The sequence below is a fragment of the Rhizobiaceae bacterium genome, assembly GCA_023953845.1.
GTDB lineage: Bacteria > Pseudomonadota > Alphaproteobacteria > Rhizobiales > Rhizobiaceae > Arvimicrobium.
In genome coordinates, this window is sequence record JAMLJC010000001.1 from 1 (window position 1) to 111,241 (window position 111,241).

The 111,241-nt window shown below is 64.3% G+C and carries 117 protein-coding genes and 1 pseudogene (1 of these 118 cut by a window edge); 61 read left to right on the forward strand and 57 right to left on the reverse strand.

What is annotated here, in order from left to right; genetic code table 11:
- Together M9955_00005 and dnaG are read right to left on the reverse strand one after the other, a co-directional pair.
- On the reverse strand, positions 1–465 hold a 465-nt coding region (locus M9955_00005), incomplete at its 3' end, for an RNA polymerase sigma factor RpoD (GenBank protein MCO5080017.1).
- Positions 466–760: 295 nt separating this feature from the next.
- Entirely contained in the window at positions 761–2,677 is a 1,917-nt protein-coding gene (dnaG, locus tag M9955_00010; protein ID MCO5080018.1) for a DNA primase, read from the reverse strand.
- Positions 2,678–2,986: 309 nt separating this feature from the next.
- Between dnaG and M9955_00015 the strand changes: the two genes are divergently transcribed.
- On the forward strand, positions 2,987–4,186 hold the full coding sequence (locus M9955_00015; GenBank protein MCO5080019.1) for an MFS transporter: 1,200 nt from the start codon (positions 2,987–2,989) through the stop codon (positions 4,184–4,186).
- 65 nt (positions 4,187–4,251) lie between these two features.
- Here M9955_00015 and M9955_00020 read toward each other — a convergent pair whose 3' ends face one another.
- On the reverse strand, positions 4,252–4,626 hold the full coding sequence (locus M9955_00020) for an RcnB family protein (protein ID MCO5080020.1): 375 nt from the start codon (positions 4,624–4,626) through the stop codon (positions 4,252–4,254).
- Positions 4,627–4,974: 348 nt separating this feature from the next.
- Between M9955_00020 and M9955_00025 the strand changes: the two genes are divergently transcribed.
- The 3 genes from M9955_00025 to M9955_00035 are packed head-to-tail and all read left to right on the forward strand — an operon-like array spanning position 4,975 to position 7,546.
- Entirely contained in the window at positions 4,975–6,636 is a 1,662-nt protein-coding gene (locus M9955_00025) for a Na/Pi cotransporter family protein (GenBank protein MCO5080021.1), read from the forward strand.
- A 59-nt stretch (positions 6,637–6,695) separates the two neighbouring features.
- A complete protein-coding gene (locus M9955_00030) occupies positions 6,696–7,124 on the forward strand; it encodes a DUF1801 domain-containing protein (GenBank protein ID MCO5080022.1) in 429 nt (142 codons plus the stop codon).
- Positions 7,125–7,141: 17 nt separating this feature from the next.
- Entirely contained in the window at positions 7,142–7,546 is a 405-nt protein-coding gene (locus M9955_00035; protein MCO5080023.1) for a DUF1801 domain-containing protein, read from the forward strand.
- Between the two features lie 314 nt (positions 7,547–7,860).
- Here M9955_00035 and M9955_00040 read toward each other — a convergent pair whose 3' ends face one another.
- Positions 7,861–8,310: a GatB/YqeY domain-containing protein gene (locus tag M9955_00040; protein MCO5080024.1), complete on the reverse strand. Its 450-nt coding sequence runs from the start codon at positions 8,308–8,310 to the stop codon at positions 7,861–7,863.
- Positions 8,311–8,594: 284 nt separating this feature from the next.
- Here M9955_00040 and carA point away from each other — a divergent pair, with 284 nt between their 5' ends.
- Complete coding sequence (carA, locus tag M9955_00045) at positions 8,595–9,797, forward strand: glutamine-hydrolyzing carbamoyl-phosphate synthase small subunit (protein ID MCO5080025.1); 1,203 nt, start codon at positions 8,595–8,597, stop codon at positions 9,795–9,797.
- Between the two features lie 24 nt (positions 9,798–9,821).
- On the opposite strand, the gene M9955_00050 is transcribed toward carA, so the two are convergent.
- Both M9955_00050 and M9955_00055 read right to left on the reverse strand, forming a co-directional pair.
- A complete protein-coding gene (locus M9955_00050) occupies positions 9,822–10,799 on the reverse strand; it encodes a YihY/virulence factor BrkB family protein (GenBank protein ID MCO5080026.1) in 978 nt (325 codons plus the stop codon).
- 175 nt (positions 10,800–10,974) lie between these two features.
- The gene (locus tag M9955_00055) at positions 10,975–11,907 is read right to left on the reverse strand and encodes a zinc metallopeptidase (protein MCO5080027.1); all 933 of its coding nucleotides are present in this window, start codon (positions 11,905–11,907) and stop codon (positions 10,975–10,977) included.
- Between the two features lie 229 nt (positions 11,908–12,136).
- Between M9955_00055 and M9955_00060 the strand changes: the two genes are divergently transcribed.
- Positions 12,137–12,469 (forward strand): YciI family protein, encoded by a 333-nt coding sequence (locus M9955_00060; protein ID MCO5080028.1) that lies wholly within the window; start codon positions 12,137–12,139, stop codon positions 12,467–12,469.
- Between the two features lie 92 nt (positions 12,470–12,561).
- Here M9955_00060 and M9955_00065 read toward each other — a convergent pair whose 3' ends face one another.
- Positions 12,562–12,750: a hypothetical protein gene (locus M9955_00065; GenBank protein MCO5080029.1), complete on the reverse strand. Its 189-nt coding sequence runs from the start codon at positions 12,748–12,750 to the stop codon at positions 12,562–12,564.
- 331 nt (positions 12,751–13,081) lie between these two features.
- Between M9955_00065 and carB the strand changes: the two genes are divergently transcribed.
- The gene (gene carB / locus M9955_00070; protein MCO5080030.1) at positions 13,082–16,582 is read left to right on the forward strand and encodes a carbamoyl-phosphate synthase large subunit; all 3,501 of its coding nucleotides are present in this window, start codon (positions 13,082–13,084) and stop codon (positions 16,580–16,582) included.
- Positions 16,583–16,839: 257 nt separating this feature from the next.
- On the opposite strand, the gene gcvA is transcribed toward carB, so the two are convergent.
- A complete protein-coding gene (gene gcvA / locus M9955_00075; GenBank protein MCO5080031.1) occupies positions 16,840–17,751 on the reverse strand; it encodes a transcriptional regulator GcvA in 912 nt (303 codons plus the stop codon).
- Between the two features lie 207 nt (positions 17,752–17,958).
- Here gcvA and M9955_00080 point away from each other — a divergent pair, with 207 nt between their 5' ends.
- Entirely contained in the window at positions 17,959–18,834 is an 876-nt protein-coding gene (locus M9955_00080; GenBank protein MCO5080032.1) for an EamA family transporter, read from the forward strand.
- Between the two features lie 85 nt (positions 18,835–18,919).
- Here M9955_00080 and M9955_00085 read toward each other — a convergent pair.
- The 3 genes and pseudogenes from M9955_00085 to M9955_00095 form a co-directional block, all read right to left on the reverse strand.
- Positions 18,920–19,457: pseudogene (locus tag M9955_00085) on the reverse strand (GFA family protein).
- Positions 19,458–19,820: 363 nt separating this feature from the next.
- Positions 19,821–20,363 (reverse strand): hypothetical protein, encoded by a 543-nt coding sequence (locus M9955_00090; protein MCO5080033.1) that lies wholly within the window; start codon positions 20,361–20,363, stop codon positions 19,821–19,823.
- Between the two features lie 130 nt (positions 20,364–20,493).
- Entirely contained in the window at positions 20,494–21,387 is an 894-nt protein-coding gene (locus M9955_00095) for a lytic transglycosylase domain-containing protein (GenBank protein ID MCO5080034.1), read from the reverse strand.
- Positions 21,388–21,619: 232 nt separating this feature from the next.
- On the opposite strand from M9955_00095, the gene M9955_00100 reads away from it, so the two are divergent.
- Positions 21,620–22,165 carry a methylated-DNA--[protein]-cysteine S-methyltransferase gene (locus tag M9955_00100; GenBank protein MCO5080035.1) on the forward strand — a complete coding sequence of 182 codons (546 nt, stop codon included), beginning with the start codon at positions 21,620–21,622 and terminating at the stop codon, positions 22,163–22,165.
- 13 nt (positions 22,166–22,178) lie between these two features.
- On the opposite strand, the gene M9955_00105 is transcribed toward M9955_00100, so the two are convergent.
- Positions 22,179–22,502 (reverse strand): hypothetical protein, encoded by a 324-nt coding sequence (locus tag M9955_00105; GenBank protein MCO5080036.1) that lies wholly within the window; start codon positions 22,500–22,502, stop codon positions 22,179–22,181.
- Positions 22,503–22,694: 192 nt separating this feature from the next.
- Here M9955_00105 and M9955_00110 point away from each other — a divergent pair, with 192 nt between their 5' ends.
- A complete protein-coding gene (locus M9955_00110; GenBank protein ID MCO5080037.1) occupies positions 22,695–23,600 on the forward strand; it encodes an NAD(P)-dependent oxidoreductase in 906 nt (301 codons plus the stop codon).
- Positions 23,601–23,609: 9 nt separating this feature from the next.
- On the opposite strand, the gene M9955_00115 is transcribed toward M9955_00110, so the two are convergent.
- Both M9955_00115 and M9955_00120 read right to left on the reverse strand, forming a co-directional pair.
- Positions 23,610–24,449, reverse strand: a complete 840-nt coding sequence (locus tag M9955_00115) for an EAL domain-containing protein (protein MCO5080038.1) — start codon at positions 24,447–24,449, stop codon at positions 23,610–23,612.
- The gene (locus M9955_00120) at positions 24,446–25,348 is read right to left on the reverse strand and encodes an EAL domain-containing protein (GenBank protein MCO5080039.1); all 903 of its coding nucleotides are present in this window, start codon (positions 25,346–25,348) and stop codon (positions 24,446–24,448) included. Before M9955_00120 ends, M9955_00115 begins: the two co-directional genes overlap by 4 nt.
- 182 nt (positions 25,349–25,530) lie before the next feature.
- Between M9955_00120 and M9955_00125 the strand changes: the two genes are divergently transcribed.
- From M9955_00125 to msrP, 3 genes are all read left to right on the forward strand, one after another.
- Complete coding sequence (locus M9955_00125) at positions 25,531–26,733, forward strand: pyridoxal phosphate-dependent aminotransferase (GenBank protein MCO5080040.1); 1,203 nt, start codon at positions 25,531–25,533, stop codon at positions 26,731–26,733.
- A 213-nt stretch (positions 26,734–26,946) separates the two neighbouring features.
- Positions 26,947–28,989 carry an elongation factor G gene (locus M9955_00130; GenBank protein ID MCO5080041.1) on the forward strand — a complete coding sequence of 681 codons (2,043 nt, stop codon included), beginning with the start codon at positions 26,947–26,949 and terminating at the stop codon, positions 28,987–28,989.
- Between the two features lie 138 nt (positions 28,990–29,127).
- The gene (gene msrP / locus M9955_00135; GenBank protein MCO5080042.1) at positions 29,128–30,093 is read left to right on the forward strand and encodes a protein-methionine-sulfoxide reductase catalytic subunit MsrP; all 966 of its coding nucleotides are present in this window, start codon (positions 29,128–29,130) and stop codon (positions 30,091–30,093) included.
- Between the two features lie 293 nt (positions 30,094–30,386).
- Here the strand turns inward: msrP and M9955_00140 are convergent, their stop codons facing one another.
- Together M9955_00140 and trxB are read right to left on the reverse strand one after the other, a co-directional pair.
- Complete coding sequence (locus tag M9955_00140; GenBank protein ID MCO5080043.1) at positions 30,387–31,283, reverse strand: LysR family transcriptional regulator; 897 nt, start codon at positions 31,281–31,283, stop codon at positions 30,387–30,389.
- A gap of 56 nt (positions 31,284–31,339) precedes the next feature.
- A complete protein-coding gene (trxB, locus tag M9955_00145; protein MCO5080044.1) occupies positions 31,340–32,314 on the reverse strand; it encodes a thioredoxin-disulfide reductase in 975 nt (324 codons plus the stop codon).
- 209 nt (positions 32,315–32,523) lie between these two features.
- Between trxB and M9955_00150 the strand changes: the two genes are divergently transcribed.
- Complete coding sequence (locus M9955_00150; GenBank protein ID MCO5080045.1) at positions 32,524–32,994, forward strand: Lrp/AsnC family transcriptional regulator; 471 nt, start codon at positions 32,524–32,526, stop codon at positions 32,992–32,994.
- 198 nt (positions 32,995–33,192) lie between these two features.
- Positions 33,193–33,936, forward strand: a complete 744-nt coding sequence (locus M9955_00155) for a glycosyltransferase family 2 protein (protein ID MCO5080046.1) — start codon at positions 33,193–33,195, stop codon at positions 33,934–33,936.
- Positions 33,937–33,958: 22 nt separating this feature from the next.
- On the opposite strand, the gene M9955_00160 is transcribed toward M9955_00155, so the two are convergent.
- Complete coding sequence (locus tag M9955_00160) at positions 33,959–35,023, reverse strand: glycosyltransferase family 4 protein (protein MCO5080047.1); 1,065 nt, start codon at positions 35,021–35,023, stop codon at positions 33,959–33,961.
- Positions 35,024–35,076: 53 nt separating this feature from the next.
- Complete coding sequence (gene greA, locus M9955_00165; GenBank protein ID MCO5080048.1) at positions 35,077–35,550, reverse strand: transcription elongation factor GreA; 474 nt, start codon at positions 35,548–35,550, stop codon at positions 35,077–35,079.
- A 266-nt stretch (positions 35,551–35,816) separates the two neighbouring features.
- Here greA and M9955_00170 point away from each other — a divergent pair, with 266 nt between their 5' ends.
- A complete protein-coding gene (locus M9955_00170) occupies positions 35,817–36,950 on the forward strand; it encodes a PQQ-dependent sugar dehydrogenase (GenBank protein MCO5080049.1) in 1,134 nt (377 codons plus the stop codon).
- Positions 36,951–36,969: 19 nt separating this feature from the next.
- Here M9955_00170 and M9955_00175 read toward each other — a convergent pair whose 3' ends face one another.
- Positions 36,970–37,320, reverse strand: a complete 351-nt coding sequence (locus tag M9955_00175; GenBank protein MCO5080050.1) for a DMT family protein — start codon at positions 37,318–37,320, stop codon at positions 36,970–36,972.
- 154 nt (positions 37,321–37,474) lie between these two features.
- Here M9955_00175 and M9955_00180 point away from each other — a divergent pair, with 154 nt between their 5' ends.
- The 3 genes from M9955_00180 (at position 37,475) to M9955_00190 (ending at position 40,199) form a co-directional block, all read left to right on the forward strand.
- Entirely contained in the window at positions 37,475–37,900 is a 426-nt protein-coding gene (locus M9955_00180; protein ID MCO5080051.1) for a DUF3775 domain-containing protein, read from the forward strand.
- A 60-nt stretch (positions 37,901–37,960) separates the two neighbouring features.
- Positions 37,961–38,812, forward strand: coding sequence for an extensin family protein (locus tag M9955_00185; GenBank protein ID MCO5080052.1), 852 nt, complete (start codon positions 37,961–37,963; stop codon positions 38,810–38,812).
- A gap of 100 nt (positions 38,813–38,912) precedes the next feature.
- A complete protein-coding gene (locus M9955_00190) occupies positions 38,913–40,199 on the forward strand; it encodes a hemolysin family protein (protein ID MCO5080053.1) in 1,287 nt (428 codons plus the stop codon).
- 57 nt (positions 40,200–40,256) lie between these two features.
- Here M9955_00190 and M9955_00195 read toward each other — a convergent pair whose 3' ends face one another.
- Positions 40,257–40,856, reverse strand: a complete 600-nt coding sequence (locus M9955_00195; GenBank protein ID MCO5080054.1) for an NAD(P)H-dependent oxidoreductase — start codon at positions 40,854–40,856, stop codon at positions 40,257–40,259.
- 87 nt (positions 40,857–40,943) lie between these two features.
- Here M9955_00195 and M9955_00200 point away from each other — a divergent pair, with 87 nt between their 5' ends.
- A complete protein-coding gene (locus M9955_00200; GenBank protein ID MCO5080055.1) occupies positions 40,944–41,315 on the forward strand; it encodes a helix-turn-helix transcriptional regulator in 372 nt (123 codons plus the stop codon).
- 60 nt (positions 41,316–41,375) lie between these two features.
- Complete coding sequence (locus M9955_00205; protein ID MCO5080056.1) at positions 41,376–42,236, forward strand: hypothetical protein; 861 nt, start codon at positions 41,376–41,378, stop codon at positions 42,234–42,236.
- 3 nt (positions 42,237–42,239) lie between these two features.
- Here M9955_00205 and M9955_00210 read toward each other — a convergent pair whose 3' ends face one another.
- Positions 42,240–42,635, reverse strand: a complete 396-nt coding sequence (locus tag M9955_00210; protein ID MCO5080057.1) for an acyl-CoA thioesterase — start codon at positions 42,633–42,635, stop codon at positions 42,240–42,242.
- A gap of 94 nt (positions 42,636–42,729) precedes the next feature.
- A complete protein-coding gene (locus tag M9955_00215; protein ID MCO5080058.1) occupies positions 42,730–43,320 on the reverse strand; it encodes a hypothetical protein in 591 nt (196 codons plus the stop codon).
- 181 nt (positions 43,321–43,501) lie between these two features.
- On the opposite strand from M9955_00215, the gene M9955_00220 reads away from it, so the two are divergent.
- Both M9955_00220 and M9955_00225 read left to right on the forward strand, forming a co-directional pair.
- Complete coding sequence (locus M9955_00220) at positions 43,502–45,127, forward strand: GMC family oxidoreductase N-terminal domain-containing protein (GenBank protein ID MCO5080059.1); 1,626 nt, start codon at positions 43,502–43,504, stop codon at positions 45,125–45,127.
- A gap of 109 nt (positions 45,128–45,236) precedes the next feature.
- A complete protein-coding gene (locus tag M9955_00225; protein ID MCO5080060.1) occupies positions 45,237–46,448 on the forward strand; it encodes a mandelate racemase/muconate lactonizing enzyme family protein in 1,212 nt (403 codons plus the stop codon).
- A 40-nt stretch (positions 46,449–46,488) separates the two neighbouring features.
- Here the strand turns inward: M9955_00225 and M9955_00230 are convergent, their stop codons facing one another.
- Together M9955_00230 and M9955_00235 are read right to left on the reverse strand one after the other, a co-directional pair.
- Positions 46,489–47,631, reverse strand: coding sequence for an NAD(P)-dependent oxidoreductase (locus tag M9955_00230; GenBank protein MCO5080061.1), 1,143 nt, complete (start codon positions 47,629–47,631; stop codon positions 46,489–46,491).
- 2 nt (positions 47,632–47,633) lie between these two features.
- Entirely contained in the window at positions 47,634–48,446 is an 813-nt protein-coding gene (locus tag M9955_00235) for a glycosyl transferase (GenBank protein MCO5080062.1), read from the reverse strand.
- Between the two features lie 108 nt (positions 48,447–48,554).
- Between M9955_00235 and M9955_00240 the strand changes: the two genes are divergently transcribed.
- Complete coding sequence (locus M9955_00240; protein ID MCO5080063.1) at positions 48,555–48,791, forward strand: DUF1902 domain-containing protein; 237 nt, start codon at positions 48,555–48,557, stop codon at positions 48,789–48,791.
- A gap of 35 nt (positions 48,792–48,826) precedes the next feature.
- Positions 48,827–48,988 (forward strand): type II toxin-antitoxin system HicA family toxin, encoded by a 162-nt coding sequence (locus M9955_00245; protein ID MCO5080064.1) that lies wholly within the window; start codon positions 48,827–48,829, stop codon positions 48,986–48,988.
- 7 nt (positions 48,989–48,995) lie between these two features.
- On the opposite strand, the gene M9955_00250 is transcribed toward M9955_00245, so the two are convergent.
- The gene (locus tag M9955_00250; GenBank protein MCO5080065.1) at positions 48,996–50,216 is read right to left on the reverse strand and encodes an NAD-dependent epimerase/dehydratase family protein; all 1,221 of its coding nucleotides are present in this window, start codon (positions 50,214–50,216) and stop codon (positions 48,996–48,998) included.
- A 132-nt stretch (positions 50,217–50,348) separates the two neighbouring features.
- Positions 50,349–51,314, reverse strand: a complete 966-nt coding sequence (locus M9955_00255) for a DUF3137 domain-containing protein (protein ID MCO5080066.1) — start codon at positions 51,312–51,314, stop codon at positions 50,349–50,351.
- A gap of 185 nt (positions 51,315–51,499) precedes the next feature.
- On the opposite strand from M9955_00255, the gene clpS reads away from it, so the two are divergent.
- Positions 51,500–51,805: an ATP-dependent Clp protease adapter ClpS gene (gene clpS, locus M9955_00260; GenBank protein MCO5080067.1), complete on the forward strand. Its 306-nt coding sequence runs from the start codon at positions 51,500–51,502 to the stop codon at positions 51,803–51,805.
- A 43-nt stretch (positions 51,806–51,848) separates the two neighbouring features.
- Here clpS and M9955_00265 read toward each other — a convergent pair whose 3' ends face one another.
- The 4 genes from M9955_00265 to M9955_00280 form a co-directional block, all read right to left on the reverse strand.
- Entirely contained in the window at positions 51,849–52,451 is a 603-nt protein-coding gene (locus M9955_00265) for a DUF922 domain-containing protein (protein ID MCO5080068.1), read from the reverse strand.
- Positions 52,448–52,873: a glyoxalase/bleomycin resistance/extradiol dioxygenase family protein gene (locus M9955_00270; protein MCO5080069.1), complete on the reverse strand. Its 426-nt coding sequence runs from the start codon at positions 52,871–52,873 to the stop codon at positions 52,448–52,450. The genes M9955_00265 and M9955_00270 overlap by 4 nt, the downstream gene beginning before the upstream one ends.
- An 86-nt stretch (positions 52,874–52,959) precedes the next feature.
- Positions 52,960–55,380: an excinuclease ABC subunit UvrB gene (uvrB, locus tag M9955_00275; GenBank protein MCO5080070.1), complete on the reverse strand. Its 2,421-nt coding sequence runs from the start codon at positions 55,378–55,380 to the stop codon at positions 52,960–52,962.
- A 782-nt stretch (positions 55,381–56,162) separates the two neighbouring features.
- Positions 56,163–56,690 (reverse strand): hypothetical protein, encoded by a 528-nt coding sequence (locus M9955_00280; protein MCO5080071.1) that lies wholly within the window; start codon positions 56,688–56,690, stop codon positions 56,163–56,165.
- Positions 56,691–56,892: 202 nt separating this feature from the next.
- Between M9955_00280 and M9955_00285 the strand changes: the two genes are divergently transcribed.
- The 7 genes from M9955_00285 (at position 56,893) to M9955_00315 (ending at position 61,796) form a co-directional block, all read left to right on the forward strand.
- Positions 56,893–57,237 carry an accessory factor UbiK family protein gene (locus tag M9955_00285; GenBank protein MCO5080072.1) on the forward strand — a complete coding sequence of 115 codons (345 nt, stop codon included), beginning with the start codon at positions 56,893–56,895 and terminating at the stop codon, positions 57,235–57,237.
- A gap of 315 nt (positions 57,238–57,552) precedes the next feature.
- Complete coding sequence (locus M9955_00290; GenBank protein ID MCO5080073.1) at positions 57,553–58,053, forward strand: YbjN domain-containing protein; 501 nt, start codon at positions 57,553–57,555, stop codon at positions 58,051–58,053.
- 2 nt (positions 58,054–58,055) lie between these two features.
- Positions 58,056–58,412, forward strand: a complete 357-nt coding sequence (locus tag M9955_00295) for a tRNA-binding protein (GenBank protein MCO5080074.1) — start codon at positions 58,056–58,058, stop codon at positions 58,410–58,412.
- A 169-nt stretch (positions 58,413–58,581) separates the two neighbouring features.
- A complete protein-coding gene (locus tag M9955_00300) occupies positions 58,582–58,959 on the forward strand; it encodes a hypothetical protein (protein MCO5080075.1) in 378 nt (125 codons plus the stop codon).
- A 112-nt stretch (positions 58,960–59,071) separates the two neighbouring features.
- The gene (locus M9955_00305; protein MCO5080076.1) at positions 59,072–59,242 is read left to right on the forward strand and encodes a hypothetical protein; all 171 of its coding nucleotides are present in this window, start codon (positions 59,072–59,074) and stop codon (positions 59,240–59,242) included.
- Between the two features lie 145 nt (positions 59,243–59,387).
- Positions 59,388–61,274, forward strand: a complete 1,887-nt coding sequence (locus tag M9955_00310) for an MFS transporter (GenBank protein ID MCO5080077.1) — start codon at positions 59,388–59,390, stop codon at positions 61,272–61,274.
- 123 nt (positions 61,275–61,397) lie between these two features.
- Positions 61,398–61,796 carry a cupin domain-containing protein gene (locus M9955_00315; GenBank protein ID MCO5080078.1) on the forward strand — a complete coding sequence of 133 codons (399 nt, stop codon included), beginning with the start codon at positions 61,398–61,400 and terminating at the stop codon, positions 61,794–61,796.
- 33 nt (positions 61,797–61,829) lie between these two features.
- Here the strand turns inward: M9955_00315 and M9955_00320 are convergent, their stop codons facing one another.
- The 4 genes from M9955_00320 to M9955_00335 all read right to left on the reverse strand — a co-directional run bounded on the left by M9955_00320 (position 61,830) and on the right by M9955_00335 (position 65,665).
- Positions 61,830–62,876 carry a glycosyltransferase family 1 protein gene (locus tag M9955_00320; protein MCO5080079.1) on the reverse strand — a complete coding sequence of 349 codons (1,047 nt, stop codon included), beginning with the start codon at positions 62,874–62,876 and terminating at the stop codon, positions 61,830–61,832.
- A gap of 100 nt (positions 62,877–62,976) precedes the next feature.
- Positions 62,977–64,356 (reverse strand): ATP-binding protein, encoded by a 1,380-nt coding sequence (locus M9955_00325; protein MCO5080080.1) that lies wholly within the window; start codon positions 64,354–64,356, stop codon positions 62,977–62,979.
- 69 nt (positions 64,357–64,425) lie between these two features.
- The gene (locus tag M9955_00330; GenBank protein MCO5080081.1) at positions 64,426–65,145 is read right to left on the reverse strand and encodes a response regulator transcription factor; all 720 of its coding nucleotides are present in this window, start codon (positions 65,143–65,145) and stop codon (positions 64,426–64,428) included.
- On the reverse strand, positions 65,132–65,665 hold the full coding sequence (locus tag M9955_00335; GenBank protein ID MCO5080082.1) for a MarR family transcriptional regulator: 534 nt from the start codon (positions 65,663–65,665) through the stop codon (positions 65,132–65,134). The genes M9955_00330 and M9955_00335 overlap by 14 nt, the downstream gene beginning before the upstream one ends.
- Before the next feature lie 235 nt (positions 65,666–65,900).
- Here M9955_00335 and M9955_00340 point away from each other — a divergent pair, with 235 nt between their 5' ends.
- From M9955_00340 to M9955_00350, 3 genes are all read left to right on the forward strand, one after another.
- Positions 65,901–66,794, forward strand: a complete 894-nt coding sequence (locus M9955_00340) for a branched-chain amino acid aminotransferase (protein MCO5080083.1) — start codon at positions 65,901–65,903, stop codon at positions 66,792–66,794.
- A gap of 136 nt (positions 66,795–66,930) precedes the next feature.
- Positions 66,931–67,239, forward strand: coding sequence for a hypothetical protein (locus M9955_00345; protein ID MCO5080084.1), 309 nt, complete (start codon positions 66,931–66,933; stop codon positions 67,237–67,239).
- A gap of 214 nt (positions 67,240–67,453) precedes the next feature.
- Positions 67,454–68,092 carry an MBL fold metallo-hydrolase gene (locus M9955_00350; GenBank protein ID MCO5080085.1) on the forward strand — a complete coding sequence of 213 codons (639 nt, stop codon included), beginning with the start codon at positions 67,454–67,456 and terminating at the stop codon, positions 68,090–68,092.
- 55 nt (positions 68,093–68,147) lie between these two features.
- On the opposite strand, the gene M9955_00355 is transcribed toward M9955_00350, so the two are convergent.
- The 4 genes from M9955_00355 to M9955_00370 all read right to left on the reverse strand — a co-directional run bounded on the left by M9955_00355 (position 68,148) and on the right by M9955_00370 (position 70,858).
- On the reverse strand, positions 68,148–68,588 hold the full coding sequence (locus tag M9955_00355) for a BA14K family protein (GenBank protein MCO5080086.1): 441 nt from the start codon (positions 68,586–68,588) through the stop codon (positions 68,148–68,150).
- Between the two features lie 161 nt (positions 68,589–68,749).
- Positions 68,750–68,962: a cold-shock protein gene (locus tag M9955_00360; GenBank protein MCO5080087.1), complete on the reverse strand. Its 213-nt coding sequence runs from the start codon at positions 68,960–68,962 to the stop codon at positions 68,750–68,752.
- Positions 68,963–69,365: 403 nt separating this feature from the next.
- On the reverse strand, positions 69,366–69,578 hold the full coding sequence (locus M9955_00365) for a cold-shock protein (GenBank protein ID MCO5080088.1): 213 nt from the start codon (positions 69,576–69,578) through the stop codon (positions 69,366–69,368).
- A gap of 257 nt (positions 69,579–69,835) precedes the next feature.
- Complete coding sequence (locus M9955_00370; GenBank protein MCO5080089.1) at positions 69,836–70,858, reverse strand: CapA family protein; 1,023 nt, start codon at positions 70,856–70,858, stop codon at positions 69,836–69,838.
- A 133-nt stretch (positions 70,859–70,991) separates the two neighbouring features.
- Here M9955_00370 and lgt point away from each other — a divergent pair, with 133 nt between their 5' ends.
- From lgt to M9955_00400, 6 genes are all read left to right on the forward strand, one after another.
- A complete protein-coding gene (lgt, locus tag M9955_00375; protein ID MCO5080090.1) occupies positions 70,992–71,873 on the forward strand; it encodes a prolipoprotein diacylglyceryl transferase in 882 nt (293 codons plus the stop codon).
- Complete coding sequence (locus tag M9955_00380; GenBank protein ID MCO5080091.1) at positions 71,870–72,958, forward strand: class I SAM-dependent methyltransferase; 1,089 nt, start codon at positions 71,870–71,872, stop codon at positions 72,956–72,958. The genes lgt and M9955_00380 overlap by 4 nt, the downstream gene beginning before the upstream one ends.
- A 104-nt stretch (positions 72,959–73,062) precedes the next feature.
- The gene (gene pgeF / locus M9955_00385) at positions 73,063–73,857 is read left to right on the forward strand and encodes a peptidoglycan editing factor PgeF (GenBank protein ID MCO5080092.1); all 795 of its coding nucleotides are present in this window, start codon (positions 73,063–73,065) and stop codon (positions 73,855–73,857) included.
- Positions 73,857–75,008: a Xaa-Pro peptidase family protein gene (locus M9955_00390; protein MCO5080093.1), complete on the forward strand. Its 1,152-nt coding sequence runs from the start codon at positions 73,857–73,859 to the stop codon at positions 75,006–75,008. Before pgeF ends, M9955_00390 begins: the two co-directional genes overlap by 1 nt.
- A gap of 56 nt (positions 75,009–75,064) precedes the next feature.
- The gene (locus M9955_00395; protein ID MCO5080094.1) at positions 75,065–75,643 is read left to right on the forward strand and encodes a hypothetical protein; all 579 of its coding nucleotides are present in this window, start codon (positions 75,065–75,067) and stop codon (positions 75,641–75,643) included.
- Between the two features lie 102 nt (positions 75,644–75,745).
- On the forward strand, positions 75,746–76,678 hold the full coding sequence (locus tag M9955_00400) for a ribose-phosphate pyrophosphokinase (GenBank protein ID MCO5080095.1): 933 nt from the start codon (positions 75,746–75,748) through the stop codon (positions 76,676–76,678).
- A 21-nt stretch (positions 76,679–76,699) separates the two neighbouring features.
- On the opposite strand, the gene M9955_00405 is transcribed toward M9955_00400, so the two are convergent.
- Positions 76,700–77,464: a sulfite exporter TauE/SafE family protein gene (locus tag M9955_00405; GenBank protein MCO5080096.1), complete on the reverse strand. Its 765-nt coding sequence runs from the start codon at positions 77,462–77,464 to the stop codon at positions 76,700–76,702.
- Between the two features lie 254 nt (positions 77,465–77,718).
- Here M9955_00405 and M9955_00410 point away from each other — a divergent pair, with 254 nt between their 5' ends.
- The 8 genes from M9955_00410 (at position 77,719) to M9955_00445 (ending at position 82,857) form a co-directional block, all read left to right on the forward strand.
- Complete coding sequence (locus tag M9955_00410) at positions 77,719–78,333, forward strand: 50S ribosomal protein L25/general stress protein Ctc (GenBank protein MCO5080097.1); 615 nt, start codon at positions 77,719–77,721, stop codon at positions 78,331–78,333.
- Between the two features lie 24 nt (positions 78,334–78,357).
- Positions 78,358–79,077, forward strand: a complete 720-nt coding sequence (gene pth, locus M9955_00415; GenBank protein ID MCO5080098.1) for an aminoacyl-tRNA hydrolase — start codon at positions 78,358–78,360, stop codon at positions 79,075–79,077.
- 180 nt (positions 79,078–79,257) lie between these two features.
- Complete coding sequence (locus tag M9955_00420; GenBank protein MCO5080099.1) at positions 79,258–79,410, forward strand: hypothetical protein; 153 nt, start codon at positions 79,258–79,260, stop codon at positions 79,408–79,410.
- A gap of 107 nt (positions 79,411–79,517) precedes the next feature.
- Positions 79,518–79,838, forward strand: coding sequence for a hypothetical protein (locus M9955_00425; GenBank protein MCO5080100.1), 321 nt, complete (start codon positions 79,518–79,520; stop codon positions 79,836–79,838).
- Positions 79,839–79,849: 11 nt separating this feature from the next.
- Positions 79,850–80,953 (forward strand): redox-regulated ATPase YchF, encoded by a 1,104-nt coding sequence (gene ychF / locus M9955_00430; protein MCO5080101.1) that lies wholly within the window; start codon positions 79,850–79,852, stop codon positions 80,951–80,953.
- A 146-nt stretch (positions 80,954–81,099) separates the two neighbouring features.
- Entirely contained in the window at positions 81,100–81,558 is a 459-nt protein-coding gene (locus M9955_00435; GenBank protein ID MCO5080102.1) for a MaoC family dehydratase, read from the forward strand.
- Positions 81,555–82,022 (forward strand): MaoC family dehydratase, encoded by a 468-nt coding sequence (locus M9955_00440; protein ID MCO5080103.1) that lies wholly within the window; start codon positions 81,555–81,557, stop codon positions 82,020–82,022. The genes M9955_00435 and M9955_00440 overlap by 4 nt, the downstream gene beginning before the upstream one ends.
- A 77-nt stretch (positions 82,023–82,099) precedes the next feature.
- Positions 82,100–82,857, forward strand: a protein-coding gene (locus tag M9955_00445; protein MCO5080104.1) for an IS5 family transposase whose coding sequence is annotated in 2 segments (ribosomal slippage) — positions 82,100–82,412 and positions 82,412–82,857 — 759 coding nt in all. Because the reading frame shifts where the segments join, the coding sequence is not laid out codon by codon here.
- Positions 82,858–82,906: 49 nt separating this feature from the next.
- On the opposite strand, the gene M9955_00450 is transcribed toward M9955_00445, so the two are convergent.
- The 9 genes from M9955_00450 to M9955_00490 all read right to left on the reverse strand — a co-directional run bounded on the left by M9955_00450 (position 82,907) and on the right by M9955_00490 (position 91,767).
- A complete protein-coding gene (locus tag M9955_00450) occupies positions 82,907–83,452 on the reverse strand; it encodes an adenine phosphoribosyltransferase (protein MCO5080105.1) in 546 nt (181 codons plus the stop codon).
- A 130-nt stretch (positions 83,453–83,582) separates the two neighbouring features.
- On the reverse strand, positions 83,583–84,449 hold the full coding sequence (locus tag M9955_00455; protein MCO5080106.1) for a cytochrome c1: 867 nt from the start codon (positions 84,447–84,449) through the stop codon (positions 83,583–83,585).
- 24 nt (positions 84,450–84,473) lie between these two features.
- The gene (locus M9955_00460; protein ID MCO5080107.1) at positions 84,474–85,772 is read right to left on the reverse strand and encodes a cytochrome b N-terminal domain-containing protein; all 1,299 of its coding nucleotides are present in this window, start codon (positions 85,770–85,772) and stop codon (positions 84,474–84,476) included.
- Between the two features lie 13 nt (positions 85,773–85,785).
- Entirely contained in the window at positions 85,786–86,289 is a 504-nt protein-coding gene (gene petA / locus M9955_00465; GenBank protein ID MCO5080108.1) for a ubiquinol-cytochrome c reductase iron-sulfur subunit, read from the reverse strand.
- 409 nt (positions 86,290–86,698) lie between these two features.
- Positions 86,699–87,007, reverse strand: a complete 309-nt coding sequence (locus tag M9955_00470) for a hypothetical protein (GenBank protein MCO5080109.1) — start codon at positions 87,005–87,007, stop codon at positions 86,699–86,701.
- A complete protein-coding gene (locus M9955_00475) occupies positions 87,004–87,498 on the reverse strand; it encodes a GNAT family N-acetyltransferase (protein ID MCO5080110.1) in 495 nt (164 codons plus the stop codon). The genes M9955_00470 and M9955_00475 overlap by 4 nt, the downstream gene beginning before the upstream one ends.
- Before the next feature lie 7 nt (positions 87,499–87,505).
- Positions 87,506–89,359, reverse strand: a complete 1,854-nt coding sequence (locus M9955_00480; protein MCO5080111.1) for an ABC transporter ATP-binding protein/permease — start codon at positions 89,357–89,359, stop codon at positions 87,506–87,508.
- 80 nt (positions 89,360–89,439) lie between these two features.
- Complete coding sequence (locus M9955_00485; protein ID MCO5080112.1) at positions 89,440–91,320, reverse strand: ABC transporter ATP-binding protein/permease; 1,881 nt, start codon at positions 91,318–91,320, stop codon at positions 89,440–89,442.
- Positions 91,321–91,356: 36 nt separating this feature from the next.
- Positions 91,357–91,767 carry a hypothetical protein gene (locus M9955_00490; protein ID MCO5080113.1) on the reverse strand — a complete coding sequence of 137 codons (411 nt, stop codon included), beginning with the start codon at positions 91,765–91,767 and terminating at the stop codon, positions 91,357–91,359.
- Between the two features lie 289 nt (positions 91,768–92,056).
- Between M9955_00490 and M9955_00495 the strand changes: the two genes are divergently transcribed.
- Positions 92,057–92,515, forward strand: coding sequence for a tRNA (cytidine(34)-2'-O)-methyltransferase (locus M9955_00495; GenBank protein MCO5080114.1), 459 nt, complete (start codon positions 92,057–92,059; stop codon positions 92,513–92,515).
- Between the two features lie 153 nt (positions 92,516–92,668).
- Complete coding sequence (gene soxR / locus M9955_00500; protein ID MCO5080115.1) at positions 92,669–93,106, forward strand: redox-sensitive transcriptional activator SoxR; 438 nt, start codon at positions 92,669–92,671, stop codon at positions 93,104–93,106.
- 2 nt (positions 93,107–93,108) lie between these two features.
- Here the strand turns inward: soxR and M9955_00505 are convergent, their stop codons facing one another.
- Positions 93,109–93,366, reverse strand: a complete 258-nt coding sequence (locus M9955_00505; GenBank protein MCO5080116.1) for a hypothetical protein — start codon at positions 93,364–93,366, stop codon at positions 93,109–93,111.
- A 100-nt stretch (positions 93,367–93,466) separates the two neighbouring features.
- On the opposite strand from M9955_00505, the gene hemF reads away from it, so the two are divergent.
- The 3 genes from hemF (at position 93,467) to M9955_00520 (ending at position 95,229) form a co-directional block, all read left to right on the forward strand.
- On the forward strand, positions 93,467–94,381 hold the full coding sequence (hemF, locus tag M9955_00510; protein ID MCO5080117.1) for an oxygen-dependent coproporphyrinogen oxidase: 915 nt from the start codon (positions 93,467–93,469) through the stop codon (positions 94,379–94,381).
- 304 nt (positions 94,382–94,685) lie between these two features.
- On the forward strand, positions 94,686–94,943 hold the full coding sequence (locus M9955_00515; protein MCO5080118.1) for a DUF1344 domain-containing protein: 258 nt from the start codon (positions 94,686–94,688) through the stop codon (positions 94,941–94,943).
- Between the two features lie 100 nt (positions 94,944–95,043).
- Entirely contained in the window at positions 95,044–95,229 is a 186-nt protein-coding gene (locus tag M9955_00520) for a DUF1059 domain-containing protein (GenBank protein MCO5080119.1), read from the forward strand.
- Between the two features lie 7 nt (positions 95,230–95,236).
- Here M9955_00520 and M9955_00525 read toward each other — a convergent pair whose 3' ends face one another.
- Genes M9955_00525 through M9955_00535 form a run of 3 tightly spaced genes read right to left on the reverse strand, consistent with a single transcriptional unit; the run spans position 95,237 to position 97,759 of the window.
- Positions 95,237–96,499 carry a CCA tRNA nucleotidyltransferase gene (locus tag M9955_00525; protein MCO5080120.1) on the reverse strand — a complete coding sequence of 421 codons (1,263 nt, stop codon included), beginning with the start codon at positions 96,497–96,499 and terminating at the stop codon, positions 95,237–95,239.
- Positions 96,496–97,128: a CoA pyrophosphatase gene (locus tag M9955_00530; GenBank protein MCO5080121.1), complete on the reverse strand. Its 633-nt coding sequence runs from the start codon at positions 97,126–97,128 to the stop codon at positions 96,496–96,498. Before M9955_00530 ends, M9955_00525 begins: the two co-directional genes overlap by 4 nt.
- A 1-nt stretch (position 97,129) precedes the next feature.
- The gene (locus tag M9955_00535; protein ID MCO5080122.1) at positions 97,130–97,759 is read right to left on the reverse strand and encodes a DUF1285 domain-containing protein; all 630 of its coding nucleotides are present in this window, start codon (positions 97,757–97,759) and stop codon (positions 97,130–97,132) included.
- Positions 97,760–97,893: 134 nt separating this feature from the next.
- On the opposite strand from M9955_00535, the gene M9955_00540 reads away from it, so the two are divergent.
- The 4 genes from M9955_00540 to M9955_00555 are packed head-to-tail and all read left to right on the forward strand — an operon-like array spanning position 97,894 to position 104,721.
- Positions 97,894–98,901, forward strand: a complete 1,008-nt coding sequence (locus M9955_00540) for a MoxR family ATPase (GenBank protein ID MCO5080123.1) — start codon at positions 97,894–97,896, stop codon at positions 98,899–98,901.
- A 27-nt stretch (positions 98,902–98,928) separates the two neighbouring features.
- The gene (locus M9955_00545) at positions 98,929–99,834 is read left to right on the forward strand and encodes a DUF58 domain-containing protein (GenBank protein MCO5080124.1); all 906 of its coding nucleotides are present in this window, start codon (positions 98,929–98,931) and stop codon (positions 99,832–99,834) included.
- Positions 99,831–102,656 (forward strand): DUF4159 domain-containing protein, encoded by a 2,826-nt coding sequence (locus M9955_00550; GenBank protein ID MCO5080125.1) that lies wholly within the window; start codon positions 99,831–99,833, stop codon positions 102,654–102,656. Before M9955_00545 ends, M9955_00550 begins: the two co-directional genes overlap by 4 nt.
- Position 102,657: 1 nt before the next feature.
- The gene (locus M9955_00555) at positions 102,658–104,721 is read left to right on the forward strand and encodes a hypothetical protein (protein ID MCO5080126.1); all 2,064 of its coding nucleotides are present in this window, start codon (positions 102,658–102,660) and stop codon (positions 104,719–104,721) included.
- A 48-nt stretch (positions 104,722–104,769) separates the two neighbouring features.
- Here the strand turns inward: M9955_00555 and M9955_00560 are convergent, their stop codons facing one another.
- Positions 104,770–105,342, reverse strand: coding sequence for an N-acetyltransferase (locus M9955_00560; GenBank protein MCO5080127.1), 573 nt, complete (start codon positions 105,340–105,342; stop codon positions 104,770–104,772).
- Positions 105,343–105,613: 271 nt separating this feature from the next.
- Between M9955_00560 and M9955_00565 the strand changes: the two genes are divergently transcribed.
- Positions 105,614–106,603, forward strand: a complete 990-nt coding sequence (locus tag M9955_00565; protein ID MCO5080128.1) for a glutathione S-transferase family protein — start codon at positions 105,614–105,616, stop codon at positions 106,601–106,603.
- 2 nt (positions 106,604–106,605) lie between these two features.
- On the opposite strand, the gene M9955_00570 is transcribed toward M9955_00565, so the two are convergent.
- The gene (locus M9955_00570) at positions 106,606–107,124 is read right to left on the reverse strand and encodes an NUDIX domain-containing protein (GenBank protein ID MCO5080129.1); all 519 of its coding nucleotides are present in this window, start codon (positions 107,122–107,124) and stop codon (positions 106,606–106,608) included.
- 55 nt (positions 107,125–107,179) lie between these two features.
- Here M9955_00570 and M9955_00575 point away from each other — a divergent pair, with 55 nt between their 5' ends.
- Positions 107,180–108,106 (forward strand): metallophosphoesterase, encoded by a 927-nt coding sequence (locus tag M9955_00575; GenBank protein MCO5080130.1) that lies wholly within the window; start codon positions 107,180–107,182, stop codon positions 108,104–108,106.
- Between the two features lie 4 nt (positions 108,107–108,110).
- On the opposite strand, the gene M9955_00580 is transcribed toward M9955_00575, so the two are convergent.
- From M9955_00580 to leuA, 3 genes are all read right to left on the reverse strand, one after another.
- Positions 108,111–108,722 carry a hypothetical protein gene (locus M9955_00580; protein ID MCO5080131.1) on the reverse strand — a complete coding sequence of 204 codons (612 nt, stop codon included), beginning with the start codon at positions 108,720–108,722 and terminating at the stop codon, positions 108,111–108,113.
- Between the two features lie 97 nt (positions 108,723–108,819).
- Positions 108,820–109,581 carry an alpha/beta fold hydrolase gene (locus tag M9955_00585; GenBank protein MCO5080132.1) on the reverse strand — a complete coding sequence of 254 codons (762 nt, stop codon included), beginning with the start codon at positions 109,579–109,581 and terminating at the stop codon, positions 108,820–108,822.
- Between the two features lies 1 nt (position 109,582).
- Positions 109,583–111,241 carry the 3' portion of a 2-isopropylmalate synthase gene (gene leuA / locus M9955_00590; GenBank protein MCO5080133.1) on the reverse strand. The gene runs 18 nt beyond the window's last position, so only the last 1,659 of its 1,677 coding nucleotides appear in the window; its start codon lies beyond the right edge, outside the window; its stop codon occupies positions 109,583–109,585.

Below are 111,241 nucleotides of genomic sequence, written 5' to 3' on the forward strand. Positions count from 1 at the left end.
CGTCTCGCGGCCGGCCTCGATGCGCTTGGCGATGGCGATCTCGCCCTCGCGTGACAGAAGCTCCACTGAACCCATCTCGCGCAGATACATGCGCACGGGATCGTCGGTGCGGTCCGTTGGCTCCTTCTTGGTGGTCGTGGCGGCGACGGCCGTGCCGGTCTGTTCGGCGAGTTCGCCCGCCTCTTCCTCGGCATCCGCGGCATCCGCCTCGGCGTCCTCACCCGCTTCGTCGGCCTCGACGACGTTGATGCCCATGTCGGACAGCATCGCCATCGTGTCCTCGATCTTGTCGGGATCGGTCTGCTCGGAGGGAAGGACCTCGTTGAGCTCGTCCATGGTGACGTAGCCGCGCTTCTTGGCGGCCTTGATCATCTTCTTGACTGCGTCGTCGGAAAGGTCGAGCAGCGGGCCGTCCGTGGAGCCCTCGCGCTCGGGTTCTGCCTCTTCCTTTTCCGGTTTTGCCATGCTTTGCTTTCTCCGAGCCGCCGGGCCTCGACACATCGTGCCCTTGCAGTCTATTGTTCCGGCGACATGCGCCTGAGGGGCACGGCAATGCCTGCCCCCGCCAACTCCTCGCTAACGCCGATATCTGGGGCGGGGCTTGCGCCTCGTCCAGTGTCCAGCCTCGCATTCATGTTGCGGTGCGCGGTCAATAACCGCGCTCCCTCGTCCGAATCGTCCTGATTCCGACATTCCGGTGGAAGGTCAAGCGCCTGTCGCATGATTCGCATTAAAAAAGCGAATCAATTGCAAACTGACGCTATCCCGACACGGCACGTCCCGACGACACCCCGAAACCGTCGATCAGCGCTTCGGCGGCCTGCGCTTCGCGCATCTGCGCCTGCACTTCGACGAGGTGACGGTAGTTTTCATCGGATGGATCGGTCGTGAGAGCGGTTTCCGCCGCCTTCAGCTCTTTATGTAAGGTGCGCGACGACACGTGCAAGTGGAGCGCCTGAGCGAAAGCGTCGCGGGCATCCTCGATCGCGGCCTCCGCCAGCGCCGGCCATTGCCGCGCCCGCGTCACCAGCGCCACCGCCCGCTGCCATGTTTCGCCGAGCCCGGCGGCGTCGAGTGCCCGGATCACCTCGTCGCGCCGCGCGTCGGCCTGATGCGCCAGCGTATCGAGCAGCGAAGCATGCAGCTTGCGCAGGTCGCCGCTGCTGAAATCGAGGAACTCGACATATTCGAAGAATTCGTCGACCAGCGCCGGGTGGTTGACGATCGCCACGATCAGCGTCGCCTCACGCAGCGGCATCGCCTCGCCGCTCCGCTTCAGAAGCGCCGAGCGCCCGAGGCTGTCGGTGATCGGATTACCCGCGCCCTTTGTCGCCCATGCGCCACGCGACTGCCCCTGCCCCGCCGGGCCGCCAGGTCCGCGCGGCGGTGGCCGGCTGGGCCCGAAGAAATGCTTCACCCGGTCGCGCATCTCCTGTTGGTAGTGGTAGCGCAGGCTCTCGTCGCGAATGCGCGACGTCAGTTCGCGCAGCGTCTTTTCCAGATCGGCCCGGCGCTCCGGCGTCTCGAAGGTCCGGCCGCCGGTTTCGCGCGACCAGAGCAGATCGACCAGTGGCCGCGACTGCGAGAGCACCGCGCTGAATGCGTCACGACCCTCGGCGCGCACCAGATCGTCCGGGTCCTTGCCGTCCGGCAGCACGGCGAAGCGCACCGTATGCCCGGCGCGCACCAGCGGCAGCGCCAGATCGGCCGCCCGCCACGCCGCCTTCAGCCCGGCCTGGTCGCCGTCGAAGCAGAGCACCGGCTCGCCCGACATGCGCCAGAGCAGTTCGAGCTGGTTCTCCGTCAGCGCCGTGCCCAGCGGCGCCACGACGTTCTCGAAGCCGGCCTGCGCCAGCGCGATCACGTCCATATAGCCCTCGACGGCGATCACCGACCCGCCTTTCTGCAACGCCTTGCGGGCGCGGGCGAAATTGTAGAGCACGTTGCCCTTGTGGAAGAGCTCGGTCTCCGGCGAGTTGAGATATTTCGCCAGCGCGTCGCTCGCCATCGCCCGCCCGCCGAAGGCGATGATCCGCCCGCGCGAATCCGGGATCGGGAACATGATCCGGTCGCGGAACCGGTCATAGCTGACCGGCACATCCTCGAACACGGTCAGCCCGCAGGCCTCCATCTGCGCCTTCTCGACGCCCTTGCCGGCCAGAAATTCCTTGAGCGCGCTACGGCTGTCGGGCGCGTAGCCGAGGCGGAAGGATTGCTGCGTCGAGGGCGCCAGCCCGCGGTCGCGCAGATAGGCACGCGCCTTTGCGCCTTCGGCCGATTGCAGCTTCTCCTCGAAGAAGCGCGTCGCCAGTTCCATCACCTCATGCAGAGTGGCGCGCTGCTTTTCGCGGCGCTCCTCCTCGAAATCCCGCGCCGGCAGCGGCACGCCGGCAAGCTCTGCGACCCGCTCCACGGCTTCCGGGAAGCTCAGGCCGTCGAGTTCGGTCAGGAAGCGGAAATGATCGCCCGACACGCCGCAGCCGAAACAGTGGTAGCGGCCTTTCTTGTCCTCGCAGTGGAAGCTCGGCGACTTCTCGCCATGGAACGGGCAGCACGCCCACCAATCCCCCCGGGAGGCATTGGTCTTGCGCCGGTCCCAAGACACGCGCGAACCGATCACCGATGAAATCGGCACGCGGTCGCGTATCTCGTCGAGAAAGGTCGGGGTGAAGCGCATCGGGGTCCGGCTCTATATCCTTCTATATAGGCGCTCGCCTTCCCGTTCGTGAACTGCAAAGCGTCGCCTTGCCCGCTTTTCACACCCATCCGGACCGACGCGATGCCGGCGCTTCTCCAGCCCGGGTTCCTCGCCCCTCTGGGGAGAGGCGTCACGCGCAGCGTGACGGAGAGGGGTAAGTTCACCGTGCAGCCGAACAGCAAATGTCACGCCCCCTTCAAAATCCCTGAACCCGCAGACATCATTTCTGTCTTGCCCGCGCCGCCGCTCCATGGTCGAAACGCACCCTTGCTCATTCAGGCCGCTGCCATGCCCCTTCCGCTGATCGCCCTGTTCATTGCCGCCTTCGCCTTCGGCACGACCGAATTCGTCATTGCCGGCGTGCTGCCGCAGGTAGCAGGTGGCCTCGACGTGTCGATCCCCACCGCCGGCTATCTCGTTTCCGGCTATGCCCTCGGCATCGCGCTCGGCGGCCCGCTGCTGACGCTCGCCACAGCCCGGCTGTCCCGCAAGACCCTGCTGCTCGGTCTCGCAACGGCCTTCACCCTCGGCCAGATCGCCTGCGCTCTTGCGCCTGATTTCACCTCCATGCTGCTGCTTCGGGTGGCGATCGCGGTGGCGCACGGCGCCTATTTCGGCGTCGCCATGGTCGTCGCGGTCGGCCTCGTACGCGAGGAAAAGCGCTCGATGGCGATTGCGCTCATCCTTGCCGGACTGACCGTCTCAAACGTCGTCGGCGTGCCGGTCGGCACCGCCATCGGCACAGTCTTCGGCTGGCGCGCGACCTTCTGGGCGATGTTCGGCCTCGGCCTGATCGCGCTCGTCGCCATGATGCTGCTCCTGCCCCGCACCACCGGGGCCGCCTCGCCGCCGGCCGGCTTCATGCGCGAGGTGCGCGTGCTCGGCCGCCAGCAGGTGTGGACGTCGCTGATCCTCATGCTGATGCTGATGATCGGCCAGTTCGTGCCCTTCACCTACATCGCGCCGATGCTTCAGCAGGTCACCGGCCTCGACGCCGCCCTCGTTCCATGGGTGCTGTTCGTCAACGGCGTCGGCGCCACGGTCGGCGTCTTTCTCGGCGGCCGTCTGGCCGACTGGAAGCTGATGCCGTCGCTCGTCACGCTTCTGGCGATGCAGGGCGTGACGCTCGCCGCCATGTATCTGGCGAGCCCGTATCCCGTGCCGATGATCGCCGCCGTCACGCTTTGGGGCGCGCTCAACTTCGCCATCGGCACACCGATCCAGTCACGCATCCTCGGCTGGACTGCGGACGCGCCGAACCTCGCCTCCTCGCTCATCCCCTCCGGCTTCAACATCGGCATCGCCATCGCGGCCTTTGTCGGCGCCACGCTGCTCAATGCCGGCTACGGCTACCGCAGCCTGCCGCTGCTCGGCGTCGGGGCGATGGCTGTCGCGACCGCCGTGGCGCTGCTGTCCTACGCATCGGAGCGCCGCAGCGGGACGAAACCGCCGCGCCGCGCCGGCACCCTCGCCGCCGAGCCCTGCTGAACCCCTGAAAAAGCGAAGGGCGGCCTTGCGGGCCGCCCTCCACATCAGATCCCGATCGCCGTTCTTCAGCGGCCGGCAATGATGCCGGCGATGATGCCAGACGCGATGCCGACCAGAAGGTAGTCGTTGCCGACGCGGATCCATTCCTGCCCGCGGCCCGGCCGGTGCAGGCCATGGCGGTGCCAGTCGTTGACGGCCCGATGGCGCTTCCAGTCGCGGTACTTGTGGCCGCGCTTCCAGTGGCTCTCGCGCACCACCTTCTTCTTGACGATCTTCGTGCGCGTTTCGACGCGCTTGTGATTGTCGCGACGGTAGTCGACCTGCGCCACGTCGGACTGGACCATGCTGGTCTGCGGCAGGTAGACCGGCGCAGCCTGTGCCTGCAACGCAGGTGCCGCGAACATCGAAAGCGCCAGGGCGCCAAGGGCAAAACGTTTCATGGGCGGTACTCCTTCGTTGTTGATGTCCGAGAAGTAGCGCCCGCCATGTGAATGGGAACTGAACGACATCATTACCATTATGTAATGATGTCATAGCCTTACATACTAATTCTTAAAGTGCCCGGAAGGACTCCGTATCGGACGGGCGCCTCGCCGCCGCTGTCCTTCGCCGCCGCGAGCCGCACCTGTTCCCGACGCCGCCCGTCGTTGGCGGGCCAGCTTTGGACGTAGACGAAACATATTATCCGGCTAACATAAAAACGCTGAAATGAACGCGATTCGAAGCCTTTTCCCGCACCATCAGACGCAAGCCCGGTCCCGTGGCGCGGCGAGGGAACGGCCGTTGCGATGAGCGGATCGGTCGTCCTGCTCAACCTCGCCGGCGCGGTGGCGCTGATGCTCTTCGCCACGCGCATGGTGAAGACCGGCGTCGAGCGCGCCTATGGCGATGTGCTGCGCCAGAAACTGCGCGGCACGATGCGCAATCCACTGCTCGCCGTGCTCGTCGGCGCGGCCCTCGCCATCGCTTTCCAGAGCTCTACGGCGGTCACGCTGCTGGTCGGCTCCTTCGCCGGGGCCGGCATCGTATCGGGCCTCGCCGGGCAGCTTGCTGTGCGCGGCGCCGAGGTCGGCTCGGCGCTGGTGGTGAAGCTTCTGTCCTTCGACCTGTCGCTGCTGATACCGGTCTGCCTGACGGCCGGGACGGTCATGTTCATGGCTACCGAGCGGCGCTCTTGGCGGCAGTTCGGCCGCATTCTGGTCGGCATCGGCCTTCTGCTGCTCTCGCTCGGCATGGTCAGCCATGCCGCCGATCCGCTGCGCGAAAGCCGGCTGATGCCGATGATCGTCTCCTATTTTTCCTCCGATCCTGTCACGGCGTTCCTGCTGGCGGCTCTCGTCACCTGGCTGTTCCATTCTTCCATCGCCGCCGTGCTGCTTCTCATGGCGCTTGCCGGACGCGGGCTGATCCCGTCCGAGCTCGGCGTCGTGCTGGTGCTCGGCGTCAATCTCGGCAGCTCGGTCATTGCCCCCCTCCTCACGCGCGCAGCCGATCCTGACGTGCGCGTCGTTCCCATCGGCAATCTTCTGATGCGCGGCGCCGGCTCCATCGTCATGCTGGTGCTTTTCCTCGCCCTCGATCCGCCTCTCGCCTTCCTCGGAGGCAGCGAGCCGGATCGGATCGTCAACGCCCATATCCTGTTCAATCTCGTGATACTGGTCGCCGGCATTCCGCTGGCCGGCCTTGTGTACCGCACCTCCCGCGCGCTCGTCGCCATTGGCAGCAAGGCTCCCGTCGAATCGCTGGAGGACATCGAGATCAGCGCGCTGGACGAGACCGCCCTTTCCACGCCCGCGCTGGCGCTCGCCAACGCCACGCGCGAGGTGGTGCGCGTCTGCGAGACCGTCGAGGTCATGCTGAAGCGCATCATGGAGCTCTACGAGGATGCCAGCGAGGAAAAGATCAAGGCGCTGGCCGCTCTCGACGACCGCGTCGACCGCAAGCAGGCGGCGATAAAGCTCTACCTCGCCAGGGTGAAGCAGCATCCGCTGACCGAGGACGAGGCCCGGCGCTGCGAGGAACTGATCGGCGCCAGCGTCAAGCTGGAGCAGGTCGGCGACATCATCGTGCGCAACATGCTGCCGCACGTCCGCAAGAAGCTCGAGCGCGGCCTGACCTTCACGGAACAGGGCTGGCGCGAGCTTTCCGCCTTCCATTCCTCCGTACTTGCCAATGCGCGCATGGCCTTCAACGTGCTCGTGTCGCGCGACGCCACCACCGCCCGCCATCTCGTTCAAGAGAAGGACCGCCTGCGGGATCTGGAGAAGCGCTCCAGCGACAGCCATTTCTCGCGGCTCGGCGAAGGCACGGCGAAAAGCGTCGAGACCAGTTCCATCCATCTCGACACGATCCGCGACCTGAAGCAGATCAACTCGCTGCTTGCCGCGATCGCCTATCCGGTGCTGGAAGAGCACGGCCTGCTCCGGGGCTCGCGCCTGCAGGCGATCTGAAACGGCTTTTCCCTTCCGCGCCTTGCCCCATATAAGGGGCCTGACGAGGATTGAACGCGATGGCCGGCAAGCAGCAAGACAACGCGAAGCCGAAACTCCTGTCGGGCGGCAACCCGCAGATTCCGAAAGGCTATGGCGACGCGCCCATGCAGGCCTACATCGCCGCTATGCCGGGCTGGAAGAGTGATGTCGGTCGCCGCCTCGACGCCATCGTCTCCGGTACGGTCCCCGGCGTCGAGAAGGCGGTCAAATGGAACTCGCCACTCTATGGCCTCGACGGCAAGACGTGGTTCCTCAGCTTCCACTGCTTCGACAGATACATAAAGGTCGCCTTCTTCCGCGGCGCCGCCCTCGAACCGCCGCCGCCGGTAACGTCGAAGCAGAAGGACGTGCGCTATTTCCACATCCACGAAAACGACGATCTGGACGAGGCGCAGCTCGCCGACTGGGTGAAGCAGGCGAGCAGGCTCCCCGGCGAGAAGATGTAGGCGAAAGGCAATACAGGATGAAAAAGCCCGCTCCCGATGAATCCCGGCAAGACGCCTCCGCCCTGATCGACGCGCGCATCGCCGAACTCGGCGACTGGCGCGGCAAAACGCTCGCCCGCATCCGCGCCGTCATCAAGGCGGCCGATCCCGGAGTTGTGGAGACATGGAAATGGCGCGGCGTGCCGGTCTGGGAGCATGACGGCATCATCTGCACCGGCGAAACCTACAAGAATGTCGTGAAGATGACCTTCGCCAAGGGGGCGTCGCTGGAAGACCCTTCCGGCCTGTTCAACTCCAGCCTCGAGGGCAACACCCGCCGCGCCATCGATGTCCACGAAGGCCATGAGATCGACGAGGCGGCGCTCAAAGCACTGATCCGCGCCGCCATCGCACTGAACGTGGCGAAGCGCGCTAAGCGATAGGCACTCGCCGCCCGTGGCGCTTACCCTGAAGGTAGCCGCTCAAAGATACCCCCACCCCTGACCCCTCCCCACAAGGGGGAGGGGAATCAGGAGCCGTTTGTTCCAAATATCCGACGGCAGATTCCAAGCGTCGTCCAGCTTCAGCGTTCGACCCGCCGGATTTCACGTGCCGACGCGCGAGAGTTGGCGAGAACATCGCCGCCGCGTCCCCCTCCCCCTTGTGGGGAGGGGTTAGGGGTGGGGGTCCTTCGCGAGGATACCTTCAGGCAGAGCGAGCCCTCCAGGCATCGCCCTGACCTGCTATCCACCCCGGATCACTGCAGCATCGTCTTGACGATGCCGCTCGCCTTGCCGAAATCCATCTGGCCCGGATATTTTTCCTTGAGCGCGTTCATGCATTTGCCCATGTCGCGCAGGCCGTCGGCGCCTATGTCGCGGATCACCTGCTGGCAGACGCTGCGCACCTGATCCTCGCCCATCTGCTTCGGCAGGAAGTCGCGGATGATGGCGATTTCCTCGCGCTCCTGCTCGGCCAGTTCGAGGCGGTTGCCCTCCTCGAAAGCCTTGGCGGATTCCTCGCGCTGCTTCACCATCTTGGTCAGGATCTGCAAAATGTCCTCGTCGCTGACCTGGTCCTTGCCCTGCCCGCGATTGGCGATGTCGCGATCCTGGATGGCGGCGTTGATGAGACGCAGCGTCGAGGTCCGCTTCTTGTCCTGTGTCCGAATGGCCGTCTTCAGGGCCTCGGCAATTTGCGCGCGCATTTTCTTCTCCTGTCGCAGCGGCCGCCACAATAGCGCCGCGGGCCGGCCGAAGCAAACCCGGGACGAAGCAGCAACCTGCTGTTTTCGTTGGGAAAACTATATTTTTCCATGAGCGCCGCACGTGGTTGACCGGCTGTCGGCCTTACCCTATGTTCCGCGCCTTGCATGGACAGATAGTTTTCGATGCACGGGAGGGAGCCGAAAGGCGTCGGTCCGTGCGTTTCGCTGTGCCATATGGCCCGTGACGGGCCTGTTTTCAAGCGGCGCAGCCGATGGAGCCCGAGATGACCGCACACACGCCCGCCTGGGAAATCGAGAAGCCGACCGCCCTTCTGGTGCTCGCCGACGGCACCGTCATCGACGGCCGGGGCCTCGGCGCGACGGGTACGGCGGGCGCGGAGGTCTGCTTCAACACGGCGCTGACCGGCTACGAGGAGATCCTCACCGATCCCTCCTATGCCGGCCAGATCGTCACCTTCACCTTTCCGCATATCGGCAATGTCGGCACCAATGACGAGGACATAGAGGATTTGACCCCGGCGGCTCGCGCCGGCGCCGTCGGCGCGATCTTCAAGGCGAACGTCACCGATCCGTCGAATTATCGCGCAGCACTCCATCTCGACCAGTGGCTGAAGCGGCGCGGCGTCATCGCCATGTCCGGCCTCGACACCCGCGCGCTGACCGCGCTGATCCGCGAGAAGGGCGCGCCGAACGCCGTCATCGCCCACAGTCCGGACGGCAAGTTCGACGTCGAGGATCTGAAGCGGCAGGCGAAGGCCTGGTCCGGCCTCGTCGGCCTCGATCTCGCCAAGGAGGTCACGTCGGGCCAGTCTTCCGTCTGGACCGAAACGCCCTGGGTCTGGGACGAAGGCTATGCCGCGCAGGACGCGCCGACCATGCACGTCGTCGCCGTAGACTACGGCGTGAAGCGCAACATATTGCGCCTGCTCGCCGGCCTCGGCGCGAAGGTGACGGTCGTGCCGGCAAAGACCGGCGCGGACGAGATCCTCGCGCTCAAGCCGGACGGCGTGTTCCTCTCCAACGGCCCTGGCGATCCGGCCGCCACCGGCGAATATGCCGTGCCGGTCATCAGGGACCTGCTGGACGCCGATATTCCGATGTTCGGCATCTGCCTCGGCCACCAGATGCTGGCGCTGGCCGTCGGCGGCAAGACGGAGAAGATGCATCAGGGCCATCACGGCGCGAACCATCCGGTCAAGGACCACACCACCGGCAAGGTCGAGATCGTGTCGATGAATCACGGCTTTGCGGTCGATTCGAAGTCTTTGCCCGAAGGCGTTGACGAGACTCATGTTTCCCTGTTCGACGGTTCGAACTGCGGCATCTCGCTCGCCGGCAAGCCCGTCTTCTCGGTGCAGCACCACCCGGAAGCCTCGCCCGGCCCGCAGGATTCGCACTATCTCTTCAAGCGCTTCGTCAACCTGATCCGCGAAAGGCGCGGCGAACCGGCGCTGGCTGAGCGCTGAGCCGCTTGCGGCAGGTTCTGCCGCTTAGCTCGCCGCGACCGTATCCGCCATGCGCGCGCCGCGCTCTCCGAGCGGCTGCGGCGGTCCTGTCGTGGAATCGACCGCCGTCTGGTGTTCCATCTCGGCGTTGAGCTCGGCCCCGACGATCAGGATCGTGATCGACAGCCAGACCCAGATCATGAAGCCGATCACCGCGCCGAGCGAGCCGTAGGTCGCGTTGTAGTCCGCGAAATTCTGCAGATAGTAGGAAAAGCCGGCCGACACGGCGAGCCACACCACCGTCGCCAGCGTGGCGCCCCATGTCAGCCAGCGCCACTTCGCCCGCTCGCGGCTCGGCCCGAAGCGGTAAAGCAGCGTGATGCCGATCCATACGAAAGCCAGCGTGATGGGCCAGCGCGCCAGCGATACGATCACTTCCTGCCAGCGGTCGAGATAGAGCAGCGCCAGCATGGCGGGCACGACGCCTACCGACATCAGAAGCACGATGCCGACGAGAATCGCGCCCAGCGTGAACAGGCCCGACCACAGGTTGAGCATGATGATCGAGCGCTTCTCGGTCTCGCCATAGGCGATGTTGATCGCGTCGAACAATGCCTTCATGCCGCTGTTGGCGCTCCACAGCGCCACGGCGAGGCCGATCAGGAAGCCGACGCTCAGCGCGTCCCTGTCCTGCGAGGCCAGCGCGTCGAGCTGCGAGCGGATGATGTCGAGCCCGCCCGACGGCAGCATGCCGCCGAGATAGGCCACATGCTCGGCGATGGTGCGCGGATCGGCGACAAAACCATAAAGAGAGACGAAGGCGGCGAGCGCCGGAAACAGCGCGAGCAGCAGGTAAAAGGTCACGCCGGCGGCAACGAGCATCGCCCGGTCGTCATTGGTCTCGCTCCAGACGCGCTTGAGGATGCGCCACCAGGCCCGCTTTGGAAATTCCGAAGGATGCGCCGCGTCCCGGCCGCTTGCATCCCGACGATCCGCGTTTCCCCTGAGCCGGCCCGCATCCATGGTTTCCCCCTCCGACAGTCTATTCGACTGGAGGGCGAACGCGCGGAGACGCCAATTGGTTCAACGGCTTGCCGAAAATGCCGGAATCAAAAGGCGAGATGCGCAACCGGCATCACGGGTCTTCGCCGCAGGTTATGCAGCCTGCGGCGCGTCTATCCCATATCGCCGGATCGCGTCAGATCGGATTGTTGAAGGTGTCGCAGTCCGACAGCTTGCCGCTCTTGAAGCCCCGCGCGAACCAGGTCTGACGCTGGGCCGAGGTGCCGTGGTTGAAGCTTTCCGGCACGACATAGCCCTGCGAGCGCTTTTGCAGCGTGTCGTCGCCGATCTGCTGCGCGGCGTTCAGCGCTTCCTCCAGATCGCCCTTTTCGAGCAGGCCCTTCTGCGCCGTATAGTGCCCCCACACGCCGGCGAAGCAATCGGCCTGAAGCTCGACGCGCATCGACATCTGGTTCGCTTCCACTTCGGTCATCTGCTGCCGCATCTGGTTGAATTTAGGCAGGATGCCGGTGAGGTTCTGGACGTGGTGGCCGACCTCGTGCGCGATCACATAGGCCTGCGCGAAATCGCCGGACGCGCCGAACTGGCGGTCGAGCTGGTCGAAGAACGTCGTGTCGAGATAGACTTTCTGGTCGCCCGGGCAGTAGAAAGGCCCGGATGCGGCGGATGCGAAGCCGCAGGCCGACCGCACCTGATTCGCGAACAAGAGCAGCGTCGGCTCCGTATACTTCAGCCCTTCGGCCTGAAAAATGCCGTTCCAGACGTCCTCGGTCTCCGCCAGCACCGTCGATACGAACTGGGTCATCTCGTCGGAGGCCGGCGAGCCCGTGCCGCTGTCGGTCGTCTCGCTGATCTGGCCACCGCCGCCCGGCACGCCGCCGCCATTGAGCATTTCGAGCGGATCGATGCCGCAGGCGCGCAATGCGAAGAACAGCACCACGAGGATGATGATCGTCGAGATGCTCATCCCGCTGCCGGTGCCGCGGCCGATCGGAATGCGCACCCTGCCCGGGCCGCCGCCTCCGGGAAGCCCGCCCGGAAAACCGCCGCCGCTGCGGCCGCGCGTATCCTCGACGTTTGAGCTTTGACGACGGCCCTTCCAGAGCATGCTTCAGTCCTCGATCGATTGGCCGCCGACGGAACGCCGCCGGCACTGGTCACAAATATCCGAAGGTTCCGTTCAAGTCACAGGAAAAACGGGCGGAGTTTTGGTTCGCATTTCGGACCCGGGTGGAAAAGCACACTCCGGACCCAACGGGTTCAAGGTGGACAGTTCGCGAACCGGTCCCATGTCTTCAGCAATCCCCCATGTCTTGAGCAATCCGAGGAGAAGATCCATGCCAAAATTCGTGACCATCGGATATGGAGACCGGAAGGGCTACGACCGCACCGCTGTGGCCGTTCGGGATGCGGCCCATGCGCATGACGCGAAATTGCGGAAGAATGGAGCGTTGATCGGCGTAGCCGGCAATCCCGTGCAAGTGCGCAATCCCGACGCGGCTCATGTGAAAACGACGGATGGCCCGTTCATGACGTCCTCCTTGCCGGTCGCCGGCTTTGCGATCATCGAAGCCGCCGATCTGGCCGAGGCCATAGACATGGTTTCGCGCACGCCCTGCGCCGTCGCCCACGGTGTCGTCGAGGTTTGGCCGCTTCAGCAGCCGTCCTGAGCCGAAATCCGGCACGGACGTGCTACCGAAAAGCTGATGCTCTCGCACCCAGAGCCGCCCAAGTCCGCCGCTTTCCAGACGCCGGGTGGCTCTCAGAGCTTCTGCTTCTTTCCGGCGCTCTTGCCGTCGGAGCTTTTCGAGCGCTCCTCGAAGCGTTCCTCACCTTTCTTCAGGTCTTTTCCCATGCGCGCCTCGACCTTCTTTTCTTCCTTCGCGGTCTCCTTGCGAAGCTGCCTGGCGGCCTCCTTGCCTTCCTTGGTCGGTGCTACTGTCACGCCCATTGCCTTTCTCCTTGGCTGGTGAGGTAGCGCTAAACGCGCGAGCACGCCCGGCGTTCCGGGCGCGAACGGCGTTTGGAGAAAATCGCACTGCAATGCCGGCCGTTGAATGACGGGCGTTCTTGTCCGCGATCTCCTGTCGCTGCCGTCGGTTGCCGACATCGGCGCAAACAGGCATTTCCGGGGTTCCCTACCCCGCCGGGTTCCCCTATAGAGCCCGCTTAGCCTGACAGATTTCCCTTGCGCACCGGCTGGCCTTCGTGACGCGTCCGCGCGTTCCCGGAGGAGCCCGAGCCGGCGCTACGCGCAAGTCCAGAAAAGCACGGACCCACGCATGCCAAAAAGAACCGACATCAAGTCGATCCTGATCATCGGCGCCGGCCCCATCGTCATCGGACAGGCCTGCGAATTCGACTACTCGGGCACGCAGGCGTGCAAGGCGCTGAAGGAGGAAGGGTTCAGGGTCATCCTGGTCAATTCCAACCCGGCCACCATCATGACCGACCCGGAACTGGCCGACGCCACCTATATCGAGCCGATCACCCCGGAAGTGGTGGCGAAGATCATCGCCAAGGAGCGGCCGGACGCGCTGCTGCCGACCATGGGCGGCCAGACCGCGCTCAACACCGCGCTGTCGCTGCGCCGCATGGGCGTGCTCGACCGCTACAATGTTGAGATGATCGGCGCCAACGCCGAGGCCATCGACAAGGCCGAGGACCGTGCGCTGTTCCGCGAGGCGATGGCGAAGATCGGCCTTGAGACCCCCCGCTCCATGCTCGCCAACGCCACGGATGTGAAGACCGCCGACCGCAGGACGCACGAGGCCGCCCGCGCCGAGCTGAAGGCAAAGCTTTCGGGAGCCGATCTCGACCATGCGCTGGACGAGTTGGAGAACCAGTGGAACCTCGGCGAAGGCGACCGCAAGCAGCGCTACATTTCCCACGCCATGGGCGTCGCCGCGCAGGCGCTGGACGTGGTCGGCCTGCCCGCCATCATCCGCCCGTCCTTCACGCTGGGCGGCACCGGCGGCGGCATCGCGTACAACCGCGCCGAATTCTTCGACATCGTGCAGGGCGGTCTCGACGCCTCCCCCACCACCGAGGTGCTGATCGAGGAATCCGTGCTCGGCTGGAAGGAGTACGAGATGGAAGTCGTCCGCGACCGCGCTGACAACTGCATCATCATCTGCTCCATCGAGAACGTCGATCCGATGGGCGTCCACACCGGCGATTCCATCACCGTCGCCCCGGCGCTGACGCTGACCGACAAGGAATACCAGATCATGCGCAACGCCTCTATTCGCGTGCTGCGCGAGATTGGCGTCGAGACCGGCGGCTCCAACGTGCAGTTCGCGGTGAACCCCGAGAACGGCCGCCTCGTCGTCATCGAGATGAACCCGCGCGTCTCACGCTCCTCCGCGCTCGCCTCCAAGGCGACCGGCTTCCCCATCGCCAAGGTCGCGGCGAAGCTCGCCGTCGGCTACACGCTGGACGAGCTGGAGAACGACATCACCGGCGGCGCGACGCCGGCCTCCTTCGAGCCGTCCATCGACTACGTTGTGACAAAGATCCCCCGCTTCGCCTTCGAAAAATTCCCCGGCGCGGAGCCGGTGCTGACCACCGCCATGAAGTCGGTCGGCGAGGTCATGGCCATCGGCCGCACGTTTCAGGAATCCCTCCAGAAGGCCCTGCGCGGGCTTGAGACCGGCCTCACCGGCCTCGACGAAATCGAGATACCCGGAATGGGGCTCGGGGGCGCCGACGGCCCCGAGGCCAAGAACGCCATCCGCGCCGCGCTCGGCACGCCGACTCCCGACCGGCTGCGCATGGTGGCGCAGGCGATCCGCATGGGCACCTCGCTGGAAGACGTCCACGCCATGTGCCGCATCGACCCGTGGTTCCTCGAACAGATCGCCGGCATCCTCGCCATGGAGGCCCGCATCCGCGAGCACGGCCTGCCGCAGGACGCGCAGAATTTGCGCATGCTGAAGGCCATGGGCTTCTCCGACGCCCGCCTCGCCTCGCTGACGAAGACGGACGCCGACCGCGTCGCCACCAGGCGCGCATCGCTGGGCGTTCATCCGGTCTACAAGCGCATCGACACCTGCGCGGCCGAGTTCGCCTCCCCCACTGCCTACATGTATTCGACCTATGAGGTGCCCTTCGCCGGCGCGCTGGCCGACGAGGCGCAGGTCTCCGACCGCAAGAAGGTCGTCATTCTCGGCGGTGGCCCGAACCGCATCGGCCAGGGCATCGAGTTCGACTATTGCTGCGTCCACGCGGCTTACGCGCTGGCCGAGGCCGGCTACGAGTCGATCATGGTCAACTGCAATCCCGAGACCGTCTCGACCGACTACGACACCTCCGACCGCCTCTATTTCGAGCCGCTGACCGCGGAGGACGTGCTGGAGATCCTGCGCGCCGAGCAGGCCGCCGGCACGGTGCACGGCGTCATCGTCCAGTTCGGCGGCCAGACGCCGCTGAAGCTCGCCGACGCGCTGGAGCAGGCCGGCATCCCGATCCTCGGCACCTCGCCCGACGCCATCGACCTCGCCGAGGACCGCGACCGCTTCCAGAAGCTTCTGCACAAGCTCAACCTCGTCCAGCCGAAGAACGGCATCGCCTGGTCGGTGGAGCAGGCGCGCACCGTCGCCTCCGAGCTCGGCTTCCCGTTGGTCGTGCGCCCGTCCTACGTGCTCGGCGGCCGCGCCATGCAGATCATTCATGACGAGGCGATGCTGCAGACCTACCTGCTCGACACCGTGCCGGGCCTCGTCCCGGAGGACATCAAGCAGAAATATCCGAACGACAAGACCGGCCAGATCAACACGCTGCTCGGCAAGAACCCGCTGCTTTTCGACACCTACCTCGCCGCCGCGACCGAGGTGGATGTCGACTGCCTCTGCGACGGCGCCTCCACCTATGTCTCCGGCATCATGGAGCATATCGAGGAGGCCGGCATCCATTCGGGCGACTCGGCCTGCTCCCTGCCGGTCCACACGCTGGACGCGGCGATCGTGGACGAGCTGGAGCGCCAGACGGCGGCGCTGGCCCGCGCGCTGAAGGTCGGCGGCCTGATGAACGTGCAATACGCCATCAAGGACGGCACCATCTATGTGCTGGAGGTGAACCCCCGCGCCAGCCGCACCGTGCCTTTCGTGGCGAAGACCATCGGCCGCCCCATCGCCAAGATCGCGGCGCGCATCATGGCCGGCGAGAGCCTCGACGCCGCCTTCGCCCATTACGGTTCGAAGCCTGACCCGCGCAAGCCCGGCCACATCGCGGTCAAGGAAGCCGTCTTCCCCTTCGCCCGCTTCCCCGGCGTCGACATCCTGCTCGGGCCGGAGATGAAGTCCACCGGCGAGGTCATGGGCCTCGACCGCGACTTCGCCATGGCCTTCGCCAAGTCGCAGCTCGGTGCGAACATCGACCTGCCGCGTTCGGGCACGCTGTTCGTTTCCGTCCGCGACGAGGACAAGGAGGGCGTGCTGCCGGCGGTGAAGCGGCTTGCCGATCTCGGCTTCAAGGTGCTGGCGACCAGCGGCACGGCGCGCTTCCTCGCGGAAAACGGCGTCGAGGCCCAGAAGATCAACAAGGTTCTGGAAGGCCGCCCCCACATCGAGGACGCCATCCGCAACCGTCAGGTGCAGATCGTCTTCAACACCACGGACGGCCAGAAGGCGCTGTCGGACTCGAAATCGCTGCGCCGCGCCACCCTGATGCAGAAGGTCCCCTACTACACCACTATGGCCGGCGCCGCCGCCGTCGCGGAGGCGATTGCAGCGCTGAAGGCGGGCTCTCTCGAAGTCCGTCCTCTCCAAAGCTACTTCAGCTAGGCACCGCCTCTACCTCCCCCTTGTGGGGAGGTCGGTCGCAAAGCGACCGGATGGGGATACGGCGACAGCGCGCCGACGCATCGCTTTTTGGCCTGCATGACATTCCCTGTCGAAAGCGTTTTGTCACTTGCGACGAGACATGCCTCGGGTTTTCAGCAATCGTCAGTCTGTCTCGGGCTTTTGGTGCTGCTCCATACAAACGGAAGCCTCGACCTTAAAGCGGAGACTTTACTGGAGGCGCGCCGTGCCAATAGCCGTCATTTTAGGGCATTGGCGATCGTGAACTCCCATACTTCGTCAGCTATCCAGTTTCTGAAGGCACGAACCTTCGGATGGTCCTGATTGCCTGTCCGGTAAACGAGGTCATATCCCCATTCGACTTCCAGCCTGGCTAGCGGGAACAGCGCCACAAGACGGCCTGCCGCGAGGTCTTCGGCGACCAGCACGCTACGTCCAAGCGCCACGCCTTCACCCCGGATCGCGGCCTCGATGGACATGCTCCCGAGACTGTAGCCAGCACCCCGTGGCTTTGGATATGGCAGTTCCATCATAGAGAACCAGCGTTCCCATGTCGTATTCATGCCGATCTCATGGATCAGTTGGCATTTCGACAGGGCATTTGGAGAGTCCAGCCCACCCATTCGGTCGCGATAGTTTGGGGAACACACCGGAGAGACGGTTTCGTTCATGATGCGCTCGGCCGCCGCCGCGGAATACTGTCCGGCCCCGTAGCGCAGAGCGACATCGACGTGACCGGCAGCAAAATCCACGGGGGCGTCAGTCACTTCCAGATGGATGTCCAAATCCGGATATCGCGCCATTAGCCGGTGCAAGCGAGACGTCAGCCATTTGCTTGCGAAAGAAACGCCTGAACTTACCACGAGGCGCGTGTCGTCGTTCCTGCGGCGAACGACTTCCGCCTCGCGCGCGAGTTCGGAGAGCAGGCGAGTGACGGCGCCGAAGAACGAGACGCCGGCATCGGTCAGTTCGATCCTGCGAGTCATGCGGCGGAAAAGCTGCGTCCCCAGATTGTCTTCCAGCGCCTTGATCTGGCGGCTCACCGCACCGTGGGTCAGATGCAGTTCCTCTGCTGCCAGCGTCATGCTCAGCCTTCTCCCAGTCGCCTCGAAGGCGCGGAGCGTTTGCAAGGGAGGAAGTTGGTCAGGCATCGGGTCCTTATATGTGATCATAGCTCACGTATTCTGTGAGAACAAATGGTTTGTCGACAGGGCTTGGCTGCTCTTAGACATGACACAGACGCACATGCTCACCAATCGCATCAAACGAAGCCGTCATGACGCAGAACGCTACCGACGCAGTTGCCCCACCTGCCGTTCTCTTTTGCCCGCCTTCTTTCCACGAGGAGCGTCGGCGCAATGCTGTTGCTCGCGATCATGTGGGGCCTGTCGATCCCGATCACCAAGCTGGGGCTGGAAACGATCCCGCCCATAACGCTGACCGCCATACGTTTCGTTGTGGCGGTCCCCCTGTTCATGATTCTGGCGGCGGGACGGCTTCGCGTGCCATGGCAGGCGGTCCCCAGCATCATCGCGCTCGGCGTGATGGGCATTACACTCGGCAATGTCGCCCAATCCTTCGGCGTGCAAGGCACATCCGCGTCGGCCGGGACGATTATCTCGGCGACGATCCCCATCTTCATCGTGATCTTCGCCGCAGTCCGCCTCAAGCAGTCCGTTGCAGGACGGCAGTGGATCGGCCTGCTCGCAGCCTTTGGCGGCATTGCATTGGTGGCAGTGGGAAGCGGTTCGGGCGTTGACGAGATGACGAGGACCACGCCCGCCGGCGTGGTCTGGATGCTCGTCTCGGCCGTCGCCATTGCGTTCTACTATATCTGGAGCGCCGAACTCACCGAGAAATACGGCACTTTGCCCGTCGCCGCATGGAACGCCATGGCCGGCCTTGTCGCGATCCTGCCATTGGCCGGTTGGGAATTGATGCATGAGCCCGTGCAGTTCACGATGCAGGGGATATGGGCGATCGTTTATCTCGGCGTCATGGTGACGGTCGTGGGCCTGCTTCTGTGGCTATATCTGCTACGCACCGTTCCGGCGCGGGTCGCGGCGAGCGTGCAGTATCTTCAGCCCGTGTTTGGGATTGCCGCCGCGTCGGTTCTCTTTGGCGATCAACTCGGCCTGATGTTCGCGCTGGGCGTGCTCCTGATTCTGGGCGGTCTCGCTTTGGCGGTCGCCAATAAACGGCCCATGTCCGAGGAGACGGTGCCGCACGAATAAGCGGAACGGCTACTTATGTAGCTGTCGCGATGCCGCCGAAACCCGTGGCAACGATCGACTGGCGTATCGATGTAGAGGCCAGTGTCTACCCCACCCACGCCCCATACTCCTTCACCAGCCCCTCATACTCCTCCATCTTGGGAAACTCGGCAAAGCTCCGCACCGCCCCCGTTTCGGCAAACGCCAGTTTTGTGCTCGTATAGGTCTCCATGAACGGCCGGAACCATGCGGTTTCGTCCAGCATGGTCGGCCGCACATTGACGAACCAGTCCATGCCCTCTGCGCGGGTGAACATCCACATCATGCAGTGCCCGCAGCAATAGTGATGGATGTCCGGCCCCTGATTGCCGCCGATCACCGGTTCGCCCTTCGTCACGGCAAAGCCGTCGGCGGGGAGTGAGAAACGTCGGGGCGAAGCCCGCCAAAAGCGAACGATTTCGCTTTTGGAGTTTCGAACGCCCGGAGCCATAGCGGAGGGCAGCCGTCAGCGAATAGGCCGACGCCGACATCTTCTGGCAACCCCGGCAGTGGCAGGCGGTGGTGACCAGCGGCGGTTTGCTGACGCGGATTTCGACGCGCCCGCAGCGGCAGGACCCGGAAAGCGGCAACGGAATGGACGGCATGGCAGGCTCCTCTCCTTCCCTTTGTGGAAGAAGGCAGACCGGCATGCAAGCGTCGCGACACGCCGCCCCGACCGCCCCTCCCTTCGTCATCCTATGGCAAGCGCAGCGAAGCGGAGCGCGACCATGGGATCCATGCCTGAACGTTGGGTAGACGAGACGGCGGGCGACCGGCGCGCCTGTCCGCCGCCGCCACGCCTTTGCCGGCGTTCAGGCATGGATCCTCGGGTCAGGCCCGAGGATGACGAGGGGGAGAGGATGGCGAAAAGATGAGGCGCCAAAGCAGGGCCTTGGTCGACAGCCGGGGCGCGTCGCGGCCTTCGTCAGGCGGTTCGGCGTCTGCCGGAAACGCTCCGGCGCTGTCCCTCAATGATGCGCGGCCGGTTTTTCCCCGCCCTTGCCGCCGCCTTCGGCCGCTCCAGCCGCCTCGTGCTCGGCGCGGGCGACCTCCGAGACCATGAGGTCGCAGGAGATTTCCGTCACGGTGCCGACGCGGCGGTTGGCGGCGATCCAGGCGAGATGCACCATGGCTCCGTCCGTTTTGGCCTCCGCTTCGCTCGCCGCCCTGAGCGCGTCGACGCGCATCTCGCCGCAAATGCCCTTCAGGAGTTCAGAGAGCGCGAAGCTGTAGGCGGCGGACCCTTCGGCGACGGCCTCCGGCGGCAGCGCCGAGACATGGGTCTGGTCGGTGCCGTGCCCGCCCTCACCATGGCCCTCGGCGGCGGCGTGGTCGGCCGAGCCGAGGCCGATGGCGGACGCGACGAAGGGCCAGCCGGCATAGCCGCCGCCGGCGAGCACCAGCGGCGCGACGGCGAACAGCGCGAGTTTCACCTTCGACCGCTTCTTCGGCGCGGCCGGCGGTTCGGAGGGAGCGGCAGCGGCCGACTTGTCTTTTTTCTTTCTGAACATGATGCGGCACTGAGCATGCCGCCGGTTAAACCACGGTAATCGTTCCGTGATTCAGGGAAAGGACCTCATGCCAGGGTAAAGGCGCGGCAAGCACGATCGCTAGAAATCGAGCGAACCGGACAGGATTTGGTCAGGAAGGACTCCTGCGGCGGCGGTCCTTGCCGAGCCCGGTCTCGTCCAGCAGCCCGGCGCGCTTGGCGTCGTAGTAATAACCGCGCTGGTAGAGCTTGTCGGCGACGCTCAGATTGCCCTTCGCCACGAGCCAGGCCCCCCGGAGGTAGCGCACGGCGTATTTGAGGTTGGTCTCGGCGTCCAGCAGGCCCGAAGCCGCTCCCCGGTATCCCATGCCCTTGGCCGTGGCGTGGCTGATCTGCATGAGGCCGAGATAGGGGCCGTTGCGCGCGGCGGGATTGAAGGTGCTTTCCCGCTTGGCGACGCGGCGCACGAGTTCTTCCGGAATCTCGTAGTGTTCCGCGTATTTCGCCATCAGCGCGTCGAGTTCCGGGCTGCGCGCGCCGACATCGGACGGACCGTAGCGTCCGTCGGGCGCGTGGATCAGCATGGGATTCTGCGCCTCGGGCGTCTGGATCGCCAATCTGGCCGCGTTCGGCGTCGATCCGGCATAGGAGGCCGGTACGAAGACCGCGCTCTCGTCATTCCCGGACACAGCGCTGGCGACGACGACCGGCTGCTCATCCGAAGCCGCGGGGACATCCGCGACCTGCTGCGCAGGCGTCGCGGTTTCAGCGGCAGACGTCGCCGCGTCGGTCTGCGCCGGCGTTGCGGCGGCGACGGCATAGGTCGCGGTGGCTTCGGCGATCGCGCCGCCGGCCGGCTCGTCCGGCGCATAGGCCGCCGGCACGGTCAGCACGCTGTCGGGAAGACGCGGATAGGCGACTTCGGCGGTGGCGGTGGAATTGCCCTCGACGCGAGCGGTGGTCGTGCCGCCGGTGGATGTGCAGGCGGAAAGCGCCAGACCGGCCAGCAACGCGCCCGCAACGGCAAATGGTTTCGATACGGCCAATGCGCCCCTCATGGTCTGCGCGGGTCGCCCCCTGGAGGCTGCATAGCCAAGAAATGCCGCTTCGGCAACCCGGCGTTAATCTGTGTTGAAATCGGCTTAACGTCCGGCGCCACAAGGCACAAATCGTGTGGAACGCGGAGGCGGGGTTGTTACAATGAGCGGAAATACGATAGAAAGACGGATGTTCTCGTTTCGTTTTCGCAATCGGCGATCACGGGACCGGAGGTGATCGATGGCATTGTCCTGGTGCGTTTTCGATACGGCGATCGGCTGGATCGGTCTTGGCTGGACCGAACGCGGCATTGCGAGGCTGCTTCTGCCGCAACGCGACCGCGACGCGATGGAGCGCAAGCTTGCGGCGGTCGGCGGGACGCCGGCGATCCCGCCGGAATGGGTCGCCGGAGTGATCGAGCGCTTGCGGCGCTATGCAGCAGGCGAGGTGGTGACCTTCGACGACATCCCGGTCGATCTCGCCGGCGTCGACGACTTCAGGCTAGCCATCTACGACGCGGCGCGCGAACTCGGCTTCGGCGTCACCACGACCTATGGCGCGCTCGCTGCGACGGCCGGTCACCCCGGCCTTGCGCGCGAGACGGGAGCGGCCCTCGGGCAGAATCCGGTTCCGATCATCGTGCCGTGCCACCGCATTCTGGCGGCAGGCAACAAGATCGGCGGGTTTTCCGCGCCGGGAGGCTCGGCCACGAAGGAAAAGCTGCTCGCCATGGAAGGCGTGCGCGTCGGGCCGCCGCCTGCCGCGCAGGCGTCTTTCGGATTCTGACCGCCGGCGCCTGTCAGCGGCCCGGGATTATCAGGAAGGGATCGTCATAATCCAGCTGCCTGCATTCCCGCACCGGACAGGAAGGCGTGTCGGAGGCGGGAATATAGGCGCGATCCACCCCCTCGCCGAGCTGGCAGAACTGGTTGCCGCTTACATAGCGGCCATAGAGCTGCAGGCCGGGCGTACGGGTCGAGGTATAGCGCATGATGGCCGCGCCATCCCTGCGGATGACGCGCTGGATTTCGTCGCATGTCATGCGGGTCGAGGTATAGCGCTCGATCGCAAGCGCCTCCGACGAGAGAAGAGCAAGGCCGAGTGTGACAAGCCATATTTTCATGACGTCATCCTACCCCTCCGCCTCATGACGATCGCCCGCGAATTGGGCTACGCCGTGTTCATCCTACATGAACGGCGAATATCTTGCGAAGTTTCCCGGATACGATCCCGCCTGTCTGCAAATTGCCACGTTGCAGGTGACGAAACCCGGACGCCTGCTATTGTGCGCCTGAAAATCGCTGGGAGGAATTGAATGCCGGGCATACGCGTAGGGTTCATCGGCGTCGGTCTCATGGGTCATGGCATGGCCAGGAACATCCTGGAAAAGGGCTTTCCCCTGACCGTTCTCGGCCACCGGAATCGCCAGCCTGTCGAAGACCTCGTCAGGCGGGGAGCGGCGGAAGCCACGTCGGCGAAACGGCTGGCTGACATATGCGACGTGGTCGTCCTGTGCGTCACCGGCAGTCCGCAGGTGGAGGCTCTCATCAACGGGCCGGAGGGTCTGGCATCTGCCGGCAAGCCGATCACCATCATCGACTGCTCCACCTCCGACCCCTCGTCGACGGTGAAGCTTGCCGCCGAACTGGCTGGCAAGAACATCACCTTCCTCGATGCTCCGCTTTCCCGCACGCCGGCCGACGCCGAGGCGGGCACGCTCGACGTCATGTGCGGCGCCAGCGATGCGGATTTCGCCCGCGTGAAGCCCATCCTCGACACTTTCGCAGGGCGGATCGTTCACACCGGCCCCGTCGGAAGCGGCCACACCATGAAGCTGCTCAACAATTTCCTGGCGATGGGCTATGCCGCGCTCTACTCAGAAGCGCTCACGCTGGGCGCCAAGGCCGGACTGACGCCGAAAGTGTTCGACGCGGTGATCCGCGACGGGCGGATGGACAGCCCCTTCTACCGCACCTTCTTCCAGTGGGTTCTGAACCGCGATCCGAACGCCCACCGGTTCGCCATCCGCAATGCGGCGAAGGACATGACCTATCTCGCCGGCTTCGCGAACGCGTCCGGCACGGCGAACCCGATGGGTGCCGCTGTACGCAATTGCTTCGCCATGGCGGTCAGTGCTGGAAAAGGCGACGATTTCGTGCCGATGCTCTCGGATTTCGTTGCCTCCATCAACGACGTATCGCTGACGGGCGACGGAAGCTGAACCGGCGCGTCAGGCAGGCCGGCGCTGCGCGCCGGAGTGCGCGGACAGGAGTTCCGCGACGGGTCTGGGCTGATCCTCGATAGGGCAGCCGGCAAGCGCCGGCTCCCCGAGATAATCGCCGGACAGATATTCCGCGCCCGAGGCGATCGCCAGTTCGAGGTGTTCGCCAGTCGATATGCCGCGGATATGAACACGCGTGCCGTTCGCCCGATGCGTCTCCACCAGCGGGCGCAGCAGCCGCGCCGCCGCGCCCCGCGCCGCAATCTTGCCGAACCACGCGGCGCCTATTTCCGCAATGTCGGGCATGAAGCGGCGCTGCGAATGGGCCGTGTCCAGATCGTGATCGAAGGCATCGAGCATAATGCGCATGCCGGCTTCGCGCGACGCCTCGAGGCGCGCCAGATCGTCGGCGTCGGCAAGGAAAACGGCTTGCGAGATCCGGCAGACGACCTGGCCCGGAACAAGCGTTTCCTCGCCGACCGATCGCGCAAGCCGCGCCGCGTCAAGCAAGCTGTCCTGGAGACGCCTGTTGCCGGCGAGAGCATGGTCGAGGAAGAGATCGCGGCCCGCAATGTCCAGATTGCGATAATTGTCGACGCTGAGCCTCTGGCAGAGGCCGGCCAAGAAGTCCGGGTCCGGGAGAGCGCCTTCGGAAAGCTGAGACAGATCGAATTCCGTGTCCTCGCGCCACACCACGGTCGAGGCGTCGAAGCCGGTGATCTGCAGGTTTTCTCCCCTTGGAGAAAATACGGGCTGGTAAGCGCTTTTCAGCAGAATTCCATCGAGCGAGCCGCTCTCGATGCCGACCTCGTCAACGAGGATCGCATCGAGAAATGCCGGTTGTGTCATTGCTGGGCGGCCCGCTTTCCGAAACTTCGCACCGACTTCTGCGAATGCCGCACGACCTGCGGGATGGGTGGCGCGGGATGCGGACTGACCGAGCGCAGGAAATGGAAATTCGTCTTCGTCTCGCCCTGGCGCAGCACCGCGAGTTCCGGCCGTGCAAGGGCATAGCCCTGCAACATGGAAGCGCCGGCCTCGACGGCCATGTCGATCTGCCAAGCCTCCTCGATACCCTCGAAGACCGTACGGATTCCACGATCCTCAAAGGCGCGCACCATGGTCTGGAGCAGCAGGAACCCCGGATCGGAATCCATGAGCCGGTTCATCCAGTGCGCATCGAACTTGACGATATCGGGCTTCAGCGCCGCAACCCGGGCGATATCGGAATCGGCGGCGCCATAGTCGTCGACGGCGATCCTGAAACCGTTCCCCCGCAGGGCCTCGACAAAGGCCGACAGCACCTCCTCCGACGCCGACTGCTGCTCGGTGACCTCGCAGACGACACGGCCCGCATCGATGCCCGCTTCGTGCAGGACGAGGCGCATGTCGCGCAGGGCGATGTCGGCGATTCCCGGCTCGGTGAAGACGGAAGGGTTGAAATTCACGAAGATGGAGGCCGTGTCCTCAAGGGAGACGGCGGCATTGAGCAGGTGCAGGGTTCGCGTCAGCGTCTCCACATGCAGGCGGTCGAGTGCCGGAATGCTGGTGAAGAACGCCATGGGCGGGATCGGCTCCTCTCCGCGGAAGGCGCGGAGCAGGCCTTCATAGGCGACGATCTCCAGACGTTCATCCTGAACCCCGTAGATCGGCTGGAAGGCGCTGCGCAACGTATGGCCGGCCCAGATGCCCTCCGAAAGGCCGTCTTCGAGGCGGACCAGATGGGCAAGGGCGACACTGCGCGTCATGCAAGACCTTCAGGGCTATCGACGGAGACCCCGGGCACTATGCCGCGCAAGCATTTACTTTGTGTTAAGGCGTTTGCGCAAACCGCCGCTGTCACCGTCGCAATGCAGCGCTTGCGCTTCTCCGAACGATCGGACAATAAGGCGCGCCGCAGACGTGACGGCGCTTATGGAGCACGATGTTCATGGCCTTTCTTGCCGACGTTCTTTCCCGCGTAAAGCCTTCCGCGACGATCGCGGTGACCCAGAAGGCGCGCGAACTGAAAGCGAAAGGCCGGGACGTCATCGGCCTCGGCGCCGGCGAGCCTGATTTCGACACGCCCGACAACATCAAGAATGCCGCGATCGAGGCGATCCGGCGCGGCGAGACCAAATATCCGCCGGTTTCCGGCATCGTACCGCTGCGCGAGGCGATCGCGAAGAAGTTCAAGCGCGAGAACAATCTCGACTACAAGCCCGAGCAGACCATCGTCGGCACCGGCGGCAAGCAGATCCTGTTCAACGCCTTCATGGCTACGCTGAACCCCGGCGACGAGGTCGTCATCCCCCGCCCCTTCTGGGTGAGCTATCCGGAAATGGTTGCGATCTGCGGCGGCACGCCGGTCTATGCCGACACGTCGATCGACAACGGCTTCAAGCTGACCGCCGCGGCGCTGGAAAAGGCGATCACGCCGAAAACCAAGTGGCTGGTGATGAACTCGCCCTCGAACCCGTCGGGCGCCGCCTATACGGAGGCCGAACTGCGCGAGATCGCCGACGTGCTCCTGAAGCACCCGCAGGTCTGGACGCTGACCGACGACATGTACGAGCACCTGACCTATGGCGATTTCGTCTTCAGGACGATCGCCGAGGTGGAGCCGGCGCTTTACGAGCGCACGCTGACCATGAACGGCGTATCGAAGGCCTATGCCATGACCGGCTGGCGCATCGGCTACGCGGCCGGCCCGGTCGCGCTGATCAAGGCGATGGACATGATCCAGGGCCAGCAGACGTCGGGCGCCTGCACCATCGCGCAATGGGCTTCGGTCGAGGCGCTGAACGGCCCGCAGGACTTCATCACGAAGAACAAGGCGATCTTCCAGGGACGCCGCGACCTCGTCGTCTCGATGCTCAACCAGGCGAAGGGCATCTCCTGCCCGGTGCCGGAAGGGGCGTTCTACGTCTATCCGTCCTGCGCCGGCCTGATCGGCAGGAAGGCGGCGTCCGGCAAGGTGATCGAGACCGACGAGGATTTCGTCAGCGAGCTTCTGGAAGCCGAGGGCGTCGCAGTGGTGCACGGCTCGGCCTTCGGCCTGGGGCCGAATTTCCGCATTTCCTACGCGACGTCGGAGGCGCTTCTGGAAGAGGCTTGCATCCGCATCCAGCGTTTCACCGCCTCGCTGAACTGAAGCGGGACCGCTCGAACGGCCGGCCGCGCGACATCGCCGGTGCGGCACAGGGTCGTTTGCCGGCAATTCCGCTTGCCCTCCACCTTGACCCGTGTTTCCATGCCCGTCGGGTAGTGGCCGACAAGCTGCGCCCGCGACGGCCGGAACAAGGGCCGGTCATGCCTGCTGGCCCGGAAAGGCCGCCGCTCTCGAGGAAACAGAGTGGAGGTCAGCATGGGAAATCGCGCCGGAGGAAGGCGTACGGGACCGAAATGCATTGCCATTGTCGGTCCCTTCGCCAGCGGAAAAACCACATTGCTTGAGGCGATTCTGGCGCGTGCCGGCGCCATATCCCGCCAGAGTGCAGTCGGTTCCGGCACGACGGTCGGCGACCATTCCGCCGAGGCGCGTGCCCACGCAATGAGCGTCGAGGCCGCGGCGGCGACCATCGATTTCATGGGCGACAGCCTCACCTTCATAGATTGTCCGGGATCGATCGAATTCGCCACGGAGGCGGACCCGGTTCTGGCCGCGGCGGACGTCGCGGTGGTGGTCGCGGAAGCGGACCCCAAAAAGGTCGCCGCGCTGCAACTCATCATGCGGAAGCTCGACGCCGCCGGCATCCCGCGCATCCTGTTCCTCAACAAGATCGACAAGACCAGCGCCGGCGTGCGCGACACGCTGAAGATGCTGCAGCCGACGAGCGCGGCGCCCTTGCTTCTGCGTCAGATTCCGCTGCGCAATGGCGAGGCCGTCATCGGCTCCATCGATCTGGCGCTGGAGCGCGCCTATGTCTGGCGCGACTTCGCCGAGAGCGAAGTGACCGAAATACCGGACGACGAGAAGGCCCGCGAGGTCGAGGCGCGCTTTTCCATGCTGGAGACGCTTGCCGACCACGACGACCTGCTCATGGAGCAGCTGCTGGAGGAGAAGGAGCCGCCTCGCGACGAAGTGTTCGACGACCTCGCGGCTGATCTTCGCGACGGCTCCGTGGTTCCGGTGCTGATCGGCACGGCGGAAAAGGGCAACGGCGTGCTGCGTCTCCTGAAGGCGATCCGCCACGATGCGCCGGATGTCGAGGCGACGCGCAGGCGGCTCGGGCTGGACGGCAGCGGAACTGTCGTGCAGGTCATGAAGACCGTTCACACGCCGCATGGCGGCAAGCTCTCCATCTCGCGCATCCTGTCCGGCAGCGCCGCCGACGGCGCGGAGCTCAATATCGCCGGCGGCGGTTCAGTGAAGATTTCCGGCATCTACCGGATGCTCGGCAAGGATCAGCACAAGCTGACATCCGCCAGGGCCGGCGACACGGTGGCGCTCGGCAAGCTCGATGACGCCGCCACTGGCGCGACCTTGACCTCCGAGCGGAATGCGAAGCCGCTGTTCCAGCTCGCGGCCCCGCAGCCGGTCTTCTCCATCGCGCTGCGGCCGAAGGAGCGCAAGGACGATGTGAAACTCTCGTCCGCCATCCAGCGCATCGCGGACGAAGACCCGTCGCTCGCCGTCCATCACGACCAGGACACCGGCGAGACGGTGATCTCCGGTCATGGCGAGATGCATCTGCGCGTCACCATGGAAAGGCTGGAGGGAAAATACCAGATTCCGGTCACCTCGCGCGCCCCGAGCGTGCCCTATCGCGAGACGATCCGCAAAGCCACCCAGCAGCGCGGCCGCCACAAGAAGCAGTCAGGCGGCCACGGACAGTTCGGGGATGTGGTGATCGAAATCAAACCCCTGCCGCGTGGCAGCGGCTTCCAGTTCACCGACACGATCACCGGCGGTGTCGTCCCGAAACAGTATATTCCGTCGGTTGAAGCAGGCGTGCGCGACTATCTGAAGATCGGTCCGCTCGGCTTTCCGGTAGTCGACATAGCGGTCAACCTGTCGGACGGCTCCTACCACACGGTCGATTCCTCCGACATGGCGTTCCAGATGGCCGCCAAGATCGGCATGAAGGAAGGCATGGCCGCATGCTCTCCCGTCCTGCTGGAGCCGATCATGAAGGTGGACATCTTCACGCCCTCCGAAGCGACGGCGAAGGTGACGGCCATCGTGCCGCAAAGGCGCGGACAGATCCTCGGTTTCGACGCCCGGCCCGGCTGGGACGGCTGGGACGTCGTGGAGGCCACCATGCCGCAGTCGGAGATCGGCAACCTGATCGTGGAGTTGCGCTCGGCGACAGCCGGTGTCGCGACATTCGAATCGCGCTTCGATCACATGGCGGAACTGACGGGCCGCCTCGCCGACGATGTCATGAACGCGCAGAAGGCGGCCTGAACCCTCACGAGGGATTGATCGCCGCCGCAAGGGAAACTTGCGGCGGTACATGACGTTCTTGCTATCAGATAAGGAGCCGGGCGCGAAAAATCATTTTCGAAGCCTTTTCATGCGGCGCTGCCGGCAAAGAGACAGAACATGTTCGCCATCCATCGCCGCCCGTCCTGGGCAATCCCGGAATCGCACGCGATCCCCGAAGCGGTCTTCCGTGACAGAAGGCGCATCTTGAAGGCCTTCGGGCTTGGCGCCGCCAGCCTGTCCGGGCTCCTGTCCTCCTTCGCGATCGCCCAGGACGCAGATCCGACCGCCGATCTCTATCCCGCCAAAAAGAACGAGACCTACACGATCGAACGACCTCTCACGCCCGAGAACATCAGCTCGAACTACAATAATTTCTACGAATACGGGACGTACAAGCAGATCGCGGCCGACGCGCAGCAGCTCAGGACGCGCCCATGGGAGATCGCCATCGACGGGCTGGTCGAGGCTCCCATGACCATCGGCTTCGACGAGCTCGTCCGCAAAATCCCGCTCGAAAGCCGCCTCTATCGTCACCGCTGTGTCGAGGCCTGGTCCATGACGGTGCCCTGGACGGGCTTTCCGCTGAAATCGCTGGTGGCGCTCGCCAAGCCGCTCGGATCGGCGAAATACATCCGCTTCGAGACCTTCATGGACCCCTCGATGGCGCCCGGCCAGAACGATTTCCTCTACCCGTGGCCCTATGTCGAGGGCGTCACCATCCAGGAAGCGGCGAACGATCTCGCCTTCCTCGTGACGGGCGCCTACGACAAGCCCATGGCGAAGCAGTTCGGGGCGCCGATCAGGCTGCACCTGCCATGGAAGTACGGCTTCAAGTCGATCAAGTCGATCCGCAAGATTTCCTTCGTCGAGGAACGCCCGGTAGGGCTCTGGGAAGCGCTGCAGTCCAGCGAGTACGGTTTTTGGGCGAACGTTAATCCTGAAGTGTCCCATCCGCGCTGGAGTCAGGCGCAGGAACGGGTGATCGATACGGGAGAACTGATTCCGACCCGGCTCTTCAACGGCTACGGCGCGGAGGTCGCGGATCTCTACGCGGGGATGGAGGGCGAGAACCTCTATATGTAGCCGCGCGATGCGTCGTGCACGCAATTCAGGCAATTACCGGAACTGCCTGAAAACCGTCCATCATCAGGCGAAAAAAAAGCCGGATCAAAAGATCCGGCTAGGTATGGAAGTGCCTATAAAGGCGAAACCTCCAGAGGGGAACACTCGTGGGCGCCAATGGGAGGAGGAACGCGCCCAGGAGATGATTGCTATATGGGCTGCTCTTGCCCAACAAACAAGCAAATACTTTGCAAGGCTCCCATGCAAAAAGTACGACTCTTGCTGCAATGCACCATTTTTCACCAAGCGGTTGATTAATATGCCCAATTCCGCGCCTTCGCGAGAACGAAGTCGCGGAACACATGCAGCTTGGCCTGATTCTTCATCGCATCGGGATAGGCGAAGTAGGTATCGAAGGACGGAACTTCGGTCTCGGGCAGCAGTTGCACTAGGCCTGATTCCTTCTCGACAATGTAGTCCGGCAGCATCGCGATGCCGGCTCCTCGCTGCACGGCGCGCTTGATCGACAGGATGTCGTTGATCTGGAGCGTGGCGATGCGCTTGCCGCCCTCGAAGTCGCCGACCGACTCCAGCCAGTTCAATTCCGACAGATGCGGCGGAACCGGCTCCCCGAAGGTGACGATCCGGTGATTCTTCAGGTTCCCCATCGTTTCCGGCTTGCCGTGCTTGGCGATGTAGGAAGGGGCGGCATAGAGGTGGAAGTGCACGGTGAACAGACGTCGTTGGATCAGGTCCGGCTGCTGCGGCTGGCGCAGGCGTATGGCGCAATCGGCCTGCCGCATTACGAGGTCAAGCTCCTCATTGGCCAGGATCAGCTGCAGCTGGATGTCCGGGTAGAGCTCCAGAAACTCCGGCACGCGCTCGGTGAGCCATCCCGCGCCGAGTCCGACGGTCGTGGTCACGCGCAACAGGCCCGAGGGGCGGTCCTTAGCCTCGGTCAGCAATGACTTCACGTTTTCGAGCTTCATCAGCACGTCATGCGCCGTGCGGAACAGGATCTCACCCTGCTCCGTCAGCACGAGGCCGCGCGCGTGGCGATGAAACAGCGACACGCCGACATCGGCCTCCAGCGCGCTGACCTGACGCGAGATCGCGGACTGCGAAAGACGCAGTTTCTCCGCGGCGTGCGTGAACGAGCCAGCCTCGGCCGCGGCGTGAAACACGCGTAGCTTGTCCCAGTCCAGAGCCATATTTCCCCTCGTTTATTGGATCGCGCTTTCCTTTCGCGACCTGATGCAGCGTCCGCCTATTCCGCCGCTTCCCGGTGCATCTCCATTTCCGCAAGATATTTTTCCGCCTCGAGAGCGGCCATGCATCCCAGCCCGGCTGCGGTCACGGCCTGCCGATAGACGTCGTCCGTCACGTCGCCGGCCGCGAACACGCCGGGCACGTCCGTCCGTGTCGAGTCTGGCGCCGTCCAGAGATAGCCGTTCGGCTTCTGCTTGAGCTTGCCGACGAAGAGATCGACCGAGGGCGCATGTCCGATCGCGACGAACACGCCGTCGGTCCTGAAGTCCGTCACGACGCCCGTCTTGATGTTGCGCAGTTTCAACCCGTTGACGGAGGGCGGCATCGGATGCCTGGCATGTTCGCCGACGATCTCCTCGACGACGGTGTCCCACAGCACCGACACGTTCTCCTTCCTGGCGAGACGTTCCCTCAGGATGCGCTCGGCGCGGAATTCGCCCCGGCGATGGATGACCGTCACGCTCCTTGCGAGGTTCGACAGATAGAGCGCTTCCTCGACGGCGCTGTTGCCGCCGCCCACGACCACCACATCCTTGCCGCGATAGAAGAAACCGTCGCAGGTGGCGCAGGCCGAGACGCCGAAACCCATGAAGGTCTTCTCGCTCGGAATGCCCAGCCACTTCGCCTGCGCGCCGGTCGCGACGATCAGGGCGTCCGCGGTGTATTCGTCGCCGGAATCGCATTTCACCCGGAACGGCCGGACGTCGAGATTCACATCGACGACCAGATCGTTGACGATCTCGGTGCCGACATGCTCGGCCTGCTTCAGCATCTGCTCCATCAGCCACGGCCCCTGGACCGGTTCGGCGAAGCCGGGATAGTTCTCGACGTCGGTGGTGATCATCAACTGGCCGCCCTGCTGCATGCCGGCGATCAGCACCGGCTTGAGCATGGCGCGGGCCGCATAGATCGCCGCGGTGTAACCCGCAGGTCCGGAACCGATGATCAGTACGGGGGCATGCTTGGCGGACATGATGGAACTTCCGAAGGGAGGAACGCTGCGAAGGGCGCGCGTTCGGATTTCGCCTACAATCTATGTGTTGCTCCACCCCCTCGCAAGGCAGGGAATTCCTTCCTCCCCAACCATCGGTTCGATCGCGCATCCGGCCTGCCCGCACGGTTGAGGTCCGATCGCGCTTGCACTACAGAGGGTCCGAAACGCACTCCGTTTCCAGGCCCCCGATGCCCCTTACCGCCGATCTCGATGAAATCGACTGGAAGATCCTGCGTGAGTTGCAGCGCGAAGGACGGATTTCCAACGTCGAGTTGTCCCGGCGGGTGGGCATATCGGCGCCGCCCTGCCTGCGGCGGATGAAATGGCTGGAAGAAACCGGAATCATCCGCGGTTATCGTGCTCTTCTCAACGCCCCGGCGCTCGGGCTCGACGTGGTCGCATTCTGCCTCGTTGGCCTGCACCACCAGTCGGAGGCCGAATTGAAAGCCTTCGCCGACCAGACACGCAACTGGAAGATCGTCCGTCAGGCCTGGATGGTCTCCGGCGAATCCGACTTCATGCTCCACTGCGTCGCAAACGATCTCGCGACGTTCCAGACCTTCGTCATCGAGGAACTCACCTCGACGCCCAATGTGGATACGGTGCGCACCGCGTTGACGATACGACCCGTCAAGGACGAGGGGCTGGTGCCGATCTGACGGAGACCCGCCGATCGGCCGTCGCCGGCCTTGCCTCTGCCCCATTTATGCTGCAACGCGCTACCGCTCGCGGCAAGAATACGCCGGAATAGTGTTCCAATTCCCACGGTAAGCTCACCGGAAGCACCGCAGGTTTCAATGCTGGTTCGGACATCAACGACTGAGATCTCGGCGTTCGTCATCTGCAAGGATGAGAGCGTGACGATTCGGCGTTGCCTGGAAAGCCTGAGTTTCTGCCGTGAGATCGTCGTCGTCGATTCCGGTTCGACCGACGGCACCGTCGCGATCATCACGTCGATGATCGAGAAGGGCTTTCCGATCCGGCTGATCGAGCGTCCGTGGCCGGGTTACGCCAAACAGAAGCAGTTCGCCCTCGAGGCGACCGGGGGCCGCTGGTGCCTCTCTCTCGACGCCGACGAATATATCGACGACGAACTCAGGGCCGAAATTCTCGCGCTGCCCCTTGATCGCACGGACAAGGTGGGTTTCTGGATGCGCCGGCGCGACCATCTTCCGGGCTATGGCTATCCGCCGGCCATCGTGCATGCGCGCTATCTCCTGAGGCTGGTCCGCAAGGACAAGGCCGGCTTCGACACGACGCAACTGGTGCACGAATCCCTGTCGGTCGAAGGTCCTACCGATCGGTTGAAGCGCGGCGTCATGATGCACTACCGGAATATGTCCGTTGCCGCCGAATCGGCGCTGCTCAACAAATATTCGACGCTCAAGGCCCGCGACCAGCACATGCGCGGCAAGAAGACCGGGCCGTTCCGGCTGATCTTCCTGTGCATCGGCGAATTCGTGAAGACCTATGTCGGCCAGCGCTATTTCATGTGCGGCAAGGCGGGGATCGTGCATGCCCTGCTGCGCGCGGAATATGTGCTGCTGACCGAATCCAAGCTCTACCGGCTTTCGCTCGGATCGGACGCGCCGCCGGAGTGACGGACGGACAAAGGGCGGCGTTCTACCCCGCCGACCAGACCTTTTCGTAGACGGCAAGAACGCCGGCCGCCTCGCGCGTCAGCGGGAATTTTCGCGCGACCAGATCGATGCCGGCCTGCCCGTGGCGAGCGGCGCGTTCCGCGTCGCGCAGATAGGGCTCGATGGCCGCCGTCAACGCCGTGCCGTCGCCGGCCGGCACCACGGCGCCCGTCACTCCGGGCTGGACGAGCTCGGCGAAGGCGCCTGCATCGCTTGCCACCACCGCCGTGCCCGACGCCATCGCTTCGAGCGGGGTGAGGCCGAAGCCCTCGTTCCGTGACGGGGCGACATAGACGGTCACGCGGCGGTACCAGACAGCAACATCAGGTACTTCGCCGAGGAAGCGGATTCTCCGTGTGAGCCCCGCCACGGCGATGCGGGCCTGCAGGTCGCGTGCGAAAGCCTGGTTCTCGACGGTCACGCGGCCGGTGATGACAGCGGTCCATTCCGGATAGAGCGGCAGAAGCGCGATCATCGCGTCGACGAAGAGATCCGTGCCCTTCTGATGTCGGACCCGGCCGAAGCATCCGATCGCATAGCGTCCCGGCAGATCCGCCGCCTCGAAACGGTCCTCCGGCGCCCTTGCCGGATGGAATTTTTCCGTGTCGACGCCATGCATGACGACGGTGTGCGGGACTTCCAGGAAACGGCCCGATCGCGCGCTGGTGGCGATGACGGCGTCCATCCTGCGGATCAGCCATCTGGTGAACGGTTTGTGGTGCCGCTGGGCAGCGGAGGTGAAGACCAGCCTGAGCGGAGCGCGCAGCACCTTCCCCAGCACAATGCCCGCGATCATCTCGACATTGCGCCGCGCGTGCCAGATGCGTCGCCTGCCCGACCGCGGCCGGACGAAAAGCGCCGGCAATTGCCACCATCGCATATGGGGAAGCGTCGTCGGCAAGCCGGGGCCGAGCGTCGCAATGCCGATGGAGCGCGCCTGCACGGGGACAAGCTGCACGATGGAGCTGGTGACACCGGAGAGGCGCCGCTTCAGATTGGGCGCCACCACGTCGATGTCTGCCATGTCGACACGGCTGTCCGCCGTCAGGACTCCGACAGGACGGACGCCGGTGCGCAATGGCAGGCCCTCGCCGGCCGAACTCACACGAACTGGACTTTGACGATCTCGTAGCCGCGCGCCCCGCCGGGCGCGTTGACCTCGATGGTGTCGCCGACTTCCTTGCCGATCAGCGCGCGCGCGATCGGCGAGGAGATCGAGATGCGGCCCGCCTTCACGTCCGCCTCCTGATCGCCGACGATCTGGTAGGTCTTGTTTTCCTCGGTGTCCTCGTCGACAAGCTGGACGGTGGCGCCGAACTTCACCTTCTCGCCGGTCAGCTTGCTGACGTCGATGACCTCGGCGCGCGCGATCAGGTCTTCGAGTTCGTTGACCCGGCCCTCATTGAGGCTCTGCTGCTCCTTGGCCGCATGATACTCGGCGTTTTCGGAAAGGTCGCCATGGGAACGCGCCTCCGCGATCGCCTCGATGATACGCGGACGCTCTTCCTGCTGACGCCAGCGGAGCTCCTCCTTGAGCGTATCGAATCCCCGAGCGGTCATCGGGACCTTGTTCATGACGTGTTGCCTTTCCGAATTCCGGGGCCGCCGACGATCCGCCGACCCTCAAGATACAAAAAGAAAACGGCCCGGCAGCCTCTACTGACGGAACCGCTTCGTCTGTTCGCGCTCGACTATATAGCGATTTGCCGACAATTTTCACGTTGAAAAATGCGAAATGGCTCCGGAAACCGTCAAACGCGACGAAAAGCCTCCCGACCTTGTGAAGGGCCGGCGGCCTCGCATCCCTTGTACGCGGACTGTCGGGACCTAACTCCGGTCGTATGAAACGATCTTCCCTGACCCTTCCCGCCCTCGGCTTCCTCGCCGCCCTGACGGCAGCTGCCGATGCCCAGACGAAATTCACGGTCGGCGACTTCGCTGTCGATGCCGACATCATGGCGAACGGTCTGAATCACCCATGGGGGATGGACTTTCTGCCCGGCGGCGATGTCATCGTGACCGAGCGTTCCGGCACGCTGAGACTTCTGACGAGCGAACGGCTGTCCGAGCCGATCGACGGCGTGCCGAAGGTGTGGGCACGCGGACAGGGCGGGCTGCTCGACGTGGCGGCGGCGCCGGATTTCGAACGCTCCGGCCTGATATTCCTGTCCTTCTCCCAGCCCGGAAACGGCGGCGCCGGCACGGCGGTCGCGCGGGCAAGACTGGTGAAGGAGGGGTCGAAAGCCCGACTGGAAGACGTGAAGGTCATCTTCGCGATGGAGAAGAAGACGTCGCGCGGCCAGCATTTCGGCTCACGCCTCGTCATGCGCCCCGACGGCACCCTGTTCGTCACCACCGGAGACCGCGGCGACGGCAAGCGCGCGCAGGACATGAACGACAGCGCAGGAGCCGTTCTGCGCATCAACACGGACGGCAGCGCGCCCGGCGACAATCCCTATGCGAATGGCGGCGCCCTTCCGCAGCTTTGGTCCAAGGGCCATCGCAACGTTCAGGGCGCGGCGTTCGATCCGGTGACGGATTCGCTGATAACGGTCGAGCACGGCGCCAAGGGCGGCGACGAGATCAACAGGCCTGAGGCCGGTAGCAACTATGGCTGGCCGGTCATTTCCTACGGCGTGAACTACAACGGCCGCAAGATTGGCAAGGGCACGGAGGCGGAAGGCATGGAGCAGCCGCTGTTTTACTGGGACCCGTCGATCGCGCCTTCAGGGCTCGCCGTCTACGAAGGCGACATGTTCCCGGAATGGAAAGGCGATCTGCTGGTCGGCTCGCTGAAATTCGCCCTCCTGTCGCGTCTCGACCGCGACGAGAGCGGCAAGATCCTCGGCGAGGAACGCATGCTGGAAAACGCCTTCGGCCGCATCCGCGACGTCAACGTCGCGCCCGACGGATCGATCTGGCTTCTCACGGACGAACAAAACGGCGCCATCGTCCGCCTGTCGCGCGGCGACTGAGCCCGACGTCAGATTCCGGTCAGGCGCGGAAGATCAGCGCCGCCCCGCCCGCTATGAGCGCGAACCCCATGGCGTGGTTCCAGGTGAAGCTCTCCTTCAGCCAAAACACCGAGAACACCGCGAAGACGGTGAGCGTGATCACCTCCTGCATCGTCTTCAGTTCGGCGGCGGAGTATATCGCGCTGCCGATGCGATTGGCGGGAACGGCCAGCCAGTACTCGAAGAAGGCGATGCCCCAACTGACCAGCACCGCGGCATAAAGCGGCGACGCCTTGTATTTGAGATGCCCGTACCAGGCGAACGTCATGAAGACGTTCGAGGCGACGAGCATCAGAATGGGCACCACTTTGGGTGAAAGCAGCATCGACATGGAGGGGTCCTGAAGGGAGGCGGAACAGGCTTGCGATGGCCTTGCCGGATGCGGCTGTCAATCCGTGCGACATGGTGCACCGCTGATTTTAACAATCGATACATGACGGCAATGCCAATTCGGCTATCATGCGGCTGGAAAAGGAGCGCCTGCCGTGTCGCAATACGCCGAGAAAGAATGGAACCTCACCATCGGTCCTGACACCGTCAGGCTTTTCATTCTCAAGGCGAAGGCCATCAGCGCCGACCTGAAAGCCGACTATGACGACGGCAGCGAGCACGAGATCGAGTTCGACGAGCGCTCGCGCGACAGTCACCATCACGACGGTCTGGCGGAGGAAGAGGAACAGGACCTCACCGAGGAGGAACTGCGCGAGCTGATCAACGACCTCAATGTGGACGAGGCCGCCGAACTGGTGGCCTTGGTCTGGATCGGACGCGGGGACTACGATGCCCGCGAATGGGCGGAAGCCGTCGCGGAGGCCAGGCAGCGGGGCAACCGCAAGACCGCAAAATACCTCATGGGCATGCCCATGCTCGCGGATTATCTGGAAGAAGGCCTCGAAGCCATCGGGGCGTGACGCCACCGCCGGACCCGCCCCGAGCTTGCCTGAAGCGCCTCATGCGCCAGTTCTCCTTGTATGGAGAAACTCCTTCCCCCGGTTCTGCTGGCAGTCGCTCTCCTCTCCGTTTCGGGAGATGCCGCTGAGGCGCGCCAGCGCCGGCCCCCGTTGCCGGCCGATGTGGCGGCGCCCACGCCAAGGCCCGACACGGAAACGACTACCCACGATCGTGTCGGACGCGACAGGCAGGAGATGCCGGATGACGCGGCTGAAATTCCGGTCCCGCAAGCACGGCCCGACGAAGATCGGGACGCGCCGCGCGCTCCCGCGGGGAACGCTGCGCGCATTCGCGAAAGCGTCGGCCGCCACAACGCCAGGCGGACGGAGGCCGGCGGACCGGACGCAGCCTGCCTGCGGAGGCTCAGGGATCTCGGCGTCGAATTCGAGGTCGAGCGTCCGATCGCGGAGGGAGACGGCTGCTCCGTGCCGGACCCGGTTTCCGTGTCCACGCTGGGTTCCGGCATCGCGCTCGAACCGGCTGGGCTGATGAACTGCGCGATGGCGGAGGCGGCAGCGCGTTTCTCACAGACGGTCGTCGCTCCCGCCGCCCGCTCGGCCTACGGAGCCGGGCTGAAGGCGATCTCGAATGCCTCGACCTATGTCTGCCGGCCGCGCAACGGCACGACGAAGCTGTCCGAACATGCGTTCGGCAACGCGCTGGACATCGCCCGCTTCGTCCTGGCGGACGAAACCGCCATCGACGTAACGGCGACCGACGATGCGAAGGCGCGGGACTTTCTGGACAGGATCAGGAAAGCCGCATGCGGTCCCTTCACGACCGTGCTCGGCCCCGGCAGCGACGCCGATCACGCCACGCATTTCCATTTCGATCTGGCAAAACGCCGGAACGGCTCCACTTTCTGCCAATGAGTGCCATGCCGTCGCGTGACCGCCCTTGCGCACAAGCCATTCTGGAAATGAACCGGGCCTATTTCCAATGCTCCCGCTGATCGTGTAGTTGAGCGACATTATGGTCTACATCGAAATCGCCATCGTGGTCGTCCTCATTTTCGTGAACGGCCTGCTGGCAATGTCCGAACTGGCCGTCGTTTCGTCGCGTCCGGCGCGGCTGAAGGCAATGGCGGATCGCAATGTCAGCGGCGCCGCCAAGGCGCTCGCGCTGTCGGCCAACCCCGGACGCTTCCTTTCGACCGTGCAGATCGGCATCACGCTGGTCGGCGTGCTTTCCGGCGCCTTTTCGGGCGCCACGCTGGGGGACAGGCTCACCGCCGTGCTGATCGCGCAGGGCCTCTCGGCGGGCGTCGCGAGCACGCTGGGCGTCGGCATCGTCGTCGCCGTCATCACCTACGGCTCGCTGATCGTCGGCGAACTCGTTCCGAAGCAGCTTGCCCTGCGCAATCCGGAAGGCATCGCCTGCATGGTTGCGCCGGGCATGCGCGTCCTCGCGAGGGTCGGAGCGCCGCTGGTGTTCCTGCTCGACGTATCGGGCCGCGCGGTGCTGTGGCTGCTCGGCCAGAGCGGCGAGAGCGAGGAAAAAGTCACGGACGAGGAGATCAAGATGCTCGTGGCCGAGGCCGAGCATCACGGCACGATCGAATCCGACGAGCGCCGCATGATCGCCGGCGTCATGCGGCTCGGCGACCGCGCGGTGCGGGCGGTCATGACGCCGCGCACCGAGGTCGACTGGATCAATCTGGATGCGGACGAGGCCGCCATCCGCAGGACCCTCACCGAGACGCAGCATTCGCGCCTGCCGGCGGGCGAGGGTTCCGTGGACGCGATGGTAGGCGTCGTCGCGTCGCGCGACGTGCTGGCGGCGCTGCTGGCCGGCAAGCCGCTGGATGTGCGCAAGCACCTGCGCGCCGCGCCGATCGTCCACGATCAGGCCGACGCGCTCGATGTGCTGGCGACGCTGCGGGAATCCGACACGCCGATGGCGCTGGTCCATGACGAGTACGGCCATTTCGAGGGCATCGTCACGCCCGCCGACATACTGGAAGCCATCACCGGCGTGTTCCGCGCGGATCTGGACGAAGGCGACGAGACAGTCGTCCAGCGCGAGGACGGCTCATGGCTTCTGGCTGGATATATGCCGGCCGACGAGATGGCGGACCAGCTCAACATCGACCTGCCCGAGAACCGCGACTACGAGACGCTTGCCGGCTTCATCCTCTCGCATCTGCACCACCTGCCGGCGACCGGCGAGACGATCGACGCTCAGGGCTGGCGCTTCGAAGTGGTCGATCTCGACGGCCGGCGCATCGACAAGGTCCTCGCCTCGCGTCTTCCCTCCTGAAGGGAACGCGGGATACCGGAAAGGGGCGGCCGCAGGCCGCCCTTTTCGTAGCGGAAATCAGGCCGCCTTGGCCTCGACGGCGTCGGCCTCACGCGCCGTCTTCAGGACCTTCGCCCACCACGTCAGTTCGGTCAGCAGGTTGTTCGCGGCCGCATTGAGGTGATCTAGCTCGGCGAGCGTCTTGTCGCCCTGCATTACCTGCATCATGTCGGCCCAGACGATGTGGACGCCATTGCGCGTCGGCGCCATCTGCAGTTCGACGGCATGGAGGCGCAGCTGCTCGATGGCCCGGGCGCCGCCGACGCCGCCGTAGCCCACGAAGGCGGCCGGCTTGCGATTCCATTCCGTATAGGCGTAGTCGAGCGCGTTCTTGAGCGATGCGGTCGGCCCACGGCTGTATTCGGCGGCGATGAAGATGAAGCCGTCGAGGCTCGCGATCTTCTTCTGCCAGCGCTGCGCCGCCTCGCTGGCCGACGGGGCATAAAGCGGCGACGTCACCTCGTTGAAGAACGGCATCGGATAGTCTTTGACGTCGACGATCTCGAACTCCAGCTCATTGTATTTCCCGGCGATCTCGGAGATCCATTTCGTCGGATGATCGGCAAAACGGTTCGGGCGCACGGAACCAACCACGATCCCGATTTTTGGCTTGGACATGGAAAACCTCTCTTGGCAAATCTGGTATCCAACGGATACTTGGCCTACATAGGAGAGTGGAAACGAGCCGCGCAAGGAGGCACTTTTTTGAAACCAAGGCACCCCGACCATCCCGAATGCCGCGCCATAAGCGATGTGCTGCAGCGTGTCGGCGACAAGTGGACCGTGCTGGTTGTGAGCCAGTTGGGTGAGAAGAAGATGCGCTTCAACGAGCTGCGCCGCACCATCGGCAACATCTCGCAGAAGATGCTGACGACGACGCTTCGCGACCTGGAGCAGGACGGCTTTGTGATCCGGACCGTTTATCCGACGGTCCCGCCGAAGGTGGAGTATGAACTGACCCCGCTCGGACGCGATCTGCTCGAGCCGGTGCACGGTCTCGTCGTCTGGGCCCGGCAGAACCGGGAGCGCATGGAGGCGGCGCGGCGGCGCTACGAAACGCGGCTCGCGGCGGAATAGCTTGCACGAAAGCGTGATTGGGGATTTTATGACGGCTCAGTCCGTCAAGGTCCGAGTCGCATGTCCGATCCTAGGAATAGCGACACATACCGCACCATTTGCGCGCGGCTGAGGACGCTCACGCCTCCCATCGACCTCGAACAGCTGATCGACTTCAAGCACGTCGCGCCGGACAACAAGCTGACATTTCGTGCCGAACCCACCGTTCTGGGAGGCATCTTCTTCCATCCGAAAAGCTTCGAAAAGGTGTGGCACGCCTTCCGCATGGCGAACACCGCCGCAGGCGAGCGCGCTTTCGACTATTACTCCCTGAAGCGGTCGAAGCTGGAGCATTTCTTCAAGAGCGTGTTCTCGCTCAACATGCTGGACATTTCCTATCTCGCGACCCGGGGCTACGGCTTCCGCGAGATCTGGAACCCCTTCGAGCTCGACGACCGGCCGCTCTTCCCGGTGCGCGAGCGCGGCAGCAATTTCTCGCATGGATGGGACAAGTCCTTCGCAAACCGTTTCGGCAGCGCCGGCTCGATCGAGAAGCGGCGCGACATCACCGCCGTCCACGCGGCTCTGATGGACGATATCTGCAACGTCCATATAGACGAGGTCGGCTTCGTCATGCGCGGCATCAGTGGCGAGGGCGGCATGACGCCGGATTTCGGCCAGCACCTCGTCGATGAGCTGCTCTGGAAGACGTTCCTGTCGCCCGTGCTCCGCGACCTCGGAGAGTATGTCACCATCGACCTGCCGAGCTCGCGCAACGACTATGCGCCCAGCATCGGCCTTACCGTCGACCTGCCGAAGCTCGGCACCAGCATCTCCGGCGCCTTCACCTTCAACTGCAAGTGCCTGCCGGGCGGGCGGACGCATCTCGACACGCCGCCGGGCGGCTGGTCGGTCGGCCTGAGCCTCAAGAAGACCTTCTGAGCGTCAATCCTCGGCCGGGATAGGCTTCGGCTTGCCGCCCGCATCCAGCGCGACCATGATGAAGTCGGCGTCGGTGACCTTTTCCATCAGGTCCGAAAGGTAACGTTGCGCCCAGGCCTCCACCTTGAGCGTCATCGACGTGCGCCCGATGCGGGTGACATGCGTGTAGATGCACAGCGTATCGCCGATCTTCATCGGCTTGGCGAAGGACATTTCCTTGACGGCGGCGGTCACCACCCTGCCCTTCGCGCGCTCGGCGGCGCGGATGCCGCAGGCGAGATCCATCTGCGCCATGACCCAGCCGCCGAAGATGTCCATCGCCGCATTGGCGTCCGAAGGCATGGCGAGGGTGCGCAATGTCAATTCGCCGGTCGGCTGGCCGTCGACATAGTGCACCATACGTCTCTTCTCCTTGAGTCTTGTCTGAACCGGAGCCTGCTATGGATGGCGCTGCCGCTGCGGTCAATGGCGGCCTGAAAGGCGCTTCGGCCATTCAGGAAAGGGCATCGAACAGACGCAATATCCACCATGCCTGATAGACGAGGCCGATGGAAACAAAGATCGCCTGATAGGTCTTGCCGGGGACGAACATGGCGATGATAGAGCAGATGGCGAAAGCGCTCTGCCTGATCGGATATTCTATCCCCAGAGAATGGAAGTGCTCGCTGCCCTTAACGGCCGTATCGACCATGTCGACGAGGAACATCACCGCCAGCAGGCCGTAGAACCAGCGGCGGCGCGACTGGAAATAGTCCTCGTAGCCGGAATATTCCTCCATGCGATCCGGAAAGAGCAGCGACGCGATCGTGGCGAACAGGACCGCATAGAGGATGACGAAGAAATAGAGCTCGAAGGTCCAGTGGCGTATCGTCGCCAGACCGAACTCGTACCACCAGAAGTGGATGATGGAGAGCAGCAGGAACAGACACCAGCCGAGATGGATCGGATAGATCCTCTCGCGCTTCGGATGCTGCACGAAACGCGTCAGCCCGGTGATGAGACGTGACACGCTGAGCCCGAGCACCATGCCGACGATGATGCGGATATGCACGAAAACATCCGGATGAACGACTGGACTGTCCATGAACTCGCCTCCGATCCGATTCCCTGTCGATGTTAGCGACGACGGGCGCGATGTGACCACCTCGAATCCTGCGGTGCCACGCGGTCGCTTTTGTCACAACACATGCCGCGCGACATGACATCGGGCGAAACCGAAGCCGCTAGTCTGGAACTCTCACCGCGCCCCGTGACGAAGCAGGCTTATGCAGACATTCGACTTCGTCATCATCGGTTCCGGCTCGGCCGGATCGGTCGTCGCCGAACGCCTGTCGGCCAGCGGCCGCTTCTCGGTCCTCGTGCTGGAGGCAGGCGGGACGGACCGGCGCTTCTACGTCCAGATGCCGCTCGGCTACGGCAAGACCTTCTTCGACCCGGCCGTCAACTGGAACTACAGGACGGAGCCTGACGCCGGCCTTGCCGGCAACGCCGACCACTGGCCGCGCGGAAAGCTCCTCGGCGGATCGAGCTCGATCAATGCCATGGTGTGGATCAGGGGACATCCGGCCGATTATGACGAATGGGCCGCGCAGGGGAATCCCGGCTGGGGTTTCGCCGACCTCCTGCCGATCTTCAAGGCGATCGAGGACAACCAGGCCGGCGCCGACGAATGGCGCGGGCGCGGCGGTCCCGTCCATGTCTCGGACTGCACGGCCTTCGCGCCGAAGCTGACCGCGCGTTATCTGAAAGCCGCCGAGCAAGCCGGCTTGCCGATCAATGCGGATTTCAACGGCGCGACGCAGGAAGGCGTCGGCATCTACCAGATTTCCACCCGTGACGGCCGCCGCATGTCCGCCGCCCGCGCTTTTCTGCGGCCCGCCATGAAGCGGCCGAATGTGCGGGTCGAGACGAACGCGCTGGTCACGCGCATCCTGTTCGAGGGCAAGCGGGCCATCGGTGTCGAATACGAGAGAAACGGACAGACGGTGACCGCCCGCGCCGGCCGGGAGGTGATCGTCTCGGCCGGCTCCGTCAACACGCCGCAGTTGCTCCAGCTATCCGGCATCGGACCGGCCGGCCACCTGAAATCGCTCGGCATCGACGTGCTGCTCGCCAACGAGAATGTCGGCCGCAACCTCCAGGATCATGTCGGCATCAACTACACCTACAAGGGCCGCGAGGCGACGTTGAACCAGATCCTGCGGCCATGGTGGGGCAAGATGCTGGTCGGCATGCAATATCTGCTGCTGCGCCGCGGCCCGCTCTCTCTGTCCATGAACCACGGCGGCGGTTTCTTCCGCACCGACCCGTCGCTGACGCGGCCGAACATGCAGCTTTATTTCCAGGCCTTTTCGACCGTAATCCCGAAGAACGGCGAACGGCCGATCCTGACGCCTGACCCCTGGCCGGGCTTCTCCATCGGCCTGTCCAACTGCCGGCCGACATCGCGCGGCGAGATCATGATCCGCTCCGCCGATCCGCGCGAATATCCAAAAATCGTCGCGAATGCCTATTCCACCGAGCGCGACGTGACAGAGATGCTGGCGGCTGTGAAATTCCTGCGCAGGATCGCCGCGCAGCCGGCCATGGCCGAGATCATCGTCGAGGAAATTTTGCCCGGTCCATTAATCACTTCCGATGCCGATCTGATTCAGGATTTCAGGAAGCGCTCGGGTACCGTCTATCATCCCGTCTCGACCTGCCGCATGGGACCGGACTCGGCGAAAGCCGTGGTGGATTCGCGGCTGAGGGTGCACGGGCTCGATGGTCTGCGTATCATCGACGCCTCGATCTTCCCGGAGAACATTGCCGGGAACACCAACGCGGCTTCCATCGCCACCGGATGGAAAGGCACGGAAATGGTTCTGGAGGATATTGATCGTGAACGGTGAGCCGTGAACAGTAAACAGGAAAATTGAACACCGTTCACCACCCACTGATCACTGTTCACCACCCCACTGAACACCGTTCATTCATGAAGAAACGCGGAGTCACAGCCTGATGAAAATCACGGACGTCAAGACATGGGTGGTCGGAAACCCTCCCCCCGGCATCGGCGGCAAATATTTCATCTTCGTCAGGCTTACCACTGATTCCAACGTCGTCGGCTATGGCGAAGCTTATAACGCGACCTTTGGCCCGCATGTGACGGCGCGCATGATCGAGGATTGCGCCGAGCGCTACCTCGTCGGCCGCGACCCGCACGATATCGAGACCTTCTTCCGCCGCGCCTATTCCTCGGGGTTCACCCAGCGGCCGGACGTTTCCATGCAGGGCTGCGTCTCGGCGCTCGAAATGGCCTGCTGGGACATCATCGGGAAGGAGGCCGGCAAGCCGGTCTACAAGCTGCTCGGGGGGCAGGTGCACGAAACCCTGCGCTCCTACACCTATCTCTATCCGCACGCGGGCAGCGTCCATACCGAGGATGTCGGGCCGAGGAACGTCTACAACGATCCCGATATGGCGGCGGAGTGCGCCGCACTCTACGTCAGCCAGGGATTCGACGCGGTGAAGCTCGATCCGGCCGGCCCTTACACGGCCTTCGACGGACACCAGCCGCGCCTCTACGACATCGACCTGTCGGCGCGTATGGTGAAGGCGATCCGCGAGGCCGTCGGCACGAAGGCCGACATATTGTTCGGCACGCACGGGCAGTTCACGGCGTCGGGCGCGTTACGCATGGCGCGCGCCATCGAGCCTTACGACCCGCTATGGTTCGAGGAACCCGTGCCGCCCGACATGCCGGAAGTGATGGCCGAAGTGGCGCGCGGCACGAAGATTCCCATAGCGACGGGCGAGAGGCTGACGACCAAATGGGAATTCGCACGCGTCATCGAGAACCGCGCGGCGACGATCCTCCAGCCGGATCTCGGACGCTCCGGCGGCATTCTGGAAACGAAGAAGATCGCCGCCATGGCCGAGGCCTATCACATACAGGTCGCGCCGCATTGCTATTGCGGGCCGATCGTCGGCGCCGCCAACATACAGCTCGCCGCCACCCTACCCAACTTCCTGATCCTGGAATCGCTGAAGCAGTGGGACGGTTTCCACGAAACCCTGCTCAAGAAGAAGATCGACTGGCAGGACGGCCATGTCATCCCGTCGAAGGAGCCGGGACTTGGCGTGGAACTGAACGAAGCCGTGTGCGAGGCCCATCCCTATTCCGGCAAGGCGCTGCATCTGGAAATGACCCAGACACCGCTCTTTCCCTGAGGGTTTTCAGACCCTTGGCACAGCACGCGGATTCAATCTCTTACCGGATTGAATCGGAATGTGAGGATTTGCCCCGCACCATCCGGCGGACGGTCTGCTCCAGAAGGGAAACGCCGCCCGGCCGCCAGCCGAGCGCGCGCAGCTTTTCGGTCGACATGACGTTGACTTGCCGGCTGTCGGCGCGGACCGGCAGCGGATGCAGGGCGATACTGGCCCTTTGAAGAGATGTTTGCGCGAGGTCGCTACCCCCACCCCTAACCCCTCCCCACAAGGGGGAGGGGGACTTGGTGGCGGCGTTTGCGTCGCCTTTCCCCCGTTTCTCGGAAGCAGGTTCGGCGTCGACGCCTCCGAATCCCCCTCCCCCTTGTGGGGGTCCGCAGGACGGGCGAGACACGTGGCTCGCCCCCAAAGGGGTGGGGGTACGCCCTTCAGCCGACCGTGCCGCAGCGTCTCTCACAATCGCCAGAAGGTCATGGCGATCGACCACGATGTCGGAAACGTTGAAGATCCCTGCCGCCGCTCTGTCCGCCGACAACAGCGAAACCGCCTGCGCGACGTCTTCTCCGTGCACTTCGGTCGCGACACGAGGCGCGACCGGCCGGCCGGCCAGATAATCCTCGATCAACGCATGCCATTTGTCTGCGCGGCCAGTGCCGGCAGGCCCGTAGACGCCGGTGACGCGCAATGCGACCGGCCGGAAATCGGCATTGGCCATCGACAGCAGGTGATCCTCGACGGCCAGCTTGATCTCGCCATAGAGCGTATCCGGGCGCGGGAGCGTATCCTCGGTGAGCGAGGCTCCCGGTGGCTGTGTGCCGTAGACCGCGCGGCTGGAAAGGAAGATCGTCGTGGACACGCCCGCTGCCCTCGCCGCATCGAACAGCGCGATAGACCCATCGAGGTTGCGGTGCCGGAAGCCCGCCGGATCGTTCCCCTCCCCGCCGCGATATTGGCCCGGGAGATGATCGAAGGCGGCGTGGACGAAGCAGTCGACACCATCGAACAGACCGGCTTGAAGCGGCCCGCCGAGAACGAGCGGCACGTAGCGAACGAAGCGCGAAAAGAAATTGGCCTGAGGTGGCGTCCTGCCCGCGAAGATCACCTCCCGCCCCTGCGACAGGAAGGTTTCCACGATGAAGCGGCCGACAAATCCGGTCCCGCCAGAAACGACGATCCGCCGCATCGTCATCCGCCGGCCGGGTTTTGCAAGGTTGCGGGATCGGGGATGCCCTCGCCCGTCCGATAGGCCTGCCAGAGATCGATCAGCGGGCGCAGCCTCTCGGCCTTCGGATGATCCGTTTCCCAAGGTTTTTCATACTGATAGTGGATCACGGAGATAGAAGCCCAGTCCCACAGTTCCGGCAGAGCGAACCACACATATTGCAGCATGTTGAAGAAGACCGGAAGGCCGTGCCACTGCGGGAAATAGCCCTGCAAAAAGGTCTGGTCGGTACGCGGCCAGAAGGCATCCGGCGAATCGAGACGGGCCAGCATGTCGGCGAATGTCGCGGCGGACGGCCTCGCGACGAACACGCCGGAGTTCAGTCGGCGGAAGTCGGCGAGACTTTCATAGACGTTCGGCGCGGCGGAAAATTCGGGATATCCGAACAGCCTGTCGATGCTCCGCAGGACCAGCGTATCCGCGTCGAGAAAGACCACGCGCTCATAGTGTGTCAGTTGCCAAAGCCGCAGCTTGGCGAAATTGTCGAGCGGCGTGTGGAAGTCGGGCTTGCGCCCCTTCGTGAAAGGCGCCGCGCCGTGCAGCTTCGCCCGCGCGTGACGCTCGTTGAAGGTCTCGGATGTAGGCAGCAGGTCAACGGGAAGCAGGATCGCGCCCAACGCTTCGAGCGGCCGCAGCGCCAAGGCGCCGACACCGCCGGTATGCATCACCACGATGTCGGCTTCCGTACCGCTCAGCTTCAGCGAACGAACGAGGGCGACAGCCCCTTCGGCAAAATCCGCATTAGTGACGAGGGTGACGTAGGCGTAGCGGAGCATGGACGCTGCTTCTACCTCCCTCCTTGCAGGGACGAAAGAGCGGCTCCGCGCCAGCCTCGCGCGCGGCCGCAAATTGTGCTATGTATTCCTTTCGGCGCTGGAGCAAATATGTCGAAACCGCTCATCTTCACTATTTCAGCCACGTGGGACGATGAGGCCTCTGTCTGGAGCGGCTATTGCGACGACATACCCGCAGCTGCCGACGACGTCACACTTGACGGGCTGATGGCCAAAATCTCAACGATGGCGCTTGATCTGCTGCCGGAAAATTATCCTGGCGTCGATCCCGCATCGGTGTTTCTTCAGATCACGGCGCTTCGCGAAGTTGAGCGCGCAGCCGCTTAGATGGTCCGCAGTTCGATAGGCCGCTCAGAGAACTTTTGCATGCGGCGGGCTGCGCCTTGGTGCGGCAAGGCAAGGGAAGCCACGAAATCTGGCGTAGCCCGATAACGGAGCGAAATTTCGCCGTACCGATAGGCATCCCGAGTCGGCATACAGCGAACGCGATCCTGCGTCAGGCCGGTTTGCCAAAAGCCTTTTGAGCCCCGCCTACCCAACGCTCTTCAGCCGTTTGCCTTCCGGATCGCGGTCGATCGCCTGTGCAATGTCCTTCGTCCATGCGGACACGGCGGGAATGCGGCTGCGGTCGACGCGATAGGCGAATTTCTTCGCGACATCGACGACTTCGGAGAGCAGACCGTCCTCGAGCGTGATCGGGTTCAGGCCGAGTTCGATGAACTGGTCGTTCTTCACGACGAGATCATTCTCCGCCGCCTCCTTGCGCGGATTTGGCAGATAGGCGACCTGGCTTCCGGTCAGCCGAGCCACCAGTTCCGCCAGATCTCGAACGCGATGCGTTTCGGTCATCTGGTTGAAGATCTTCACCTTCGCTCCGCGCTTCGGCGGGTTTGCCAGCGCCAGCTCGATGCAACGGACAGAATCCTCGATATGGATGAAGGCCCGCGTCTGTCCGCCCGTTCCGTGGACGGTGAGCGGGTAGCCGATGGCCGCCTGAATGAGGAATCGGTTGAGCACCGTGCCGTAGTCGCCGTCATAGTCGAAGCGGTTGACCAACTGCGCATGCCGCCGCGTCTGCGTGGTGTGGGTGCCCCAGACGATGCCCTGATGCAGGTCGGTGATGCGCAGTCCGTCATTCTTGGCATAAAACTGGAACAGCAACTGATCCAGGCACTTGGTCATGTGGTAGATCGAGCCGGGATTGGACGGGTAGAGGATGTCCTGCTTCACCGTCTCGCCGTCCATCGTGTCGATGCCGACGGACAGATAACCTTCCGGGATCGCCGCACCGACCGTCGAATAGCCATAGACGCCCATCGTGCCCAGATGGACGAGATGCGCGTCAAGATCCAGTTCCACCAGCGCGTTGAGCAGATTGTGCGTGGCGTTGACGTTGTTGTTGACCGTGTAGTTCTTGTGGCGGTCGCTCTTCATCGAATAGGGCGCGGCGCGCTGCTCCGCGAAGTGGATCACCGCGTCCGGCCTGTGCTCGCCCAGCCACTGCTTGAGCACTTCGTAGTCGCGGGCGATGTCGATCAGATGGAAATGGATGCGCCGCCCGGTCTCCTGATACCAGATGCGGGTGCGCTCCTGGATGGAATCCATCGGCGTTAGCGACTGCACGCCGAGTTCGGTATCGATCCAGCGCCGCGATAGATTGTCCATAATGTGGACGTCGTAACCCTTGTCGGAGAGGTTGAGGCAGGTCGGCCAGCCGATGAACCCGTCGCCCCCGAGAACGGCAATCTTCATGCGAATCGTCCCTCTCCTGTCGATCCCCTAAGCCGATTAACGGGCAATTGTGACAGGAGTTGCATACTCCGTCTGTCGATCACAGACGAAATCCATTCGCGACAAGCGGGTTTTCAAGGACTGGTCGCCGGTTTATGCCTCGTCCCCGGCCCCGATCTTGCGCACCAGCGCGCCGGTGGCGAGCAGCGAGGCCATGTCGGCGATCATCGGAGAGATGTGGGTCTTGTAGTCGAGCGGCACCGAGATATCGGGCAATTCAAAGAAGTTCTTTGACTGCGGCAACAGCAGGAAAGCGTCCTTGTTCTTCAACGCGATGCGCGCCGGCTCCTCCGGCCAGGTTTCCCCGAGCCACTGGAGAGCCTGCGCGAGGCGGCCCGTGACCAGCGGACGCGCGGCCTCCGGATTGTCCGTGCGGAAGTCGTATGCGGCGTCGAGAACGGGAATGCCGCTTGAAAGCTCCTCAAGCTCCTTGCCGAAGATGCCTCGGAAGAAGGAGGTCACCTTGTTGGCCTTGCGCGTCGCCACCAGCACGCCAGGAAAGCTCGAAGCGGTTTCCAGCGCCACGACGACGCCCCGAAAGATCGTGGACGTCGTTTTGCCCGTTTTTTGCGAGAACACCGCCTCGTAAAGCTCGAAGGGGAAGCCCTGCCATTCGCCCGCGATCTCGTCGTCGTAGCTCGACTGGTTGAAGGAGCCGATCGTTTCGCGCGGCAGCCTTTCGACCGAAGCGGGCGTCTCGCCGCGGCGATACCGAACCTTGTCGATGAAGCCGAAGATGACAGGCAACAACCGGGCGCGGAACGACTGCTGCAATTCCCTTGCCGGCGACTTCGCCCATGAATAGGCGAGGAACAGTGCGATGATACCGGCGACGTAAAGGAAGACATGCGGCGCCGAGCTCCATTGCTCGTTCGGGTCCGCAAAACTGTTGAAGGCGAATGCGAGGATCACGACGAGCACGACAACGATGGCGAGATAGATCGGGATGCGGATCGACACGCTGCGTTGGACCGCCTTGCGCTCCGCCTCATAGGCCTCGATCTCGGCCTTCACCTTCGCAAGCGCCGCTTCTCCCGGCATGAAGTCCCGCGCGTCCATGCTTCCCTCCGCTCTTGCCGTCACCAGCAATAGACTCACTTTGTCATGGCGTCATCAGTATGGCGCGCAGTGTCCGGTGATTGACATGGATTGCCCGACACCGGAGCGGAGGAATGGCGGTTTGCATCACCCGGGGCGAAGGGCGTAACATACAAGCTTCGCCAAGATTTGTCGGGAAGAGTCCGATGAGCGAAATCGATCTCAAACCGCGAACCAGAATCAAGCCGAAGGTCGAGCGGCCGAAGCTTCACAAGGTCATTCTTGTGAATGACGATTTCACGCCGCGCGAATTCGTCGTGCGCGTGCTCAAGGCGGAGTTCCGGGTAAGCGAGGATCAGGCATACCGGATCATGATCACGGCGCACCGGCGCGGCGTCTGCGTGGTGGCGGTGTTCACCAGGGATGTGGCCGAGACGAAGGCGACGCGCGCCACGGATGCCGGCAAGGCGGCAGGTTACCCGCTGCGGTTCACCACGGAACCGGAGGAGTGAGAAGCCGGTTTGCCGTCCGTTACCATAGCGGAGGGCAGCCCTCCTATTCCCCGTTCACCAGCGCCAGAATGAGCCGATGGACGTTGCCTCCATTGTTCATCTCGACGCGGTCGAACTCGGCGCTGCGGCGGCGCTGTTCGAGCGAGGCTTCCGACAGCGGCGTCTGGATGTGCTTCCGGATCTTCTGACATTTCGGATCGTTGGGCACGGACTGGCCGACCGTCGTCGCCAGGATACGGTCGAGCATCTCCTTCATGTGGTCGCCATGCACCTTTTCATGCCTGGTAAGGCCGTCGATGAAACTCTGCCAGCGGGCGCGCATGCCGGCTGGCAGTTTGGACGAGGGCTTCGGCAGCGTGTAGGTGATGGTCATGAAGGGCCTGGCCGACACCAGCATGCAGCTTCCGTCGGCCTGCGGTTCGTATTTGCGCGACCATTTGAGGTCGAATGTGGTGTGCGCGATGGTCCGGGTGCCCATGCTGCCGACCACCGGCCCGCGCTCCCCGATGGAGGCATAGAGCTCGGATCCGGTCGTGCCGGAAATGGCGTATGTCTTGACGATCTCGTTGATCTTGAAATCGGCGGCCATGGCCGAGGTTGTCGCCCCGGCCAGCAACAAGCCGAAGAGGCCGGATAGACCTCTCAAGCCTGCCCCTTCGGCGCGTTCATCGCCCAGGCGACGCCGAACGGATCGATCAACCGTCCCCAGCGATCGCCCCAGAACATATCCTGCAATTCGACATCCACCCGGCATCCCGCGTCGACTGCGCGCTTCCACCACGCATCGATGTCATTGTCGCTCAGATGCAGCTGCATCGTATAGCCCGACGGCGTTTCCAGCGGATGGCCATGCTCCGGATAGGCGTCGCCGAGCATCAGGCTGGAATCGTTGACATGGAGATGGACGTGCATGGTGCGTCCCTTTTCGTCCGGCGGATAGGAAAAGACCAATGTAGCGCCGAACGCCTTACGGTAGAACTCGGCGGCCTTCAACGCGCCGTCGACGTTGAGATAGGGGGTCAGGCCGCCGAGAACCTTGGCCTCCTGCGGGGTCGAAGCCTCACTCATCATAGTCTCCTCATTGGGTTGGCCCTCCAAGGACGTTGGCCGAATGGCGGTTCCGACATTGCCGTGGATATTTTTCGCCGGGAGATTCAGTGTCCCGGCCGGCCGGTCTTGTTCTTGCTGCGCCCCTTGCGCTTGACCTCCGCCGGGTCCTCGTAGGAGCCGATGCCGATCTGTGCCCGCTTGACCGGTTTCGCGCCCTCGACAGGCTTCTCGGTCCGGCGAACGGTCATCTCGTCCAGCGTGTTCTTGCGGAACAAGGTTTTATCCGACGGCCCGGTCGTGCCGTAGTCAGCCCCGTGTGCTTCGCGCGCGGTCTGCTTCTTGAACAGCGAGCGCGGCACGGCGCCGGCAGGAGTCGCATGATCGCCCGACGTTCCCATCGCATCCAGATCGGGCTTGGCGAACAGCGACTTGCCGCCGTCATCCTCGCCGACCGTGCGATGCCGCTCGCGGCCCTTGTTGTGCCTGCCCTTTTCGCGGCCGCTTGAAGGACTCTGCGCCTCGACGTCGCGCGCCATCGGGTCGTCGGACAGGGTGAGTTCCAGCTCGGTGAGACGCTTGATCTCGTCGCGCAGCCGCGCCGCTTCCTCGAAATTGAGGTCGGCGGCGGCGTCCCGCATCTTCTTCTGCAGGAATTCCAGATGCGCCTTGAGATTGTTGCCCATCATCTGGCCGGCATCGTCGGTGAACTGCGAGATGTCGGCGCGGACGTGATCCTTCTCGTAGACAGAGTCCAGAATGTCGGCGATGCGCGACTTCACGCTTTCCGGCGTGATGCCGTGCTCGGCATTGTAGGCGAGCTGCTTCTCTCGGCGGCGGTTGGTCTCCGCCATCGCCCGCTCCATCGAGCCGGTGATGTTGTCGGCATAAAGGACGACCTTGCCGTCGACGTTTCGCGCCGCGCGGCCGATGGTCTGGATGAGCGACGTCTCGGAACGCAAAAACCCTTCCTTGTCGGCGTCGAGAATGGCGACGAAGCCGCATTCGGGAATGTCGAGGCCCTCACGCAGAAGGTTGATGCCCACCAGCACGTCGAACGCGCCGAGCCTCAGATCGCGCAGGATCTCGATGCGCTCCAGCGTATCGATGTCGGAGTGCATGTAGCGCACGCGCACCCCGCGTTCGTGAAGGTATTCGGTGAGGTCCTCGGCCATCCGCTTGGTCAGCACGGTCACCAGGGTGCGATAGCCCTTGCGCGTGGTCGCGTTGATCTCGCCCAGCACGTCGTCGACCTGCGTCTTGGCCGGGCGCACCTCGACAGGCGGATCGATCAGGCCGGTTGGACGGATGACCTGCTCGGCAAACACGCCGCCGGACTGCTCCATCTCCCAAGCGCCCGGCGTGGCCGACACGGCGACGGTGAGCGGACGCATCGCGTCCCATTCCTCGAAACGCAGCGGCCGGTTGTCCATGCACGACGGCAGGCGGAAACCGTATTCGGCCAGCGTCGCCTTGCGGCGGAAGTCGCCGCGATACATGCCGCCGATCTGCGGGATGGTGACGTGGCTCTCGTCGATGAAGATCAGCGCATCGTCGGGCACGTATTCGAACAGGGTCGGCGGCGGATCGCCCGGCTGGCGGCCGGTCAGATAGCGTGAATAATTCTCGATGCCGGCGCAGGAGCCGGTCGCCTCCAGCATCTCCAGATCGAAGCGTGTGCGCTGCTCCAGCCGCTGAGCCTCCAGCAGACGCCCTGCCTTCTCCAGTTCGGCGAGGCGGAACTTCAGCTCCTCCTTGATAGACTTGATCGCCTGCGTCAGCGTCGGGCGCGGCGTGACATAGTGCGAGTTCGCGTAGATCTTGACGCTCTTCAGGTCGCCGGTCTTTTGCCCCGTCAGCGGATCGAACTCGGTGATCGACTCGATCTCGTCGCCGAACATGGAAATGCGCCAGGCGCGATCCTCGAGGTGGGCCGGGAAAATCTCGATCGTGTCGCCGCGCACGCGGAAGGAACCGCGCACGAAGTTCACGTCCTGCCGCTTGTATTGCTGGGCCACGAGGTCGGCGAGAAGCTGACGCTGGTCGAGCCGGTCGCCAACCGTCATCTGGAACGTCATCGCGGTATAGGTCTCGACCGAGCCGATACCGTAGATGCAGGAGACGGATGCGACGATGATGACGTCGTCACGCTCCAGCAGGGAACGCGTCGCCGAGTGGCGCATGCGGTCGATCTGCTCGTTGATCGAGGATTCCTTCTCGATATAGGTGTCGGTGCGCGGAACGTAGGCCTCCGGCTGATAGTAGTCGTAGTAGGAGACGAAATACTCGACCGCGTTGTCCGGAAAGAACTGCTTGAACTCGCCGTAAAGCTGCGCCGCGAGCGTCTTGTTCGGTGCGAGGATCAGCGCCGGGCGCTGCGTCTCCTCGATCACCTTCGCCATGGTGAAGGTCTTGCCAGAACCGGTGACGCCGAGCAGCACCTGCGTGCGGTCCCTGTTGTCGACGCCTTCGACCAGATCCTTGATCGCCGTCGGCTGATCGCCGGCCGGCTGAAACTCGGATTTCATCTGGATAGCGATGCCGCCCTCGGACTTTTCCGGGCGCTCTGGCCGGTGCGGCACCCAGAGCTTGCCGTTCTTGTGCAGCGGATTGCCGGATTCGATCAGGGCCGACAGCGCAGCGACAGTGGCGGTGACGCCGGAATTGCTCAGCGTCTCGGCGTCTTCCAGCGAGATATCGAGGCCCGCGACCGGATTGAGGCCCGCCGCCGCGCGCTCCTTGGCTGTGGCCGCGCCGCCCATGGACGTGCCGCGCGCCGTCTTCGTCGGCGCGGAGGAGCGCTCGGGAATCTTCTTGCGCGGCGCCCCTCCCTCCCCCTTGCGGGTAGGGTGGCCGGACGCAGTCCGGCCGGGTGGGGTCGCTGCGGACGTCCGCGACGTCCCGGAGGTGCCTTCTGAGGCAACCCTCTCTGTCGCCTGCGGCGACATCTCCCCCTCAAGGGGGGAGAGACGCTGCCGCCCTTCCCTCTCTGCCTCGCGCGCGATCTGCTCGGCCCAGTCCGATACGGAACCGCTCAGCGGGACGCCGGACAATTCCGGCTGCGGCGCCTCGCCGAAGCCGCCGGGCTCCAGCGGCTCGGAAGCGTCCATGTAATCAGTCAGCGGACTGCCGCGCTTGCGATACGCACCACGCGCGCCCTTCGGCGCAGAAATCTTGTCATTGGAGTCGGCCATGGGCCGAATATGGGCGCAGCGACGCCGATTGGAAAGACCGGCGCGATCCGACGCCCCGTCACTCGACATCCTCCTGACAGGAGGCTGTCAGGAGGCCGGTCCGTCTTTGAAGCGTATCAGCAGGGCCCCGAACTGATGATACGGAAGCCGGCGACATCCGCCTCGCAGCTATTCGGGAAAGTCCGGACCTGACTGCCGCGACGTGCGCAGACCGGTGCGTATTCGCGCGTGCAGAAGCGCGGCGTGTCGTCCATGCGGCGGCACTCGCCCTCGGCGATGACGCGATAGCCGGCCTGATCCGCAAGGCAGGAATTGGAGAAAGTCCGCCGGTCGCCGCCGCGACGGGCGCAGACAGGATCGTAGCGTTGCGGACAATAATTCTGGCCACCGCTGTCGCCCCGTCCACATTCGCCACGCCGCACGACCCGATAGCCGGAGGACTCGGCAACGCAGGCATTGGAGAATGTCTGCCTGTCATTTCCTCTGCGGGCGCAAACGGGATCGTACTGAGCGGTGCAGGTGACGGGACCAGGCCCCGGACGACCGGGACCATCCTCGACCACCACGGTACAGGCCGCGAGAATTGCGACCAGAAAAAGGGCGACGCCCCCTGCGCAAACCTTCATCCATGACGGGAACGACATGGCCACCTCCTGCGAGTTCTCGCGACATCTTGATCCTCGCGATTCCCTTGGCAAAAGCAATCCCCAACCAGGCTGGATCGAAGGTGACCGGAGCGGCCGCGGTAGCGATGGCCGGCCTTTCGAAAGCGCCGCAGCCCCAGCTTTCCGCTTGCATTTGCACGGCCCGCTGCCTACCTCGAAGGAGACCAGTGGAGCACGCGCCATGTCGACCGGACCCAACCGCATTCTGGACGAACTCGCCAAGCTGATGACCGACGCGGCAGGCGCCGCGCAAGGCGTGCGCCGGGAGGTGGAAGGCGCGTTCCGCTCGCAGGCAGAACGTATCCTCAATACGATGGATGTGGTCCAGCGCGAGGAATTCGAAGCGGTGCGCGACATGGCGACGAAGGCGCGCAGCGAGAACCAGAAGCTCGCCAGACAGGTCGAAGCATTGGCCGCCCGGATCGATGCCTTGGAGGGCGGCGCCGCGAAACTGCCGGGCGAAGACCCGCTGGAAGGTAGCTCGACGGAGCCGAAACGCGCTTCGAGGACAAATCCAAAGAAATAATTCGGCGATTTTTCCACAGGCGCCCGGCGGCTGAAAAGCCTGTCCGCTGAATCGCTTACAGCTTGTCCTGATTCTTGGCCGGCGGCGGGTTTCCACATGTCCGGCCGGCTTCGCGGAAAAAGGGACTGTTCAGCAGACTCTGCATCAATACACTGAATTTGCTGCATGATTCGGGGACACGGATCGGGCTGCCGGGACGATGCGTCTGGCTTGGGACGTTGTATGCGAGCCATTGTCGACCGCTTGGGATGGGGTTGTGCGTTGCAGGCGTACGCCTTGGAGCCGCGTCGGCTCTGCAGCGACAGGGATCGGACAATGGAACTTCTGGAACTCGAAGCGTCACGCGAAATCCATCCGGTCGACGTGATCGAGCAGGTGGCTCACACCAACGAATGGTCGTTCGAGCGCAGCACCGACGACGAAATCTCGATCACGGTCACCGGACTGTGGACGGAATATCAGGTCTCCTTCTCCTGGATGGAGGATTTCGAGGCGCTCCACCTCGCCTGCGCCTTCGACCTGAAGGTCGGCGAAAACCGCACCATCGAGGTGATGCGCCTGCTGTCGATGATCAACGAGCAGATGCTGTTCGGTCATTTCGACCTGTGGGAACAGGAAGGCGCGATCATGTTCCGGCAGTCGCTGCTGCTGGCGGGCGGCGCCGAGCCGACGAGCAAGCAGGTCGAGGGCCTGCTTTCCAATGCGCTCGAGGCCTGCGAATGCTATTTCCAGGCCTTCCAGTTCGTCGTCTGGTCCGGCACTTCGGCCAGGGACGCGCTTGCGAGCGTGCTCTTCGAGACACGCGGCAACGCCTGACGATGTCTTCCGGCGAACGCAAGGCCGAGATCAGCTACGCGGATTTCGACAAGGTCGACATCCGCGCCGGCATCATCGTCGAGGCCGAGCCCTACCCGGAAGCGCGCAAGCCGGCCTATAAGCTGCGCATCGACTTCGGCCCGGAAATCGGCATCAAGCGCTCCTCGGCGCAGATAACCAGGCACTACGAACCCGACGCGCTGGTCGGTCGACAGGTCATGGCCGTGGTCAACTTTCCGCCACGCCAGATCGGCAAGTTTCTCTCCGAGGTCCTTACGCTGGGGTTCCCCGACGATGCGGGGGACGTCGTGCTTGGCGCGATAGAAAGACCGGTGCCGAACGGTTCGCGGCTGTTCTAAAATCCCGCCCGCCGGCGGTCATCATGCCGCGCTGCGCGGTGCGGCGGGAGAGCCGTGACGCTGACAATCGCATTCCACGTATTGATTTGGCGGGGAAATGCAGACTAAAATTCGGCCAGCGACGCGAGCAGCCGAAGGTGAGATGAACGCGCAGCCGACCAGCACAAGCATGAGATGCACCGCACGGGCGGTACGCTTGCTGCTGTGGCTTTTTGCAGCCTTCGCCTTCGCCGATTTCGCGCCCGCCGTGGCCGATCCGCTGCGCGCGGTGAAATCCGGGCTGACGCGCGAGGCGGCCGACACCCATCCCCTGTTCGCACTGGCGGCGACGCAGGCCGTGGCCATCGTCGCGACGGATTGCGATCCCCTGTCCGAACTCGAACTGCCGAAGCCGGACCCCGTGGTCGATGCGGATGACGGCATTCCCGCGACCCACCTGCTGGCACCGGGAGCCACCGAGCTCGGCGCCGAAGCGCTCGGCGGCGGGTGCCTCGACGGCCAGCCCTTCGCTGCCTTCCACTCGCGCGCTCCGCCCTTGGCCGCCTAGCCCTGCATCCGCTGCGGGGCGGCAACATCCTTCGCAGTGCATTCGAACAAAATTCAGCACCGACCACTCCTCTGGCCAAGCCCTGGGGTGGCATTCAACATTGGAGTTCACAATGTCCAAGACGCATCCGCTCGGTTTCCGCATCGAACGCGACATCAAGGAAGCGCTCGTCAAGGCCGCCAAGGAAGATCATCGTTCCGTATCCTCGCTGGTGGAACTCGTGCTGGCGCGCTGGCTGCGCGAGCGCGGCTATCTGCACGACCTGACCGACAAGGCCGCGTAACGGTGCCTGCGGGCGCCATTAGACTAAGGTCATAATCCGAAAGCATCTATGTTTGTCTCTCCCGAGAATCGCTAGCCTGCGCGGGTAGGCTCAAGCACTGGCCGTATCCGCATGTCCGGTGTGTGTCATTCTCGGGAGGACAACAATGGCAATCGCGACAGCGGCTGGAGGGACCAGCCGCAAAATGACCCGCGAAGAAAAGAAGGTCATCTTCGCTTCGTCGCTTGGTACCGTCTTCGAATGGTACGATTTCTATCTCTACGGATCACTGGCCGCCTTCATCGGCGCGGCCTTCTTCAGTGAGTATCCGGAAGCGACCCGCAACATCTTCGCACTGCTGGCCTTTGCGGCGGGCTTCCTCGTCCGCCCGTTCGGCGCGCTGGTTTTCGGTCGCATCGGCGATCTCGTCGGCCGCAAATACACCTTCCTCGTCACCATCCTCATCATGGGCTTCTCGACCTTCCTGGTCGGCTTGCTGCCGGGTTCGGCGTCATGGGGCATCGCGGCGCCGATCATCCTGATCGCCCTGCGCATGCTGCAGGGTCTGGCGCTCGGCGGCGAATATGGCGGCGCCGCGACCTATGTCGCGGAACATGCGCCGGATGACCGCCGCGGCTTCTACACCTCGTGGATCCAGACCACCGCGACGCTCGGCCTCTTCCTGTCCCTGCTGATCATTCTCGCCATCCAGACGGCGATGACCAAGGAAGCCTTCGCGGCCTGGGGCTGGCGCATTCCGTTCCTTTTGTCCTTCATCCTGCTCGGCATTTCCGTCTGGATCCGGCTTTCGCTCAACGAATCGCCGACCTTCAAGCGCATGAAGGAAGAAGGCAAGGGCTCCAAGGCTCCGCTTTCGGAAGCCTTCGGCCAGTGGAAGAATGCCCGTATCGCGCTGCTGGCGCTGCTCGGCCTGACCGCCGGCCAGGCAGTCGTGTGGTACTCCGGGCAGTTCTACGCGCTGTTCTTCCTGCAGAACGTGCTGAAGGTCGATGCGGTATCGGTCAACATCATGATCGCCATCGCGCTCGCACTGGGCACGATCTTCTTCGTGGTCTTCGGCTGGCTTTCCGACAAGATCGGCCGCAAGCCGATCATCATGGCCGGCCTCGCACTGGCCATCGTCACCTACTTCCCGCTGTTCAAGGCGCTGACCTGGGCCGCCAATCCGGCTCTCGCCACCGCCCAGCAGAACACGCGGGCGACGGTGACCGCGGCTCCGGGCGACTGCAAGTTCCAGTTCAACCCGGTCGGCACCGCGAAGTTCACGACCTCGTGCGACATCGCTACCGCCTTCCTGACCCGCAACTCGGTGCCCTACGACGTCGTGACGACCGGCGCCGCAGGCACCCCGGCAACAGTCAAGATCGGCGACACCACGATCGAATCCTTCGATGCGATCGCAGCCGGAGCGGACGCGACCGCCAAGACGGCGGCCTTCAACAAGGCGGTCAACATCGCGCTTCACAATGGCGGGTATCCGCTCAACCGAGCCGCGGCGACCGTGGCCGACCAGAAGCTCGACGCGTTCGCGGCGGCGAATCCGGAACTCAACCTGGACGTCGCAGCAATCCGCGGCGGCGAGAAGAAGGCGGTTCCGACCGAACAGGCGATCAAGGACAAGCTGGTGACGGCCGAAGAGGCAGCCGGCGCGGCCGAGATCACCACCTACTCGATCCCTGCCGCCGGCGCCTTCACCATGGTGGCTGACCCCGCCGCGGTGAACTGGCCGCTGGTCATCGGCATCCTGTTCATCCTGATCATCTATGTCACCATGGTGTACGGACCGATCGCGGCGATCCTGGTCGAGATGTTCCCGACCCGCATCCGCTATACCGGCATGTCGCTGCCCTACCATATCGGCAACGGCTGGTTCGGCGGCCTGCTTCCGGCGACCGTCTTCGCCATGAGCGCGGCGGCCGGCGACATCTACTACGGTCTCTGGTACCCGATCGCGATCTCGGCCATGTCGCTCGTCATCGGCCTGATCTTTGTGCGCGACACGCTCGGCACGGACCTTCACGCCAAGGACTGATCGCAGCCATCATAGCGCTTTTGATCTGCACCCGGCGGGCAACCGCCGGGTGCTTTGCATTCACCCGGCCTTCGCGGCACGGTGCCGGGCTGATAACATGGTGGATGGCACAGGAGGTCTTCCATGAAAATCATCGCCTGCGGCAGCGCCGCCACGATACCCGCCCCCGAAAGCTATTTCACGGGCCGGGTGATGCAGACGCCGGTGATCGAGACGCCGGAGCCTGCGCGTCTGCGGGCAAGCATGGTGAGTTTCGAGCCGGGCGCCCGCACCGCCTGGCATACGCATCCGCTCGGGCAGACGCTGCACATCACTTCGGGCGCCGGGCTCGTCCAGTGCTGGGGCGGGCCGATACAAGAGGTGAGAGCCGGAGACGTGGTCCATTTCGCACCCGGCGAGAAGCACTGGCACGGCGCGGGGCCGAAGACGGCCATGACGCATCTCGCCATGCACGAGGCGCTGGACGGCAAGATTGTCGACTGGCTGGAAAAGGTGACCGACGAGCAATATGCGGGCGGATAAGGCTCCCGCCGGCGATATCGAAGCGATGGCCGCTCAGGCTTGAGCGAAGGCCGCGCGAAAAACTTTTCCGCTCCGGCCGGCAAGCGCATCATCGACCGCGACGAGGAACATCTCAGCGCAGGCGCTCCAGCTATAGGCGAGCGAACGTTCGCGGGCCGCGGAACGATCGGCCTTGAGCGCGGCAAGCGCCGCCTCGCGCAGATCCGTCGAAAGCGCGCCGTCGACGCCGTTGCGGACGATGTCGACCGGCCCGGTGACGGGAAAGGCGGCAACCGGCGTGCCGCTCGCCAGCGCCTCGACGATGACATTGCCGAACGTGTCCGTCACGCTGGGGAACACGAAGACGTCGGAGGATGCGTAGTAGTCCGCGAGCTGCCCGATCGGCAAATGCCCGAGAAACCTGACGCCCGGATATTTCGCCTTCAGCCTCGCCAGTTCGGGTCCGTCGCCGATGACGATCTTCGTGCCGGGCAGATCCAGATCCAGAAACGCCGGCAGGTTCTTCTCCACGGCGACCCGGCCCGCGGAGAGGAAGACGGGTCCGGGCAAGCCGAGATCGCGGCGGCGCTGCGGCCGGAACAGTTCCGTGTCCACGCCGCGCGTCCACGGCCGCAGCTTCGTGAAGCCACGGGATGCAAGATCGTCGGCGAGCGACTGCGTCGCGACCAGCGTCCCCGAGCCGGAATTGTGGAAGGAGCGCAGCCAGCCATAGGCCACGCTTTCGGGCACCGGCAGCCGGGCGCCGAGATATTCCGGAAACTTCGTATGATAGCTCGTCGTGAAGGGCCGTCTACTTTTGCGGCAGTGGCGGCGCGCCATCCAGCCCAACGGTCCTTCCGTGACGAGATGAATGTGATCGGCCTCCGCCTCGTCGATCAGCCGCGCGACATGGCCGGGTGTCGTCAGGGCGATCCGGATATCGGGATAGGTCGGCAGCGGAAACGTCTTCCTGAAATCCAGCGGCGTCAAAAACCGCGCTTCGACGCCCCGGTCCGCAAGCGCCTCTGCGAGCCGTTCGAGGGTGTGGACGACCCCGTTGACCTGGGGTTTCCAGGCATCCGTCACCATCAGAATGCGCAAGCGGCAACTCCGTCCAGCCGCGTCGCGAGGGAATCGACGCCATCCAGCAGATGGCGGCCTTTGAACAGAGTTTCATGACGCCCGGATGAAGGCGCCGGTCCTATGCCGGAATGCGGATCACTGCCCTCAAACCACCCATGGGGCTCGTGTCGAGGGAAATGTCGCCGCCATGGCTGCGTGCGATGTCGCGTGCGATGGCGAGGCCGAGGCCGGTGCCGCCCTCGTCCTGGTTGCGCGCCTCGTCGAGCCTCACGAAAGGCTTGAAGACGTCCTCCCGCATCTCGGGCGGAATACCGGGGCCATCGTCGTCGATGGTGACGGTCAGCCAGCCGCCCCTGTGAATCGCGGCCACGCGCACGGTCTTCGCATAGCGGAAGGCATTGCCCGTCACATTGGACAGAAGGCGGCCGAAGGCATGCGGCCTGACATGCACCTCCGGCGTGCCGACAATACGCGTGGAAAGTTGCCTTCCGCGCAATTCCGCGTCGCCCGCAAGGCGGCTGAAATAGGAGTCGAGGTCGAAACGTCCCGCATCCTCCTGCGCCTCGCCCCGCGCGAAGGCGAGATAACCTTCCAGCATCGACTCCATGTCGCCGATGTCCTGGTTGAGCGCCGCGACGTCCACCTTCTTGCCCGAGAGGGCGAGTTGCAGCCTGAACCGCGTGAGGATCGTGCGCAGATCGTGGCTGACGCCGGTCAGCATCGCGGTGCGCTGTTCGATCTGGCGCTCGATGCGCTCGCGCATCTGGATGAAGGCAAGACCCGCGCGCCTGACTTCCTCCGCCCCGCGCGGCTTGAAGTCCGGCGGCGGCGGGCGGCCCTTGCCGAAACTCTCCGCCGCTTCGGCGAGCTGCAGGATCGGCTTGATCTGGTTGCGCAGGAACGGCACCGCGATCATCAGCAGAACCAGCGACGTGCCGACCATCCAGGTGAGGAAGATGTAGGTGTTCGGCGCGTAGGCATGGCTGCGGCGCGCGAAGACGCGCAGAACCTTGTTTTCCATCTGGATGCGGATCTCGATGATGTTCGAGTTCCCGACCGTATCGATCCAGAAGGGACGGTTGATCTGCTTGGTGATTTCCGCCGAGAGCGCGCGATCCAGGATCGAGAAGAACGGCTTCGGCCCGGGCGGAGGCAGAGGGTCCGCCGGCAATATGTCGATCTTCAGCGACAGCCGGTCGCCGGCGATCCGGATGACGTTGGAATAGTCGCCGCCCGGCGACGTGTCGATCATGTCGATGATCGCCGCGATGTCGCGCGTCACCGCTTCCGAGAGGCGCTGCGTCACCGTCTGCCAGTGGCGCTCCATGAAGACGAAGGCGATCACGGACTGCAACAGGATCATCGGCGCGATGACAATGATCAGCGAGCGGGCATAGAGCCGCTTCGGCATGTAGTAGGAGACGAGACGCCAGAAGCGGTGCCAAGCGCGACGCACCGGCCGCAACCCGCCGCTGAGGCGCTCGCGCGCGCTCTCCATCTGCCGGCGGGCGGTATCCGTTATCGTCATGCGTCTCTTCCGGCCTTCTATGTGGCCACGGTCGAGGGTTTATTCCACGTTCAGCCGATATCCGACACCGCGCACGGTCTGCAGCCAGACAGGATTGGCGGGGTCACGCTCTATCTTGCGCCGAAGCCGGTTGATCTGGACATCGATAGTACGCTCGCCGACCTCGGCCTCGCCGGCGACGAGTTCGTGGCGCGCGATCGTCTCACCCGCGCGGAGCGCGAAAATGGCGAGGATATCCTGCTCGCGATCGGTGAGCTTCACCACCTCACCGCCCCTTTTCAGCTCGCGCCGCGCGATCTGGAACGTGTACGGCCCGAACACCAGTTGCTCGACCTTCGGCGTCTGCTGCTGCCCACCACGGCGCAGGATGTTGTTGATGCGGAGGATAAGTTCGCGCGGATCGAACGGCTTCGGCAGGTAGTCGTCCGCGCCCGCCTCCAGTCCCGCGATGCGGCTGTCGGTTTCCGACAGCGCGGTGAGCATCAGGATGGGCACGTTCTTTTCCGCCCGCAGCGCGCGCGTCAGCTCGACACCGCTTTCTCCCGGCATCATCACGTCGAGGATGAGAAGGTCGAAGTCCAGTCCGCCGAGCTTCCGCCGCGCCTCCGCAGCCGTCGCCGCGACCGTGACGCGAAAACCGTTCTCGGTGAGATACTGCTTCAGGAGATTGCGGATGCGCGTGTCGTCGTCCACGACGAGCAGGTGCGGCGCGTCATCGCCCGGAACGCCTGAGCGATCGGCGAATTCACTCGGTTCCATCGCTCCCCCCTCCTCCGTTGCCCGGCAACCCGTCGACCTGGGTCCTGAGCTCGGGGTTTACCATCGCCTTCAGGAAACGTTCGACGACGTTGCGGTCGGCCGGCACTATGTCCTGCAATGCCTTGGCGATGCGGCTGGACTGTGGCCGAGCCAGATCGAGCGCCAGCGCCCTGCCCTTGGCCGTGGGATAGAGCTCGCGCTGCCGCCGGTCCCTGGGACCTTGTACCTGCACGATGTAGCCGGTGTCGATCAGTTGCTTCAGCACGCGCGCCAGGCTCTGCTTGGTGATCTTCAGTACATCCAGAAGTTCCGCGACCGTCAGCCCCGGCATGCGGTTCACGAAGTGCAGCACCCGGTGATGCGCCCGGCCGAATCCGTACTCCTCCAGTATCTGATCGGGGTCGGAGGTGAAGTCCCGATACGCGAAAAACAGCAGCTCGATCAGCGGCAGGTCGATGCCGTCGGCAGGCGACAGGGCGGTGCGGATGGGTTTGGGAGAAGGGATGGAGCGATCCGGCATGGGGTTCCCGCACAGAAATATGTCAGCACTATTGACATATTTTGGAGCCGATGGTAATTTTTGGCAAGCTTTTCGGACAATTGCGAACGAAAAGGCAAGCGATTCCGGCATTTACCGCAATTTTCGGCGGATTTGCCATATCGTCACAATCGACCTACCCTGACCTTAGGAAAAATCAGGTGTTTGGCCGGCACCGTAGCATTGCTTTAAGGCTGGAAGCCTTGGGAGGTTAGACATGGCATCGGTTCCCTTCGATCAGCTCGAGGGCTTCATCTGGATGAATGGCGCGTTCGTCAAATGGGCGGACGCCAAGATTCACGTTCTCACTCACGGACTGCACTATGCAAGCGCCGTCTTCGAAGGCGAGCGCGCCTATGGCGGCGAAATCTTCAAGCTGACCGAGCATACCCAGCGCCTGCATGATTCGGCGAAGATCCTGGGCTTCACCATTCCCTACAGCGTCGAGGAGCTCGACGAAGCCTGCCGCACGCTGCTTGAGAAGCAGGGCTTCCAGGACGCCTATGTTCGCCCGATCGCCTGGCGCGGCAGCGAGCAGATGGGCGTGTCGGCGCAGAACAACCGCATCAACTGCGCCATCGCCATCTGGCAGTGGCCGAGCTATTTCGATCCCGCGCAGAAGCTCAAGGGCATCCGCCTCGACATGGCCGAATATCGCCGGCCCGATCCGCGCACCGCGCCGTCGAAGTCAAAGGCCGCCGGCCTCTATATGATCTGCACGCTTTCCAAGCACGCAGCGGAGGCCAAGGGCTATGCCGACGCCATGATGCTGGACTGGCGCGGTCAGGTCGCGGAAGCGACCGGCGCGAACATCTTCTTCGTCAAGGACGGCAAGATTCACACGCCGAAACCCGACTGCTTCCTCGACGGCATTACCCGCCGCACGGTGATCGACCTCGCCAGGCGGCGCGGCCTCGAAGTGATCGAGCGGGCCATCATGCCCGAGGAACTGACGGGCTTCGAGCAGTGCTTCCTGACCGGGACAGCGGCAGAAGTGACGCCGGTATCTGAAATCGGGCCGTACCGCTTCGAGGTCGGCGAGATCGCCAAGACCCTGATGAACGACTATTCGGCCGAAGTTCAGCCGAAACGCGCCATCGCGGCGGAGTAATCCCGCCGCACGGCCGGCGGCGGATGGCACGCGTCATTCGCCGTTGGAAATCCTCCTGCGTCATTTGACATTCATGAGAATCGGCGTCTGATAACGCGCCCGGCGCCTACAGCCGGGTATGGAGGGATTAATCATCATGGACTCGAACCTCATTCTCTCAATCGTGGTGCAGGTGATCACGGGCGTGATCGGTGGTCAGGCCGTTGGCGCGGCGCTCAAACAGGCAGCTATGGCCCAGCTACCGAAGATCCTGAGCGGCGCGGTCGGCGGTGTCATCGGCGGACAGATACTTGGCGCCCTTCTCGGTGGCAGCGCTGGTGATCCGGCGGCGGGCGCGGCAGCAGGCGGCAGCATGGGCGGCCTGCTCGGCGACGTGATCGGCGGCGCCGGCGGCGGCGCGATCCTGACGGCGATCGTCGGAGCGGTGATGGGCAAGAAAGCCTGAAGCGATCCTTGCCAGTTTCGTGGGACGGGCGGCTCAGGGCCGCCCGTTTCTTTTCAATGGACGCCGGACGCCGCGCTTTCCTGAAGCGTATCGCGTCAGATCGGAATCAGTTGACACGCTTCAAGTTCCTGTTTTTTCGCATGTCGTTATCCCGAAACCGGCTCCCACTTTCGGGCGGCATGCTTTAAATGCAGGCAATCCGAAAGTGAGGCATATGGGTCAGCTCAGCGGCATCATCGTTCCGGTCACACCGTTCCAGCAGAATTGCACGATTCTGTTCGACGCCGACGACAGGACGGGCGTCGTCGTCGATCCGGGCGGCGACGTGCCCGCGATCCTCGAAGCCATCGAAAAGCAGGGTATAAAGGTGGGTTCGATCTGGATCACGCATGGCCATCTCGACCATGTCGGCGGAGCCATGGAACTGAAAGAAGCGCTCGGCGTCGACATTGTTGGCCCGCATGAGGCCGATCTGCCCCTGCTCTCGAATGTGGAGCGGCAGTCGCAAAGCTATGGCCTTAGCGGCATGAAGAACTGCATGCCCGACCGCTTCCTGACCGAAGGCGAAAGCGTCAGCTTCGGCGACCATGTCTTCGAGGTGCTGCATTGCCCCGGCCATGCGCCCGGCCATGTCGTCTATTTCAATCGCGCCGCGAACTTCGCCCATGTCGGCGATGTGCTTTTCCGTGGCTCGGTCGGCCGCACGGATCTGCCCGGCGGGGATCACGACGCGCTGATCCGGTCGATCAAGGAGAAGCTTCTCCCGCTCGGCGACGACGTCGGCTTCATCTGCGGCCATGGACCCGGCGGCCGCTTCGGCGAAGAACGCCGCACGAACCCGTTCCTCACCTGAGAAGAGCGCGGCGTGCGCGAGTCACGCCGCACGCCCAAGGCGCTATTCTGCTGCTTCAGCCCGCATTGCAGAAATGCTTGCGGCCATCGCGTCCGACATAAGTGCCGGTCGTCGCATCAAACGTGCGATAGCGATCGCGACAGTACCGGTACCATGAGCGTGACCACGGCTCGAAGGACGGCTCGTCATAGGCTTGGTCGCCGTTGGCAAAGGCGGCGGCAGACCCCTCGATCATGAAATCGCGATTCGGGCTTGGCCGCGGATGGCGCAGCGGATTGCCGGCGACAGGCTCGTCGCGACTGGAGGCGAGCGCGCCGACAACCAAGGCGCCCAGCGCGAGGCCGACGATACCGGCCGCGACAAGGTCGCTATCCTTGTTGGATTCACTGCGATAGTGCCGATGATCGCGCCAGCGCTCGCCGGCGTCGGCCGGAACCGTGGCAAAAGCCGTCGCGGCGACCGCCGCCGACAGCACCGTCTTCCTGAAGATGTTCATGATGTCTCCTGCGCGGGCTCATCGGGTGAAGCGAGCCCGGATGGCAGGAGCGATATCGAATGTCACCTGAACGCGCGCTGAACGCACGAAGTTGAACGGCCTCCGCCTGCGAATGCGGAGATGCCGATGTTCCAAACCTTCCCGGCGACGAAAACGTCGGATCAGATGACGGTGAGGTTGACTGCCTTGGGACCCTTGCCGCGCTTGTCGGGTTCGGTGTCGAAACGCACCTTCTGGCCGTCCTCCAGACCCGGCAGACCCGACGACTGTACGGCTGAAATATGGACGAATACGTCCTTCTGGCCGTCATCGGGCGTGATGAAACCAAAGCCCTTGGCGTGATTGAAAAATTTGACGGTGCCGGTCTGCGGCATTGCTTGCTCCTCTTCATTCCCCTCTGCGAAGGCGATCGAACCTGAAGTCCGATTGCATTGGGCCTTCACGGGAGGAGAAGAAACAGACAGCCTGCGCGGGTATATCACCTTCTGACGCAAACCGCCCTGGTGCCTCTCAGCCGAGTTGCCCGGGGCAAGCCATTCCAGTCTCCGGGCCGGCAAATGCCCGAACGTGAATTTTTTCCTTCATTTTTCAAATATGAGCAAGCGAAACTTTGCTAACGGCGGACTGTCCGGAAACTAAATGTCCCGCACACCGGCCGCGCCGGGCAAATCGAACCCGGCCGTGCCGCAACTCTCCTTGATGAAGATAACAAAAGTTAAGGGCGCGGCAGATACTGCCGCGCCCCGACAAGAAATGCTTGCGCAGAGATGCTGTCGATTACTCGACGCGCAGGTTCACGGCCTTCGGGCCCTTGCCCATGCGATCCGGCTCGACGTCGAAGGAAACCTTCTGACCGTCGACCAGCGTGCGCAGGCCGGACTTCTCGATCGCGGAAATGTGGACGAAAACGTCCTTTGCACCACCGTCCGGCGTAATGAAGCCGAAGCCTTTGGTTGCGTTGAAGAACTTTACGGTACCTGTCTGGGCCATCTGGAAACTCCGTCACCCGTCATTTCGATGATCCATGACGACCAACGTCAGGGATCGGTTAGGTCTTGGCCGTTTTGCGCTGGCGGCTGCACACCCCTGCCAAGGCGGGTGGTTAGAGATTCACGATGTCGGGGAAAGGGTCGTCCAAAACGTTCCAGTCTCCGGGTCAGCAAATGCCCGAACACGAAAACTATCGCATGTATGAATGAATGTTGCAAGTCGTGAGCGAAAGACGGGCGCCGGCCGCTTGACGGATGCTAATTTGGCGGCGCCAGCCGGATCGCGGCCTCGGCCTCGCGGCGCAATTGCGCGGGCAGTGCGTCGATGGGCATGATGCGCTCCCGCTGACGATCCCGAATCCGCAGGAACGGCAGCAGTTCGTAGGCGGCGATCCGGCCGCACTCCCAACTCGCGGTGCTGATGTCGACGATGAACATCGCCCCCAGCCGCCGCATCTTGCGCGCCGACGAGTCGCCATGGAAGGTGCCCAGCCCATAGGCCACATAGGTCGACCCGATCCGTTCCACCGGCTGGATGCATCGCTGGTGATGACCCGCTATCAATCCCACGCCCCGCGCCGCCAGGGCGCCGGCCCGCTGTGCCGTTCGCACCCCCGGCCGTTCCGCGTTGTACCTGTCCCAGTGCGGAAAGGCGCACAATATGTCCAGACTTTCGGCCTCAGCGGCTAGCCAGTCATTGGCGGGCAAATCCTCGGTCAGCGTCACGCGCCTGCGAAATTGCCGGCGGGACCCTCGCCGCCACTCCGAGAAGGCGATGAGACCGACAGAGAGCCTGCCGACCGCGATGTCGTGGATGAAACCGTGCCGGCGGTTGCCGATCACGCGCACCTGCAGGGATTTCAGCGTCTCCAGCGTCTCCTCGAAGCCGGAGACAGACTGGTCCAGCATGGAATCATTGGCGACCGAGAGCACCAGCCGGTCGGTCTCGATGCCCATCGCCGAGATGACGCCGAGAAGCGCTCCGGCGTTCATGTGACTCCGCCGGCCGAACCAGGAGCGCACGGGGACATGCGGCTTCCGCACCACCGGACTGTTGCAGTTGGCGACGACCAGATCGGCCGACTGGAGCGCGCCGGCGATGGCGGGATGCAGCAAAGGCGCCTCGCGGCCATTGTCCGCCGCGATATCCCCAAGGAAGATGAGGCGCACGAAATCCACCGGCGGCTGCTTCATCAGGGCGGCCGCCATCGGCACCCATTGACGCTCCGGCCCGGCGTCTTCGGTCTGAACGTTGCGCGATTTCCAGAACCTCGCGGGCATCGTGCGGCGGCTCGTCCTCCATCCCAAAGGGTCGATGATGCCGGAATTTATGAAAAGATGGGGAATTTTCTCTTAACGAGGCTCGGCCCGACCTCGCCGGAAGATGCCTTGACCCCGCCGGCATTGCTGGCACATGGTCCCCGCGCCGACACCGGAGGCCATTTTGACCGAACACTTCCTGCTGCCGCTGGCCGCGCTGCCCTTCCCGAATATCGATCCCGTGATCATCCGCATCGGCCCGCTCGCGGTGCACTGGTACGGCGTCGGCTATATCGTCGGTATCCTCTTTGCCTGGTGGTATGCGCGCAAGCTGGTGGCGGCGGACCGGCTGTGGGCAGGCGGCAAGTCGCCGATCAGACAGCAGGACATAGACGATTTCCTCGTCTGGGCGGCAGTCGGCGTCGTGCTGGGCGGGCGGATCGGCTATATCCTCTTTTACGACTTCGCCCGCTATATCCAGAACCCGGCCGACATATTCGCCATCTGGCAGGGCGGCATGTCGTTCCATGGCGGCTTTGCCGGAACGACGATCGCGATGGTGCTGTTCGCCCGCTCGCGCGGCTACAGCGTGCTGTCCATGTTCGATGTGATAGCAGCCGGAACGCCGGTGGGTCTCGGGCTCGTGCGAGCGGCGAATTTCATCAATTCCGAGCTTTGGGGCCGGATCACCAACGTGCCGTGGGCGGTCGAGTTTCCCAATGGCGGTCCTTTCAACCGGCATCCGAGCCAGCTCTACGAGGCGCTGCTGGAGGGCCTAGTCCTGTTCGCGATTCTCGCTATCCTCGTCTGGGGAGTCCGGAAGCTCACGACGCCCGGTTTCGTCGCGGGAGCCTTCGTCGCCGGCTATGGCGCGGCCCGCATTTTCGTCGAATTCTTCCGCGAACCGGATGCGCAGCTCGGCTATCTCGCCGGCAACTGGCTGACCATGGGCATGATCCTGTCCCTGCCCATGGTCCTGATCGGTCTCTATCTGATGTGGCGGGCGCGGCCCGCATCGCCTGCCGTTCCGGCATGAGCCGTCTGAAGCGGCGCATCCTCGATCGCATCGGGGCGCTCGGGCCGATCCCGGTGCAGGAATACATGGCGCTGTGCCTGTCCGATCCTCAGGACGGCTACTACATGACGCACGAACCGTTCGGACGCGGCGGCGATTTCACCACCGCGCCCGAGGTGAGCCAGATGTTCGGCGAACTGATCGGCGCATGGATCGCAGCGACATGGCAAGCGCTCCGTCGACCGGAAGGGACGATGGTGGTCGAGATCGGTCCCGGGCGCGGCACGCTGATGAAGGACATCGCCCGGACGCTGCACAGGATCGCGCCCGCTCTTCATGGATCATCGCCCTACAGGCTGGTCGAAACCAGCGACAGGCTGGCCGCCCTGCAGGCGAGCACGTTGAAGGACGCAGGCGGCGAATTCGTCTGGCACAGCCACGTCGACGATCTGCCGCCACGGCCGATGATCATCGTCGGCAACGAAATTTTCGACGCCATACCGGTCCGCCAGTATGTGAAGACCGGCAGCGGCTGGCGGGAACGGCTGGTCGATCTCGGCGATGGCGGCGCCCTTCGTTTCATCGCCGGTCCCGGCTCGCTCGACCCTTCGCTGCTCCCGACGGACGCCGGCGCCGCGCCGCAAGGCGCGATCTTCGAGGTTTCGCCGGCCCGTTCCGCCATGATGCAGGTGGTCGCGGAGCGCATCGCGCGCCATGGCGGCGCAGGCCTGTTCATCGATTATGGCCACGTCACGCCCGGCATCGGCGACACCCTTCAGGCGCTGCGGAAACACGCCTATGACGACCCGCTTTCGCATCCCGGCGAGGCCGACCTGACGATCCATGTCGACTTCTCCGCACTGGCCGACTCGGCGCGAGTGGCCGGTCTGGAGGCACACATCACGACGCAGGGCGACTTCCTGCTTCGTCTCGGCCTGCTGGAGCGCGCCGGCGCGCTCGGTGCGGAGGCCGGGCCGGAGATCCGCGAACGCCTGACCGGGGAAGTCGAGCGGCTGGCCGCACCCGACCAGATGGGCGAACTGTTCAAGGTCCTCGCGATAGCCAGGACCGGCACGGCATGTCCCGGCTTCGCACCGGCCGATTGACTCGCGAAAGACGCTGCATCACTGTCGACAACCGTCGGTTACAGGGCGTTACTTTAGGTGGCGCGGCTTGACGAGCGGACCCGGGCAAAGGAGAAAGCGGCGAGATGCTTGATTCTTCGAGACCCGATCCCCTGCGCGCGGAACCTCTGGAAAACCTCGCGAAATCAGGGATCAGACATGGTTTTTTCACACGCGTCGGCGGCGTGTCGTCCGGGATTTATCATGGCCTGAACATCGGTACGGGCTCCGACGACGACCAGTCGCTCGTGCGGGAAAATCGCCGGCGCGTGGCGGCCTGGATGGGCGTTCCGGCCGACGCGCTGATCACCGCGCACCAGATTCACTCGCCGGACGCGATCATCGTGCGGGCGCCATTCCCCGGTGAGCGGCCCAGGGCGGACGCGGTCGTCACCGATCGTCCGGGCATTGCCGTCGCGGCCTCCACTGCCGATTGCGGGCCGGTGCTGTTCGCCGATCCGCGGGCGCGCGTGGTCGGGGCCGCGCATGCCGGCTGGAAAGGCGCCTTCACCGGTGTTCTGGAAAGCACCGTCGCGGCCATGGAGAGCATCGGCGCGCGGCGTGAGAACATCATCGCCGTGCTCGGCCCGTCGATCAGCGCACGGAACTACGAAGTCGGTCCGGAATTCGTCGCCCGCTTCATCGAAGCCGACACCGGGAACGAGCGCTACTTCGAATCGTCGGGCGCGAACGGTCACGCATTGTTCGACCTCAATCGCTATACGGTCGATCGCCTCGGACGCGCCGGCGTGAACGCCACGCAGCTCGGCCGCTGCACCTATGCCGAAGAAGACCTTTTCTATTCCTATCGCCGCACGACACATCGCGGCGAGGCGGACTACGGCCGCCAGATTTCCGCGATCGTTCTGGAGGATATTTGATGGCGCTGCATTTTGAACGCACCGAGTTCGACGCAAGGCGCGACCGCCTGATCCTCGAGATGATCGAGCGCAAGCTGGACGCCATCGTGCTCTTCGCGCAGGAAAGCATGTACTGGCTGACCGGCTACGACACCTTCGGCTTCTGCTTCTTCCAGTCGCTGGTGGTGAAGGCGGATGGCTCGATGGTGCTGCTCACCCGTTCCGCAGACCTGCGGCAGGCGCGTCACACGTCCATCATCGACAACATCCTGGTCTGGACGGATCGCGCCGACGCCAACCCGACGGTGGATCTGCGCAATCTGCTGAACGACATGGACCTGCTCGGCCGCCGCATCGGCGTCGAATACGACACGCACGGCCTGACCGCCTTCAACGGCCGGCGGCTCGACGAACAGTTGCAGACCTTCGCCCAGATCGTCGACGCCTCCGGCATTGTCGGACGCCTGAGGCTGTTCAAGAGCCCCGCCGAGATCAGGAAGGTGGAAAAGGCGGCCGCCCTCGCCGACGACGCGCTCGATGCCGCGCTGCCGCTCATCAGGCAGGGCGGCGACGAGGGCGCGATCCTGGCGGCCATGCAGGGCGCGGTCTTCGCCGGCGGCGGCGACTATCCGGCCAACGAGTTCATCATCGGTTCCGGCGCCGATGCGCTGCTCTGCCGCTACAAGGCCGGGCGGCGCAAGCTCGCCAAGAACGACCAGCTGACGCTGGAATGGGCGGGCGTGTACCATCACTACCACGCGGCGATGATGCGCACGGTGCTGACCGGCAAGGTCTCGAAGCGCCATCAGGAGCTCTTCGATGCGTCGAAGGATGCGCTGCAGGCGGTCGAGGCCGCGATGGTGCCCGGCAAGACCTTTGGCGACGTCTTCGACGCGCATGCGAAGAGCATGGAGGCGCACGGGCTCACCAAGCACCGTCTGAACGCCTGCGGCTACTCGCTCGGCGCCCGCTTCACGCCGTCCTGGATGGACATGCCGATGTTCTATCAGGGCAACCCCGAGCCGATCGCGCCCGACATGACTCTGTTCGCGCACATGATCATCATGGATTCCGAGAGCGAAACGGCGATGACGCTGGGCCGGACCTACCTCACGACCGATTCGCAGCCCCGCGCCCTCTCCCGCCATGATCTCGACTTGATCGTGCAGTGATTCTCTGGACTGAACGGCATGGCAGGGGTGCGGCATGCCGAGGGGAATGTGAACCGATGACGCGACCGCGTCCGTCACCCGTCTGTGTCGTTGCGGCGATGGCGATGCTGTCGGCCTGCACCAGCACGGACGTGCTGGAGCCTTCCGCGATCGCAGCGGACAGCCGTACGACGGCGGCGGGTTCGGCGGCGACCGCTTCGGTTCAGACTCCGGCGCAAGCACCCGCCGGCACGACATCGACGACCGACCGAAGCACCGCAACAGCAGCCCTGCCCGCCGTCAGCCGCCTGCAATTCGCGCCGATCATCGGCACGCCGGTCGAGGCGGCCGCGCCGCTCACCGAGCGGCTGGCGCTGAGAGCGCGGGAGCGCGGCATCGCCATCGCGCCAAGCGGCGAGCCGCAGACCTATGTGCTGAAGGGCTATTTCTCCGCGCTGCCGGAAGGCAAGGAAACGACGGTCGTCTATGTCTGGGACGTGCTCGATTCTTCCGGCAACCGCCTCCACCGCATCCAGGGGCAGCAGGTGGCGCAGGGCGGCAACGGCTGGTCCTCCGTTTCCGCATCGACCATGCAGGCCATCGCCGATCAGACCATGGAACAGCTCGCTGGCTGGTTCGGCCGAACGTCCGGCTGAACGGATGGAGCCGTACGAAGTCGCGCAAAACGTCGGATCGCCGCTTGCAATACCGGCGCTGAGCGCTAAAAGCCCGCTCAAAGCGTCGGCCAAGGCAATCGCATGAAACTCTTTGCGGGCAATTCCAACCGGGTGCTGGCCGAGGCCGTCACCCGCTATCTGAACATCCCGCTCGGGAAGGCAAGCGTCCGGCGCTTCGCGGACCAGGAAATATTCGTCGAAATCCAGGAGAACGTCCGCGGCGAGGACGTCTTCGTCCTGCAATCCACCTCCTTTCCGGCCAACGATCACCTGATGGAACTGCTCATCATGATCGACGCCTTCATGCGTTCATCGGCACGCCGCATCACGGCGGTGATCCCCTACTTCGGCTATGCCCGTCAGGATCGCCGCGCCTCGGGTCGCACGCCCATCTCCGCCAAGCTGGTCGCCAACCTCATCGCGCATGCCGGCGCCAACCGCGTCCTGACGCTCGACCTGCATGCCGGCCAGATCCAGGGTTTCTTCGACATCCCGACCGACAACCTGTTTGCGGCGCCGGTGATCACCCGCGACATAAAGTCGAAATACAACACCTCCAACGTCATGGTCGTCTCGCCTGACGTCGGCGGCGTGGTGCGTGCGCGGGCCGTCGCCAAGCGCATCGACGCCCAGCTCGCCATCGTCGACAAACGCCGCGAGCGGCCGGGCGAATCCGAAGTGATGAACATCATCGGCGACGTGCGCGGCAAGGATTGCATGCTGATCGACGACATCGTCGATTCCGGCGGCACGCTCTGCAACGCCGCCGACGCGCTTCTGGCCAATGGGGCGACGAGCGTCACCGCCTACATCACCCACGGCGTCCTGTCCGGCGGAGCTGCCGCGCGCATCACCGGTTCGAAGCTCAAGGAACTGGTGATCACCGACTCGATCCAGCCCACCCAGGCCGTGACGGACGCGCACAACATCCGCGTGCTGCCGATCAGCGATCTGATCGGCGAGGCGATCTCCCGCACCGCGACCGAGGAATCGGTTTCAAGCCTGTTCGACTGATCCTGCGGCGCGACCTCAGGCCTATCTCAGCAAGCCGTCGAGCGTCGGCAGCCCGATGATCGCACTTGCCGCGATCAGGCCGTAGCAGATCCGCCTGAACGTCGCCTCGTTGGCGCGGCTGAACAGCCGGGTACCGGCAAACAGCCCCACCCCGAAGGCGGGGCCGATCAGGATGGAAAGCTGTATCGACTGCCACGTCAGAAGACCGGCGGCCAGATAGCTCGCAATCGACAGCACGCTCGAAATCGCGAAATAGAGAACGATGTTCGCCCGCACCATCTGCGGCGTGAAGGCGCCGCCCAGCCAGTAGGCGACGACCGGTGGGCCGCCGACCTGCGCCGCGCCGGAGAAAAGCCCGGATGTCATCCCGACGGCGACCGTCATGCCCGCCGGCGCGCGGCCATGATAGCGCCAGCCGGACATCAGCAGCGCGAGCAGCGTCACCACGATCGCCACGATTGCCCAGCGGATCGCGGCCGGATCGGCATGTGTGAGAAGATAGGTGCCGGCGGGCACGCCCACGGCGGCGCCGACCGCCATCAGCGCGACATTCGGCCGATCCGCATTCCGCCATGCTTTCGGAACGAGACCGGGCGTCAGCACGACATCGACGATCAACAGCAGCGGCACCGCAAGCTTGGGTCCCACGACGGAACTGGCCAGCGGCACGAAGATGAGCGCGCCGCCGAACCCGGAAAATCCGCGTGCGCAACCCGCCACGAATGCCGAGACAAGGAGGAAGACCATGCCCGCATAGGATAGGTCGGCAGGAAGATATTCGTGCATGAGGCCGCCGGGCGATTGATCTCTTTTCCCCGCAGATATAGCGGATGATGTCCCGGCGTGATGCCGCCACCGGGACGTTGGCCGTTGGCCAGCCGGCTTGCGCGGCGCGGGCCCATCCGCTATAGAGCCGCCACCCGCGTAGACACCCTTGGAGGCAACGCGGATGAGAGCCGCCCACCCGGCGGCTTTCGACGTTTACGGGCATGCCGCCGCTGCGGCTCCCGCAAGCGCTCCACAACTTGAAAGGAAAAGCCATGAGCAATTCGTACGAGCTCAAGGCCGAAGCGCGCGAACAGGTCGGTAAGGGGTCCGCCCGTGCAGTTCGTCGCGACGGCAAAGTGCCTGCAGTCATCTATGGCGACAAGCAGCCTCCCCTGGCGATCGCTCTGTCGTACAAGGAAATCTACTACAAGATCCACGGCGGCGGCTTCCTGACCACCGTCGCGACGATCGACGTGGACGGCAAGAAGATCCAGGTCCTTCCGAAGGATTACCAACTCGACCCGATCCGCGACTTCCCCATGCATGTCGACTTCCTGCGCGTCGGCAAGGACACGGAAGTGAATGTGGAAGTCCCGGTGCACTTCATCAATCACGAGCAGTCGCCCGGTCTGAAGCGCGGCGGCGCGCTGAACGTCGTGCGCCACGAGGTTGAGTTCCACTGCCCGGCGAACGCCATTCCGGAATTCATCACGGTCGACCTTGCAGGCGCCGATATCGGCGATTCCATCCACATTTCGGCAGTCAAGCTCCCGGCCGGCGTCAAGCCGGTCATCGCGGATCGCGATTTCACCATCGCAACCATCGCCGGCTCTGCAGCGGCGAGGTCGGAAGACGACGCAGCCGCCCCGGCCGCCGAGGCGGAGTAATCCGGCAGTCCGGGAGCCAAGTCGATGCTGCTTTTTGCAGGGCTGGGCAATCCGGGCGGCAAGTACCAGAACAACCGGCACAATGTCGGCTTCATGGCGGCGGACGCGATTGCCCGCCGCCATGATTTTTTGCCCTGGTCGAAGAAATTTCAGGGCCTCGTCGCCGAGGGCACGATCGGCGGCGAAAAGATCCTCCTGATCAAGCCCCAGACATTCATGAACCTCTCGGGCCAGTCGGTCGGCGAGGCGATGCGATTCTACAAGCTGCAGCCCGGCGACGTGACGGTGTTCTATGACGAACTGGACCTCCTCGCGGGCAAGGTCCGCGTCAAGGTCGGCGGCGGCGCGGGCGGACACAACGGCATACGGTCGCTGGACCAGCATATCGGGAATCCGTATCGCCGGGTCCGGATCGGCATCGGCCATCCCGGCGTCAAGGAACTGGTGCACGGCCATGTGCTCGGCGATTTCGCCAAGGCCGATGCCGAATGGCTGGACCCCCTCCTCGATGCGATCGCGGAAAACGCCGACAAACTCGCCAAGGGCGACGACAGCGGCTTTATGAACAAGGTGAGTCTTGCCTTGCAGGACAGACTGACACCGACCGGCGATGACGACCGGCCGCCCGCCAAGGCCCCAAAGCAGCAAAGCCACATCCGCCAGGCGCGGCCGCAGCCGGCCGTCAAGCTCCCCGAGACCGGCCCGATGGCCGCGATGCTGAAGAAGCTGCTGGGCAAGGATTGAGCAATCCCCAATTGTTGAACCGGGGCTTCGTCCCACGTATATACGAGACGACGAAGTTCGTGTTTTCGTGCAATCGGCCCTATGACAAACGTTACGATAAAACTCAGTGAAGACAGGTTGAGGGACGTCCGCATCGAGGCGGCCCGTGCCGGGAAAAGCGTGTCGAGGTTTCTTTCCGACATGATTGACAGCAATCTGCCCCGGAATCTTCCCGCACAGGAGATGACGCAGGAAGAGCGGCGGGCTGCTCTGGAGCGCATCCTGAGCGGTCCCAAATGGAGCGTCATGCGCGAAGGCCGCATGCCGACGGCGGACGAGCGAAATGAACGGTAGGACGTTCATCGACAGCAACGTCTTTCTCTATTCAGCCGAACAGAAAGAACCATCGAAGGCCGATCGTGCGGGAAACTGGCTCCGACCTTCTCGAGAGTGGAAACGGCATGGCCAACCTGCAGGTCATGAACGAGATCACCAACGTCCTCATAAAACGCGGCAATCTGACATCCGAACGCGTGTTTTCGATCGTTGACGGATTCATCGGCTTCGGCGCATCGGCGATCAGTTCCGAAACGGTTGCCGCCGGGCGGTTGCTCCGACTGGAAACCGCCTATTCCTGGTGGGACTGCCTTCTGCTGGCGTCGGCTATGGAACTGCAGTGCACATACTTCCTGTCGGAAGATATGCAGGACGGACATAAAATCCGTGGGTTGACTGTTATCGATCCATTCCTGCATAGCCCGCCAGACTCACCTCTTCACTAGGACAGCCAGTTATGGGTTTCAAATGCGGCATCGTTGGCTTGCCCAACGTTGGCAAGTCGACGCTTTTCAACGCGCTGACCAGAACGGCGGCGGCGCAGGCCGCCAACTATCCCTTCTGCACCATAGAACCCAACACCGGCGAGGTCGCCGTCCCGGACCCGCGGCTGCAGAAGATCGCCGCGGTCGCCAGGTCGAAGGAGATCATCCCGACCCGCATCTCCTTCGTCGACATTGCCGGCCTCGTGCGCGGCGCATCGAAAGGCGAGGGCCTCGGCAACCAGTTCCTCGCCAACATCCGCGAGGTAGACGCCATCGTTCATGTCCTGCGATGCTTCGAGAATGACGATATCACCCATGTCGAGGGCAGGATCGATCCGGTGGCGGACGCCGAGACGGTCGAGACCGAACTGATGCTGTCGGATCTCGAAAGCCTCGAGCGGCGCGTCACGCAGATACGCAAGCGCGCTACCGGCAAGGACAAGGAGGCGATGACGGTCCTGCCGATCATGGAACAGGCGCTCGCCCTGCTTCAGGACGGCAAGCCGGCCCGCGTGCTCCTGAAGACGATTTCGCACGAGGACCTGAAGATCCTGCAGGGCCTGAATTTGCTCACGGCTCACCCGGTTCTCTATGTGTGCAATGTGGCCGAGAGCGACGCGGCCACGGGCAACGCGCACACGAAGGCGGTCGAACAGATGGCCGCCACGCAGGGCGCGGGAACGGTCGTCATTTCGGCCGCGATCGAATCGGAAATCGCGCAGCTTTCCGATGCCGAGGCGAAGGAATATCTGGAAGCGATGGGGCTTGAAGAGCCCGGACTCGACCGCCTGATCCGGGCGGGATACGAACTGCTTCACCTGATCACCTATTTCACCGCCGGCCCCAAGGAGACACGCGCCTGGACGATCGAGAGGGGCACCAAGGCGCCACAGGCGGCCGGCGTCATCCATTCCGATTTCGAACGCGGCTTCATCCGCGCGCAGACCATCGCCTACGATGACTTCGTCACGCTGGGCGGCGAGGTCGCGGCCAAGGAAGCCGGCAAGGCACGCGACGAAGGCAAGGAATATGTCGTCCACGACGGCGACGTGCTTCTGTTCAAGTTTAACACGTGACGTCGATGCGGCACGGCGGCAGCATCCGGTGGGGATCGAGGACCAACCACCTTTCCCCGCTAGCGCTTGACCTGCGCGTCCGCGCGGTCTCGGATGGCGATTGCCGGAGCATCGGATGCGAGCGGCCCGAATAAATGGCAGGCGAGATGACTGAAAAGAAGTGGGCTTTCGAGGATCTGGTCGAAGGGTCGACCATACAGCTCAGCACCAAGAAGATGACCGCCGAGGAAATCATCGAATTCGCCTCCGAGTTCGATTTTCAGCCAATGCATCTCGACGAGGAAGCCGGCAAGGCGAGCATTCTCGGCGGGCTCTCCGCATCGGGCTGGCACACGTGCTGCGTCTTCATGCGGCTTCTGTGCGACGGCTTTCTGCTGGACTCGACCTCGCAGGGCGCGCCGGGGATCGACTTCGCGCGATGGAAGAAGCCGGTGCTGGCCGGCGACACGCTGACCGGCAAATGCCTCGTGGTCGGTCGGCGGGAATCGAAGTCGCGGCCCGGCATCGGTTTCGCGACGATCCACAGCGAACTCACGAACCAGCGCGGCGAAGTCGTGCTCGACCTCCAGAACACCGGCATGTTCCAGCGGAGGGACGCAGCATGACGCTCGACGACTATCTCGACATCGGCGTCACGCATACGCTCGGCTCGCACACCTTCTCCGCACAGGAGATCAAGGCGTTCGCGGCCAAGTATGATCCCCAGCCTTTTCACGTGGATGAGGAGGCGGCGAAACACAGCGTGCTCGGCGGTCTCTGCGCCTCGGGATGGCATACGGCGGCGATGTGGATGCGCTACAACCTGCTCTGGATGAAGGCCAATCCGAAAGTCTGGACAGGCGGCGGGCCTGCGCCGGTCTTCGGCCCCTCGCCCGGCTTCGAAAACCTCAAATGGCTGAAGCCGGTCTATGCCGGCGATACCATCACCTACACGAGAACCAATGTCGGCCACCGCGCGATGACATCGCGGCCGGGCTGGCGCCTCATGTCGATGCAGTCGGCAGGCTCGAACCAGCATGGCGACAGGGTGATCGAGTTCGACAGCGTCGTGCTGATGCAGGCGGCCTAGGACCGATCGACATTCAGGATTCCGTTTAGGCTTGATGTCTGATTCATAGGGTTCCGTGTTTTGGCACGGAGCTTGAGATGGGCGTCAAACGCTATGAGCTGAGCGATGTGCAGTGGGTGCGGATTGCGCCTCTGCTATCGGGTAAGGCCAGCGATCCCGGCCGCACGGGGGCGGACAACCGCCTGTTCGTGAACGGTGTCTTGTGGGTTCTGCGCTCGGGCGCCCACTGGCGCGACCTGCCCGAGCGCTACGGCAAGTACAAGAGCCTTCACAAGCGTTTCAGCCGCTGGGCCAAGGCCGGGGTCTGGGAGAAGGTCTTTGCCTCGTTGATCAAGGATCGCGACAATAAATACCTGATGCTCGACACCACGCTGGTCCGCGCGCATCAGCAGGCAGCGACCGGAAAGGGGGGGACCAAAACCAGGCTCTGGGGCGTTCCCGGGGAGGATTGACCACCAAGATCCACATGCTGGCCGACACGCTCGGCAGGCCGCTACGCTTCATTCTCACGCCCGCTCAGGCGGGCGACGTCACAACCTCTTGCGCCTTGCTGGAAGGCTTCAAAGCCGAGGCCGTGCTGGCTGACAAAGCCTATGACGCCAATGGGTTGCGGGCCCTCATCAGCCAGATGGGCGCCGAGGCCGTCATTCCCTGCAATCCGACCCGAAAGCAGCCGATCCCCTATGACAAGATGGCTTACAGGCTGCGCAACCGCATCGAGCGCTGCTTCAACAAGCTCAAGCACTTCCGACGCTTCGCAAACAGATACGACCGCTTGGCCAGCCACTTCCTCGCATTCATCCAACTCGCAGCCGCAATGATATGGATGCGCTGAATGTCGATTCAGCCTAGAGCGGATTGTCCGGGGCGGCAATGCCCCCCGTTCAATGCCCTTCAAAGGCGATCAAGGTGCGCACCGTCACGTCGAGCGCCTCGAGCCTTGCCCGGCCGCCGAGATCAGGCAGGTCGATCACGAAACAGGCCGCGACGATCTCGGCGCCCATCTGGCGCAGCAGCTTGGTCGCCCCCTCGGCGGTGCCGCCCGTCGCGATCAGATCATCGACCAGCAGCACCTTCTCGCCGGGATTCACCGCATCCTTGTGCATCTCCATTTCGTCCAGCCCGTATTCGAGGCTGTAGGCCACGCGCACCGTCTCGTGGGGCAGCTTGCCCTTCTTGCGGATGGGTATGAAGCCCGACGAAAGCTGATGCGCCATCGCCCCGCCGAGAATGAAGCCGCGCGCCTCGATCCCCGCGATCTTGTCGATCTTCATCCCCGCATAGGGATGGACCAGTTCGTCCACCGCGCGACGGAAGGCACGGGCATTGCCGAGCAGCGTGGTGATGTCCCGGAACAGGATGCCGGGTTTCGGATAGTCCGGAATGGTCCGGAGCGCAGACAGGAGGGTGTCTTCGAGAGAGGATCTCATTCTGGATGTCAGGCCCCGGCGGTGTGTCAGCTAGTGGTAGCCGGGTGAGCCGGATCTGGAAAGGAAATCATCGCACCAGATGAAAAAAGGGCGCCCGCAGCGCCCTTTCAATGGAGTCACATTCCGGCGCTCAGTGCGCCACGCCCGACCATACCTTGCGTTTGGTTATGTAGACGAGCGCGCCGAACAGGATGAGGAAGATCATGACGCGGAAGCCGGTCTTCTTGCGATCCTCGAGATGCGGCTCGGCGACGTACATCAGGAATGCGGAGACGTCGGTGGCATACTGGTCAACCGTCTGCGGCGAGCCGTCCTCATAAGTTACCTGGTCGTCGCTCAGCGGCTTCGCCATGGCCAGCGACTTGCCGTTGATGAAATACGGATTGTAGTACGTGCCCTCGGCGACCTCCATGCCGGCCGGCGGTTCTTCGTCGTAGCCGGTCAGAAGCGAGTGGATATAGTCCGGGCCGCCCTCGGCATACTGCGTGAAGATGTCGAAGACGAAGGTCGGGAAGCCGCGGGTCACGCCGCGCGCCTTGGCGATCAGCGAGAAATCCGGCGGGGCCGCGCCGTTGTTCGAAGCTGCTGCCGCCTGCTCGTTGGGGAAGGGCGACGGGAAGTGGTCCGACGGAATGGCGGGGCGCTCGAACATCTCGCCAGCGTCGTTGGGGCCGTCCTGAACCGTGTATTCGGCCGCCAGCGTCTTTAACTGCGCTTCGTTATAGCCAAGCCCCTCCAGGGCGCGGAACGGCACCATGCTCATCGAATGGCAAGCCGCGCAGACTTCCTTGTAGACCTTGAGGCCGCGCTGCAACTGCGCCCTGTCGTAGGTTCCGAAAGGACCGGCGAAGCTCCAGTCCAGCTCCTTGGGATGCTTGATCGGGAAGTGCGTCGGCTCGGCCTCGCTGTGGCCGCCTTCCTCGGCGGCCCAGGCATAAGCGCCGACACCAGCCAACAGAACGCCGGCTGCAGCCAGAGCGGTAAGAATCTTCTTCATCGAAATGCCCTCTTCGACGTCCGCTCAGACCTTGACTTCCTGCGTGCTGCCGGACGGCAGCGCCACAGGCGTCCCCTTGTTCTTCTCAAGTACCGCTTCGGTGATCGAGTTCGGCACGCGGCGCGGCGTCTCGATGAGGCCCAGCACCGGCATGATGATCAGGAAGAAGGCAAAGTAGTAGAGCGTCGACACCTGCATGGCCGGAATATACCAGCCTTCGGCCGGCTTCGAGCCCAGCCATCCCAGGAAGATGGCGTTGGCGGCGAAGAGCCAGAAGAACAGCTTGTACCATGGGCGGTAGACCGCCGACCGCACTTTCGAGGTATCCAGCCACGGCACCACGAACAGGACCGCAATGGCGGCGAACATGGCGATGACGCCGCCGAGCTTGGAGTTTATCGGGCCGATGTTGAAGGTGATGGCGCGCAGGATGGCGTAGAACGGCAGGAAGTACCATTCAGGCACGATATGCGCCGGCGTCTTCAACGCGTTGAACTGGATGTAGTTGTCCGGATGGCCCAGATAGTTCGGGATGTAGAAGACAAAGTAGGCGTAGACCGCGAGGAACACGATCATGCCGAACGCGTCCTTGATCGTCGCGTAAGGCGTGAAGGGCAGCGTGTCCGTCTTCGACTTGACCTCGATGCCTGTCGGGTTCGTCTGCCCGGTCACATGCAGCGCCCACACATGCAGCACCACGACGCCCGCGATCATGAAGGGCAGCAGGTAGTGCAGCGAGAAGAAGCGGTTCAGCGTCGGGTTGTCGACGGCGAAGCCGCCGAGCAGCAGCTGCTGTATCCACTCGCCGACCAGCGGAATGGCCGTGAAGAAGCCGGTGATGACGGTCGCGCCCCAGCCGGACATCTGGCCCCACGGCAGCACGTAGCCCATGAAGCCGGTCGCCATCATCAGCAGGTAGATGATGCAGCCCAGAATCCAGAGCAGCTCGCGCGGCGCCTTGTAGGAGCCGTAGTAGAGACCACGGAAGATGTGGATGTAGACGGCGATGAAGAAGAACGAAGCGCCGTTGGCGTGCAGGTAGCGCAGCAGCCAGCCCGAATTGACGTCGCGCATGATCTTCTCGACCGAGTCGAAAGCCAGCGCCGTGTTCGAGGCGTAGTGCATGGCGAGCACGATGCCGGTCAGAATCTGCGCCACCAGCATGATCGCGAGGATGCCGCCGAAGGTATAGGTGTAGTTCAGGTTGCGCGGCACCGGGTAGGCGACGAAAGAATCGTACACGAGCCGCGGCAGCGGAAGGCGCGCGTCGAACCAGCGCTCGATGCCAGTCTTCGGCGTATAGGTGGAATGTCCGCCCGACATCTGATTTCTCCCCTCAGCCGATCTTGATCTTGGTGTCGGACAGGAATTCGAGCGCCGGAACCGGAAGGTTCTCCGGCGCGGGTCCTTTGCGGATGCGACCGGCGGTGTCGTAGTGCGAGCCGTGGCACGGGCAGAACCAGCCGCCGAAATCGCCCTGCTGGCCGAGCGGCACGCAGCCCAGATGGGTGCAGACGCCGACCATGACGATCCAGTTTTCCTTGTCCTTGGCAGCGGCGCGATCGGAATCTGTCGCCTGCGCATCCGACGGCAGGTTGGCGTTGCGCGCGACGGGGTCCTTCAGCTCGGCAAGCGGCGTATCCTGCGCGGCCTTCACCTCTTCCGGCGTGCGGTTGCGGATGAAGACCGGCTTGCCGCGCCATTTGACGACGATGGACATGCCCGGCTCGACCGCGGCCACATCGACCTCGATCGAGGAAACGGCAAGGGTGGACGCGTCCGGGCGCATCTGGTCGATGAACGGCCACGCGACACCGCCGGCGCCGACGACGGCCGCCATGCCGGTCGCGATATAGAGGAAGTCCCGGCGATTGGGTTCTATCGTGTCTGATGCGCTCACGAAACGTCGATCCTTCCTACTTCGATCGCCGGATGAGCTTTGTCCCCGCTCGCAAACGCCGCCCCGATACGCTGGCGATCAGGCTGGCGAAGTTACCGGCATTTCCGGCGGTTCTATGCAGGAAGCCAATGCTTGTCCAGACGCCAGACAGGGCGTGGGCAGATTGTCGCGGCGGAAAAATCAGGCCAGCAGCGCCGAGAAGGCACCGGAAGGCATCGTGATCCCTGACATGGGCATGAGGAAACGACGGAATTGAGGCGGCAAACACATGATCCGGCCTCCCGAATCACTTCCGCAGCCGATGGCCGGAAAGGATTGAAACGACTCGGCTATCGACGCGGCGCCACCATTACTTGGCGCCCAGCCGGACCAGCACCTCGTTGGGAATGCCATATTCCCGGATGACGTCGTGATGCCGGCGCAGGCCGCAAAGTTCGCGCTGGATGAAGTAGCCGTAGACGGCCTCGGCGGCTTCCTTGAGGCATGCATGGCGCTCGGACGATCCGGCCGGCGCGGAACGGAGTTTTTCCAGCGCCTTCTCCGCCTGCTCGCCGGCACGGCCGAGCGCGGAAGCCTTCTCGGCAAGAATCTCGAATTCGAGCGGATTCGCGGTATTCTGCCCCGCTCCCGATAGCCGCTCGGGCCAGCGCAGCGTCATTCATGCCCCTTTCCGAGCGGCGACCTGCGGCGCAGCAGCTGAAACTCCATGCGATGCGTCATGAATTCCTCGCCTTCGATGCGCATAAAGCCGAGCTTTTCATAGAATGGAAACGCTTCGTCCGTGGCGCGGACATTGAGAGCGGGAAAATGATCCCGCGCCTTGGCGATGGCGCTGCGCACAAGGATACGGCCGGCGCCATGCCTGCGGAAAGGCGCGGCGACATAGAGGTGCCGGACCCTGCCCTCGCGTTTTCTCTGTATATACGGATCGACGTTCAGGCCGCAGACGCCGACGAGTTCATCCCCGTAAAAGGCGCCGTAGAGCGCCTCGCCGCGACGGGAGAACCGGTTGCTGCCGTCCCGCCACCCGGCCAGCAGGCGGGTCAGCATCCAATAACCTTCCGCGCGGCTCGCCTTTTCCAGCGCGCGGAACGATGCGCTGCGCACGCGCGGCCGTCGCACCTCGATGCCGGTATGGGGCATATCCATCGCCGCCTCACTCCGCCGCGATGCGCTCCGCGAGGAAGCCGCCCGACTGGCGCTTCCAGAGCTGCGCGTAGAGCCCGCCGCGCGCGATCAGCTCCTCGTGCGTCCCTTCCTCGACGATCCGGCCCTCGTCCAGCACGATCAGCCGGTCCAGCGCCGCAATGGTGGACAGTCGATGGGCGATGGCGATGACGGTCTTGCCCTCCATCAACTGGGCGAGATTGTCCTGGATCGCCGCCTCGACCTCCGAGTCGAGCGCCGAGGTCGCCTCGTCCAGAATCAGGATCGGCGCGTCCTTCACCATCATGCGGGCGATCGCGACGCGCTGGCGCTGGCCGCCGGAGAGTTTTACGCCGCGCTCGCCCACATGGGCGTCGTAGCCCCTGCGGCCGCGCGGATCGACAACATTGGCGATGAAATCGGCAGCGGCCGCGCGACGGGCCGCATCGACGATCTCCGCTTCGGACGCTCCTGCCCTGCCATAGCCGATATTGTCGCGGATCGAGCGGTGCATCAGCATCGCCTCCTGGCTGACCACGCCGAACTGGGCGCGCAGCGAGGCCTGCGTGAGGTCGCGGATATCGTGGCCGTCGATCAGGATGCGGCCGCTCTCCACGTCGAAAAGGCGCAGCATCAGGTTGACGATGGTGGTCTTGCCTGCGCCCGACGGCCCGACGAGCGCCACCCGCTCGCCCGGGCGGATGTGCAGGTTGAGATCGTCGATGATGCCGCTGCCCTTGTCATAATGGAAGGACACGTCCTCGAAGCGGATGTCGCCCCTGGCGCGGGGCATGACGACGGCATCGGGCGCGTCGGTGATCGCCGGGGTGACGGAGATGGTTCGCGTCGCGTCCTGAACGGTCGCGTAATTGCGGATCAGGCCGTTGATGTTGAACATCATCCAGCCCGACATCTGATTGAGCCGGAAGACGAGGCCAAGCGAAGCGGCGATGGCGCCCGTCGAGATCTCGCCGTTCACCCACGACATGACGGCGAGCGCGCCCACGGCGCTCATCATCATGCCGTTGAGGAGAGCGACGGACGAGCGCACGGTCGTGACGGCGCGGGTCAGCCGAACGACCGCCGTCAGAAAGCTCTCCAGCCCGTCGCGGATATAGGCGTGCTCGCGCCGGCCGCTGTCGAACAGCTTCACCGCCATGATGTTGGTGAAGGCATCGACGAGGCGACCATTGAAAATCGAGCGCTGGTCGGCCGTCTCGCGTCCCGCCCTGCGCAGTTCCGGCAGCAGGAAGCGCACGATGGCGACATAGCCCATGAACCAGACCGCGACGACGACGCCCATCAGCGGGTCGAGCGACATCAGGATGGTGATGGCCAGGACCACGAAAGTGAGGAACGACCACATGGTCTGCAGCACATTGACGATGAAGTCGCCCACAGCCTCGCCGCCCTGCATGATCTTGGTGGCGATGCGGCCGGCGAAATCGTTCTGATAGAAGCCGTAGGGCTGTTCGATCACGCGCCGGAACGACTGCCAGCGCACCATGGAGTAGAAGCCCGGCACGATGACCTGCTGCTCGATCACCGCGCCCGTCACGAGGATGACCGTGCGCACGACGAGAACCAGCAGGAGCAGCGCGGTGAGCGCCATCCAGTGGTCCCGCAGCAAAGTCGCAGAGGCGGAATGGTCGAGAAGGTCGATCAGCCAGCCAACCGACCAGTACATGGCCGCGTCGACGGCGCCGGCGAACCCGCCGACGACAAGCAGCAGGAAGAACGGCAGCTTCGCCTGCCTGGCGAAATAAAGGATGAATTGCCACGCCGTATCCGGCAGCACGGCGCGGTCGGTGTCTTGAAACGGATCGATCGAACCCTCGACGCTGCGCCAGATGCGGTCGCGCACGCCGTCCTCCGTTGGGACGGACGATCCCTCGCCGGCTGGTCGCCGGGCGGGTTGCTGCTGTCGTCCGGTCTCGGCCTGCCTCATTCCGCCGCCTGTCCGCTGGGCGCCGCGTCGTTCGCCGGAACGGTCTCGCCATCGTCCATCAGGAAGCCGCCGGACTGGCGCTGCCAGAGCTGGGCGTAAAGTCCGCCCTTCGCCACCAGTTCGTCATGCGTTCCTTCCTCGACGATCCGTCCCTTGTCCATGACCACCAGCCTGTCCATCGCCGCGATGGTCGAAAGCCGATGTGCAATGGCGATCACGGTCTTGCCTTCCATCAGGCGATACAGGTTCTCCTGGATCGCCGCTTCGACCTCCGAATCTAGTGCGGAAGTCGCTTCGTCCAAGATCAGGATGGGGGCGTCCTTCAGCATCACGCGGGCGATGGCGACGCGCTGGCGCTGGCCGCCGGAGAGTTTCACGCCCCGCTCGCCGACATGCGCGTCGAAACCCTTGCGGCCTTTCGGATCGGCCAGCGTGGCGATGAAGTCGAGCGCCTCGGCGCGCCGCGCCGCCTCGATCATCTCCTCCTCGCCGGCATCCGGCCGGCCGTAGAGGATGTTGTCGCGGACGGAGCGGTGCAGCAGCGACGTGTCCTGCGTCACCATGCCGATCCTGGCCCTGAGCGAATCCTGCGTGACGCCGGCTATGTCCTGCCCGTCGATGAGGATTCTGCCGCCCTCGATGTCGTAGAAGCGCAGGAGAAGATTGACGAGCGTCGACTTTCCGGCGCCGGAACGACCGACGACACCGACCTTCTCGCCCGGCCGAACCTCCAGCGTGAGCGCCTCGATGACGCCTTTCTGCTTGCCGTAGTGGAAACGCACATTCTCGAAGGAGATCGCGCCGTGAGGCACGTCCAGCGCCTTCGCGTCCGGCTTGTCCTCGACCAGCCGCGGCAGCGAAATCGACGAGATGCCGTCGCGCACCGTGCCGATGTTCTCGAAGAGAGCGGACATTTCCCACATGATCCAGTGCGACATCGAGGAAAGACGCAGCACGAGACTGATGGCGACCGCCACCGCGCCGACGGTGATGAGATCGCCCAGCCATAGCCAGATCGCCGCGCCGCCCACGGCAGCCAGCAGCGCCGCGTTCAGCATTTCGAGCAGGCCGAACAGCCACGTGCCGAGTCGCATCGAGCGGTAGACTGTGTCCATGAAGCCGGACATGGCCTCCTTGGCGTAGGAGGCCTCGCGGCGGGCATGCGAGAACAGCTTGATGGTCTGGATATTGGTGTAGCTGTCGACGACGCGGCCGGTCATCAGCGAGCGCGAGTCAGCCTGCTCCTCCGCCACCTTGGCGATGCGCGGGATGAAGAAGCGCAGCAGCAGGATGTAGAAGGCCAGCCAGGCGACGAACGGCACCGCCAGCTTCCAGTCGGACGAGGCGACGAGCACCAGCGCGCCGATGAAATAGACGATGACGTAGTTCAGCACGTCGAACAGCTTCAGCACGCATTCGCGCACGGCGAGCGCCGTCTGCATCAGCTTCGTCGCCACGCGCCCCGCGAACTCGTCCTGATAGAAGCCCATGGACTGCTTCAGCAGGTAGCGATGCACCTGCCAGCGGATGCGCATCGGATAATTGCCCATCAACGTCTGCTGGTTGAGCAGGAGGCGCGTCCAGTCGATGATGGGGTTGATCAGGAGGATAATCACGGCAAGGCCGATGAGCGTCCATCCCTCGTTCTGCATGAACGTCTCGCGATTCTGATGCGAGAGCCAGTCGACGACCTGCCCCATCCAGCCGAATAGCCAGACTTCGATGGCGCCGATCGCCGCCGTCAGGGCGGCCGATGCAAGGATGTAGGGCCACGCGCCGCGCGTATAGTGCAGACAGAAGGCGAGCAGCGTCTTCGGCGGCTCGTTCGGCTCTTCCGCCGGAAACGGGTCCAGTCGCTTTTCAAACCATTGGAACAACATGCGAAAACTCTCTTGAGGTCCTGCGCGGCCCTCTCAGGCCGCGCGCGTCCGGATCGCGTCGTCTTCGCCCGCCACCCTGGCGGGAACTCCGGCAGACGTCTTCCGGTCGATATAGGTGATATTCTGCGATGCGTCGGCAGCGGCTCGGGCCGCTGCCTCAGAAGCGCCGGACAGCCGCCAGGACGCCAGCATTCCGGCCACGACGCCGGAAAGGCGCGCCAGCAGCGACGGCCGGCGCGTCAACGGTGGCGGCTCGGGCGCCGGCAGATCCGGCAACACGCCGCGATGCGGGCGACGCGCCGGCCCGTCATCCGACGGCGAGAACTCGCCGATAGCGAAAGCCCAGGCGGCCAGCTTCGCCTCATGCAGCGAGCTTATCTCGGAAAATCTGTCGGCGTGGATCAGATAGGGGTCGCGGTACGACCCGGATTTATAGCGTGACATGGTCGGATTCCCAGGGAGACGGAAAGTCGTTTTCCGGCGGAATCGAGACGATGTTGCTCTAGATTTTCAGAGGAAGCGTCGAACCGAAACCGCGCTCAGGCAAAAAGCCTTCGGGTGGGGCGGTGAATGTCTACGGTCATCATGAATTCCATTCCCGCCTCCTTGGGTTCGAGTGGACACGGCGCGCTCTATAGACGGGTTCGGCGAACTTGGCTACCCGCATCGTGCAACTTTGTCGCAGCCTCCTGACAATGTGGCCGATCCGCAACGCCAATGAATGGAGCCAGCCATGACGCCCGGCGTGAGAATTGCGCTGTACCAGCCGGACATCGCCGGCAACACCGGAACCATCCTGCGCATGGCGGCCTGCCTTGGCCTCGCCGTCGATCTCATAGAACCCGCCGGCTTCGACATTTCCGACCGGGCGCTGAAACGCGCCGGCATGGACTATCTCGAAATGGCGGCGCTGACCCGGCACGTCGACTTTCAGCGCTTCGAGGAGCAGCGGCGGACGGAAGGCCGGCGGCTGGTGCTGCTCTCGACCAGGGCCGAGCTGCCCTACACGCAATTCGTGTTCAGGGACGGCGACGTCCTCCTCTTCGGCCGCGAATCGGCCGGCGTGCCGGAGGCCGTCCACGACGACGCGGATGCGCGTCTGCTGATTCCCATGCGCGGTGGCGGGCGCAGCCTCAACGTCGCTCTGGCCGCCGCCATGGTGGTCGGCGAAACCCTGCGCCAGCTTGGCTGAACACTTACCTTCGGCCGCGCGGAATTCGACGATCCCGTCTGGCCTGATGACGAACCGCGGTCTGCCCGCCTTTTCCATCTGTCCGTTCCTTCGTTGCGATCTCACGGACGGATTGATAAAACCTCAAGTAATATTGAGGTCAAGAGGCGATCCATGGCACGGGAATTGTCGGTCGGCGAAGTCGCGCGACGCAGCGGCGTTGCAGTTTCCACGCTGCATTTCTACGAGACGAAGGGGTTGATCCACAGCGAACGCACCGGCGGCAACCAGCGCCGCTACTCTGGCGACGTGCTGCGCCGCGTTGCTGTCATCAAGGTCGCGCAGGAGGTCGGAATCTCTCTTGCCGACATAGGTGAGGCGCTTGAATCCCTGCCTGAGGGCCGGACGCCGAATCGCGCGGATTGGAGTCTTCTTTCAAGGAGATGGCGCGAGGACCTCGACCGCCGCATCCGCAAGCTGCAGGCGCTTCGCGATGGGCTGGACGACTGTATCGGCTGCGGCTGCCTGTCCATAGACAGATGCAGATTGCGCAATCCGGAGGATAGCCTGGGGCGGGAAGGTCCGGGCGCGCGCAGGCTGGCGGCGGGCTGATCTCAGTCGGCTGCCGGCAGGCGGCGGATGGTGAACTCGATCACATCGCCCGGCCGTTCGAACCAGCTCTCGATTTCCGTCCAGTAGGCCTGCTTCGGCCATCGGTCAAACCATTCTCGCGCTTTCCTGCGGGCGTCGGAGCGAGGCAGGACGAAGGTCTCCCGCAGGAACCCGTCGCGCGTCTCTCCCTGCCGTTCCGCGCGCGAGCGTTCCAGGCGTTTCTTCAGCGCATTGAGCGGCGGTCTCGCCGGCGTCGCCACGAAAGAACTCCTTGACCCTACCTGAATGAAGCTTAGGGATCGCGGTCTGGAAAAACGAGTCTTTTGTTTGAAAAGCCGTCGCGAGCGGGGCGGGAGAAAGATGGAACGGCCAGAGATTCCGGCGGGTTTGCCCGACGACATCGACATGAGGAAAGCCACTGCACGCGCATGGTTCGAGACGTTGCGTGACCGGATCTGCGCCGCCTTCGAAAAGTTGGAGGACGAGGTGAGCAGTCCACGCGCAGAGCGGCCGGCCGGCCGCTTCGAGCGGACGGACTGGCTGCGCGACGAGGGGCGCGGTGGCGGCGGCCTGATGTCGATGATGCGCGGCCGCGTCTTCGAAAAGGTCGGCGTTCACACCTCCACCGTCCATGGCGAATTCTCGCCCGAGTTCCGCAGGCAGATGCCGGGCGGCGACGAGGACCCGCGCTTCTGGGCCTCCGGTATTTCGCTGATCGCGCACCCGTGGAATCCGAATGTGCCGGCAGTGCACATGAACACGCGCATGGTGGTGACGTCGCGCTGGTGGTTCGGCGGCGGCGCCGATTTGACACCGGTGCTCGACCGGCGCCGCACGCAGGACGATCCGGACACGCAGGCGTTCCACGAGGCGATGCGCGACGCTTGCGACCGGCATATCGCGATCGCGGATTACGGACGGCTGAAGGCATGGTGCGACGAGTATTTTTACCTGCCTCATCGCAAGGAGCCGCGCGGCATCGGCGGCATTTTCTACGACTGGCAGCACTCGCCGGACGAAAAGGGCGGATGGGATGCGGATTTCGCCTTCACGCAGGATGTCGGCCGCGCCTTTGCCGATATCTATCCTGCGCTCGTCCGCAGGAATTTCGACGCGGATTGGACAGACGCCGATCGCGAGGAGCAGTTGATCCGGCGCGGCCGCTACGTCGAGTTCAACCTGCTCTACGATCGCGGCACGATCTTTGGCCTGAAAACCGGCGGCAACATAGCGTCAATCCTCTCCAGCATGCCGCCAGAGGTGCGCTGGCCGTAACCGGAGCACCGACACCTGCCGCTTTCGTGCGCGAACGGCCTACATCCGTGTGCGGCTTTCGGCCGCGAATCCGTTTGCCAAATTTCCTCCACAAACCCTTGAATCGGCGACGAATTATGACCGATTGGAGCGGCGGGATTTTCTTTTTAGTCTAATGGATGCAGGATCGCTCAGGTCTCTATTTCTGTGGCCGGGCCGGGAAACGCCGGCGGCTTCCCAAGAGCCGCGACACGACGCGACCGGACGGCCCGAATCCTGCGGGCAAAGCCCGAACGGACGCCCGCAACACTGAAGGATGCTTGCCATGCGCACGCTTCTCATCCCCGCGGCAGCCGCCGCAATCCTCGCCACCTCCTCGTTGGTCTTCGCCGCCACCCAGACAAACGGCACCGTCAAGAGCTACGACAGCCACGCCATGACGCTGACGCTTGCCGACGGCTCCACCTATACGCTGAAGAAGGGCGTGAAGGCTCCTGCCCTCAAGGCCGGCGAGAAGGTCACCGTGTCCTGGGATATGAGCGGATCGAAGAAGATCGCCGACAAGGTCACCATCGCGAAGTAGCCGGCATACACGAAAAAGCGCGGAGGTCCGCCTTCGCGCTTTTTCGCTCCGCAGCGATCCGTGCTATAGTTGCTCACCAGAACGAGGAAAGGAGGCACCCATGAAGGAGTTCCATTGTGGTTCTCTCGTTCCCGGCTGCGACTGGCACACGCGCGCCGAGGAAGAGGCCGAGGTCATGCGTCGCGCCGTGGAGCACATGCGTGAAACGCATGGCGAAACGATCATTCGCGAAACGATGGTAGAGGCTATCCGCTCGCGCATCGAGAACGCACGCAACGCAGCCTGACATCCGGTCAGCTTCGCTGCTCCAGCATAATCGCGGCGCGCTTGAAAAGCGCGTCGCGCTCCATGCGGAAATCCGAGGCGATCCAGTCCTTTTCCAGGGATTTCAGCGCCGCGCCGAGTTCCGGACCCTTCTGCCAGCCTTGCCCGAGAAGGTCGGCTCCCTTCAAAGGGAAAGCCGGTTTTTCCCAGCTTTCCTCCAGTTTCAGCAAGCGCGCATAGCCGCCCGCCTCGACCAGGGCCTTGTCGTCCTGTTCGGCGCGGTAGCGCGCATTGCCGAGGGCAAGCTTCAGCCTGTCCGAAATGCCCCCCTTGTCGCCGCCATAGAGCGTTTGCCGGAAGGCGCGCTCCGACGTGTCGGCGCGTATTGGCGACGACAGCGCCCAATTTCCGAGGCGTCCGGCTTCGTCCCGCGACATCCGCAAGCGTCTTGCCAGCACCTCCGCTCGTGCTGCATCCGGCGGAATGATGGCCTCCAGCCGCAACATGGCGTCCGGCCCCCAGCCGAGATCGCGCTCTGCCTTCACCAGCGCATGGATAGCGTCGATGCCCCATTTCTCGCTCTCGGGCAGGATGACCGAAAGGACGCCGGCCTGGCGCATCCAGAGCAGGCTTCTCGAAGGATCGGGCGCGGACAGCATGCGCTTCAGCTCCGCCCAGACGCGCTCGGCCGAAAGGCCCGAAAGCCCGGCCTTCAGCCGCGCGCAGGCACGCAGGCCACCGGCGTCCGGGCGGCCCGAACCGTACCACGCGAAGAAGCGGAAGAAGCGCAGGATGCGCAGGTAGTCCTCGCGGATGCGCGTCTCGGCGTCGCCGATGAAGCGGATGACGCGGTTTTCGATGTCCTCGCGCCCGCCGACGAGATCGACGATCGTTCCGTCGGCCTTCGCATAGAGCGCATTGATGGTGAAGTCGCGCCGTTCCGCGTCCCGCTGCCAGTCGCGGCCGAAGACGACCTTCGCCCGGCGTCCATCCGTCTCCACATCGTCACGCAACGTGGTGACCTCATAGGGCCTGCCTTCGGCGATCACGGTGATCGTGCCGTGCTCCGCGCCGGTCGGCACCGCCTTGAAGCCGGCCGCCTCCGCCAGGCGCGTCGTCTCCTCCGGCGTCGTCGTCGTGGCGATGTCTATATCCGCCACAGCCTGTCCGAGCAGGGCATTGCGGACGGCGCCGCCCGCGACGCGGGCCTCCCCGCCGTCACGCGACAACGTCGCAAGCAGCCTCTGCAGCGGCTTGTGCCTCAGCCAGTCGACATCCAGCGTATCCCTCACGCATAGAGCCTTTCATACATGCCGTGTATGATGCCGGCGGTGATGCCCCAGATCATCCAGTCCTGATACGGCATGCGGTAGAAGAAACGCTCCTTGTTCTGCCAGATGCGGGTGTCGCGCACGTGATTGGCGGGGTCCATGAGGAAGCGCAGCGGCACCTCGAACGCAGCATCCACCTCGTCAGGGTTTATCCTGAGCCTGAAGCCCGGCGTCACCACCGAGAGAACCGGCGTGATGAGAAAGCCGCTCGGCGCGAAATATTCGGGCAGGCGGCCGACCGGCTCGACGAAGCGGCGCTCCAGCCCGATTTCCTCGACCGACTCGCGCATCGCCGCATCCTCCACGGACACGTCTTCCGGATCGATGCGGCCGCCGGGAAAGGCGACCTGGCCCGCATGGGCGCGCAGGCCGTCGGTCCGCTTGGTCAGGAGAACGGTCGCTTCGCTGCCGTGATCCACGACCGGCACGAGAACCGCCGCGCCGCGCAACTGGTCCTTCGGCAGCGACTGGAAGATATCCGCGTTCTGACGGATGTCTTCATATATATCGTCGTCGCCGGCGTCGCGCTGGTGCTGCGCGCGGCGGCGGAATTCGGCTGCCGAGAACAGGCTGGTGACGGCAGTGTCCATGTCAGCTCGCCAGCCGGTGCAGCGTCTCGACCGGCATGATCGGAAAGATCGCGCCTTTCGAGCGCACGCAGAACATCGGCGTGCCGTCGATCTCGATCTCCTCGCCATATTCGACGAGCTCGTACATCACCGGCCTGCCGATCAGCGCCTCCAGCCGGCCGCGCACGAGGACGTAGGGCTTCAACCCGCCGGTTTCGTCCTCGTTCACGAAGCGGATGGGACGCTCCGGCCCGGCTTCCACGACGTCGCCGACATTGGTGCGGAAGGTGATGACCTGTTCATCGCCCTGCCCGCTGGCATTCATCTCGACGGCGACGAAAGGCGCATCCTCGACCCGGATGCCGACGCGCTCGACCGGCGTCACGAGATAGGTCCTGCCGTCCTCGTCCTTGCGCAGGACGGTGGAGAAGAGCTGCACCAGCGGCATGCGGCCGATCGGCGTGCCCATGTAGAACCACGTGCCGTCGCGGCGGATCTCCATGTCGATGTCACCGCAAAATTCCGGGTTCCAGCGCTCGACCGGCGGCAGACCCTTGCCGGCGCGGGCCGCGCGCGCGATCAGCGCCTCCAGCCCGCCGGGGTCGGCGGCACGGACGAGGCTTTCGCTTGCGGTCTGGCGGTCGCTTGGCATGGTCACGAAATAGTCACTGTTGGCGCGCTTGTCAGCCATAGTGTGGGAATTAAGTTCCGGAGGATGCGCTTCGATCGCGCGAATCGAGGCATAATCCCGCTGCAGTTTTGACACGCGAGGAAGAGTCGGCCCGTATGAGCGTCATGATCAAGGAAGCCGCGCTGAGCGAACAGGAGATGGTCGCCGAAGCCGAGCGCGCGCTGGAAGACATCTCAAAGGTTCGGGAAGCGGTCGGCGCGGTCATCTTCGGTCAGGAAAGCGTGGTCGAGCGCACGCTGGTCGCGCTTCTGGCCGGCGGCCATGCCCTTCTGGTCGGCGTTCCGGGCCTCGCCAAGACAAAGCTGGTCGAGACGCTGGGGACCGTGCTGGGGCTCGATGCCCGCCGCGTGCAATTCACGCCCGATCTGATGCCCTCGGACATTCTCGGCTCCGAGGTGATGGAACAGGACGACAACGGACGGCGCTCGTTCCGCTTCATTCCCGGGCCGATCTTCACGCAGTTGCTGATGGCCGACGAGATCAACCGCGCCAGTCCGCGCACGCAGTCCGCGCTTCTGCAATCCATGCAGGAGTATCACGTCACGGTCGCCGGCGCGCGCCATGACCTCCCCTCGCCCTTCCATGTGCTCGCCACGCAGAACCCGCTGGAGCAGGAAGGCACTTATCCGCTGCCGGAAGCGCAGCTCGACCGCTTCCTGATGCAGGTGGACATTCTCTATCCGGAGCTTGAGGCCGAACGACGCATTCTGGTCGAGACCACCGGCGTGAACGAGCAGCGCGCGCGAAACGTGCTGACGCCCGAACGGCTCAAGGAGATCCAGCAGCTGATCCGGCGCATGCCCGTGCCGGAAAGCGTGGTGGAGGCGATCCTCTCTCTCGTCCGCTCGGCGCGTCCCGGACAAGGCAATGCTGAGACGGACAAGCATGTCGCATGGGGTCCGGGGCCGCGCGCCAGCCAGGCCCTGACGCTGTGCGCCCGCGCCCGCGCGCTCTACGACGGGCGGCTTGCGCCTTCGGTGGACGATGTACGCGCATTGGCCGAGCCGGTGCTCCAGCATCGCATGGCCCTCACCTTTACCGCGCGCGCCGAAGGCATGAGCGTGCGCGACGTGATCGCACGCCTCGTGAAGGCGGCGGGATGACAGGGCCGGAAAGGCGCGAATAGGCTGATGGCGCGGATCGGCGAAGCGACGCAACCGGTCGCTACGAGCGATGCGCTGGCCCGTGGGCGTCTCCGGGCCTCGCTGGTGCCGGACCTCCTCGTCGAGGCGCGCCGGCTGGTGAACACGGTGATCGCCGGCTGGCACGGCCGCCGCAGGCGCGGCATCGGCGAGAATTTCTGGCAGTTCCGCCCCTATGTCGAGGGCGAAGGCATTGCCCGCATCGACTGGCGGCGTTCGGCCCGCGACGATCACACCTATATACGCGACCGCGAATGGGAGGCCGCGCACACGGTCTGGCTGTGGGCCGATCCGTCGCCCTCCATGCTCTACAAATCCGCAGCCGCGAGCGTTTCCAAGGAGTCGCGTGCGCTTGTGCTGATTTTCGCCATGGCCGAGCTTCTGTCGCGCAGCGGCGAACGCATCGGCTGGCCCGGCCTCACCGATCCCTTTGTCGCCCGCGACGGCGCGGAGCGGCTGGCCTCGCGCATTTCCCACGCCGCCGACCTGCCGGCGCGGCCCGACTTCACCGGCATCCGCCGCTTTTCCGATATCGTTCTGGCGAGCGACTTCCTCGATCCCGTCGACGAGACGATGGAATGGCTGGACGTTCTCGCCCGGCACGGCGTCCGCGCTCACCTGATCGAAGTGGCCGACCCCGCCGAGGAAACCTTTCCCTATGCCGGACGCACCGAGTTCGTCGATCCGGAAACGGGCGAGAAACTCACGGCCGGCCGGGCCGAGCAGCTGGGCGACGAATACCGGCTCCACTACTCGGCGCGGCGGGCCGAACTCGCCGGCTGGTGCCGCCGCCTCGGCTGGAGCTTCACTGTCAACCACACCGACCGGCTGGCGTCGGAGGCGCTCGTCCGGCTGCATCTGGCGCTCAGCGTCGCGGAAGGGGGCAGAACATGAGCTGGCTGCCGCTTTCCTTCGGCGCGCCGCTGATGCTGGTCGGCCTGCTGGCGCTGCCGATCATCTGGTGGCTGCTGCGGCTGACCCCGCCCCGCCCGCAGCAGGAAGTTTTCCCGCCGCTGCGCATTCTGGCGCGCGTTCTGAGAAAGGAAGAGACGCCGAACCAGAGCCCGTGGTGGCTGACCTTGCTGCGGCTGCTCATGGCGGCGCTCGTGGTGCTCGCGCTCGCCGATCCGGTCTTTAACCCGCGCGAGAGACTTTCGACCGGCGGCGGCGCGCTGGCGCTGGTGATCGACAATGGCTGGGCGAGCGCGCCGGACTGGGAGCGCCGCGTGGCGACGGCCGAGCGCCTGATCGCCGATGCGGAAGCCGGCGGCGCGCCGGTCGTCCTTGCCTTCACCGCGGAAAAGCCCAACGCCGAAATCGGCCCCTTCGACGCCGCCAATACCCGCGACCGCCTGCATGCGGCCGAGCCGCGGCCCATTCCGACCGACCGCGGCGCAGCCCTTTCCCGCGTCGCCGCGCTTCTCGACCAGTTGCCCGGCGCCAGCGTCGCGCTGTTGACCGATGGTCTCGCCGCCTCCGGCGATGACGCGGCATTTCAGGCCGTGCTGGCAAAGAATCCCGCCAAACTTTTCTGGGCAACGCCGGAAAGCCTCTACACGATCGGTCTGACCGCTGCCGACAACGACGTGGATGGTTTCACGGTGACCGCCGTGCGGCCGGCGAACGACGCCGCGCCGCGTCAGGCGACCCTTGGCGCCTTCGACGACAAGGGCCGCCGCATCGCCGACGCCGCGCTCTCCTTCCAGCTTGGCGAGCACGAGGCGTCCGCGCGCCTGACCGTGCCGTTCGAGTTGCGCAACGATTTCGCATCGATCGCCGTCGACGGACAGCCGCAGGCAGGCGCGATCCGCGTTCTCGACGACAATTCCAAGCGCCGCCGCGTCGGGCTCCTGTCGCAGGCCGAGGCCGATCAGGACCAGCCGCTGCTTTCGCCGCTCTATTATATACGCCGGGCGATGCAGCCCTTCGCCGATCTCGTGGAGCCTCAAAGCGCGGACCTCGCGGAGGCCATCCCGCAGCTCATCGACCAGAAGCCGGCGATGATCGTCATGGCCGACGTCGGCACGATCCCGGAAGCCGCGCGCGCGAAGCTGGTCGAATGGCTGCGCGAAGGCGGCACGCTTGTGCGTTTCGCCGGCTCGCGCCTCGCCGCCGCCGACAATGACGAGGAATTGCTGCCGGTCGTCCTGCGCACCGGCGAACGGTCGCTCGGCGGCGCGCTGTCGTGGACGACGCCGCAGGTCGTGTCCGACTTTCCGGCGAACGGCCCGTTCTCCGATCTCACCCCGCCGAACGAGGTGACCGTCTCGCGGCAGGTGCTCGCCGAGCCGACACCCGACCTGGCCGACCGCACCTGGGCCAATCTCGCCGACGGAACGCCGCTCGTGACCGGCGCGCGGCGCGGCAGCGGCACGCTGGTGCTGTTCCACGTCACGCCCGAGGCGACATGGTCAAATCTGCCGATCTCCGGTACTTTCGTGGAGATGCTGCGCCGTATCGTGCAACTGTCGCGCAACCAGGGCACTGCGACGATGGCCACCGAGGCCGCGCCGCAGAGCCTTGCGCCCTATCGGCTGATCGCAGCCAACGGCGCGCTGACGCCCCCCTATGGCGACGCCAAGCCGCTGCTGGTCGGTGGCCCGGTGCCGCCGGTGACGATCGAGAACCCGCCGGGCCTCTACGGTTCCGAAGACGGCGTGCAGGCGCACAATCTTCTGGCCCGCAACCAGCAGCTCCTGCCCATCGCGCGACCGCAGAACGTGCCGATGACCGACGTCGCCTACGCCTTCGACCAGTCCAGCCCGCTGAAGGGGCCGCTGGTCGCCGCCGCGCTGCTTCTCATGGTTCTGGATACGCTGGCGGTTCTCTGGATCGGCGGCCGCTTCACCCGCCGTCCGAAAGCCCGCCGGGCGGCGGCCGCGGCTGCTTCGGCCTTTTTCCTCGGCCTTGCGCTGACCCTGTCCCTCCCCGACCGGTCTTTCGCGCAGGATGCGAAGCCCGGCGACGCGGAAGCCATCGAAGCCATCGCCACCACACGTCTCGCCTATGTGCTGACCGGAGATTCTTCCGTCGATTCGATCAGCCGCGCCGGCCTGAAGGGTCTGACCCGCTTCCTGATCGACAAGACCGCGCTGGAGCCCGGCGAGCCGGCCGGCGTGGACATAACCCGTGACGAACTCGCCTTCTATCCGCTGCTCTACTGGCCGATCGACCCGGGAGCCGCCATGCCGTCGCAGGAGGCCATTGCCCGCATCGATGCCTATATGCGCGAGGGCGGCACCGTGCTGTTCGACACGCGGGACCAGTTCTCGACCGACATCACCTCAAGCGGGACGGTGAGCCCGGCCACGGAGCGGTTGCGCGACATCCTCGGCAACCTCAACGTGCCGCCGCTCGAACCCGTCCCGGCCGACCATGTGCTGACGAAAACCTTCTTCATCCTCAACGATTTTCCCGGCCGCTTCAACGGCAGCCCGCTCTGGGTGGAAGCCTCGCTCAATGCCGAGAACGCCGACAACCGCCCGGTGCGCACCGGCGACGGCGTGTCTCCCATCATGATCACCGCCAACGATTTTGCCGGCGCATGGGCGGTTGACGCCAATGGCGACGCCCTGCTGCCCACCGTGCCGGCCGACCCCATGCAGCGCGTCTATGCCCTGCGGACCGGCGTCAACATCATGATGTACATGCTGACCGGCAACTACAAATCGGATCAGGTCCACGTGCCGGTGCTGCTCGAGCGGCTGGGGCAGTAGCATGAACTGGTCCATTTCGTTCGAACCCCTCCTCTCCTGGGCGTGGCTCGGCCTCCTTCTCGTGCCGATCGCGCTGATCGCGCTCGCCGGCCTCTGGTTCAGGCAGCGCGGCGCGGTCTTCCGGCTGGCGGCGCTGGCCGCATTGGCGCTCGCTTTGCTCAACCCCGTCCTGCTCGACGAGTTGCGCGAGCCGCTGAAGAGCGTCGTGGCCGTGATCGTCGACCGCAGCCAGAGCCAGGAGATCGGCAATCGCACCGCCGAGACCGATCAGGCGCTGGTCGGGTTGCAGGAACGGCTCGCCCGCTTCAAGGAGTTCGAGGTGCGCGTGGTCGAGACCGGCAAGGCCGCCTCCGCCGACGAGCGCGCCGAGACGCGCCTGTTCGGCGCGCTGGACAGCGCCTTCCGGGATGTGGCGCCCTCGCGCATCGCCGGCGCCATCATGCTGACCGACGGTCAGGTGCATGACGTGCCGGCTTCGCCTGGCTTCAACGCCCCTCTTCACGGGCTGATTACCGGCGAGGAGGGCGAACGCGACCGGCGCATCCGGTTCGAGCGTGCGCCGCGCTTCGGCATCGTCGGCAAGCCGCTCGACCTCACCTACCGCGTGCTGGACACCGCAGGCGCGGCCGGAACGGCCGAGGTGCGCGTCTCGATCAACGGCGAGCAGATCGCCGTCGAGACGGCCGCCATCGGGCAGGAAATGCCGCTGCAGATCATCGTGCCCAATGCCGGCCAGAACATCGTGGAGCTGTCGATCGATCGCGTCGACGGCGAGCTGACCGACGTCAACAATCACGCCATCGCCATCGTCGACGGCATCCGCGAGAACCTGCGCGTCCTGCTGGTCTCCGGCGAGCCGCATGCGGGCGAGCGCACCTGGCGCAACCTCTTGAAGTCCGACGCGTCGGTCGATCTCGTGCACTTCACCATCCTGCGTCCGCCGGAAAAGCAGGACGGCACGCCGATCAACGAACTGTCGCTGATCGCCTTCCCGACGCGCGAACTGTTCGTGGAGCGCATCAACGATTTCGACCTGATCATCTTCGACCGCTACCAGCACCGCGACGTGCTGCCGATCCTCTACTACGACTACATCGCGGAGTATGTGGAGAAAGGCGGCGCGCTGCTGATCGCCGCAGGCCCGGAATATGCCGGCGAATCCTCGATCTCGCGCACGCCGCTGATGGCGGCGCTCCCCGCCCTGCCCACCGGCGACGTGATCGAGCAGGGCTTTTATCCGCGCCTCACGGATATCGGCAAGAAGCATCCGGTGACGCGCGGCCTTGAAGGCTCCGCCAGCGAGCCGCCGCACTGGAGCCGCTGGTTCCGGCTGATCGGCATCGAGCAGCCGGAAGGCGAAACGGTGATGCAAGGCCCCGACAACCTGCCTTTGCTGGTGCTCGACCGCAAGGGTGAGGGACGCGTCGGCATGCTGCTGTCCGACCAGGGCTGGCTTTGGGCGCGAGGTTTCGAAGGCGGCGGACCCCATGTCTCGCTCTACCGGCGCATCGCGCACTGGCTGATGAAGGAGCCGGAGCTGGAGGAGGAGCGCCTGACCGCGGCCGGACGCGGCATGACGCTCGACATAAACTGGCAGACCATGAGCGACGATCCAGGTCCGGCCCGCGTCATCACGCCGTCGGGGAAGTCGCTGACCGTGCCGCTCGCCTCGTCTTCGCCCGGCATTTTTGCAGGCAGCGTGGAGACGGACGAGATCGGCCTTTACCAGATCGCCAATGGCGACCTGACCGCGCTTGCCCATGTCGGCCCGGTGAACGCGCCGGAGTTCACCGACACGGTCTCGACGGAGAACGTGCTGCGCCGGCCCGTGGAGGAGACGGGCGGCAGCGTCAGGCGTCTGGAAGGCATGACGGGCGTCAGCCTGCCTGGCATCGTGCCGGTGCGCGGCACGGCGACGGCGTCCGGCCGCGACTGGATCGGCCTGCGCACGACGAACGACAGCGTGCTCAAGGCGGTGACCCGCGTGCCGCTGTTCGGGGGGTTCTTCGGACTGGCGCTGCTGCTGCTTGCGCTCGGCTCGATGTGGTACCGCGAAGGCAGATAGCGCCAGTTCCCTCCCTCTTGAGGGGAGGGTGGGCGCAAAGCGGCCAGGTTACCCCACCCGCCTCGCTTCGCTCGGCGCCCTCCCCTCAAGGGGGAGGGAGCCGCCTTGCACCTTGGCTACCCTGTCCTCGTGATCGATCATGCCGACGATGCGCGCGACCTCGCCCGCCGCGATCTCCACCGCAAGAACCCGGTCGAGATCGACCGGGCGCGGCATCGAAGCCTGTCCGCGCGGGATGCGCCTGAAGCCGAGCGGGCCGTAGTAGGGCTCGTCGCCGACGAGGATCACTGCCGGCCAGCCCGCCTTTGCGGCGGCTTCGACGGCCAGCTTCACCAGATGCCTGCCGATGCCGAGATTCTTGTAAGCCGGTTTCACGGCAAGCGGGCCGAGCATCAGCGCCCTGCCCTCGCCGGCCGCCACCCGCGTCATCCTCACCGAGGCGATGACGGCGCCGCCATGCATGGCGACGAAGGAGAGCGCGCGCTCGTGGGGGCCGCCCTCGCGGATCTTGTAGGCGGCGCGCGTAAAACGCCCCGGCCCGAATGCCTCGGCGTTGATCGCTTCGATCTCGTCATCGTGCACCGGCTCTTCCGGCAAAAAAATCGTGTCGGCAAAAGTCATCGTCTCTGGTCCGCAAGGTCGAAAAGAAGCCGCAGGGCGGCAATCGCCAAAATCGCGCCTCAGGCGCGGGCGTCCAGTCGTCGTCGCTCGATGCGAAGCTGTGCGGAGACGGTCATCATCGGACGAGCCCGCTAGCACTATTTCGGGCCAACGTCCACGCGAATTTCCCGCAGGCGATCGTTTCCGTTGTGAGAACGCTGCGTTCAGATGGATTTGTTTCCCGTTGGAGCCACTTCGCCCTACATGGGAAGCAAACGGAAAGGACATGACGATGGGGTTGCTGGTCGACGGCAAATGGCAGGACAGGTGGTATGATACCAAAAGCACGGGCGGCAAGTTCGAGCGCTCGGCCGCGCAGTTCCGCAACTGGGTGACGGCTGACGGCACGGCCGGCCCAAGCGGCAGTGACGGTTTCAAGGCGGAACCCGGCCGCTATCATCTCTACGTCTCGCTGGCTTGCCCCTGGGCGCACCGGACGCTGATCTTTCGCAAACTGAAAAAGCTGGAAGACGTAATCACCGTATCTGTCGTCCATCATTTCATGGGTGAGAACGGCTGGACTTTCCTGAAGCAGGACGGCGCGACCGGCGACACGCTTTACGGCTTGGACTACCTCCATCAGATCTATACGAAAGCCGATTCTGAATATTCCGGCCGCGTCACCGTTCCGGTGCTGTGGGACAAGGAGCGCGAAACCATCGTCTCCAACGAATCCTCCGAGATCATCCGGATGCTGAATTCGGCTTTCGACGCCTGGGGCGACGCGTCGCTGGACTTCTATCCGGAGCCGCTGCGCGCTGAAATCGATGCGGTGAACGATCTCGTCTATCCGAACGTCAACAACGGGGTCTACCGCGCCGGCTTCGCGACGAAGCAAGAGGCCTATGAAGAAGCCTTCGCCAACCTTTTTTCGACGCTGGACACGCTCGAGGACCGGCTGTCACGCCAGCGCTATCTTATCGGCGAGCGGCAGACCGAAGCCGACTGGCGGCTTTTCACGACGCTGGTGCGGTTCGACGCTGTCTATGTCGGGCATTTCAAATGCAATCTGCGCCGGATCGACGATTACCCGAACCTCTCCAACTACCTGCGCGACCTCTTTCAGGTGCCGGGCGTGGCCGAAACGGTGAACATGCTGCATATCAAGCATCATTATTACGGCAGCCACGCCACGATAAACCCGACCGGCATCGTCCCTGTCGGGCCGGAACTGGATTTCATGGCGCCGCATGACCGCGGCCGATTCAAGCAGGCAGCCTGAGTTCACCAGAAAGGCGAGGCCTGCGCGCCCTGCAAGGCTTCCCTGATGCGCCGGCGCGTCGCCGGCGTCGTCTCTTCCGGCAGGTCGCCGATCTCGAAGAACGCCGCCTCGGCGATCTCCCTGTTGGGCACGAATGGCGCGGTCTGCCGGAATTCGGTCACCAGATAAACGGCGACATGGTCGCGGCGGCTCGCCTGCCGGTTGAAATGCAGCGACAGGAGACGTGGCGGCGCGGAAATCTCGATGTTGCCCTCCTCCTGAAGCTCGCGCGTCAGCGCCTCCAGCATGGTCTCGCCGGGCTCGACGCCGCCGCCCGGAATCTGCCAGCCGGGAACGTAGGTATGCCGAATGAGCAGGACGGCGTTCTGCGCCGCGTCGTAGACGACGCCGCGCGCGCCGAGCGTCATCGGCCTGCGCATCAGGAACAGCGTGTGAAAAAGCCGGGCCCTCAGCTTCGGCCAGCCGAACTGGCGGAAGCGCTCGTCGGAACGCGCCGTGCTCAAATCCTCGTCAGACGGCATCAGGGAAACGCTGCCGGTTCTGGTCAGCACGGCCGCGCTGCCCTAGACAGTAATCATGTTTCGGCTTGCGCATATCTCCGATGTCCATCTTGGTCCCCTGCCGGCTGTAACCTATCGTGAGCTCGCCTCCAAGCGCATGGTCGGTTACGTCAACTGGCACCGCAATCGCAAGAAGCTGCTTCAGGACGGCGTGCTGGACGCCATCATCGCGGATATCAATGCCACGGGCGTCGACCATCTGGCGATCACCGGCGATCTCGTCAATCTGGCGCTCGACGTCGAGATCGACCTCGCGCGAAAATGGCTGGAGACGCTCGGCCCTCCGGATCGCGTCTCCGTGGTTCCGGGAAATCACGACGCTTACGTGCCGGGCGCCTTCGCGAAGGTGACCAGAGCCTGGGGGCCGTGGATGACGCCCGACGGCAGCCACGCTCCCGCCGGTCGCGAGACGTTCCCCTATCTGCGCGTGCGCGGGAACGTCGCGCTCATCGGCGCGACGTCGGCGCGCGCTACCGCGCCCTTCATGGCGACCGGCTTCTTCCTCGGCGATCAGGCGGCGCGGCTGCGCAAGGTGCTCGCCGAGACGCGCGAGCGTGGTCTGTTCCGCGTCGTGATGATCCACCATCCACCCGTGCGGAATGCCGTGCCGCCGCACAAGCGCCTGTTCGGCATCACCCGCTTCCAGAAGGTGATGCGCGCCTTCGGGGCTGAACTCGTGCTGCACGGCCATTCCCATCTGCCGACACAGTTCCTGATGGAGGGCAAGGACGGCCCCATCCCGGTGATCGGCGTGGCGGCCGCGGGTCAGGCGCCCGGCGGCCACCATCCGGCGGCCCAGTGGAATCTGCTCGAAATCGCAGGCAAGCCCGGCCAATGGTCGGCGCGTTTGACACGCCGTACGCTGACGGGCGCGGTGACGCGGCCGATCGAGTCGACCACCATCGATCTGATCGGGCAGGCGCGGACGGTGGAGATAGCCTGAACGCTCAGAGCGGCAGGCCGGCGAACAATTCGTCGAAACGGTTCCAGAGCAGGAAGACAAGCGCCGCGAATACCGCCAGCAGCACGCCGGAAGACACGAGGTAGAGACCGCCCAGGAAGCTGGCCAATCGTTCCCGCGATCCTGCCGGATCCGTCGCGGCCTCGTCTGCCGTCCGGACTGGCAGCACGCTCTCCGGCGCGCCGTCCAGCAGGCGCTGGCGCTCGACGAGCCGTTCTGCGACATAACGCGTTACCTGCTCGGCCACCGGCGTCATATCGGCGGATTCGGCGAGCACCATCTTGCCCGCGCGCGTGTCGCGGACGAACCGATAGGTGCGCTTGTCCCGGCCCATGGCGACATAGCTCACGGCGTCGATCCAGAGGCGCGGTTGCAGACCGGATGAAATCGCGAAATCGAAAAGGTCGCTGTCGACCGGGACATCCTCGAAGACCGGCTTCAATTCGCCGGCGATGAGCTCCAGCCGCATACGCTCGGCGTCGCGCAAGTCGACCACGACATCGGCGCGGTCGGCGGCGGCGTTCTTCACGTCGCGTATGGCGTCCGACAGCTTGCGGGCGCTCTCGCGCGTCGCGGCACTCTCGCTACCCTCACTCATGTCACGGGTTCCAAAGTTTGGTAAACGCGACGTTAACATAAGGTTTCGGTGAAATCACGCCAGTCCGGCAGGGTGCGGAAGCGGCGGAAACACCGGATCAGGACGCCGCTGCCCGCCGGATCAGCGTCGCCACTTCGTCCGGACATTCTTCCGGCAGCATATGGCCCCGGCGCGCGATGCGACGGACGGCGATGGCAGAGGGCAGACCGTCCGCATGACGTGGATCGAGCACCCGGTCCTCATCACCCCAGACGACGGTTACCGGAATCGGCAGCCCGGCGATCAGCTCGCGCGGGATCATGCCCTGCCTGCCATCCTTCGCGATACGACCCACGAGTTCTTTCAGCACCTCGCTCTGGCCCGGCAGGGCACGCATCGCCGCCATCGCGGCGAGGTCCGCCATGTCGTGGACATGCCCCTGCGCGCACATCGGCTCCAGCGCTTCCGCCAGCTCGTCCGCGCTCGCGGCGGCGGCAAGGGCGCGTAGCGCCGCCTCGTTGATGGTTTCGCCGAAACCACCCGGCGCGAGCAGGGTGAGCGAGGCGACCCGCGACGGTTCCGCGATCGCCATCAGCGTGGCGATCGCGCCGCCCATCGAATGGCCGACAAGATGAAACGACGTCACGTCACGCCGGGACAGGTCATCGAGGATCACACCCGCCGCACGGCGCGGCGCGGCGGACTCACGCATGCCGAGCGAAACGCCATGCCCCGGCAGATCATAGGCGATCGTCGGAACGGGAGGGCCGAGCGCGCGCCTGACGCTGGTCCAGACGCCGTGATGGCCGCCGAAACCGTGCAGAAGCACGACCGGCGGCCGTCCGGGCTCTCCTTCCATATGGGAGAAGAGCCCTGCCATCTCAGTGCGCCGGGCGATCGAGGATGCGGTTCGCCGCCGACACCACCGCCTCCAGCGACGCGGCGACGATGTTGGTGTTGATGCCCGCGCCAAAAATCTTGCCGCCGGGATACTCCATTTCCATGTAGCAGATGGCCGCCGCGTTGGAGCCGCGCTGGATGGAATGCTCGGAATAATCGAGCACCGAGAGGTCGATGCCGATGTGCCGTGACAGCGCGTCCACGAAGCCGTCGATCGGACCGTTGCCGGTGCCGTTGATGACGATCTCCTTGCCGCCATCGACGATGGTCGCCTCGACGGTGCGGCGGCCCTTCATCACCGGATCGGGAAAGGTCTGGTGATCGATGAACTTCAGGCGCGCACCCGGCTGGTCGACATAGGTCTTCAGGAACTCGTCATAGATGCGCTTCGACGGCAGCTCCTTGCCCTCCGCGTCGGTGATATGCTGCACGTGGCGGCTGAACTCCACCTGCAGGTTGCGCGGCAGGTTCAGCCCGTAGTCGGCCTGCAGGATATAGGCGATGCCGCCTTTGCCCGACTGCGAGTTGATGCGGATGATCGCCTCGTAGGTGCGGCCGACATCCTGCGGATCGATCGGTAGGTAGGGAACCTCCCACAGTTCGGAATTCGCCTTCTGCTTCGCCTTCATGCCCTTGTTGATGGCGTCCTGGTGCGAGCCGGAAAACGCCGTGTAGACCAGCTCGCCGACATAGGGATGCCGCTCGCCGATCTTCATCTGGTTGGAATATTCGTAGACGTCCTTCATCCGCTGGATGTCGGAGCAATCCAGCTCGGGGTCGACGCCCTGCGTGAACATGTTGAGCGCCAGCGTGACGATATCGACATTGCCGGTGCGCTCGCCATTGCCGAACAGCGTGCCCTCGACGCGGTCGGCGCCCGCCATCAGGCCGAGTTCGGTGGCCGCGATGCCGGTGCCGCGATCGTTGTGCGGGTGCAGCGAGATGATCAGCCTGTCGCGATTGTCGAGCTGGCGGCACATCCATTCGATGCGGTCGGCGTAGATGTTCGGCGTCGACATCTCGACAGTCGAAGGCAGGTTGATGATGAGCCTGTTCTCGATGGTGGGCTTCACGATCTCGGCGACCGCATTGCAGATTTCCAGCGCCACTTCGAGTTCGGTGCCGGTAAAACTCTCCGGCGAATACTGGAAACGGTAGCCGCCGCCTGCTTTCGCGGCCATGTCGGTGATCATCTTGGCCGCATCCGTCGCGATCTGCTTGATGCCGCGCACGTCCTTTTCGAACACGACGCGGCGCTGCAACTCGCTGGTGGAATTGTAGAAGTGGACGATCGGCGTCCTGGCGCCCTGCAAAGCCTCGAAGGTGCGCGTGATGAGTTCCGGCCGGCACTGGACCAGCACCTGCAGGTCGACATCGTCCGGCACGTTGCCTTCCTCGATGCACCAGCGGGCGAAGTCGAAATCGGTCTGCGAGGCGGACGGGAATCCGACCTCGATCTCCTTGAAGCCCATGTCGAGCAGCAGCGCGAACATGCGCGCCTTGCGGTCGTGGCCCATGGGGTCGATGAGAGCCTGATTGCCGTCGCGCAGATCGACCGAGCACCAGATCGGCGCCTTCTCGATCTGCTTCGAGGGCCAGGTGCGGTCGGTCAGACCGACCTGCGGATAGGGCTGGTATTT

Coding starts and splice junctions, on each gene's coding strand:
- M9955_00225 (MCO5080060.1), top strand. CDS start 45,237: ATGAAAATCACGGACGTCAAGACATGGGTGGTCGGAAACCCTCCCCCC.
- M9955_00035 (MCO5080023.1), top strand. CDS start 7,142: ATGAAAAAGCCCGCTCCCGATGAATCCCGGCAAGACGCCTCCGCCCTG.
- gcvA (MCO5080031.1), bottom strand. CDS start 17,751: ATGCCTGACCAACTTCCTCCCTTGCAAACGCTCCGCGCCTTCGAGGCG.
- M9955_00125 (MCO5080040.1), top strand. CDS start 25,531: ATGGCCTTTCTTGCCGACGTTCTTTCCCGCGTAAAGCCTTCCGCGACG.
- petA (MCO5080108.1), bottom strand. CDS start 86,289: ATGGCGGCCGTCGTCGGCGCCGGCGGTGTCGCGTGGCCGTTCATCGAC.
- M9955_00315 (MCO5080078.1), top strand. CDS start 61,398: ATGAAAATCATCGCCTGCGGCAGCGCCGCCACGATACCCGCCCCCGAA.
- M9955_00220 (MCO5080059.1), top strand. CDS start 43,502: ATGCAGACATTCGACTTCGTCATCATCGGTTCCGGCTCGGCCGGATCG.
- M9955_00355 (MCO5080086.1), bottom strand. CDS start 68,588: ATGAACATCTTCAGGAAGACGGTGCTGTCGGCGGCGGTCGCCGCGACG.
- M9955_00055 (MCO5080027.1), bottom strand. CDS start 11,907: ATGCTCTGGAAGGGCCGTCGTCAAAGCTCAAACGTCGAGGATACGCGC.
- M9955_00365 (MCO5080088.1), bottom strand. CDS start 69,578: ATGGCCCAGACAGGTACCGTAAAGTTCTTCAACGCAACCAAAGGCTTC.
- M9955_00310 (MCO5080077.1), top strand. CDS start 59,388: ATGGCAATCGCGACAGCGGCTGGAGGGACCAGCCGCAAAATGACCCGC.
- greA (MCO5080048.1), bottom strand. CDS start 35,550: ATGAACAAGGTCCCGATGACCGCTCGGGGATTCGATACGCTCAAGGAG.
- M9955_00350 (MCO5080085.1), top strand. CDS start 67,454: ATGGGTCAGCTCAGCGGCATCATCGTTCCGGTCACACCGTTCCAGCAG.
- M9955_00270 (MCO5080069.1), bottom strand. CDS start 52,873: ATGAGTGAGGCTTCGACCCCGCAGGAGGCCAAGGTTCTCGGCGGCCTG.
- M9955_00455 (MCO5080106.1), bottom strand. CDS start 84,449: ATGAAGAAGATTCTTACCGCTCTGGCTGCAGCCGGCGTTCTGTTGGCT.
- M9955_00450 (MCO5080105.1), bottom strand. CDS start 83,452: ATGAGATCCTCTCTCGAAGACACCCTCCTGTCTGCGCTCCGGACCATT.
- M9955_00390 (MCO5080093.1), top strand. CDS start 73,857: ATGGCGCTGCATTTTGAACGCACCGAGTTCGACGCAAGGCGCGACCGC.
- lgt (MCO5080090.1), top strand. CDS start 70,992: ATGGTCCCCGCGCCGACACCGGAGGCCATTTTGACCGAACACTTCCTG.
- M9955_00420 (MCO5080099.1), top strand. CDS start 79,258: ATGATTGACAGCAATCTGCCCCGGAATCTTCCCGCACAGGAGATGACG.
- pth (MCO5080098.1), top strand. CDS start 78,358: ATGCTGCTTTTTGCAGGGCTGGGCAATCCGGGCGGCAAGTACCAGAAC.
- M9955_00040 (MCO5080024.1), bottom strand. CDS start 8,310: ATGCGCGCGCAAATTGCCGAGGCCCTGAAGACGGCCATTCGGACACAG.
- M9955_00185 (MCO5080052.1), top strand. CDS start 37,961: ATGGAGAAACTCCTTCCCCCGGTTCTGCTGGCAGTCGCTCTCCTCTCC.
- M9955_00520 (MCO5080119.1), top strand. CDS start 95,044: ATGAAGGAGTTCCATTGTGGTTCTCTCGTTCCCGGCTGCGACTGGCAC.
- M9955_00515 (MCO5080118.1), top strand. CDS start 94,686: ATGCGCACGCTTCTCATCCCCGCGGCAGCCGCCGCAATCCTCGCCACC.
- M9955_00395 (MCO5080094.1), top strand. CDS start 75,065: ATGACGCGACCGCGTCCGTCACCCGTCTGTGTCGTTGCGGCGATGGCG.
- hemF (MCO5080117.1), top strand. CDS start 93,467: ATGGAACGGCCAGAGATTCCGGCGGGTTTGCCCGACGACATCGACATG.
- M9955_00130 (MCO5080041.1), top strand. CDS start 26,947: ATGGGAAATCGCGCCGGAGGAAGGCGTACGGGACCGAAATGCATTGCC.
- M9955_00335 (MCO5080082.1), bottom strand. CDS start 65,665: ATGCCGGATCGCTCCATCCCTTCTCCCAAACCCATCCGCACCGCCCTG.
- M9955_00540 (MCO5080123.1), top strand. CDS start 97,894: ATGAGCGTCATGATCAAGGAAGCCGCGCTGAGCGAACAGGAGATGGTC.
- M9955_00215 (MCO5080058.1), bottom strand. CDS start 43,320: ATGGACAGTCCAGTCGTTCATCCGGATGTTTTCGTGCATATCCGCATC.
- M9955_00020 (MCO5080020.1), bottom strand. CDS start 4,626: ATGAAACGTTTTGCCCTTGGCGCCCTGGCGCTTTCGATGTTCGCGGCA.
- M9955_00490 (MCO5080113.1), bottom strand. CDS start 91,767: ATGTCACGCTATAAATCCGGGTCGTACCGCGACCCCTATCTGATCCAC.
- M9955_00250 (MCO5080065.1), bottom strand. CDS start 50,216: ATGAAGATTGCCGTTCTCGGGGGCGACGGGTTCATCGGCTGGCCGACC.
- uvrB (MCO5080070.1), bottom strand. CDS start 55,380: ATGAAATCCGAGTTTCAGCCGGCCGGCGATCAGCCGACGGCGATCAAG.
- M9955_00080 (MCO5080032.1), top strand. CDS start 17,959: ATGCTGTTGCTCGCGATCATGTGGGGCCTGTCGATCCCGATCACCAAG.
- M9955_00105 (MCO5080036.1), bottom strand. CDS start 22,502: ATGAAAATATGGCTTGTCACACTCGGCCTTGCTCTTCTCTCGTCGGAG.
- M9955_00425 (MCO5080100.1), top strand. CDS start 79,518: ATGGCCAACCTGCAGGTCATGAACGAGATCACCAACGTCCTCATAAAA.
- M9955_00025 (MCO5080021.1), top strand. CDS start 4,975: ATGAGCGGATCGGTCGTCCTGCTCAACCTCGCCGGCGCGGTGGCGCTG.
- M9955_00580 (MCO5080131.1), bottom strand. CDS start 108,722: ATGAGTGAGGGTAGCGAGAGTGCCGCGACGCGCGAGAGCGCCCGCAAG.
- M9955_00410 (MCO5080097.1), top strand. CDS start 77,719: ATGAGCAATTCGTACGAGCTCAAGGCCGAAGCGCGCGAACAGGTCGGT.
- trxB (MCO5080044.1), bottom strand. CDS start 32,314: ATGTCCGCCAAGCATGCCCCCGTACTGATCATCGGTTCCGGACCTGCG.
- M9955_00575 (MCO5080130.1), top strand. CDS start 107,180: ATGTTTCGGCTTGCGCATATCTCCGATGTCCATCTTGGTCCCCTGCCG.
- M9955_00195 (MCO5080054.1), bottom strand. CDS start 40,856: ATGTCCAAGCCAAAAATCGGGATCGTGGTTGGTTCCGTGCGCCCGAAC.
- carB (MCO5080030.1), top strand. CDS start 13,082: ATGCCAAAAAGAACCGACATCAAGTCGATCCTGATCATCGGCGCCGGC.
- M9955_00495 (MCO5080114.1), top strand. CDS start 92,057: ATGACGCCCGGCGTGAGAATTGCGCTGTACCAGCCGGACATCGCCGGC.
- ychF (MCO5080101.1), top strand. CDS start 79,850: ATGGGTTTCAAATGCGGCATCGTTGGCTTGCCCAACGTTGGCAAGTCG.
- msrP (MCO5080042.1), top strand. CDS start 29,128: ATGTTCGCCATCCATCGCCGCCCGTCCTGGGCAATCCCGGAATCGCAC.
- clpS (MCO5080067.1), top strand. CDS start 51,500: ATGAGCGAAATCGATCTCAAACCGCGAACCAGAATCAAGCCGAAGGTC.
- M9955_00065 (MCO5080029.1), bottom strand. CDS start 12,750: ATGGGCGTGACAGTAGCACCGACCAAGGAAGGCAAGGAGGCCGCCAGG.
- M9955_00190 (MCO5080053.1), top strand. CDS start 38,913: ATGGTCTACATCGAAATCGCCATCGTGGTCGTCCTCATTTTCGTGAAC.
- M9955_00360 (MCO5080087.1), bottom strand. CDS start 68,962: ATGCCGCAGACCGGCACCGTCAAATTTTTCAATCACGCCAAGGGCTTT.
- M9955_00285 (MCO5080072.1), top strand. CDS start 56,893: ATGTCGACCGGACCCAACCGCATTCTGGACGAACTCGCCAAGCTGATG.
- M9955_00170 (MCO5080049.1), top strand. CDS start 35,817: ATGAAACGATCTTCCCTGACCCTTCCCGCCCTCGGCTTCCTCGCCGCC.
- M9955_00120 (MCO5080039.1), bottom strand. CDS start 25,348: ATGACGCGCAGTGTCGCCCTTGCCCATCTGGTCCGCCTCGAAGACGGC.
- M9955_00175 (MCO5080050.1), bottom strand. CDS start 37,320: ATGTCGATGCTGCTTTCACCCAAAGTGGTGCCCATTCTGATGCTCGTC.
- M9955_00555 (MCO5080126.1), top strand. CDS start 102,658: ATGAACTGGTCCATTTCGTTCGAACCCCTCCTCTCCTGGGCGTGGCTC.
- M9955_00530 (MCO5080121.1), bottom strand. CDS start 97,128: ATGGACACTGCCGTCACCAGCCTGTTCTCGGCAGCCGAATTCCGCCGC.
- M9955_00345 (MCO5080084.1), top strand. CDS start 66,931: ATGGACTCGAACCTCATTCTCTCAATCGTGGTGCAGGTGATCACGGGC.
- M9955_00015 (MCO5080019.1), top strand. CDS start 2,987: ATGCCCCTTCCGCTGATCGCCCTGTTCATTGCCGCCTTCGCCTTCGGC.
- M9955_00210 (MCO5080057.1), bottom strand. CDS start 42,635: ATGGTGCACTATGTCGACGGCCAGCCGACCGGCGAATTGACATTGCGC.
- M9955_00300 (MCO5080075.1), top strand. CDS start 58,582: ATGAGATGCACCGCACGGGCGGTACGCTTGCTGCTGTGGCTTTTTGCA.
- M9955_00115 (MCO5080038.1), bottom strand. CDS start 24,449: ATGACACAACCGGCATTTCTCGATGCGATCCTCGTTGACGAGGTCGGC.
- M9955_00435 (MCO5080102.1), top strand. CDS start 81,100: ATGACTGAAAAGAAGTGGGCTTTCGAGGATCTGGTCGAAGGGTCGACC.
- M9955_00140 (MCO5080043.1), bottom strand. CDS start 31,283: ATGGCTCTGGACTGGGACAAGCTACGCGTGTTTCACGCCGCGGCCGAG.
- M9955_00325 (MCO5080080.1), bottom strand. CDS start 64,356: ATGGAGAGCGCGCGCGAGCGCCTCAGCGGCGGGTTGCGGCCGGTGCGT.
- M9955_00440 (MCO5080103.1), top strand. CDS start 81,555: ATGACGCTCGACGACTATCTCGACATCGGCGTCACGCATACGCTCGGC.
- M9955_00560 (MCO5080127.1), bottom strand. CDS start 105,342: ATGACTTTTGCCGACACGATTTTTTTGCCGGAAGAGCCGGTGCACGAT.
- M9955_00240 (MCO5080063.1), top strand. CDS start 48,555: ATGTCGAAACCGCTCATCTTCACTATTTCAGCCACGTGGGACGATGAG.
- M9955_00280 (MCO5080071.1), bottom strand. CDS start 56,690: ATGTCGTTCCCGTCATGGATGAAGGTTTGCGCAGGGGGCGTCGCCCTT.
- M9955_00060 (MCO5080028.1), top strand. CDS start 12,137: ATGCCAAAATTCGTGACCATCGGATATGGAGACCGGAAGGGCTACGAC.
- M9955_00585 (MCO5080132.1), bottom strand. CDS start 109,581: ATGGCAGGGCTCTTCTCCCATATGGAAGGAGAGCCCGGACGGCCGCCG.
- M9955_00460 (MCO5080107.1), bottom strand. CDS start 85,772: ATGTCGGGCGGACATTCCACCTATACGCCGAAGACTGGCATCGAGCGC.
- M9955_00230 (MCO5080061.1), bottom strand. CDS start 47,631: ATGCGGCGGATCGTCGTTTCTGGCGGGACCGGATTTGTCGGCCGCTTC.
- M9955_00255 (MCO5080066.1), bottom strand. CDS start 51,314: ATGGACGCGCGGGACTTCATGCCGGGAGAAGCGGCGCTTGCGAAGGTG.
- M9955_00340 (MCO5080083.1), top strand. CDS start 65,901: ATGGCATCGGTTCCCTTCGATCAGCTCGAGGGCTTCATCTGGATGAAT.
- M9955_00235 (MCO5080062.1), bottom strand. CDS start 48,446: ATGCTCCGCTACGCCTACGTCACCCTCGTCACTAATGCGGATTTTGCC.
- M9955_00405 (MCO5080096.1), bottom strand. CDS start 77,464: ATGCACGAATATCTTCCTGCCGACCTATCCTATGCGGGCATGGTCTTC.
- M9955_00100 (MCO5080035.1), top strand. CDS start 21,620: ATGGCATTGTCCTGGTGCGTTTTCGATACGGCGATCGGCTGGATCGGT.
- M9955_00570 (MCO5080129.1), bottom strand. CDS start 107,124: ATGCCGTCTGACGAGGATTTGAGCACGGCGCGTTCCGACGAGCGCTTC.
- M9955_00565 (MCO5080128.1), top strand. CDS start 105,614: ATGGGGTTGCTGGTCGACGGCAAATGGCAGGACAGGTGGTATGATACC.
- M9955_00370 (MCO5080089.1), bottom strand. CDS start 70,858: ATGCCCGCGAGGTTCTGGAAATCGCGCAACGTTCAGACCGAAGACGCC.
- M9955_00030 (MCO5080022.1), top strand. CDS start 6,696: ATGGCCGGCAAGCAGCAAGACAACGCGAAGCCGAAACTCCTGTCGGGC.
- M9955_00150 (MCO5080045.1), top strand. CDS start 32,524: ATGCCCCTTACCGCCGATCTCGATGAAATCGACTGGAAGATCCTGCGT.
- M9955_00475 (MCO5080110.1), bottom strand. CDS start 87,498: ATGGATATGCCCCATACCGGCATCGAGGTGCGACGGCCGCGCGTGCGC.
- M9955_00380 (MCO5080091.1), top strand. CDS start 71,870: ATGAGCCGTCTGAAGCGGCGCATCCTCGATCGCATCGGGGCGCTCGGG.
- M9955_00400 (MCO5080095.1), top strand. CDS start 75,746: ATGAAACTCTTTGCGGGCAATTCCAACCGGGTGCTGGCCGAGGCCGTC.
- M9955_00290 (MCO5080073.1), top strand. CDS start 57,553: ATGGAACTTCTGGAACTCGAAGCGTCACGCGAAATCCATCCGGTCGAC.
- carA (MCO5080025.1), top strand. CDS start 8,595: ATGACCGCACACACGCCCGCCTGGGAAATCGAGAAGCCGACCGCCCTT.
- M9955_00535 (MCO5080122.1), bottom strand. CDS start 97,759: ATGCCAAGCGACCGCCAGACCGCAAGCGAAAGCCTCGTCCGTGCCGCC.
- M9955_00295 (MCO5080074.1), top strand. CDS start 58,056: ATGTCTTCCGGCGAACGCAAGGCCGAGATCAGCTACGCGGATTTCGAC.
- M9955_00110 (MCO5080037.1), top strand. CDS start 22,695: ATGCCGGGCATACGCGTAGGGTTCATCGGCGTCGGTCTCATGGGTCAT.
- M9955_00545 (MCO5080124.1), top strand. CDS start 98,929: ATGGCGCGGATCGGCGAAGCGACGCAACCGGTCGCTACGAGCGATGCG.
- soxR (MCO5080115.1), top strand. CDS start 92,669: ATGGCACGGGAATTGTCGGTCGGCGAAGTCGCGCGACGCAGCGGCGTT.
- pgeF (MCO5080092.1), top strand. CDS start 73,063: ATGCTTGATTCTTCGAGACCCGATCCCCTGCGCGCGGAACCTCTGGAA.
- dnaG (MCO5080018.1), bottom strand. CDS start 2,677: ATGCGCTTCACCCCGACCTTTCTCGACGAGATACGCGACCGCGTGCCG.
- M9955_00050 (MCO5080026.1), bottom strand. CDS start 10,799: ATGGATGCGGGCCGGCTCAGGGGAAACGCGGATCGTCGGGATGCAAGC.
- M9955_00470 (MCO5080109.1), bottom strand. CDS start 87,007: ATGACGCTGCGCTGGCCCGAGCGGCTATCGGGAGCGGGGCAGAATACC.
- M9955_00550 (MCO5080125.1), top strand. CDS start 99,831: ATGAGCTGGCTGCCGCTTTCCTTCGGCGCGCCGCTGATGCTGGTCGGC.
- M9955_00205 (MCO5080056.1), top strand. CDS start 41,376: ATGTCCGATCCTAGGAATAGCGACACATACCGCACCATTTGCGCGCGG.
- M9955_00090 (MCO5080033.1), bottom strand. CDS start 20,363: ATGTTCAGAAAGAAAAAAGACAAGTCGGCCGCTGCCGCTCCCTCCGAA.
- M9955_00305 (MCO5080076.1), top strand. CDS start 59,072: ATGTCCAAGACGCATCCGCTCGGTTTCCGCATCGAACGCGACATCAAG.
- M9955_00330 (MCO5080081.1), bottom strand. CDS start 65,145: ATGGAACCGAGTGAATTCGCCGATCGCTCAGGCGTTCCGGGCGATGAC.